The 113247-nt window shown below is 70.4% G+C and carries 100 protein-coding genes, 2 tRNA genes, 1 other RNA gene and 1 pseudogene (1 of these 104 cut by a window edge); 30 read left to right on the top strand and 74 right to left on the bottom strand.

The annotated features are described in order from the left end of the window. Positions 1–46: 46 nt before the first annotated feature. Entirely contained in the window at positions 47–403 is a 357-nt protein-coding gene (locus ACZ63F_RS22695; protein ID WP_093502483.1) for a GroES family chaperonin, read from the bottom strand. A gap of 24 nt (positions 404–427) precedes the next feature. Beyond that, positions 428–760 carry a DUF3618 domain-containing protein gene (locus tag ACZ63F_RS22690; protein WP_469713252.1) on the bottom strand — a complete coding sequence of 111 codons (333 nt, stop codon included), beginning with the start codon at positions 758–760 and terminating at the stop codon, positions 428–430. Positions 761–864: 104 nt separating this feature from the next. Between ACZ63F_RS22690 and bcp the strand changes: the two genes are divergently transcribed. Next, positions 865–1332, top strand: a complete 468-nt coding sequence (bcp, locus tag ACZ63F_RS22685; protein ID WP_382722238.1) for a thioredoxin-dependent thiol peroxidase — start codon at positions 865–867, stop codon at positions 1330–1332. A gap of 185 nt (positions 1333–1517) precedes the next feature. After that, positions 1518–1602, top strand: a tRNA-Leu gene (locus tag ACZ63F_RS22680). 41 nt (positions 1603–1643) lie between these two features. Here the strand turns inward: ACZ63F_RS22680 and rdgB are convergent. From rdgB to ACZ63F_RS22660, 4 genes are all read right to left on the bottom strand, one after another. After that, a complete protein-coding gene (rdgB, locus tag ACZ63F_RS22675; RefSeq protein WP_469713251.1) occupies positions 1644–2249 on the bottom strand; it encodes an RdgB/HAM1 family non-canonical purine NTP pyrophosphatase in 606 nt (201 codons plus the stop codon). A 33-nt stretch (positions 2250–2282) separates the two neighbouring features. Next, positions 2283–2690, bottom strand: coding sequence for a hypothetical protein (locus ACZ63F_RS22670; RefSeq protein WP_469713250.1), 408 nt, complete (start codon positions 2688–2690; stop codon positions 2283–2285). A 140-nt stretch (positions 2691–2830) separates the two neighbouring features. Further along, on the bottom strand, positions 2831–3568 hold the full coding sequence (gene rph / locus ACZ63F_RS22665) for a ribonuclease PH (protein WP_469713248.1): 738 nt from the start codon (positions 3566–3568) through the stop codon (positions 2831–2833). 79 nt (positions 3569–3647) lie between these two features. Next, the gene (locus ACZ63F_RS22660; RefSeq protein ID WP_089106674.1) at positions 3648–3881 is read right to left on the bottom strand and encodes a PTS sugar transporter subunit IIB; all 234 of its coding nucleotides are present in this window, start codon (positions 3879–3881) and stop codon (positions 3648–3650) included. A gap of 170 nt (positions 3882–4051) precedes the next feature. Between ACZ63F_RS22660 and ACZ63F_RS22655 the strand changes: the two genes are divergently transcribed. Further along, positions 4052–5350, top strand: a complete 1299-nt coding sequence (locus ACZ63F_RS22655; protein WP_469713247.1) for a PTS transporter subunit EIIC — start codon at positions 4052–4054, stop codon at positions 5348–5350. A 154-nt stretch (positions 5351–5504) separates the two neighbouring features. Further along, a complete protein-coding gene (locus ACZ63F_RS22650) occupies positions 5505–6752 on the top strand; it encodes a PTS transporter subunit EIIC (RefSeq protein WP_352361658.1) in 1248 nt (415 codons plus the stop codon). A gap of 155 nt (positions 6753–6907) precedes the next feature. Here ACZ63F_RS22650 and ACZ63F_RS22645 read toward each other — a convergent pair whose 3' ends face one another. Then, complete coding sequence (locus ACZ63F_RS22645; RefSeq protein WP_469713245.1) at positions 6908–7660, bottom strand: MBL fold metallo-hydrolase; 753 nt, start codon at positions 7658–7660, stop codon at positions 6908–6910. A gap of 238 nt (positions 7661–7898) precedes the next feature. Here ACZ63F_RS22645 and ACZ63F_RS22640 point away from each other — a divergent pair, with 238 nt between their 5' ends. Then, a complete protein-coding gene (locus tag ACZ63F_RS22640) occupies positions 7899–8354 on the top strand; it encodes a type II toxin-antitoxin system PemK/MazF family toxin (RefSeq protein WP_352361662.1) in 456 nt (151 codons plus the stop codon). A gap of 7 nt (positions 8355–8361) precedes the next feature. Here the strand turns inward: ACZ63F_RS22640 and ACZ63F_RS22635 are convergent, their stop codons facing one another. The 9 genes from ACZ63F_RS22635 to clpS form a co-directional block, all read right to left on the bottom strand. Then, the gene (locus tag ACZ63F_RS22635) at positions 8362–8880 is read right to left on the bottom strand and encodes a hypothetical protein (protein WP_469713244.1); all 519 of its coding nucleotides are present in this window, start codon (positions 8878–8880) and stop codon (positions 8362–8364) included. Positions 8881–9004: 124 nt separating this feature from the next. After that, positions 9005–11065 (bottom strand): putative Ig domain-containing protein, encoded by a 2061-nt coding sequence (locus tag ACZ63F_RS22630; protein WP_469713243.1) that lies wholly within the window; start codon positions 11063–11065, stop codon positions 9005–9007. 245 nt (positions 11066–11310) lie between these two features. Then, positions 11311–12261 (bottom strand): PLP-dependent cysteine synthase family protein, encoded by a 951-nt coding sequence (locus ACZ63F_RS22625; protein WP_469713242.1) that lies wholly within the window; start codon positions 12259–12261, stop codon positions 11311–11313. 7 nt (positions 12262–12268) lie between these two features. Beyond that, positions 12269–12547 (bottom strand): MoaD/ThiS family protein, encoded by a 279-nt coding sequence (locus ACZ63F_RS22620; protein WP_351958184.1) that lies wholly within the window; start codon positions 12545–12547, stop codon positions 12269–12271. An 84-nt stretch (positions 12548–12631) separates the two neighbouring features. Then, the gene (locus ACZ63F_RS22615) at positions 12632–12727 is read right to left on the bottom strand and encodes a putative leader peptide (protein WP_352361672.1); all 96 of its coding nucleotides are present in this window, start codon (positions 12725–12727) and stop codon (positions 12632–12634) included. Between the two features lie 677 nt (positions 12728–13404). Beyond that, positions 13405–13827: a M67 family metallopeptidase gene (locus ACZ63F_RS22610; protein WP_382722267.1), complete on the bottom strand. Its 423-nt coding sequence runs from the start codon at positions 13825–13827 to the stop codon at positions 13405–13407. Positions 13828–13958: 131 nt separating this feature from the next. After that, positions 13959–15416: an amino acid permease gene (locus ACZ63F_RS22605; protein ID WP_469713241.1), complete on the bottom strand. Its 1458-nt coding sequence runs from the start codon at positions 15414–15416 to the stop codon at positions 13959–13961. Positions 15417–15758: 342 nt separating this feature from the next. Beyond that, positions 15759–16364: a DUF2017 domain-containing protein gene (locus ACZ63F_RS22600; protein ID WP_469713240.1), complete on the bottom strand. Its 606-nt coding sequence runs from the start codon at positions 16362–16364 to the stop codon at positions 15759–15761. A 49-nt stretch (positions 16365–16413) separates the two neighbouring features. Next, positions 16414–16731, bottom strand: coding sequence for an ATP-dependent Clp protease adapter ClpS (gene clpS / locus ACZ63F_RS22595; protein ID WP_351958189.1), 318 nt, complete (start codon positions 16729–16731; stop codon positions 16414–16416). A gap of 58 nt (positions 16732–16789) precedes the next feature. Here clpS and ACZ63F_RS22590 point away from each other — a divergent pair, with 58 nt between their 5' ends. Then, on the top strand, positions 16790–18136 hold the full coding sequence (locus ACZ63F_RS22590; protein ID WP_469713238.1) for a nicotinate phosphoribosyltransferase: 1347 nt from the start codon (positions 16790–16792) through the stop codon (positions 18134–18136). A 147-nt stretch (positions 18137–18283) separates the two neighbouring features. Beyond that, positions 18284–18868, top strand: coding sequence for an isochorismatase family protein (locus tag ACZ63F_RS22585; RefSeq protein ID WP_469713236.1), 585 nt, complete (start codon positions 18284–18286; stop codon positions 18866–18868). A gap of 333 nt (positions 18869–19201) precedes the next feature. Here the strand turns inward: ACZ63F_RS22585 and ACZ63F_RS22580 are convergent, their stop codons facing one another. Continuing rightward, positions 19202–19531, bottom strand: coding sequence for a hypothetical protein (locus ACZ63F_RS22580; protein WP_352361682.1), 330 nt, complete (start codon positions 19529–19531; stop codon positions 19202–19204). Between the two features lie 121 nt (positions 19532–19652). Next, positions 19653–22001, bottom strand: a complete 2349-nt coding sequence (locus tag ACZ63F_RS22575) for an immune inhibitor A domain-containing protein (RefSeq protein ID WP_469713234.1) — start codon at positions 21999–22001, stop codon at positions 19653–19655. A gap of 424 nt (positions 22002–22425) precedes the next feature. Between ACZ63F_RS22575 and ACZ63F_RS22570 the strand changes: the two genes are divergently transcribed. Continuing rightward, positions 22426–22719, top strand: coding sequence for a hypothetical protein (locus tag ACZ63F_RS22570; protein WP_351958194.1), 294 nt, complete (start codon positions 22426–22428; stop codon positions 22717–22719). Between the two features lie 81 nt (positions 22720–22800). On the opposite strand, the gene ACZ63F_RS22565 is transcribed toward ACZ63F_RS22570, so the two are convergent. Next, positions 22801–23439: an RDD family protein gene (locus ACZ63F_RS22565; protein ID WP_469713233.1), complete on the bottom strand. Its 639-nt coding sequence runs from the start codon at positions 23437–23439 to the stop codon at positions 22801–22803. Between the two features lie 173 nt (positions 23440–23612). After that, the gene (locus ACZ63F_RS22560; protein ID WP_469713232.1) at positions 23613–24998 is read right to left on the bottom strand and encodes an RDD family protein; all 1386 of its coding nucleotides are present in this window, start codon (positions 24996–24998) and stop codon (positions 23613–23615) included. Positions 24999–25240: 242 nt separating this feature from the next. On the opposite strand from ACZ63F_RS22560, the gene ACZ63F_RS22555 reads away from it, so the two are divergent. Beyond that, positions 25241–25654: an SsgA family sporulation/cell division regulator gene (locus ACZ63F_RS22555; RefSeq protein WP_469713231.1), complete on the top strand. Its 414-nt coding sequence runs from the start codon at positions 25241–25243 to the stop codon at positions 25652–25654. A 61-nt stretch (positions 25655–25715) separates the two neighbouring features. Here the strand turns inward: ACZ63F_RS22555 and ACZ63F_RS22550 are convergent, their stop codons facing one another. Further along, on the bottom strand, positions 25716–27122 hold the full coding sequence (locus ACZ63F_RS22550; RefSeq protein ID WP_469713230.1) for an FAD-binding oxidoreductase: 1407 nt from the start codon (positions 27120–27122) through the stop codon (positions 25716–25718). A 92-nt stretch (positions 27123–27214) separates the two neighbouring features. On the opposite strand from ACZ63F_RS22550, the gene ACZ63F_RS22545 reads away from it, so the two are divergent. Continuing rightward, positions 27215–28708 carry a tetratricopeptide repeat protein gene (locus ACZ63F_RS22545; RefSeq protein ID WP_469713228.1) on the top strand — a complete coding sequence of 498 codons (1494 nt, stop codon included), beginning with the start codon at positions 27215–27217 and terminating at the stop codon, positions 28706–28708. 9 nt (positions 28709–28717) lie between these two features. Here the strand turns inward: ACZ63F_RS22545 and hppD are convergent, their stop codons facing one another. Beyond that, entirely contained in the window at positions 28718–29866 is a 1149-nt protein-coding gene (gene hppD, locus ACZ63F_RS22540) for a 4-hydroxyphenylpyruvate dioxygenase (protein ID WP_352366894.1), read from the bottom strand. A gap of 123 nt (positions 29867–29989) precedes the next feature. On the opposite strand from hppD, the gene ACZ63F_RS22535 reads away from it, so the two are divergent. Further along, complete coding sequence (locus tag ACZ63F_RS22535; RefSeq protein ID WP_457726590.1) at positions 29990–30466, top strand: Lrp/AsnC family transcriptional regulator; 477 nt, start codon at positions 29990–29992, stop codon at positions 30464–30466. A 3-nt stretch (positions 30467–30469) separates the two neighbouring features. Here ACZ63F_RS22535 and ACZ63F_RS22530 read toward each other — a convergent pair whose 3' ends face one another. From ACZ63F_RS22530 to ACZ63F_RS22515, 4 genes are all read right to left on the bottom strand, one after another. Then, complete coding sequence (locus ACZ63F_RS22530; RefSeq protein WP_469713227.1) at positions 30470–31258, bottom strand: S16 family serine protease; 789 nt, start codon at positions 31256–31258, stop codon at positions 30470–30472. A 91-nt stretch (positions 31259–31349) separates the two neighbouring features. Continuing rightward, on the bottom strand, positions 31350–31991 hold the full coding sequence (locus ACZ63F_RS22525) for an IclR family transcriptional regulator (protein ID WP_351958203.1): 642 nt from the start codon (positions 31989–31991) through the stop codon (positions 31350–31352). Positions 31992–32280: 289 nt separating this feature from the next. Next, entirely contained in the window at positions 32281–34086 is a 1806-nt protein-coding gene (locus tag ACZ63F_RS22520) for a DEAD/DEAH box helicase (RefSeq protein ID WP_469713226.1), read from the bottom strand. Between the two features lie 117 nt (positions 34087–34203). Then, positions 34204–35637 carry an MFS transporter gene (locus ACZ63F_RS22515; protein ID WP_469713225.1) on the bottom strand — a complete coding sequence of 478 codons (1434 nt, stop codon included), beginning with the start codon at positions 35635–35637 and terminating at the stop codon, positions 34204–34206. Positions 35638–35810: 173 nt separating this feature from the next. Here ACZ63F_RS22515 and ACZ63F_RS22510 point away from each other — a divergent pair. Next, positions 35811–35882, top strand: a tRNA-Cys gene (locus ACZ63F_RS22510). Between the two features lie 37 nt (positions 35883–35919). Here ACZ63F_RS22510 and ACZ63F_RS22505 read toward each other — a convergent pair. Next, positions 35920–36522, bottom strand: a complete 603-nt coding sequence (locus ACZ63F_RS22505; protein ID WP_469713224.1) for a DUF3566 domain-containing protein — start codon at positions 36520–36522, stop codon at positions 35920–35922. Between the two features lie 239 nt (positions 36523–36761). Between ACZ63F_RS22505 and ACZ63F_RS22500 the strand changes: the two genes are divergently transcribed. Genes ACZ63F_RS22500 through ACZ63F_RS22490 form a run of 3 tightly spaced genes read left to right on the top strand, consistent with a single transcriptional unit; the run spans position 36762 to position 39483 of the window. Further along, a complete protein-coding gene (locus ACZ63F_RS22500) occupies positions 36762–37601 on the top strand; it encodes a lysostaphin resistance A-like protein (protein WP_469713222.1) in 840 nt (279 codons plus the stop codon). Next, a complete protein-coding gene (locus ACZ63F_RS22495; RefSeq protein WP_469713221.1) occupies positions 37598–38764 on the top strand; it encodes a sensor histidine kinase in 1167 nt (388 codons plus the stop codon). The genes ACZ63F_RS22500 and ACZ63F_RS22495 overlap by 4 nt, the downstream gene beginning before the upstream one ends. Beyond that, a complete protein-coding gene (locus tag ACZ63F_RS22490) occupies positions 38761–39483 on the top strand; it encodes a response regulator (protein WP_469713220.1) in 723 nt (240 codons plus the stop codon). Before ACZ63F_RS22495 ends, ACZ63F_RS22490 begins: the two co-directional genes overlap by 4 nt. A gap of 15 nt (positions 39484–39498) precedes the next feature. On the opposite strand, the gene ACZ63F_RS22485 is transcribed toward ACZ63F_RS22490, so the two are convergent. The 8 genes and pseudogenes from ACZ63F_RS22485 to ACZ63F_RS22450 form a co-directional block, all read right to left on the bottom strand. Next, positions 39499–40668, bottom strand: a complete 1170-nt coding sequence (locus ACZ63F_RS22485) for an SUKH-4 family immunity protein (RefSeq protein ID WP_469713219.1) — start codon at positions 40666–40668, stop codon at positions 39499–39501. 452 nt (positions 40669–41120) lie between these two features. Beyond that, a complete protein-coding gene (locus ACZ63F_RS22480) occupies positions 41121–43433 on the bottom strand; it encodes a xanthine dehydrogenase family protein molybdopterin-binding subunit (protein ID WP_352366886.1) in 2313 nt (770 codons plus the stop codon). Further along, the gene (locus ACZ63F_RS22475; protein ID WP_469713217.1) at positions 43430–45220 is read right to left on the bottom strand and encodes a (2Fe-2S)-binding protein; all 1791 of its coding nucleotides are present in this window, start codon (positions 45218–45220) and stop codon (positions 43430–43432) included. Before ACZ63F_RS22475 ends, ACZ63F_RS22480 begins: the two co-directional genes overlap by 4 nt. Then, complete coding sequence (locus ACZ63F_RS22470) at positions 45217–46110, bottom strand: FAD binding domain-containing protein (protein WP_352366884.1); 894 nt, start codon at positions 46108–46110, stop codon at positions 45217–45219. Before ACZ63F_RS22470 ends, ACZ63F_RS22475 begins: the two co-directional genes overlap by 4 nt. Positions 46111–46474: 364 nt before the next feature. Then, positions 46475–48106: a beta-N-acetylhexosaminidase gene (locus ACZ63F_RS22465; protein ID WP_469713215.1), complete on the bottom strand. Its 1632-nt coding sequence runs from the start codon at positions 48104–48106 to the stop codon at positions 46475–46477. Position 48107: 1 nt separating this feature from the next. Next, a pseudogene (locus ACZ63F_RS22460) lies at positions 48108–48581 on the bottom strand (carbohydrate ABC transporter permease); the annotation flags it as partial. Positions 48582–48911: 330 nt separating this feature from the next. Further along, positions 48912–49190, bottom strand: coding sequence for a DUF3039 domain-containing protein (locus ACZ63F_RS22455; protein WP_093502368.1), 279 nt, complete (start codon positions 49188–49190; stop codon positions 48912–48914). A 158-nt stretch (positions 49191–49348) separates the two neighbouring features. Further along, positions 49349–49921 carry a YqgE/AlgH family protein gene (locus tag ACZ63F_RS22450; RefSeq protein WP_352366882.1) on the bottom strand — a complete coding sequence of 191 codons (573 nt, stop codon included), beginning with the start codon at positions 49919–49921 and terminating at the stop codon, positions 49349–49351. A gap of 251 nt (positions 49922–50172) precedes the next feature. On the opposite strand from ACZ63F_RS22450, the gene murA reads away from it, so the two are divergent. Further along, positions 50173–51513 carry a UDP-N-acetylglucosamine 1-carboxyvinyltransferase gene (murA, locus tag ACZ63F_RS22445; protein WP_469713213.1) on the top strand — a complete coding sequence of 447 codons (1341 nt, stop codon included), beginning with the start codon at positions 50173–50175 and terminating at the stop codon, positions 51511–51513. A 303-nt stretch (positions 51514–51816) separates the two neighbouring features. Here murA and ACZ63F_RS22440 read toward each other — a convergent pair whose 3' ends face one another. From ACZ63F_RS22440 to ACZ63F_RS22415, 6 genes are all read right to left on the bottom strand, one after another. Then, positions 51817–52098, bottom strand: a complete 282-nt coding sequence (locus ACZ63F_RS22440; RefSeq protein ID WP_089106629.1) for an HU family DNA-binding protein — start codon at positions 52096–52098, stop codon at positions 51817–51819. Positions 52099–52327: 229 nt separating this feature from the next. Then, positions 52328–53731: an NAD-dependent malic enzyme gene (locus tag ACZ63F_RS22435; protein WP_469713211.1), complete on the bottom strand. Its 1404-nt coding sequence runs from the start codon at positions 53729–53731 to the stop codon at positions 52328–52330. A 362-nt stretch (positions 53732–54093) separates the two neighbouring features. Continuing rightward, the gene (locus ACZ63F_RS22430; RefSeq protein ID WP_469713209.1) at positions 54094–56445 is read right to left on the bottom strand and encodes a HelD family protein; all 2352 of its coding nucleotides are present in this window, start codon (positions 56443–56445) and stop codon (positions 54094–54096) included. 60 nt (positions 56446–56505) lie between these two features. After that, a complete protein-coding gene (locus ACZ63F_RS22425; protein WP_469713208.1) occupies positions 56506–57327 on the bottom strand; it encodes an anti-sigma factor family protein in 822 nt (273 codons plus the stop codon). Then, positions 57327–57848 (bottom strand): sigma-70 family RNA polymerase sigma factor, encoded by a 522-nt coding sequence (locus ACZ63F_RS22420; RefSeq protein WP_010039908.1) that lies wholly within the window; start codon positions 57846–57848, stop codon positions 57327–57329. The genes ACZ63F_RS22425 and ACZ63F_RS22420 overlap by 1 nt, the downstream gene beginning before the upstream one ends. A 463-nt stretch (positions 57849–58311) precedes the next feature. Further along, positions 58312–58932: a CGNR zinc finger domain-containing protein gene (locus ACZ63F_RS22415; RefSeq protein ID WP_469713206.1), complete on the bottom strand. Its 621-nt coding sequence runs from the start codon at positions 58930–58932 to the stop codon at positions 58312–58314. Between the two features lie 314 nt (positions 58933–59246). On the opposite strand from ACZ63F_RS22415, the gene ACZ63F_RS22410 reads away from it, so the two are divergent. Then, positions 59247–59786 carry a peptidoglycan-binding domain-containing protein gene (locus tag ACZ63F_RS22410; RefSeq protein WP_469713204.1) on the top strand — a complete coding sequence of 180 codons (540 nt, stop codon included), beginning with the start codon at positions 59247–59249 and terminating at the stop codon, positions 59784–59786. Here ACZ63F_RS22410 and ACZ63F_RS22405 read toward each other — a convergent pair. The 7 genes from ACZ63F_RS22405 to ACZ63F_RS22375 all read right to left on the bottom strand — a co-directional run bounded on the left by ACZ63F_RS22405 (position 59737) and on the right by ACZ63F_RS22375 (position 66568). Continuing rightward, positions 59737–60345 carry a helix-turn-helix domain-containing protein gene (locus tag ACZ63F_RS22405; protein WP_469713202.1) on the bottom strand — a complete coding sequence of 203 codons (609 nt, stop codon included), beginning with the start codon at positions 60343–60345 and terminating at the stop codon, positions 59737–59739. The genes ACZ63F_RS22410 and ACZ63F_RS22405 overlap by 50 nt on opposite strands. Positions 60346–60570: 225 nt before the next feature. Next, entirely contained in the window at positions 60571–60846 is a 276-nt protein-coding gene (locus ACZ63F_RS22400; protein ID WP_469713200.1) for a hypothetical protein, read from the bottom strand. Positions 60847–61047: 201 nt separating this feature from the next. After that, on the bottom strand, positions 61048–61896 hold the full coding sequence (locus ACZ63F_RS22395) for an alpha/beta hydrolase (protein WP_469713198.1): 849 nt from the start codon (positions 61894–61896) through the stop codon (positions 61048–61050). A gap of 361 nt (positions 61897–62257) precedes the next feature. Further along, the gene (locus tag ACZ63F_RS22390; protein ID WP_469713197.1) at positions 62258–63421 is read right to left on the bottom strand and encodes a uroporphyrinogen-III synthase; all 1164 of its coding nucleotides are present in this window, start codon (positions 63419–63421) and stop codon (positions 62258–62260) included. An 88-nt stretch (positions 63422–63509) separates the two neighbouring features. Beyond that, positions 63510–64889, bottom strand: coding sequence for a nitrate/nitrite transporter (locus ACZ63F_RS22385; RefSeq protein ID WP_469713195.1), 1380 nt, complete (start codon positions 64887–64889; stop codon positions 63510–63512). Between the two features lie 157 nt (positions 64890–65046). After that, positions 65047–66000, bottom strand: coding sequence for a hypothetical protein (locus tag ACZ63F_RS22380; protein ID WP_469713194.1), 954 nt, complete (start codon positions 65998–66000; stop codon positions 65047–65049). Positions 66001–66118: 118 nt separating this feature from the next. Beyond that, positions 66119–66568 carry an ATP-binding protein gene (locus tag ACZ63F_RS22375; RefSeq protein ID WP_469713192.1) on the bottom strand — a complete coding sequence of 150 codons (450 nt, stop codon included), beginning with the start codon at positions 66566–66568 and terminating at the stop codon, positions 66119–66121. 233 nt (positions 66569–66801) lie between these two features. On the opposite strand from ACZ63F_RS22375, the gene ACZ63F_RS22370 reads away from it, so the two are divergent. The 3 genes from ACZ63F_RS22370 to ACZ63F_RS22360 are packed head-to-tail and all read left to right on the top strand — an operon-like array spanning position 66802 to position 68492. Further along, positions 66802–67656 (top strand): helix-turn-helix domain-containing protein, encoded by an 855-nt coding sequence (locus ACZ63F_RS22370; protein WP_469713191.1) that lies wholly within the window; start codon positions 66802–66804, stop codon positions 67654–67656. A gap of 10 nt (positions 67657–67666) precedes the next feature. Then, positions 67667–67852: a DUF397 domain-containing protein gene (locus ACZ63F_RS22365; RefSeq protein WP_469713189.1), complete on the top strand. Its 186-nt coding sequence runs from the start codon at positions 67667–67669 to the stop codon at positions 67850–67852. 4 nt (positions 67853–67856) lie between these two features. Further along, positions 67857–68492: a hypothetical protein gene (locus ACZ63F_RS22360; RefSeq protein WP_469713188.1), complete on the top strand. Its 636-nt coding sequence runs from the start codon at positions 67857–67859 to the stop codon at positions 68490–68492. A 60-nt stretch (positions 68493–68552) separates the two neighbouring features. On the opposite strand, the gene ACZ63F_RS22355 is transcribed toward ACZ63F_RS22360, so the two are convergent. From ACZ63F_RS22355 to ACZ63F_RS22330, 6 genes are all read right to left on the bottom strand, one after another. Further along, positions 68553–69146: a hypothetical protein gene (locus tag ACZ63F_RS22355; protein WP_469713187.1), complete on the bottom strand. Its 594-nt coding sequence runs from the start codon at positions 69144–69146 to the stop codon at positions 68553–68555. A 3-nt stretch (positions 69147–69149) separates the two neighbouring features. Further along, entirely contained in the window at positions 69150–69752 is a 603-nt protein-coding gene (locus ACZ63F_RS22350) for a hypothetical protein (RefSeq protein WP_469713185.1), read from the bottom strand. A gap of 19 nt (positions 69753–69771) precedes the next feature. Continuing rightward, complete coding sequence (locus ACZ63F_RS22345) at positions 69772–71208, bottom strand: putative T7SS-secreted protein (RefSeq protein WP_469713184.1); 1437 nt, start codon at positions 71206–71208, stop codon at positions 69772–69774. A 5-nt stretch (positions 71209–71213) separates the two neighbouring features. Continuing rightward, a complete protein-coding gene (locus ACZ63F_RS22340; protein WP_469713183.1) occupies positions 71214–71495 on the bottom strand; it encodes a hypothetical protein in 282 nt (93 codons plus the stop codon). Positions 71496–71568: 73 nt separating this feature from the next. Further along, the gene (locus ACZ63F_RS22335) at positions 71569–72552 is read right to left on the bottom strand and encodes a hypothetical protein (RefSeq protein WP_469713562.1); all 984 of its coding nucleotides are present in this window, start codon (positions 72550–72552) and stop codon (positions 71569–71571) included. Between the two features lie 32 nt (positions 72553–72584). After that, a complete protein-coding gene (locus ACZ63F_RS22330) occupies positions 72585–73250 on the bottom strand; it encodes a hypothetical protein (protein WP_351958228.1) in 666 nt (221 codons plus the stop codon). A 316-nt stretch (positions 73251–73566) separates the two neighbouring features. Between ACZ63F_RS22330 and ACZ63F_RS22325 the strand changes: the two genes are divergently transcribed. Together ACZ63F_RS22325 and ACZ63F_RS22320 are read left to right on the top strand one after the other, a co-directional pair. After that, on the top strand, positions 73567–78096 hold the full coding sequence (locus ACZ63F_RS22325) for an RHS repeat-associated core domain-containing protein (protein ID WP_469713181.1): 4530 nt from the start codon (positions 73567–73569) through the stop codon (positions 78094–78096). Then, positions 78093–78392 carry a hypothetical protein gene (locus tag ACZ63F_RS22320; protein WP_469713180.1) on the top strand — a complete coding sequence of 100 codons (300 nt, stop codon included), beginning with the start codon at positions 78093–78095 and terminating at the stop codon, positions 78390–78392. The genes ACZ63F_RS22325 and ACZ63F_RS22320 overlap by 4 nt, the downstream gene beginning before the upstream one ends. 417 nt (positions 78393–78809) lie before the next feature. Here ACZ63F_RS22320 and ACZ63F_RS22315 read toward each other — a convergent pair whose 3' ends face one another. From ACZ63F_RS22315 to ACZ63F_RS22295, 5 genes are all read right to left on the bottom strand, one after another. After that, on the bottom strand, positions 78810–79466 hold the full coding sequence (locus ACZ63F_RS22315; protein ID WP_469713179.1) for a hypothetical protein: 657 nt from the start codon (positions 79464–79466) through the stop codon (positions 78810–78812). A gap of 102 nt (positions 79467–79568) precedes the next feature. Further along, positions 79569–80765, bottom strand: a complete 1197-nt coding sequence (locus tag ACZ63F_RS22310) for an acyltransferase family protein (protein ID WP_469713178.1) — start codon at positions 80763–80765, stop codon at positions 79569–79571. Next, positions 80762–82864, bottom strand: coding sequence for a glycosyltransferase (locus tag ACZ63F_RS22305; protein WP_469713560.1), 2103 nt, complete (start codon positions 82862–82864; stop codon positions 80762–80764). The genes ACZ63F_RS22310 and ACZ63F_RS22305 overlap by 4 nt, the downstream gene beginning before the upstream one ends. Positions 82865–82998: 134 nt before the next feature. Further along, on the bottom strand, positions 82999–84021 hold the full coding sequence (locus tag ACZ63F_RS22300; RefSeq protein WP_469713177.1) for a hypothetical protein: 1023 nt from the start codon (positions 84019–84021) through the stop codon (positions 82999–83001). Between the two features lie 191 nt (positions 84022–84212). Next, positions 84213–85193, bottom strand: a complete 981-nt coding sequence (locus ACZ63F_RS22295; protein ID WP_469713176.1) for a LysR family transcriptional regulator — start codon at positions 85191–85193, stop codon at positions 84213–84215. A gap of 84 nt (positions 85194–85277) precedes the next feature. Between ACZ63F_RS22295 and ACZ63F_RS22290 the strand changes: the two genes are divergently transcribed. From ACZ63F_RS22290 to ACZ63F_RS22265, 6 genes are all read left to right on the top strand, one after another. Next, the gene (locus tag ACZ63F_RS22290) at positions 85278–86594 is read left to right on the top strand and encodes an MFS transporter (RefSeq protein ID WP_469713175.1); all 1317 of its coding nucleotides are present in this window, start codon (positions 85278–85280) and stop codon (positions 86592–86594) included. A gap of 111 nt (positions 86595–86705) precedes the next feature. Beyond that, positions 86706–87992 (top strand): ABC transporter substrate-binding protein, encoded by a 1287-nt coding sequence (locus ACZ63F_RS22285; RefSeq protein ID WP_469713174.1) that lies wholly within the window; start codon positions 86706–86708, stop codon positions 87990–87992. Between the two features lie 2 nt (positions 87993–87994). Beyond that, complete coding sequence (locus ACZ63F_RS22280) at positions 87995–88879, top strand: carbohydrate ABC transporter permease (RefSeq protein ID WP_469713173.1); 885 nt, start codon at positions 87995–87997, stop codon at positions 88877–88879. Beyond that, a complete protein-coding gene (locus tag ACZ63F_RS22275; protein WP_469713169.1) occupies positions 88876–89700 on the top strand; it encodes a carbohydrate ABC transporter permease in 825 nt (274 codons plus the stop codon). Before ACZ63F_RS22280 ends, ACZ63F_RS22275 begins: the two co-directional genes overlap by 4 nt. Before the next feature lie 11 nt (positions 89701–89711). Beyond that, positions 89712–91964 carry an alpha-xylosidase gene (yicI, locus tag ACZ63F_RS22270; RefSeq protein ID WP_469713167.1) on the top strand — a complete coding sequence of 751 codons (2253 nt, stop codon included), beginning with the start codon at positions 89712–89714 and terminating at the stop codon, positions 91962–91964. Beyond that, the gene (locus ACZ63F_RS22265) at positions 91964–92977 is read left to right on the top strand and encodes a LacI family DNA-binding transcriptional regulator (protein WP_469713166.1); all 1014 of its coding nucleotides are present in this window, start codon (positions 91964–91966) and stop codon (positions 92975–92977) included. The genes yicI and ACZ63F_RS22265 overlap by 1 nt, the downstream gene beginning before the upstream one ends. A 79-nt stretch (positions 92978–93056) precedes the next feature. On the opposite strand, the gene ACZ63F_RS22260 is transcribed toward ACZ63F_RS22265, so the two are convergent. The 9 genes from ACZ63F_RS22260 to ACZ63F_RS22220 form a co-directional block, all read right to left on the bottom strand. Continuing rightward, a complete protein-coding gene (locus ACZ63F_RS22260) occupies positions 93057–93800 on the bottom strand; it encodes a hypothetical protein (RefSeq protein ID WP_469713164.1) in 744 nt (247 codons plus the stop codon). Continuing rightward, a complete protein-coding gene (locus tag ACZ63F_RS22255) occupies positions 93797–94186 on the bottom strand; it encodes a hypothetical protein (protein WP_469713163.1) in 390 nt (129 codons plus the stop codon). The genes ACZ63F_RS22260 and ACZ63F_RS22255 overlap by 4 nt, the downstream gene beginning before the upstream one ends. After that, a complete protein-coding gene (locus ACZ63F_RS22250) occupies positions 94183–95490 on the bottom strand; it encodes a hypothetical protein (protein ID WP_469713161.1) in 1308 nt (435 codons plus the stop codon). Before ACZ63F_RS22250 ends, ACZ63F_RS22255 begins: the two co-directional genes overlap by 4 nt. Before the next feature lie 92 nt (positions 95491–95582). Beyond that, positions 95583–96161: a hypothetical protein gene (locus tag ACZ63F_RS22245; RefSeq protein WP_469713159.1), complete on the bottom strand. Its 579-nt coding sequence runs from the start codon at positions 96159–96161 to the stop codon at positions 95583–95585. 384 nt (positions 96162–96545) lie between these two features. Continuing rightward, a complete protein-coding gene (locus tag ACZ63F_RS22240) occupies positions 96546–97148 on the bottom strand; it encodes a hypothetical protein (RefSeq protein WP_469713158.1) in 603 nt (200 codons plus the stop codon). A gap of 15 nt (positions 97149–97163) precedes the next feature. Then, a complete protein-coding gene (locus ACZ63F_RS22235) occupies positions 97164–102023 on the bottom strand; it encodes a ricin-type beta-trefoil lectin domain protein (RefSeq protein ID WP_469713157.1) in 4860 nt (1619 codons plus the stop codon). A 334-nt stretch (positions 102024–102357) separates the two neighbouring features. Beyond that, positions 102358–102758, bottom strand: a transfer-messenger RNA (tmRNA) gene (gene ssrA, locus ACZ63F_RS22230). Positions 102759–102851: 93 nt separating this feature from the next. Then, positions 102852–103394: an SsrA-binding protein SmpB gene (smpB, locus tag ACZ63F_RS22225; RefSeq protein WP_132890680.1), complete on the bottom strand. Its 543-nt coding sequence runs from the start codon at positions 103392–103394 to the stop codon at positions 102852–102854. A 68-nt stretch (positions 103395–103462) separates the two neighbouring features. Then, positions 103463–104635, bottom strand: a complete 1173-nt coding sequence (locus ACZ63F_RS22220; protein WP_469713155.1) for a S41 family peptidase — start codon at positions 104633–104635, stop codon at positions 103463–103465. A 223-nt stretch (positions 104636–104858) separates the two neighbouring features. On the opposite strand from ACZ63F_RS22220, the gene ACZ63F_RS22215 reads away from it, so the two are divergent. After that, positions 104859–106175 carry an RNA-guided endonuclease InsQ/TnpB family protein gene (locus ACZ63F_RS22215; protein ID WP_469713153.1) on the top strand — a complete coding sequence of 439 codons (1317 nt, stop codon included), beginning with the start codon at positions 104859–104861 and terminating at the stop codon, positions 106173–106175. On the opposite strand, the gene ftsX is transcribed toward ACZ63F_RS22215, so the two are convergent. Both ftsX and ftsE read right to left on the bottom strand, forming a co-directional pair. Then, positions 106102–107019 (bottom strand): permease-like cell division protein FtsX, encoded by a 918-nt coding sequence (ftsX, locus tag ACZ63F_RS22210; protein ID WP_469713151.1) that lies wholly within the window; start codon positions 107017–107019, stop codon positions 106102–106104. The two genes, ACZ63F_RS22215 and ftsX, sit on opposite strands and share 74 nt — an antisense overlap. Before the next feature lie 47 nt (positions 107020–107066). Further along, entirely contained in the window at positions 107067–107756 is a 690-nt protein-coding gene (ftsE, locus tag ACZ63F_RS22205; RefSeq protein WP_382722390.1) for a cell division ATP-binding protein FtsE, read from the bottom strand. A 257-nt stretch (positions 107757–108013) separates the two neighbouring features. Here ftsE and ACZ63F_RS22200 point away from each other — a divergent pair, with 257 nt between their 5' ends. After that, a complete protein-coding gene (locus ACZ63F_RS22200) occupies positions 108014–108208 on the top strand; it encodes a hypothetical protein (protein ID WP_089106595.1) in 195 nt (64 codons plus the stop codon). Between the two features lie 110 nt (positions 108209–108318). Here the strand turns inward: ACZ63F_RS22200 and ACZ63F_RS22195 are convergent, their stop codons facing one another. The 4 genes from ACZ63F_RS22195 to ACZ63F_RS22180 all read right to left on the bottom strand — a co-directional run. Further along, entirely contained in the window at positions 108319–109164 is an 846-nt protein-coding gene (locus tag ACZ63F_RS22195; RefSeq protein WP_469713148.1) for a hypothetical protein, read from the bottom strand. Between the two features lie 303 nt (positions 109165–109467). Continuing rightward, a complete protein-coding gene (gene prfB / locus ACZ63F_RS22190) occupies positions 109468–110574 on the bottom strand; it encodes a peptide chain release factor 2 (protein ID WP_352367143.1) in 1107 nt (368 codons plus the stop codon). A 515-nt stretch (positions 110575–111089) separates the two neighbouring features. Beyond that, complete coding sequence (locus tag ACZ63F_RS22185) at positions 111090–112325, bottom strand: serine/threonine-protein kinase (protein ID WP_469713147.1); 1236 nt, start codon at positions 112323–112325, stop codon at positions 111090–111092. A 124-nt stretch (positions 112326–112449) separates the two neighbouring features. Further along, positions 112450–113247, bottom strand: partial view of a serine/threonine-protein kinase gene (locus ACZ63F_RS22180; protein ID WP_469713145.1) — the end only. The gene runs 918 nt beyond the window's last position; 798 of the gene's 1716 nt are visible here — the last part of the coding sequence; the start codon falls outside the window, past its right edge; its stop codon occupies positions 112450–112452.

Below are 113247 nucleotides of genomic sequence, written 5' to 3'. Positions count from 1 at the left end.
AAAGGGCCTGGTGACCACAGTCACCAGGCCCCTTGAAGCCTCCGAATCAGAGATAGAGGCCGGTCGAGTCCTCCGAGCCTTCGAACCGGTCGGCGGCCACCGCGTGCAGATCGCGCTCCCGCATCAGCACGTACGCCACCCCCCGCACCTCGACCTCGGCGCGGTCCTCCGGGTCGTACAGCACCCGGTCGCCGGGCTCCACCGTCCGCACGTTCTGCCCGACCGCGACCACCTCGGCCCAGGCCAGCCGCCGCCCGACGGCCGCCGTGGCGGGGATCAGGATGCCCCCGCCCGACCGCCGCTCACCCTCCCCGGTCTCCTGCTTGACCAGGACCCGGTCGTGCAGCATCCGGATGGGCAGCTTGTCGTGCTGGCTGCTCTGCTCGTCTCTCTTGGCGCTCACGCCTGTGAACCTACCTGCCTCTGATCAGCTCTTACGCCGCCGGGTACCGCTGAAGACCAGCAGCCCGACCACGCCCACGGCGACGAGCGCGACCGGCACCACCCGCTCCAGGCGCGGCGCGCCGTCCTCGTCCAAGAACTGGGCCTTCACATCGCTCACGACCTGGTTGACCTGGACGTAGGCCCGCCCGAGCGTGTGATCGACGTTGGCCGCGACCTTGGCCTTCGCATCGCCGACGATGGTCTTCGGGTGCACCCGCACCCCGATCTCGTCCAGCGTCTCGGCCAGCACCTCGCGGCGGCGCTTGATGTCCGCCTCGATCTGCGCCGGGGTTCTGGTGTCCGACGTCTCCGCCACCGTAGGCCCTCCGAAGTCTGCCGTACTGCCGTACTGCCTGTTCTGGACAGTCTGTCAGCTCTCGCCGCCGCCGCACGGCCAGGACCCCCCGTTACGCTAGACCGATGAGCGAGCGACTCCAGCCCGGGGACGTAGCCCCCGACTTCACCCTCCCCGACGCCGACGGCAACGAGGTGTCCCTCTCCGCCCACAAGGGCCGCAAGGTCATCGTCTACTTCTACCCCGCGGCCCTCACCCCAGGCTGCACGAAGCAGGCCTGTGACTTCACGGACAACCTCTCCCTCCTCGCCGACGCCGGCTACGACGTCCTCGGCATCTCCCCCGACGCCCCGGAGAAACTCGGCAAGTTCCGCGAGAAGGAGAACCTCAAGGTCACCCTCCTCGCCGACCCCGACAAGAAGGTCCTCGACGCGTACGGCGCCTTCGGCGAGAAGATGAACTACGGCAAGACCTACCTGGGCGTCATCCGCTCCACGATCATCGTGGACGAGGAGGGCAAGGTCGAGAAGGCCCTCTACAACGTCCGCGCCACCGGCCACGTAGCCAAGATCATCAAGGACCTGGGCATCTGAGCACCACCTGACCCACCGACGACGGCCCGCACCGGTTGACCAGATGCGGGCCGTTCTCTGCGCATGCCGTGCCCGAACTGCCATGCGGTCACGAGCACCTGGCGTCAGGGAGGCACACGGAGAAAGGCGTGGCCCCGTACACTGAGCCAAGCAAAACGGCAGCTCCCAGTGGTGTCCGTTTTGGGGCGGTCGTGGCGAAATAGGCGATACGCGCGGGTTTTAGGTGCCCGTGGGAGAAATCCCGTGTGGGTTCGAGTCCCACCGACCGCACAGCCGAGGGGCCGCTTGTACCGGCGGCCCCTCTTCCGTTCTCAGCCCAGCAGCTCCCGCACCACCGGGACCAGCGCGCGGAACGCCTTTCCCCGGTGGCTGATCGCGTTCTTCTCCTCGGGGGTCAGTTCGGCGCAGGTCCGGGTCTCGCCGTCGGGCTGGAGGATCGGGTCGTAGCCGAAGCCGTTCGTGCCGGACGGGGTGTGGCGGAGGGTGCCGCGCAGTTGGCCCTCGACCACGCGTTCGGTGCCGTCGGGCAGGGCCAGGGCCGCCGCGCAGGCGAAGTGGGCTCCCCTGTGCTCCTCGGCGATGTCCGCGAGCTGGGCGAGGAGCAGGTCGAGGTTGGCCTTGTCGTCGCCGTGGCGGCCGGCCCAGCGGGCGGAGAAGATGCCGGGGGCGCCGTTCAGGACGTCGACGCAGAGGCCGGAGTCGTCGGCGACGGCGGGGAGGCCGGTGGCCTGGGCGAGGGCGTGGGCCTTCAGCAGCGCGTTCTCGGCGAAGGTCACGCCCGTTTCCTTGACGTCGGGGATGTCGGGGTATTCGTCGGCGCCGACGAGTTCGTGGGGCAGGCCCGCCTCGGCGAGGATGGCGCGGAGTTCGGTGATTTTGCCGGCGTTGCGGGTGGCGAGGATCAGGCGGGTCGTCATGGCCAGCAGTATCCCAAGGCCCCGCGCTCCCGCTTACGGCGTGCAGACCTTCGTCAGTTCGCCGGCCGCGTCGGTGACCTGGGTGACGTCGGGGGTGGAGTCGCCGTTCCTGACCGCGGTGCGGACGTCGTCCACGGCCTGCTGGAGGTGGTCGACGGCCTTGTTGACGTCGGCGTCGTCGGTCCTGTCGCCGATCTTCTTCAGGTTCTGCTGGATGGAGTCGAGGGCGGCGTCGGTGCGGGTGGGGTCGTTCGCGGCGTTCTCCACGGCCTGCTGGAGTGCGGTGACGCTGTCGGCGATGGAGTCGGCGGTGCGGACGCAGTCCAGTGCCGTGTTGACGGAGTCGCAGCCGACGAGGAGGGCGGCGGTGAGTGCGGTGGTCGCGGCTACGGCGGCGATGGTGGTGACGCGACGGCGTCCTCGGCGTCGGCTGGCGGCCATGGCGGTGTTCCCTCCCCGTGGTACGGCTGGCCGGGCGCACGGTTGTACGTGCCGTGCGCCCGTATGGATAGGGACGCGGGCTCGGCCGCCGGGGTTGCCCTGCCGTGCCTCGGGGTTTTCCCTTCCCTTTACTTCTTCCGCTACTTCTTGAGTGCCTCGTCGAGCGCCGCCCGCTGGATCGTGGCCAGGTCGGTGCAGCCGGCGACGGCGAGGTCGAGGAGGGCGTCGAGTTCGTCGCGGGCGAAGGGTTCGGCCTCGGCGGTGCCCTGGACCTCGACGAAGCGGCCGTCGCCGGTGCAGACGACGTTCATGTCGGTCTCGGCCTTGACGTCTTCCTCGTAGCAGAGGTCGAGGAGGGGTACTCCGCCGACGATGCCTACCGAGACGGCGGAGACGGTGCCGGTGAGGGGCTGGCGGCCGGCCTTGATGAGCTTGCGTTCCTTGGCCCAGGTGACGGCGTCGGCGAGGGCGACGTAGGCGCCGGTGATGGCCGCGGTGCGGGTGCCGCCGTCGGCCTGGAGGACGTCGCAGTCGAGGACGATGGTGTTCTCGCCGAGGGCCTTGTAGTCGATGACGGCGCGCAGGGAGCGGCCGATGAGGCGGGAGATCTCGTGGGTGCGGCCGCCGATCTTGCCCTTGACGGACTCGCGGTCGCCGCGGGTGTTGGTGGCGCGGGGGAGCATGGCGTACTCCGCGGTGACCCAGCCCTCGCCGCTGCCCTTGCGCCAGCGGGGGACGCCTTCGGTGACGGAGGCGGTGCAGAAGACCTTGGTGTCGCCGAAGGAGACGAGGACGGAGCCCTCGGCGTGCTTGCTCCAGCCGCGTTCGATGGTGACCGGGCGGAGTTGTTCGGGGGTGCGGCCGTCGATTCGAGACATGGCGACGAGCCTATCCGGAGCGCGGGAAGGGGCTCTTCCCCAGGTGGGAAGAGCCCCTTTTCGGCGGTGAGCCGGAGGCTCACATCATGTCTTCGATCTCCGCGGCGATCGGGTCGGCGTCGGTGCCGATGACGACCTGGATGGCGGTGCCCATCTTGACGACGCCGTGCGCGCCGGCCGCCTTGAGGGCTGCGTCGTCGACCAGCGAGGCGTCGTGGACCTCGGTGCGCAGCCGGGTGATGCAGCCTTCGATCTCGTCGATGTTCTCGATTCCGCCGAGGCCGGCGACGATCTTCTCAGCCTTGCTGGCCATGTTCCTTCTCCCTGATCCGAACCGCTTTGTCGCAGTAACCCACAGTTGGCCCATCTTTGCGAGCGGTCGTACCGCGTGTGCCGAATGATGGCGAGCAGCGCGGCGGAACCGTCTGCCGACTGGTCTACACCAGCTGGTGGGCGGTCGACAAACCCCCGGAGGAGGCGCCCGTGAGTGCCGAGAGCGCCGGCAGTGCGGCCGGTCCCGCGCGGGAGCGGTGGCAGGGCCTCTTCCAGGGGCTGCAGAAGATGGGCCGCAGTCTTCAGCTGCCGATCGCGGTGCTGCCGGCCGCGGGGATCCTGAACCGGCTGGGCCAGCCCGACGTGTTCGGCGAGCAGGGGCTGGGCTGGACGGCGGTCTCCAAGGTGATGAAGGGGGCGGGCGGGGCGCTGCTCGACGGTTCGGTCGGGCTGCCGTTGCTGTTCTGCGTGGGGGTGGCGATCGGGATGGCACGGAAGGCGGACGGTTCGACGGCGCTGGCGGCGGTGGCGGGCTTTCTCGTCTACTACGGGGTGCTGCACCAGTTCCCGGAGGGCTGCCCGGGCGGGTCCAGGACGGTGCCGGGGATCGGGTGCCAGGTGCGGGACGGGTCGGTGTCGGCGTTCACGTTCCAGAATCCGGGGGTGTTCGGCGGGATCGCGCTGGGGCTGCTGACGGCGTTCTTCTGGGCGCGGTACCACCGGACGAGGCTGGTGGACTGGCTGGGGTTCTTCAACGGGCGGCGCCTGGTGCCGATCATCATGTCCTTCGTGGCCATCGGGTTCGCCGGGCTGTGCCTGTGGGTCTGGCCGCCGGTCGGTGGCGGCCTGGAGAGCTTCAGCCGCTGGCTGCGGGACGCGGGGGCGTGGGGTGCGGGGGTGTTCGGGGTTGCGAACCGGGCTTTGCTGGTGGTCGGGCTGCACCAGTTCCTGAACGTGCCGATCTGGTTCCAGTTCGGCAGTTACACCACGCCCGAGGGGCAGACGGTGCACGGTGACATCAACATGTTCCTGGCGGGTGATCCGGACGCGGGCCAGTTCACGTCGGGGTTCTTCCCGATCATGATGTTCGCGCTGCCCGCCGCCGCGCTGGCCATCACGCACTGCGCGAAGCCGCACCGGCGCAAGGAGATCGGCGGTCTGATGCTGTCGGTGGCGCTGACGTCGTTCGTGACGGGCATCACGGAGCCGCTCGAGTACTCGTTCATGTTCGTCGCGCCGCTGCTGTACGGGATGCACGCGGTGCTGACGGGGGTGTCGATGGCGGTGACGTGGGGCCTGGGGGTGCACGACGGGTTCAGCTTCTCGGCGGGACTGATCGACTACGTCATCAACTGGAAGCTGGCGACGCGGCCTTGGGCGATCGTGCCGATCGGGCTGTGCTTCGCGGCGGTCTACTACGTGATCTTCCGGTTCGCGATCACGCGGTTCGACCTGAAGACCCCGGGAAGGGAGCCGGAGGACGAGGTGGAGGACGTCGCGGAGGCCTGAGCGGGCCGTGGGCGGGCCGTGAGCGGGCCGTGGCCGAAAGGCATACGCCGCGTAGTGCTCCGGTTGCGGAATTGACGGGTTCCTTATAACGCCCCCATCGTGTACAACAGGTCTACACCACTGAGTGGTGTAGACCACCACCGATGGAGGAAGTATGACAACCGCCACCGCGACGGCGGCCCCCACAAAGAAGTGGGGATCCGGTCTTTTCCAGGGCCTGCAGAAGATCGGCCGCAGCCTTCAGCTCCCCATCGCCGTACTGCCGGCGGCCGGCCTGCTGCTCCGCTTCGGCCAGCAGGACATCCACGACAAGCTGCACCTGCCGGACAAGGTGACGGCGGTGTTCGCCACGGCGGGTGGCGCGATCTTCGACAACCTGCCGCTGCTGTTCTGCGTCGGTGTCGCGATCGGCTTCGCCAAGAAGGCGGACGGCTCCACCGCGCTGGCCGCGCTGGTCGGCTTCCTGGTCTACAAGAACGTCCTCACCGCGTTCCCCGTCACCGACGCGAAGGTCCAGGCGGGCGCCGACATCGCCGCGACCTACAACAACCCCGGTGTGCTCGGCGGCCTGGTGATGGGCCTGCTCGGCGCGGTGGTCTGGCAGCGCTTCCATCGGACCAAGCTGGTGGACTGGCTCGGCTTCTTCAACGGCCGCCGGCTCGTCCCGATCATCATGGCCTTCGTCGGCACGATCATGGGTGTCTTCTTCGGCCTGGTCTGGAAGCCCATCGGTGACGGCATCTCCGACTTCGGCAAGTGGATCACCGGTCTCGGCGCCCTCGGTGCCGGTCTGTTCGGTCTGATCAACCGCGCGCTGATCCCGGTCGGCATGCACCAGTTCGTGAACACGGTCTCCTGGTTCCAGATCGGCGACTACAAGACCGCGTCCGGCACGATCGTCCACGGTGACCTCACCCGCTTCTTCGCCGGTGACCCGACGGCCGGTCAGTTCATGTCCGGCTTCTTCCCCATCATGATGTTCGGCCTCCCGGCCGCCGCCCTGGCCATCGCGCACACCGCCCGCCCCGAGCGTCGCGCCGCCGTGATGGGCATGATGCTGTCGATGGCGCTGACCTCCTTCGTGACCGGTGTGACCGAGCCGATCGAGTTCACGTTCATGTTCATCGCGCCGCTGCTGTACGCGATCCACGCGGTGCTCACGGCCCTGTCCATGGCGATCACCTGGGCGCTCGGGGTGCACGCGGGCTTCACCTTCTCCGCGGGTGTCATCGACTACATACTCAACTGGAACCTGGCGACCAAGCCCTGGCTGATCATCCCGATCGGCCTGGTGTTCGGAGCGATCTACTACTTCGTCTTCCGCTTCGCCATCATCCGCTTCAACCTCCCCACCCCGGGCCGCGAGCCCGAGGAGGAGGTCGAGGACCTCACGAAGGCGTGAGTCCACTCCGGCAGCACACATGACGAAGGCCCCCGCCGCGGCGGGGGCCTTCTCGTCGTGCGCCTTCTCGCCGTGCGGGGGCCTTCTCGCCGTGCGGGGGCCTTCTCGTCGTACGGGCGCCTTCTCGTCGTGCGGCCCTGGACGCCGTACGCGCGTCAGATCTCGTACGTCGTCCGAGGTACCGCGAGGTCCACCGGGCCGTCGAAGACCTCGCGGGCGTGGGCGAGGTTGACGGCGGGGTCGGTCCACGGCGGGATGTGGGTGAGGACCAGGCGGCGGGCGCCGGCGCGGGCGGCGGTCTCGCCGGCCTCGCGCCCGTTGAGGTGCAGGTCCGGGATGTCCTCCTTGCCGTGCGTGAAGGCGGCCTCGCACAGGAACAGGTCGGTGTCCCTGGCCAGGTCCTCCAGCACCGGGGTGAGACCGGTGTCGCCGGAGTACGTCAGGGACGTCCCGGCGTGCTCGACGCGGATGCCGTACGCCTCCACGGGGTGCCGGACCCGCTCGGTGTGGACCGTGAAGGGGCCGACCTCGAACGTGGACGGCTTGACCGTGTGGAAGTCGAAGACCTCGCTCATCGAGGAGGCGGTGGGGGTGTCGGCGTAGGCGGTGGTGAGGCGGTGCTCGGTTCCCTCGGGGCCGTAGACCGGGATCGGCGGGCACGGGCCGCCGTCGTGGCGGTAGTAGCGCGCCACGAAGTAGGCGCACATGTCGATGCAGTGGTCGGCGTGCAGGTGGCTCAGGAAGATCGCGTCGAGGTCGTAGAGACCGCAGTGGCGCTGCAGCTCGCCCAGGGCGCCGTTGCCCATGTCGAGGAGCAGCCGGAAGCCGTCGGCCTCTACGAGGTAGCTCGAGCAGGCCGATTCCGCGGACGGGAACGACCCCGAGCAACCGACGACGGTGAGCTTCATGAAGCAGAAACCTCCGTTGGCGGAAACCCAGATGGGCTGGGGAACCGGAGTCGGGAAAAAGGGCATGACGGGGGTCGTGCGGTTCGTCGAGCGTAAGGCGCAAAAGAGCCGGTCGCTCCTCCGCCAGGGGCCGTTGTGGGCGAACTCACCTGTGGTGTCACCGGTTCGGCTGGACCGGGGGCGCATAAGGATTGCGCAAGGGCGCGCATTGATTATCTCGCGCCGGTAACGTCGTCGTATGGACACGTCATGGTGGCTCGCGCTCGCGGCAGTCGTCCTGCTGGCGCTGGTCGCCACGCTCGTCGACGGCTGGGGCAGAGGCCACCGCCCGCGCGGGTACCGCACCCGCCCCCCGGGGCATCCGCGCGGCACGCGCGCGCAGGCCGGGCGGCCCCACCCGGGGGACATCTGGTGGGCCAACGTGCCCTACGAGGACGGTCCCGGCGCCAAGGACCGGCCCTGCCTGGTGCTGGCCGTGCACGGCAACCGGGCGACGGTCGCGAAGATCACCAGCAAGTACCACGACGAGCGCGCCGGGGTGATCCCGCTGCCGCCGGGCTCGGTCGGGGACGCCCAGGGCCGGCCGAGCTTCCTGGAGACGGACGAGTTGCGCGAGATCGCGGTGTGGGAGTTCCGGCGCCGGGTGGGCGTGGTCGACCCGGTGTTGTGGGACCAGGTGCGGCACCTCGCGTAGGACCGGGTCAGCTCACCTTCACGATGACCCGCCACTCCTGGATGCCCTTGCAGGAGACCCCGCCGGGCGCGGTGGGCTGGGCGCACAGGGGGCGGGTGGAGGAGAGGGTGACGGTGCCGGGGGCGACCGCCCGGTAGGCGGATCCGGCGTCGCCGCCGCGGAGCATGATCCCGTAGTTGATCTCCTTGAGCGCGTCGGTGTCCCCGGAGGCGGCGATCTTCTTCCAGGGTCGCTGCTCGGAGCCGGCCAGGGTGATCCGCAAGGTGCCGTCCTGGGCCAGGCAGAAGGCACGACCGCTGTCGGCGGCGGTGAGCTCGGCGGTCAGGGGCGTGCAGCCGGCGGAGGAGCCACCGGTGGCCGGGGCGGAGGGCGATGCCGATGTCGGTGTCGTCGTCGGTGTCGTCGTCGGTTTCGGGGAGACCTCGCCGCCGCCCTTGTCCCCGCTCCCGCTCTGCGAGCCGCAGGCCGCCAGCAGGAGCAGGCTCGCCGCGGCGAGCGACGTGCGGTGGAACGTCGTACGGCGCATGGGGTGTCCGCCTTTCCGTCGGGGAACGGACCCTGGGTGCCGATATGACGTATCCGCCCCTCGTACGGATCCCGCTCCCGGACGGCTTCCGGGTGCGGGATCGGGTCAGTTCACTCGGACGGGGTCAGCCGGTCGTGACGGCGGTGTCGTCGACGACGAAGCTGGTCTGGAGCGAGGAGTCCTCGACACCGCTGAACTTCAGGGTGACGGTCGAGCCCGCGTAGGACCCGAGGCTGAAGGACTTCTGCACGTACCCGGAGGCCGCGTTGAGGTTGGAGTACGTGGCCAGGGTGGTCGAACCGGCGGTGACCGTCAGCTTGTCGTACTGGGTGCTGGTGGTGGTCTCGGCCGTGTCGATGTGCAGGTAGAAGGTGAACTTGGTGTTGGTGCAGGCGGCCGGGATCGTCACCGACTGGGAGAGCGTGTCGGTGTGCGAGGAGCCGTAGCCGTCGAGCCAGGCCTTGTACGAGCCCGCGTGGGCCGCCTCGCCGCTGTCGTTGGTGATGACACCGCTGGTGGCCGTCCAGGTGGTGTTGCCCGACTCGAAGCCGGGGTTGCCGAGCAGCTGGGACGAGGAGCAGGTGCCGCCGCCGCTGGTGCTGACGGTCCAGGTGAAGGAGGCCGAGCCGGAGGCGCCGGTGGAGTCGGTCGCGGTGACGGTGGTGCTGTAGGTGCCCGCGGTGGACGCCGTACCGGAGATGAGGCCGGTGGAGCTGGAGATGGACAGGCCGGTGGGCAGGCCGGAGGCGCTGTAGGTGAGGGTCGCGCCCGCGCTGTCCGAGGCCGAGATCTGCAGGCTGACCGAGCTGCCGGTGGCGGTGGACTGGCTGCCGGGGTTGGTGACGGTCACCGTGTTGCCGGTGGTGGTGCCGGAGGTGAAGGCGGCGGTGCCGTTCGGGGTGCCCCAGCCGGTCGGGCCGTCGTAGCCGGTGCCGGCGGTGCAGAAGTACGAGGTGGAGCAGGAGCCGTTGTTGCCGCTGGTGACGTCGTACAGGTTGCTGGTGTGGCTGTACGGGTACTTCGCCGGGTAGTCGCTCGAACCCGGGGTGCCCGCGAGGGCGTACACACCGGCGATGATCGGCGAGGAGGCGCTGGTGCCGCCGTAGACCGCCCACCCGGAGCCGCCGTAGGTGTCGTAGACCGCCACACCGGTGGCGGGGTCGGCGACCGCGGAGACGTCCGCCTCCATGCGCTTGGTGCAGCCGCTGTCGGTCTGCCAGCTCGGCTTGGCGTCGTAGGCGGAGCAGCCGGAGCCGGTGCCCTCGGTGGAGCTGGTCTTCCACACGGACTCGGTCCAGCCGCGGGAGTTGGACGAGGTGGACAGCGCGGTGCCGCCGACGGCGGTCACGTACTGGGAGGTCGCCGGGTACTCGGCGCCGTAGGCGGAGTCACCCGAGGAGACGGTGATCGCGACACCCGGGTGCTTGAAGTACGAGGTGTCCTCGCTGGTCTGGGAGGAGGACTCGGAGCCGCCCCAGCTGTTGGAGACGAACTTGGCGCCGAGCGCGACGGCCTCGTTCTCGGCGGTGCCGAGGTCGGAGTCGGTGGCGGAGTTGGCCTCGACGAGGATGATGTTGCAGTTCGGGCAGACGGCGCTGACCATGTCGATGTCGAGCGCTTCCTCGCCGGCCCAGCCGGAGTCGTTCGTCGGCAGCGAGGTCGTCGAACCGGTCTGGCTGACCTGCTTGAAGCAGCCGTTGGCGACGGTGCAGGCGGACAGGCCGTACGTGGAGCGGTAGGTGGCGAGGTCCGAGGCCGCGTTCGGGTCGTTGTACGCGTCGACCACGGCGACGGTCAGGCCGGAGCCGCCCGTCGAGGGCAGGTTGTAGGCGCTGTGCAGGTTGGACGGGCTCAGGCCGGAGGGGGCGGCGGCGAGGGCCGAGGCCAGCTGCTGCTTGATGTCGGTGCGGCGCTGCGCGAAGCAGTTGACCTCACCGGGCTTGGACACGGCGGCGCACAGGTGCTTGGTGGGCACCTTCTGCCCGGCCTTGCCGGTGCTGTGCACGGCGCGCCGGGCGGGGTCGGTCAGGGCCTTGGCGTTCTGGGCGGCCCGGGAGGTCTGGGGGGCGGTGGTGTGTACCTGTGCCTGTGCGGCCGGTGCCGCGACGAATCCGGAGACGGCGAGGGCGAGGGTGGGGAACGCGAAGGCCAGGAGTCTTCGCAGGCTCCGTCGTGATTCACGCATGGGGGTACTGCCTCCATCGGTGGGGTTACAAGGCAGGCCCGTGACGCGCGTAGCGGCGGCAGAGTGCGCGGTCATGAGCATGACACTTCGAACACCCTGGGATGCCGATGAGCGTGGCATGACAGGACGGTGAGGAACCTAGCCGGGTTCGCCGGAGACCGGTTCCCCCCGGCGAAGATCTTTGCTCCGCCATAGGCAGCGCTTAGCCCCCTCATAGAGGGGGGTTGGCGCGTGCATGATGAGCGCTATGCCCAGAGCTGACCCTGGAGGGTCTCGATGGCTTCCTCGGTCGTGGCGGCGGTGTACACGCCGGTCGACAGGTACTTCCAGCCGCCGTCGGCGACGACGAACACGATGTCCGCGCTCTCCCCGGCCTGTACGGCCTTCTTCCCGACGCCGATCGCGGCGTGCAGTGCTGCGCCGGTGGAGATGCCCGCGAAGATGCCCTCCTGCTGGAGGAGGTCCCGGGTCCGGGTCACCGCGTCCGCGGAGCCGACGGAGTACCGCGTGGTGAGCACGGAGGCGTCGTACAACTCGGGCACGAAGCCCTCGTCGAGGTTCCGGAGCCCGTAGACGAGGTCGTCGTACCGCGGTTCGGCGGCGACGATCTTCACGTCGGGCCTGTGCTCGCGCAGGTACCGGCCGACGCCCATCAGCGTGCCGGTGGTCCCGAGCCCCGCGACGAAGTGGGTCACGGAGGGCAGGTCGGCGAGGATCTCCGGACCGGTGGTCGCGTAGTGCGCACCGGCGTTGTCCGGGTTGCCGTACTGGTAGAGCATCACCCAGTCGGGGTGCTCGGCGGACAGTTCCTTCGCCACCCGCACGGCGGTGTTGGAGCCGCCCGCGGCCGGGCTCGAGATGATCTCCGCGCCCCACATGCCCAGCAGGTCGCGCCGCTCCTGCGAGGTGTTCTCGGGCATCACGCAGACCATGCGGTAACCCTTGAGCTTGGCGGCCATCGCCAGCGAGATGCCGGTGTTCCCGGACGTCGGCTCCAGGATGGTGCAGCCCGGGGTGAGCCGGCCGTCCTTCTCCGCCTGCTCGATCATGTGCAGGGCGGGGCGGTCCTTGACCGAGCCGGTCGGGTTGCGGTCCTCCAGCTTGGCCCAGATCCGGACCTCGGGGGACGGCGAGAGCCGCGGCAGGCACACCAGGGGGGTGTTGCCGACCGCGGCCAACGGGGAGTCGTAGCGCATGCCGATCTCAGGCCATGCCACCGGCGACCGCCGGCAGGATCGTCACGGTGTCGCCGTCGGTGAGCTTGGTGTTGATGCCGTCGACGAAACGGACGTCCTCGTCGTTCAGGTACACGTTCACGAAGCGGCGCAGCTTGCCGTCGTCGACGATGCGGGCCTGGATGCCCGCGTGCCGGGTCTCGAGGTCGGCGAACAGCTCGGTGAGGGTCTCACCGCTGCCCTCCACCGCCTTCTGACCGTCGGTGTACTGGCGGAGGATGGTCGGGATGCGGACCTCGATGGCCATGGCTCAGGGCTCCTGTCGGAAAGTCTGGGTGGGTGGGCGCGCAGCGGCACGCCGCGGCTCACGGCCGTACGGCGGCAGGGAACGTCAACAGATGGCGCTGTTCAGCCTGCACAGGTCGACGTGCAGCCGCGCCACGAGCAGCACGCCCGGCGCCTTGTCGCTCACGTCGTTCAGAACCATGCGGTCATCGTATCGATTCCCGCCCCCGGTTCCGGAGTGTGATTCCACATCCCGGACACTTTCCATCCGACCCGCAAGACGCCCGCCCCCAAGGGCCGCACAGACCGACACCGGTCCAGGCAGCCCACCCAGGGGCGCGAGGAACTGCGCGACCAGCCCCCACCGGCCCGCGGATGCCCACCGACCGGTCCGGCGCCGCCGGAATCCGCCGTCGCGGCGGATCGCCGCTGCGGCGGAGAAGGAATTTGGGGAGCGGCGGAAAGAAGGCGACGAAAGAACTGGTGAACAGCGAAGAAAAGGGCACAGACCGACACCGGTCCAGGCAGCCCACCCAGGGGCGCGAGGAACTGCGCGACCAGCCCCCACCGGCCCGCAGGCACCCACTGGCCGCTCCGACACCGCCTGTGACCGGTCGTCGTCGCGGCGGAGAAGGGATTTGGTGAGCGGCGGAGAAGGCGAAGAAAGAACTGGTGAACGGCGAAGAAGAGAGCACGGATCGGTGCCGGGCCGGGCAGCCCACCCAGGGGCGCGGGGAACTGCGCGACCAGCCCCCACCGGCCGGTCCGGCGCCGCCGGGATCCGCCGTCGTGGCCGATCGCCGTTGCGGCGGGAAGAGATTTTGGTGGCGCAAGGGCTGGTGGGCCGTGGAGGAGGGGGCGGTGGCGGGTCGGTGGGGGTCAGTAGGACTCGACGATCCTTACCTCTTCCTCTGTGACCTCGCCCTCGATGATGCGGTAGGAGCGGAACTGGAAGTCGCCGAGGCCGTCGGTGTCGGCGGTGGAGACGAGGACGTAGTGGGCGCCGGGCTCGTTGGCGTAGCTGATGTCGGTGCGGGAGGGGTACGCCTCCGTCGCCGTGTGGGAGTGGTAGACGACCACCGGCTCCTCGTCGCGGTCGTCCATCTCCCGGTAGAGCTTCAGGAGGTCGCCGGAGTCGAACTCGTAGAACGTGGGGGACATCGCCGCGTTCAGCATGGGGATGAAGCGTTCGGGGCGGTCGGAGCCGGCCGGCCCGGCGACGACGCCGCACGCCTCGTCGGGGTGGTCCTTGCGCGCGTGGGCGACGATCTGGTCGACGAGGGCCTGGGTGATGGTCAGCATGGTCGCCAGGATAAGCAAGGGGCCGTCCCGTACCGAAGGCTGGTACGGGACGGCCCGGATGCCGGACGCCCTGAGCGGCTGCCGCAGGGGGCGCCACGAGTGCTCCCCGCGGCGGGCGTCCCGGAGGGTGGTCAGTTCACTTTCTCCAGCGGTGCCGGCTCGCGGCGCTCGGCGACCTCGGGGTTGCGGTTCTTCAGCACCAGCCAGCCGGCGCCGAGCGCGGCGGCCCAGCCGGCCATCACGTACAGGCAGACGCGGGAGTCGGCGTCGTACGCGATCAGGCAGGTGACGAAGAGGAGGAAGGCGATGGCGACCCAGCTGCACTTCGCGCCGCCCGGGGCCGGGAAGGCGGAGGCCGGCAGGCGGCCCGCGTCGACCGCGCGGCGGTAGAGGACGTGGCTGATCAGGATCATCAGCCAGGTCCAGATGCCGGCCGCGGTGGCGACGGAGGTGACGTAGCCGAACGCCTTCTCCGGGACGACGTAGTTGAGGACCACGCCGATGCCCATGAAGAGGACCGAGACGGTGATGCCGAACGCCGGGGTCTTCGACGCGGACAGCTTGCGGAAAACGGCCGGGGCCTCGCCGCTGTCGGCCAGGTTCCGCAGCATGCGGCCCGTGGAGTACATGCCGGAGTTGCAGGAGGAGAGGGCCGCGGTGAGGACGACGAAGTTGACGATGCCGGCGCCGGCGGGGATGCCGATCTTCGCGAAGGCCGCGACGAAGGGGGAGACGCCGGGGGCGAACTCCGTCCACTTCACGACGCAGAGGATGACGGTGAGCGCGCCGACGTAGAAGAGGGCGATGCGCCAGGGGAGGGTGTTGATCGCCTTGGGGAGGGTCTTCTCCGGGTTCTCCGACTCGCCGGCGGTGACGCCGACCAGCTCGACCGCGAGGTAGGCGAACATGACGCCCTGAAGGGTCATCAGGGAGGAGCCGACGCCCTTGGGGAAGAAGCCGTCGAACTGGTAGAGGTTCGCGACCGACGCGGTGTCACCGGCGGAGCTGAAGCCGAAGGTGAGGACGCCGAGGCCGATCACGATCATGCCGATCAGGGCGGTGACCTTGACCATGGAGAACCAGAACTCCAGCTCCCCGAAGACCTTCACGGAGATCAGGTTGACCCCGAAGAGGACCACCAGGAAGACCAGGGCGGTCACCCACTGCGGGACCTGCGGGAACCAGTAGTTCACGTAGATCGCGGCGGCGGTGAGCTCCGCCATGCCCGTCACGACCCACATCAGCCAGTACGTCCAGCCGGTGAAGTAGCCGAAGAACGGGCCGAGGAACTCCCGTGAGTACTCGGCGAAGGAGCCGGAGACCGGGCGGTAGAGCAGGAGTTCGCCGAGGGCCCGCATGATGAAGAAGATGATGCCGCCCGCGAGGGCGTACATGAGGATGAGGCTGGGGCCGGCCTTGGCGATGTTCGCCCCGGCGCCCAGGAAGAGCCCGACGCCGATGGCGCCGCCGATGGCGATCATCTGGACCTGGCGGCTGCCGAGCCCGCGCTCGTACCCCTCTTCGGAGCCTTCGGCGGAATGCGCGGACTTCGCGGAATTCCCCGACCTGTCGACCTGAGCGGAGGTCATGTGTGCTGTGCGCCTTTCTCCATGCCGACCCGGGCCTCTCGTCGGCCTCGGATCGGGTTTCGATCCCCCCGGATTGCTGGAGCGGTGCCTGACCGGTGGTGCCGGTTCGGTGGCGCACCCGGACGTACACGTGGGTGGTGTTCGCCGGGCGGTCGTGAAGATTTATCACGGCCGCAACACTGATCACCGGGTTCCGCCGAAAGGAATTGTGGCGCACACCACTGGAAGAAGCGGACAAAACACAACCGAAACCGCCATAACAGGCCGCAACGGTGACGCGATCGTTATCCGGATTTGAGCGTCCTCTGAGCGAACGCGAAGCCGGCACGCAATCGGGACGGACTACGGCATAAGGGTCGCGACCAGGGTCTCCTGGAGGCCGCCGAGCCACAGGTACGCCATCACCATCGGCTTGCGCGGGTCCTCGTCCGGCAGCCGGTAGAGGAGATCGGTGTCGTCCTCGTCGGCGATGTCGAGGCGGCAGCCGATCGCGAGGCGCAGGTCGTTGAGGGCGCCGAGCCACTGCCTGGACTCCTCGGGCGCCAGCTTGAGCATCGCCTCGCCCTTCTCCCCCGGGGCGAGGGAGTCGAGGGAGCGGATCACCGCGAGGGCGCTCTCCCGCTTGCCGGCCCTGAGGTCGTTCTCGGTGTAGCGGCGGAACTCGGCGGAGTGCGCCTGCCGCTCCTCGGCCTCCTCCGGGGACTGCGGGAGCCGCTCGGGGTCGCTGTAGGCGTCCGGGAAGAGCCGGCGCAGCACGGGGTCGGCGGGCGCCTCGGTCGGACCCTCGGCGAACAGCTCGGCGAGCGGGTCGTCGGGGGCGTCCTCGGCGGGGCCGGGGCCGATGAGCTCCAGGAGCTGGACGGCCAGCGACCGGATGATGGAGATCTCGACGTCGTCGAGGGCGACGGCCGCGCCGCCGCCGGGGAGCGGTTCGAAGATTCCTGGCATGGAGGGGATTCGCTGCTTCCGGAGCTGATCGGGGCCGGTCGGGTGGGGGTTACTTCCGGTCCTGCTGGAGGGTGGCCCACAGGCCGTAGCCGTGCATCGCCTGCACGTCGCGTTCCATCTCCTCGCGGGTGCCGCTGGAGACGACCGCCCGGCCCTTGTGATGGACGTCCAGCATGAGCTTGGTGGCCTTGTCCTTGGGATAGCCGAAGTACGTCTGGAAGACATACGTCACGTAGCTCATGAGGTTGACGGGATCGTTGTGCACGAGCGTGATCCACGGGACGTCGGGCTCGGGGACGGCGAAGGTCTCCTCCGCCGACTCGGTGCGTTCGATCTCTACGGGAGCGGGTGACGTCACAAGGCCCATGCTGCCACGGGCCCCACAAATCGTCACACTGACGCGAAGGGGTGTAGCATCTGTCGCCATGAACACTGCGGACCTTGGGCTGCCGGTGGACGTCCCGTCGACGGCGCTCTTCACGGACCAGTACGAGCTGACGATGCTGCAGGCCGCCCTGAAGGCCGGTACGGCCGAGCGGCGCAGCGTCTTCGAGGTCTTCACCCGGCGGCTGCCCGAGGGGCGCCGCTACGGCGTCGTGGCGGGTACCGGGCGCGTCCTGGACGCTGTCGAGAACTTCCGCTTCGACACGGACGTCCTCGACTTCCTGGCGGAGCGCACCATCGTCGACGGGCCGACCCTGGAATGGCTCGCCGGCTACCGGTTCAGCGGCGACATCTGGGGCTACCCCGAGGGCGAGGTCTACTTCCCCGGCTCGCCGATCATGCGGGTGGAGGGCTCCTTCGCAGAGTGCGTGCTGCTCGAGACCGTGATCCTCTCCATCCTCAACCACGACTCCGCGATCGCGGCCGCCGCCTCCCGGATGTCCTCGGCCGCCGGGAACCGCCCGCTGATCGAGATGGGCGCCCGCCGCACCCACGAGCTGGCCGCCGTCGCCGCCGCCCGCGCCGCCTACGTCGGCGGCTTCGCCACCACCTCCGACCTGGCCGCCGGCTTCCGCTACGGCATTCCCACGGTGGGGACGAGCGCCCACGCCTTCACCCTGCTGCACGACCAGGAGCGGGACGCCTTCCGCGCCCAGGTGGACTCGCTGGGCCGGGGCACCACCCTGCTGGTCGACACCTACGACGTCGCCGAGGCGGTCCGTACGGCCGTTGAGGTGGCCGGGCCCGAGCTGGGCGCCGTCCGCATCGACTCCGGCGACCTGCTGCTGGTCGCCCACCAGGTGCGCCGGCAACTGGACGAGCTGGGCGCGACGCGGACGAAGATCACCGTGACCTCCGACCTCGACGAGTACGCCATCGCCTCGCTCGCCGCCGCGCCCGTGGACGCGTACGGGGTCGGCACCCAGCTGGTCACCGGTTCCGGGCACCCCACCTGCTCCATGGTCTACAAGCTGGTCGCCCGCGCCGAGTCCGCGGACCCGCAGGCTCCGCTGGTGCCGGTCGCCAAGAAGTCGACCGGCGGCAAGACGTCCGTCGGCGGCCGCAAGTGGGCGGCGCGGCGGCTGGACGCCGACGGGGTGGCGGAGGCCGAGGTGGTCGGCACCGGCGAGGTCCCGGCCGACCTGGTCGACCGGCAGCTCCTGGTCGAACTGGTGAAGTCCGGCGAGGTCGTCGCCCGCGAACCGCTGGACGCGCCCCGCGCCCGGCACGCGGCGGCCCGCGCGAACCTGCCGCTGTCCGCGACCCAGCTCTCGCGCGGGGAACCGGTCATTCCGACGGAGTACGTGCAGGGGCGCTCGGGTAGCTAGAGCGGGTGCCCGCGTACGCGCCCCGCAAGGCCCCCTCCCCTACGCCCCCGTAAGTCTCTACGCTCGGAGGTTCAGGCCGGGCCCGCACCCCTTGCATCCGCGTCTCCCCCGTCGACGGACCCGCTACGAAAGCGAAGGACACCTACCATGCGCCGCGCCTTGATCGTCGTCGATGTGCAGAACGACTTCTGCGAGGGGGGAAGCCTCGCGGTGGCAGGGGGCGCCGATGTGGCCGCCGCGATCACCGAGCTGATCGGGCAGGCGCCGGCCGGCTACCGCCACGTGGTGGCGACCCGCGACCACCACATCGCGCCGGGTGGCCACTTCGCCGACAACCCGGACTACGTGCACAGCTGGCCGGCGCACTGTGTCGCCGGCACGGAGGGTGTGGGCTTCCATCCGAACTTCGCCCCTGCGGTCGCCTCCGGCGCGGTGGACGCCGTGTTCAGCAAGGGGGCGTACTCCGCGGCCTACAGCGGCTTCGAGGGCGTCGACGAGAACGGGGTCACGCTGGCGGAGTGGCTGCGGGCCCGCAAGATCGACGAGGTGGACGTGGTCGGCATCGCCACCGACCACTGTGTGCGGGCTACCGCCCTCGACGCCGCGAAAGAGGGCTTCCGCACCCAGGTCCTCCTCGACCTCACGGCAGGCGTGGCCGAGGCGACGACGGAACGAGCCCTGGAAGACCTCCGCAGGGCCGGCGTAGACCTGACAGGCAAGCCGGTGGTCTGAGACCCCGGGAATCCCTCGGCACCGGACCGCCCGGTGGACACCCGCGGGCCGGTGGGGGCTGATCGCGCAGTTCCCCGCGCCCCTGGGTGAGCTGCCCTGCCCGGCACCGAAGAGCTCCGCGCGCCTCGGTGCGCAGCTCCGCACCCTTTGGGGCAGCTGCTCCGTCAGACCCTGGCCGCCCTTCCTTCCCGCCGCGACGGCGATCCGCCACGACGGCGGAAACCGGCGGTGCCGGACCGGCCGGTGGGTACCCGCGGGCCGGTGGGGGCTGATCGCGCAGTTCCCCGCGCCCCTGGGTGGGCTGCTCTGGTCGGGGTCCTCTGGATGTGGGGGTCAGGCTGCTGTGGGTCTTCGGAGGAGGGATCTGATGGGTCTCCAGAGTTCGAGGGGGGTGACACCGTTGTCAGGGGCCGTTCGCCATATGAGGCCGTCGGGGTGGTGGAGGACGGCGGTGATCTCGTCGGGGGTGGGTGGGGCGGCGTTGCCCCGCAGGTAGACCGCTCGCATGCCGAGGTTGCGGAGCCTCGTCAGGGCCCGGGCGCGGTTCTGGGCGTGGACCAGTACACGGACGGCGGACGAGCCGTCCGCGGTGGTCGGGCTGGGCAGGTTCAGCGCCACGATCACCCTGCCGTTCGGCAGCTTGCAGAACCCTCCTGCGGCCATGCGGTCACACCCCCGTGTGCGTCGGTGTCAATAAGAAAGCCACAGGACGCACCTAAGCACGAGCGGCGGCGACCCGCCAAGGGGTCGCCGCCGATACGCGTCTGACCTGCAACGATGCGGATTACTTCACCGCGGGGCCGACCTGGAGGGAGATCGTCGAGCCGTCCTTGGCCTCCGTCACGATGTTGATCTTCGTGTTGGTGTCAGTGATCTTGACGCCGCCGGCCGGGTTCGAGGCGTCGTAGTAGTCGCTCTTGTGGTCGTTGAAGACCGACACCCCGGAGGACTGCCTGATCTTCGTCGCCACGTCCGCCTTGTGGAGGGTGATGCCGTCCGTGGCGTAGAGGCTGAACGGCGAGTCGTAGGCCTGGATGCGGTTGCGCATCAGCGTGCCGTCGGACCACTTCAGCGCCGTCGGGTGCGAGTCGATCGGGAGGATCAGACCGGTGCCGGGGTGGACGCTGGTGTTGTTGTCCGCCTCGGAGGTGTCCCACTTCCAGATCAACAGGCCGTTCTGGTACGGGTAGTGCTCCACCCAGTCCGGACGGGTCGTCGAGAAGCCGAAGTTGTACGGGCCGGTCTTGAGGGTCGTGTCGTACGACACGTACTGGCGGTTCTCCGCGATGTAGTACTGCGCGTAGTCCTTGGTGAAGGACGCGCCGATGCGGGAGAAGCCGGAGGCGGTCCAAGCCGCGTCCGCGGACTCCGCGTTGTCGGAGAAGACCGTCGAACCGTCCGCGGTGAGCGTGATCTCGTCGGCCGCGAAGCCCTTGAGGGCGACCCCGCCGTCGGTCTGGTAGCGGAAGCGGAGCTGGATCTTCTGGCCCGCGTAGGCGTCCAGCGGGTACGACAGCTTGGTGTAGGCGTCGACCGAACCGGTGAGCGCCGGCTTGTCGCTGCCGTCACGCGGGATGGCCGCTCCGTTCACCGTGCCGTCCAGGGCGGTCCAGTTGGCGCCGTCGGTGGAGACCTCGGTGTAGAGGTAGTCGTAGCCCGACTCGATGTCGTACCAGCCGTCGAGGTTCAGCGTCGCGGACGACTTGCCGGTCAGGTCGACGTCGCGGGTCAGCGTGTTCTTGAGGTTGTCGCCGCTGCCGCTCCACCACTGGGTCGAGCCCTGGGCGGGAGACACGACGGTGGTGGTGACCGCCTTGTCGGGCAGGGTGACCACCGTGGCCTGCTTGTCCTTCGTGTTGTACTCGGCGACGCCCAGCTTGTGGCTGGACTTCGTGCCGGCCTTGGCCACGTCGTAGTTCAGCCAGCCCAGCTGGAGCTTGTCCCAGGCGTTCATGTCGCCGGGCAGGTCGCCGATGGCCTCCTTGCCGGTGCCCAGCCAGGAGCCGGAGGACATCAGGGTCCAGAAACCGGTGGAGTTCTCGCCGCCGTTGGTGTCGTACTCGTCCGGCAGGCCGAGGTCGTGACCGTACTCGTGGGCGTAGACGCCGAGGCCGCCGTTCTCCGGCTGCATGGTGTAGTCGCCGACCCAGATGCCGGTGTCGCCGACCTGGGTGCCGCCCAGCTTGTTGTTGTCCGGGCCGGTGGCGCCGGCGTCGGTGCCGAAGGCGTACCAGCGGTGCGCCCAGATCGCGTCGGTGCCCTGGGCGCCGCCGCCCGCGGACTCGTCCTCGCCGGCGTGCACGATCTGGAAGTGGTCGATGTAGCCGTCGGGCTCGTTGAAGTTGCCGTCGCCGTCGTAGTCGTAGCGGTCCCACTGGTCGTACTGCGCGAGGTCGGCCTTGATGGCGGCGGCGGACACGCCGGCCGCCTCCTGGTCGGCGACCCAGGCGTTCACGCCGTCCTTGACCAGGTTCCAGACGCTGGAGCAGGTGGTGGAGCCGCAGGCGTTGTTGCCGTAACGGGCCTCGTTGTAGGGGACCTTGACCCAGTCGGTGACCTCGCCGTCGACCGAGTAGCGGCCCGAGGACTGCTTCTCGTAGTACTTCTTCAGCGACTCGGTGTTCTTGCCGGTGCCGAAGTAGAGGTCCTGGAAGTGCTGCTGGTTGTAGTCCGCCTGCCAGGCCGTGGAGTTGTCCTTGGTCCGGTCGGGCGCGGCTATCTGGTTGTGCAGCGGGCCGGCCGTGCCGCCGTACCGCGGGTCCGTCTGGTCGCCGAACTCGACCAGGATCGTGAAGATCTTGTCCGTCTTCTCGCGGCCGAGCTCGACGTACTTGCTGTCGCCCTTCTTGCCCTTGAGCTGGACGACCTTCGAACCGTCGCGGTCCTTGACCTGGGCCTTGCCGGATATGACCTGGTCGAGGGCCTCTTGGCGCTGGGCCTCCTGGGTCTTGCTCAGGGGGCCGTCGAGGTCGTGCTCCTCCTGCTTCGTCGACGGGTCGTGCCGGTCGACGGTACCGGCGGTCGCCGCCGTGGCCGCGGACTGCGCGACCGCGAAGGTGGTGAAGCCTACGGAGGCGGTCGCGAGCGTCACGCCGACGGCGAGTGCTCTGAACGTCCAGGGTCTGCTGGTCACTTGAGTTCCTCCCCCGCGCCGCGCGCACGGCAAGGAGGACCGGGTGATGGTTGGGGGTCCGTGCGCGCACGTTCAACGCGTCGATTCAAGTGACCACATTTGACTACTGGTTTACGAGAAAAGACAGACCTTGACTCGGGCTGTTCAACTGCACTATGCGGAGAAGAAGTTCGCTTTACGGACGCCGGGGCCCGCAGTACCCCCGAAGGGTCCCGCCCAACCGGCGCGCATATGCCTCTGGTTGCCGTATGCCATGCGACCGTGCGCCCCCTGTGCACCAGTACCGTGGGTTAGGTCACGCTTACCGGACGTTCCTCTCGGGCATGCACGCGAATAGAGTCGAACGGTGGAACGCCCGGAAGCCGGTGGAAACCAAGGCCGGTTCCCCCGTCTCACCCCCAAAACTTCCGAGGACACGATTGCCATGCCTCGTCCGACCCCGGCACAGCTCGTCTACGGTTCGGCCGCCGTGATCTGCTCGACGCTCGCCATGCTGCTGCTGTCACAGACGAGTTCGGGCATCGGGATCGCGGTCATCGCGCTCGCCGCGCTCGGTCTGGGACTGCTGGTGGCCATGACGGTCCCGCTCCCCCGGCCGCGCACGGTCGCACAGTCCCCGTCCGCCCCGATCGCACCGCCCGAGGTGCGGGTCCCCCTGCACCGGGAGACCGTGGCCGCCGCCACGGCCGAGCCCGTCCGGGAGCCCACCGCACCCTGACGCACGCACACCAGTGAAGTCGGCGGGTCCGTGACACTGACGGACCCGCCGACTGCTTGTGCGCCCCCCTGTACCGGCCCGCTACGAGCCCGTACTGACCACGACCGTCTTCGCCGCCTTGTCGTGCAGCCCCTGTTTGTACGGCTTGTCGAAGAAACTCCAGCCGCCGCAGATCACCGTCCAGATGCAGGCGCAGCAGAAGGCGAACGGCACCCACAGCACCAGGGCCCGCAGCAGCGAGGTCTGGGTGGAGGGCGTGGCGCCGTCGGACAGGTTGGCGACCCGCATACCGAGCCACTTCTTGCCGAGGGTCTGCCCCCACTTGGCGATCAGCAGGGTGTCGTAGGCGACGAAGAGGACGGCGGCGACGAGCGACTGGGCGAAGGACCGGCCGGCCGAGATCCGGTCGCCGTCCATCTGGTACTCGCTCACCCGGAGCGCCAGGGTGAGCAGCACGACCACGATGCCCACCAGGATCATGTCGATGATCCGCGCGAGGGTGCGCCTGCCGCTGTCGGCGAGGGGCGGCATCCCGGCGAGGGGGTCGGCGGGGTAACCACCGGAACCGCCACCTCCGTAGGGACCGCCGCCTCCGTAGGGACCGCCGCCGCCCGTGTCGTAGGGGCCGCCGCCGTTGGAGGGCGGCGGGGGCTGCTTCCTGAACGGATCGTTCTCCGGCGGCTCTCCTGAGCCCGGGGGCGGGGGCGGTTCGGTGCTCATGGCCCGAGTGCACCGTGAAGCGGCCGGACCCGCACCCGGCGAGCGGCCGTACGGGGGACGGATACCCCGAAGGGGGCAGCGCCCCGTAAGGGGCGCGAGGAACTGCGCGACCAGCCACGACGGCGCCGCAGACGAACGACGGCGCCCATCCCCGGCGCCATCAGCCCCAGCGCTCAGCCGGCGACGAAGGTGTGCGCCGCCTTGTCGTGCCAGCACTGGTGCCAGGGGCGGTCGAACAGGCACCAGGCAACGCCGACGATCCCGATGCCGAGCAGTCCGGGCACGGTGTACACCAGCCAGCGGCGCAGGGCGGCGCCGAAGGTGGGGGGTTCGTGGCCCTCGATGTCCCGTACGTCCAGGCCCAACAGCTTCTTGCCGAGGGTACGGCCCCATCGGGCGGTGGGCAGCACCTCGTAGAGGACGCCGGCGACGAGCAGGACCGCGAGCACGATGCCGAGGTACAGCCCGGTCGTGCCGTCCAGCAGCCAGACGGTCTCGGTGCGGCCGGACAGCTTGGCCGCGTCGATCTTGTCCTGCACGTGGTCGGCGGCCTTGGTCCCGAACGGTACGGCGGCGGCCGCCGTCACCGCGCCGACGACCAGACTGTCGACGAGCCGGGCCGCGAACCGCTTGCCGAGACCGGCCGGACGGGCCGCCGCCTGCCGCCGGGCGGCCGCCTGGAAGGGGTCCTCCACCGGCGGCTTCCAGGGGGCGACCTGCTGGTCACCGGCGAGCTGGTGCACCTGCTGGGCCCAGGAGGACTGCCCGCCGCCGGCACCGGAGGCCATGGGGGCGGCGGACTGCTGCGGAGGGACTGCGGGGGCGACGGCCTGGGGGGCCGCGGCGGCTGCCGGGGGCTGGGCGGCGGGCGGTTGGGCGGCGGCGGGCGGTTGGGCCGCGGGGGGCTGGGCCGCGGCGGCGCGGGCCGCGGCCGCCTTTCCGGCGCCGAAGCCGGGACGTGCGGGACCGGCGGCACCGGGAGCGCCGACCGGCCCCTGGGCGCCGAACCCGGCCGCACCGGTTCCGGGGTTCGGTGTGCCCTCGCCCCGGACCGGCCGGAAGGTCAGCGTGCCGTCGTCCATGGGCGGCCGGGCCGCCGGCGGGGTCCCCGCCGGGCCGACCGTCGGCCTGCGGAAGATGAACGTGCCACCGGAGTCGAGGTCCCCCTGGCCCGCCTGGTCCCCCTGGTCCGCGGGCGGGATCGACGCCGTGCCGTCGGTGCGGGACGACCGGCCGTCCGGCTGGGCCGGGGCACCCGCCACGCGGGGGTCGCCGCCCCACGCACTCCCCTCCGCCGTCCAGCCGGGGGCGCCGCCCGGCCGCGGGTCCTCGTCGAAGAAGTGCGGGCCGGTCTCCTCGACCGCCGCCGGGATCGCGGGACCCGCGGGGCGCGAACCCGGCGGCGGGACGAGCGGTTCGCCGCCGGACGGGGCCGGGCGGCTGGTGCCCGGCACCCACGCGGCGCCGTTCCAGTAACGGACGTAGCCGGGGATGGACGGGTCCGGGTAGTAGCCCTCGCGGGGCCGTTCGTCACCGGGTGCCGGGGTTGGGGCGGTCATGTCCGTCATCCCGTATCTGCTCGGGGGTGATGTGGGAGCCTCCACATCTATCAGACCCGGGTGCCCGCCACCGCCAGTCCCGCAGGACCCGCCCCTTTCCGGGCAGCCCTGTGCGCCCCCTTCACCGCGCCGGGGAAAAATTTCCCGGAACCCGCGTAATGCTCGCGCCCCCAGCACCTCTCCACTCGTACGGGCCCACCCGAAGGCGCCCGTACGACTGACCGAGAGAGGAACCCGACGCCATGCAGCACACCGTGGTGGAGCGCGAACTGGAGTTGCGGCTCATCCTGTCCCCGGAGCGGAGCATCCCGGTCCCGGCCCGGCTGAGCTACCGCTCCGACGACCCGTACGCCGTCCACGTCAGCTTCCACATCAACTCCGAGCAGCCCGTCAACTGGACCTTCGCCCGCGACCTGCTCGTGGAGGGGGTGTTCCGGCCGTGCGGGCAGGGCGACGTGCGGGTGTGGCCGACGAAGGTGGCGGGCCGCACCGTCGTGCTGATGGCGCTGAGTTCACCCGACGGTGACGCGCTGCTCGAGGCACCGGTCCCCCAGGTGTCCGCCTGGCTGGAGCGGACGCTGCGGGTGGTGCCCCCGGGGAGTGAGGGCGGGCAGCTGGGGATCGACGAGGCGCTCGACCAGCTGCTCGCCCGGTGAGGGCCCCACCGGACGGGAGCCCCGTGGAGCCCTACGGGAACCGTAGGGGAGTCGTAGGGGATCAGAACAGCTTGCCGGGGTTGAGGATGCCCAGCGGGTCGAAGACCTGCTTCACGGCCCGCTGCATCTCCACACCCACCGGCCCGATCTCCCGGGCCAGCCACTCCTTCTTCAGGACGCCGACGCCGTGTTCGCCGGTGATGGTGCCGCCGAGCTCCAGGCCGAGGCCCATGATCTCGTCGAAGGACTCGCGGGCACGGCGGCACTCGTCGTCGTCCTGGGCGTCGAAGCAGACGGTGGGGTGGGTGTTGCCGTCGCCGGCGTGGGCGACGACCCCGATGGTCAGCCGGTGCTTCGCAGCGATGCGCTCGACGCCCTCGATCATGTCGCCGAGCCGGGAGCGGGGCACGCACACGTCGTCGATCATCGTCGTGCCCTTGACGGCCTCCAGGGCGACGAGCGAGGAGCGGCGGGCCTGGAGGAGGAGTTCGGACTCGGCGGCGTCGTCGGCCGGGACCACCTGGGTGGCGCCGGCGGCCTCGCAGAGCTTGCCGACGGCGGCGAGGTCGGCGGCCGGGTCCGGGGTGTCGAACGCGGCGAGCAGCAGCGCCTCGGTGGACTCCGGCAGACCCATGCGGGTGAGTTCGTTGACCGCCTTGACGGTCGTGCGGTCCATCAGTTCGAGCAGGGACGGCACATGGCCGCCCTCCATGATCCGGCACACGGCCTCGCAGGCGGCGGCCGCGGAGCCGAACTCGGCGGCCAGCACCAACTGCTGCGGCGGCTTGGGCTTCAGCGCCAGCACGGCCCGTACGACGATGCCGAGCGAGCCCTCGGAGCCCACGAAGAGGCGGGTGAGGTCGTACCCCGCGACGCCCTTCGCGGTGCGGCGGCCGGTGGACATCAGGCGGCCGTCGGCGAGGACGACGTCCAGGCCGAGGACGTACTCGGCGGTGACCCCGTACTTCACGCAGCACAGGCCGCCCGACGCCGTGCCGATGTTGCCGCCGATCGTGCACATCTCCCAGCTGGAGGGGTCCGGCGGGTAGCAGAGGCCGTGCTCCTCGACCGCGCGGGAGAAGGTGGCGTTGACGACGCCGGGCTCGACGACCGCGATGCGGTCCACCGGCGAGATCTCCAGGACGCGGTCCATTTTGGTCAGGGACAGCGCGATGCAGCCGTCGGTGGCGTTGGCGCCGCCGGACAGGCCGGTGCGGGCGCCCTGCGGGACGACCGGGACGCGCAGTTCGGTGGCGACGCGCATGACGTGCTGGACCTGCTCGACCGTGCGCGGCAGCACGACGACGGCCGGGGTGCCGGCCGGGCAGAAGCTCGCCATGTCGTTGGCGTAGGAGGCGGTCACGTCGGGGTCGACGAGGACCGCGTCGGCCGGCAGCCCCGCGAGGAGCCGGTCGGTGAGGTTGCTGGTTGCCTCGTCCCGAGGCGCTTCGATACGGCTCATGATCACAGCGTCGCACCCGGGGCCATCGGTGTGAACCCCACAGGTGCCCTCCTTGGGCCGCCCGGATGCAGTGGTCGTACTGACGCACAGTGTCCGTCATGTGCGCGCTGGATAACCGACCGTCCCCACCGGCCACCTCACTGCTCCCGGAACCGGCGCCACCGCGCCGCCGCGGCCGGGTGCTGCGCCGGCTGCTGGTCGTCGCGCTGGTGGGCGGCGTGGCGGCCGGCGGCACCCTGATGCTGTGGCCGCGCGAGCCGCACCGCGCCGCGCCGGCCCCGGCCGCCGGGCCGCGGGCCCAGGCCGCCGCCCGGGCGGCGGCGGCCACGGCGGCGCAGACGGCCGTCCTGAACGGCCTGCCCGCCGCGCTGCCCGACCTGACCGCGCTGATCGGCGCCCGCGAGGCGCTGGTCCGGGCGCGGCCGAAGGACGGGGCGGCCTGGGCGGTGCTCGGGACCGCGTACGTCGAACGGGCGCGCCGGACCGCCGACACCGGCGACTATCCGCGGGCCGAGCGCGCGCTGCGGACCTCCCTCAAGGTGGCCGCCGGGAACAACACCGCGGCGCTGAACGGACTGGCGGAGCTGGCCGTGGCGCGCCGGGACTTTCCCGAGGCGAGGCGGTTCGGCGAGGAGGCGCTGAAGGCGGCGCCGAAGCGGTGGTCGGCCTACCCGGTGCTGATCGACGCGTACAACGGGCTCGGCGACTACAAGGCGGCCCGGTCCGCGCTGGACAAGCTGATGGCGCTGAAGGTGGGGGCCGACGTGAAGCCGGCGGTGATGGCGCGGGCCTCCGCGGTGTACCGGGACCGGGGCTGGCGCGAGGACGCGGTGGCCCAGGTGACCGACGCGGCGGCGGCCGCCCGGACGCCGGCCGAGCAGGCCGCGTACCTGTGCCAGGCCGGGCAGCTGGCCTGGGAGCGGGGCGACCGGGAGGACGCGCTGCGGCACTTCACGGCGGCCGTGCGCCTGGACCCCGACCAGTCGGCGGCGCGGGCCGGGCAGGGGCGGGCGCTGGCCGCGCTGGGCCGTACGCAGGAGGCGCTGACCGCCTACCAGGGGGCGCTCGCGCACCGGCCGGCTCCGCAGGTGGCCCTGGAGTTCGGCGAGTTGTACGAGTCGCTGGGGATGGGGCAGCAGGCGGAGGCGCAGTACGAGCAGATGCGGACCCAGGTACGGCGGGAGCTGGCGGCCGGGGTCGACGACGACCTGGTGATCGGGCAGTACGAGGCGGACCACGGGGACGTCCAGGAGGCGGTGGAGCGGCTGACGGCGGAGTGGGAGCGGCAGCCCGGCATCGAGGTCGCGGACGCCCTGGGTTGGGCCCTGCACCGGGCCGGCGACGACAAGGAGGCGCTGCACTACGCCTCGATCGCGACCGACTCGACGAAGGGCGGCGGGGTGCGCAGCGCGCTGTACGCCTTCCACCGGGGCATGATCGAACGCGACCTGGACCTGGAGGCCCCGGCCCGCCGCCACCTCCAGGACGCCCTCCGCATCAACCCCTACTTCTCCCCCCTCCGGGCCCCGGCGGCCCACACCGCCCTCACGGCCCTCGGCAACCAGCCCCCGAACGAGGAACTGCCGCAGTAGACCGGCGGGTCACAGGTTGCCGCGGCGGTCCTGTTCGCGTTCGATTGCCTCGAAGAGGGCCTTGAAGTTGCCCTTGCCGAAGCCCATGGAGCCGTGGCGCTCGATGATCTCGAAGAAGACGGTCGGGCGGTCCTGGACCGGCTTGGTGAAGATCTGCAGGAGGTAGCCGTCCTCGTCGCGGTCGGCGAGGATCTTCAGTTCGCGCAGGGTGTCGATCGGGACGCGGGTGTCGCCGACCCACTCGCCGAGGGTGTCGTAGTACGAGCCGGGGGTGTCAAGGAACTCGACGCCGGCCGCGCGCATGGTCCGTACCGTCTCGACGATGTCGTTGGTGTTGAGCGCGATGTGCTGGACGCCCGCCCCGCCGTAGAACTCCAGGTACTCGTCGATCTGCGACTTCTTCTTCGCGATCGCCGGTTCGTTGATCGGGAACTTGACCTTGAGGGTGCCGTCGGCGACCACCTTCGACATCAGCGCGCTGTACTCGGTGGCGATGTCGTCGCCCACGAACTCCTTCATGTTCGTGAAGCCCATGACCTTGTTGTAGAAGCCGACCCATTCGTTCATGCGGCCGAGTTCGACGTTGCCGACGCAGTGGTCGACGGCCTGGAAGGTGCGCCGGGCGGGGGGTTCGACGATCGGGGACGCGGCGGTGAAGCCCGGCAGGTACGGGCCGTCGTACCCGGTCCGCTCGACGAGCGTGTGGCGGGTCTCGCCGTACGTGGCGATCGCGGCGAGGACGACGGTGCCGTGCTCGTCCTTGAGTTCGTACGGCTCGGCCACCGACCGCGCGCCGTGCTCCACCGCGTAGGCGTACGCGGCACGGGCGTCCGGGACCTCGATGGCGAGGTCGACGACCCCGTCGCCGTGCTCGGCCACGTGGCGGGAGAGGAAGTGGCCCCACTCGGTGTCCGGCCTGATGACGGAGGTGAGGACGAACCGTGCCGAGCCGTTCTCCAGGACGTAGCTCGCGGTCTCGCGGCTGCCGGTCTCCGGGCCGGAGTACGCGACCAGCCGCATGCCGAAGGCGGTGGAGTAGTAGTGGGCCGCCTGCTTGGCGTTGCCCACGGCGAAGACGACGGCGTCCATTCCCTTGACCGGGAAGGGGTCATTCTGCCGGGCGGCCGCGGCGGGAGTGTGCTGTGTGGTCTGCGTCATGTCCGAAGCGTGAACCCGCCTCGCAAGGTGCGCAATAGATGGCGTTTCTCCGGGGCAATATGCTCAGCGATACGGCCGTAACGGCGGACTTTCTGTACAGGGTGACCATTCCGGAGGCGGGCCATGGCGATCGATCGGCTGGACGGGCGGATTCTGGTGCTGCTGGCCCGGGAGCCGCGCATCGGGGTGCTGGAGATGTCCCGGAGGCTGGGCGTGGCCCGCGGGACCGTGCAGGCGCGCCTGGACCGGCTCCAGTCGAACGGCGTGATCCAGGGGTTCGGCCCCCAGGTGGACCCCGCTGCCCTCGGCTACCCGGTCACCGCGTTCGCCACCCTGCAGATCCGGCAGGGCCAGGGCCCGGACGTGCGGGCGCACCTGGCGACCGTGCCCGAGGTGCTGGAACTCCACACCACCACCGGCACCGGCGACATGCAGTGCCGGCTGGTGGCCCGCTCCAACGCCGACCTCCAGCGGGTGATCGACCGGGTCGTCGGTTTCGAGGGCATCGTCCGCGCCTCCACGGCGATCGTCATGGAGAACCCCGTACCGCTGCGGATCATCCCCCTGGTGGAACAGGCCGCCGCGGACAGCGAAGGGTGAGGCTCAGCAGGCGGGGACCTTCTCCCCCTTCTGCAACGCCACCAGATCGGACACGGCCCCCTTCAGCGTCGTCACCGGCACCAGCCGCAACCCCTTCGGCAACTCCGCCTTCGCATCGGCGCACTCGTCCCTGGGCACGAGGAACACCGTCGCCCCGTCCCGCCGCGCGGCCTGCGTCTTCAGCGCGACCCCGCCCACGGCCCCGACCGCGCCGTCCGCACCGATGGTCCCGGTGCCGGCGATGTTCTTCCCCCCGGTGAGGTCGCCCCCGCTGCCGTTGCCGTCCAGCTTGTCGACGATCCCGAGGGAGAACAGCAACCCCGCGCTCGGGCCGCCCACATCGGCCAGCTTCAGGGTCACCTTGACCTTGCTCGCGCTCAGGTCGAGGTACTTCAGTGCGGCCTGGGTCGCCGCGTCCTGCGACTGCTGCATCTGCTCGGTGTTGTGCTGTTCGATCTCCTGGACGTTGTTGCCGCTCGGGTAGACCGAGTCGCGCGGCATCACGGCCCGGTCCGTCCGGAACCAGTTGCCGAGCACGTCGCCGAGCGAGACCCGGGCGTCCGGCCCGGTCGCCTCGATCGTCGTCATCCGCAGCTGCCCGCTGGTGGTGCGGGTGGGCGCCCCGGAGACGGTGATCACCGGGGTGCCCTTGTTGGCGCCGAGCACGTTCGCCGTCATCCCGGGCTGGGCCACCGAGAACGGCAACGGCGCGAAGACGGCCGTACCGATCAGAGCCACGACGGGAACCGCACAGACGGCGACGGCCTGGAGACGCGTGAGACGTGAGAGCACGGAGTCAATCTAACGTGGCGACCTGTTCAGGCCACCGCCCCGACCCCACACACCGCACCGCCCAGGCCGCCGTCCGCGCGGCCGCCGTCCCTCAGCGCAAGGCCTCGGCGACCTCCCGGGCCGCGTCCATGACCCGTGCGCCGACCCGTTCCGGCACGGCGTCGGCCAGCATCACGACCCCCACGCTGCCCTCGACGCCGGTGACCCCGATCAGCGGGGCCGCGGCCCCGCTCGCCCCGGCTTCCAGTTCGCCGTGGGTCAGCGTGTATCCGGGGTCGTCCCGGGCCGAGTGCCGGGCCGCAAGGATCGCCTTGCCGGCGGCGCCGCGGTCCAGCGGGTGCCGGAACCCGGCCCGGTAGGCCACGTGGTAGTCGGTCCAGGTCGGCTCGACGACCGCGACGGCCAGCGCCTCGGTCCCGTCGACCAGGGTCAGGTGCGCCGTCGCCCCGATGTCCTCGGCGAGCGACCGCAGCGCCGGCAGGGCGGCCTCCCGTACCAGCGGATGCACCTGCCGGCCAAGACGCAGCACCCCAAGGCCGACCCGGGCTCGCCCGCCCAGGTCGCGCCGTACCAGCGCATGCTGCTCAAGCGTGGCGAGCAACCGGTACACCACGGTCCGGTTCACGCCCAGTTTGTTGGAAAGCTCGGTGACGGTCAGCCCGTGGTCCGTGTCGGCCAGCAGTTTGAGGACCCTGAGGCCCCGGTCGAGCGTCTGAGAGGTCTCCGCGGTCACGACGCCCACTCCTTAAGTGGTGAGGTCGGCAACCTCCGACGCGGCGGATGCGTCGCCGAGTCCCGTCAGCGACGCGCTTCAGAGGCCGCCGGTCGGCATGGCGGCCCGGCGGCTCCGGGCCCAGTCGCTTCACGGCTGCGCTCCGCGGCGGCGCTGCCACGGGGCGTGTGCGTAGCGGGACAGTAGCGGTGCGGGTTCGCTGAGCGGAAGTCTCCGTCCAGAATCCGGTCACGCAGCGGTACGGACTACTGCGCTTTGTGTCGGTATGCGTCCACTCACGGCCGGCCGACTACCGCATCCGCGTGGCCCACTCCTGCACCTTGGCGATGCGCTGCCGCAGCTGCCCCGCCGTCGCCTCCGCACTCGGCGGCCCCCCGCAGACGCGCCGCAGCTCCGTATGGATCACCCCGTGCGGCTTGCCGCTCTGGTGGACGTACGCGCTGACCATCGTGTTCAGCTGCTTGCGCAGCTCCATCATCTCCTTGTGGGAGACCACGGGCCGTCGTTCCGCGGGCAGTTCCAGCAGGTCGGCCTCGGTGTCCGGCTTCTTGCGGCTGTGCGCGATCTGCCGGGCCTGCCGCTTCTGCAACAGCAGCTGCACCTGGTCGGGTTCGAGGAGCCCGGGGATGCCGAGGTAGTCCTGCTCCTCCTCGCTCCCCGGGTGGGCCTGCATGCCGAACTCGGCCCCGTCGTACAGCACCCGGTCGAAGACGGCCTCGGACTCCAGCGCCTCGAAGGCGAACTGCTCCTGTTCGCCGGTGTCCTCGTCCTGCTCCTTGTTCGCCTCCTCCATCTCCTTCTCGGACTCGGCGTACGGGTCCTCCTCGCCGTCCTTCTTCGGCTTGTCGAGGGCGTGGTCGCGCTCGACCTCCATCTCGTTGGCGAAGGTGAGGAGGTCGGGGACGGTCGGCAGGAACACGGACGCGGTCTCGCCGCGCCGCCGGGACCGCACGAAACGGCCGACGGCCTGGGCGAAGAAGAGCGGAGTGGAGATGGTCGTCGCGTAGACGCCCACCGCCAGACGGGGCACGTCGACGCCCTCGGACACCATCCGCACCGCGACCATCCACCGGTCGTCACTCGCGCTGAAGTCGTCGATCCGCTTGGACGCGCCGGTGTCGTCGGAGAGGACCACGGTCGCCTTCGTCCCCGTGATCTCACGGATCAACTTCGCGTAGGCGCGGGCCGAGTCCTGGTCGGAGGCGATCACGAGGGCCCCGGCGTCCGGGATCCCCTTGCGCACCTCCGTCAGCCGCTGGTCGGCGGCGCGCAGCACGGCCGGCATCCACTCGCCGCGCGGATCGAGCGCCGTACGCCAGGCCTGGCTGACCGCGTCCTTGGTCATCGGCTCGCCGAGCCGGGCGGCGATCTCGTCACCGGCCTTCGTCCGCCAGCGCATGTTGCCGCTGTAGGAGAGGAAGATGACGGGCCGCACGACGTGGTCGGCGAGCGCGTTGCCGTACCCGTAGGTGTAGTCGGCGGCGGACCGCCGGATCCCGTCCTGCCCCTCCTCGTACGTCACGAACGGGATGGGGTTGGTGTCCGACCGGAACGGCGTACCCGTCAGGGCCAGTCGCCGGGTGGCCGGCTCGAACGCCTCCAGGCAGGCCTCGCCCCAGGACTTGGAGTCACCGGCGTGGTGGATCTCGTCGAGGATGACGAGCGTCTTGCGCTGCTCGGAGCGGTTGCGGTGCAGCATCGGCCGCACGCCGACACCGGCGTACGTCACCGCGACCCCGTCGTACTCACGGCTGAGCGGTCCGGCGCTGTACTCGGGGTCGAGCTTGATCCCTATCCGGGCCGCGGCCTCCGCCCACTGTTTCTTCAGGTGCTCGGTGGGGGCGACGACGGTGACCTGCTGCACGACGTGGTGGTGCAGCAGCCACGAGGCGAGCGTCAGCGCGAACGTCGTCTTCCCGGCGCCGGGCGTGGCCACGGCCAGGAAGTCGCGCGGCTGCTCCTGGACGTACTTCTCCATGGCCGCCTGCTGCCAGGCACGCAGCTTGCTGGCGGTACCCCAGGGCGCCCGGCCCGGGAAGGCCGGCGAAAGGTGGTGGGAGGAGGAGGCAGCGGAGGAAGCGGCGGTGGTAGTCACGGTCTCCGTAGTAAGGGGGTCGGGCGGCTGCTACGTATGACAACCGGGCCACCCTACCGGCGCCCCGCGGCTGTCAACGCGCGGACAAGGCCGCCTTCCCCTCGGGTGGGACTCACGTCACAGATCACGAAGCCGGGTCGTCACCCAGGCCCCGGCGAGGGCCACCGCCGCCATCGGCAGGAACACCGCGGCGAAGGCCGCCGGACGGGAACCGGAGCCCGCCGCCCCGGTCATGCTGCCGCCGCCGAGGGCGGCGAAGGCCGCGCCGGCCACGGCGAGCAGGACGACGTTGGAGAGGGCGTCGGAGATCTGCAGGGCGGCGGAGTTGGCGCCGGCCTCGGCCGGGGCGGACAGCCGGAGCATGAGCACGCTGGCCGAGGCGATCACCAGGCCCATCCCGAAGCAGCCGAAGGCCCAGGCGACGGCCACGGTCCACACCGGCACGCCGGACACGAGCACCGCGGGCGCCGTGGCGACCGCCGCCGCCACCAGCACCATCCCGAGCGTCATCAGCCGCTCCCGGTACGGCTCCGTCCGCGGCCGCGCCTGCACCCACGAGCCCGCCGCCCAGGTCACCCCGCCGGCCGCCAGCGAGAACCCGGCGAGGGTGGGCGACAGGCCCCGCTGGGTGACGAGCATCAACGGCACGAAGGACTCGGCGGAGACGAAGGCGCCTGCCGCGACCCCGCGCAGCAGGACGACGGAGGGCAGGCCCCGCACCGCGCGGTACGTGCCGCGGGGCAGCAGCGCGAGCACGGCGGGCACCAGCAGCGCACCACCGAGCAGCCCCGGTACCACCGACATCCACCGCAGATCCTGCGCCGCGTACTGCAGCAGCCCCGCACCGAGCGAGATACCGAAGGCGAGCCGGATCCGCCGCCGGTCGAACGCCCCGCGCGCCCCTTCCTCCGCCACCGGCCCGCCCGCCCGGCGCCGTATCTGCGGCAGGGCCAGCGCTACCGGGAAGACCACGAGCACCGGGATGCCCAGGAACACCCACCGCCACCCGAGCTGCTCGGTCACCGCGCCCGCGGCCAGCGGCCCGACGATGGACGGCACCACCCAGCCCGCGGCGAACGCGGCCATGATCGCGGGCCGCAGCCGCTCCGGGTAGGCCCGCCCCACCACGACGTACAGGGCGACGATGACCAGCCCGCCGCCGAAGCCCTGCACGGCCCGCCCCGTGATGAACACCCACATGCTCTGCGCGGTCCCGGCCACCACCAGCCCGGCGGCGAAGCCCCCGATCCCCGCCGTCAGCGCCCCGAGCGGCCCCTTCCGGTCCGACCACTGCCCGGCCAGCACCATCCCGAACAGGCTGGTCGTGAAGTACCCGGAGAAGGCGAACGCGTACAGCGACACCCCGTCCAGCTCCCGGGCCGCGACCGGCATCGCCGTACCCACAGCGGTCGCCTCGAAGGCGATGAGCAGCACGACGGAGACGATGCCGACGCTCAACGCCCGGTAGGACCGCCCCAGCACTCCCTGCGCGTCGGCTCTGTCGGGGGTCTCGTCCGCGACAACGGCGTCGCTCGGCTCAAGGGCGGTCATGCTCACCACGGTAAGGCCCAATCCACGCCCTGACCCCTGTCGCAAGCCCCACCCCGCCTCCGACCTTGGTCGTACACCCCCGGTTCATGAACGCCGTATGGCAGTCCCGTTGCAGCCCCACGGATCCCCTTGAGCCCGTCCCGCACACCCTCGTACCTTCGACTCACGCACACGGCCGTGTGCCCGAGTGGCTTAGGGACTCGCCTGCAAAGCGGGTTACGCTGGTTCGATTCCAGTCACGGCCTCTTACTGCCTGACCTGGCAGATCGACAGGGCGGCACCTCAGCGGGGGTGCCGCCCTTCCGGTTGTGCGGGGGGCCACGGCTGCCGGGGGCCGGGGTCGGCTTCGGTCGGGCGGGAGCGTGTGTGCAGCCGCGTCAGGAGCCGGAGGGCCTGGGCGGCGGGGGGCGGGTCGGTGAGGTCGCCGGTCAGGGCCACTTCGACGCCGCCGCTGAAGCGGGCGGTGTAGTTGTACATGAAGCCGCACAGGCAGGCCAGAACGGTGCCGAGGAGGATCTCCAGCGCCACGACGCCGGTCGCGACGATCAGCGTCTCCCACGGGGTTGGCCACTCGCCGGGGGCCGCGAGGGAGAGCAGTACCGACGTGACGAGGGCGGCGCCGAGGACGCACACCCCCAGACCGGTCAGGAAGAAGAAGCTCATCACCGTGACCGACCACGGGTTGGTCCCGGCTATCCGCATGCGGGTGGGGCGGCGCGGTGGACCGTGCGGGACGGCGTGGTCACGGGGCGGTGCGGGCTGCGGCGAACCGCGTCCGGGGGCTGTCGGAGTGGGCGCCGTCGGTGACGTCACCCTGCGGGACGAGATCCTCGGCCCCGGCTTGCGGGCCGTGCTGCGGGTCCTGCTGCGCTTGGTCCGGCTCATGTCCGCTCCCTCGCTGGTCCTCACCTGCGACGTTAGGTGGCGGCGTGCGGCCGCGCATGTCCGGCGATGACGGTGAGTGAGCAGGAGCGCGCCGCCCCGGGCGGTGGCGGGCGTTCGGTTGTCCCCCGCGCGAGCTACCGGCAGGTGTCCACTCAGCGGTGACGATCGCGGGGCGGCCGGTCCGTAGCGTTCGGGCCAGTCGCGGCGCCCGGCCGCGGATCCTGTGAGGGGGAGTCATCATGAGGCTGGTTTGGCAGCTCCTGGCGGTCGCGGCGGTCGCCTTCGCCGGGGGGCAGGGCGTCGCCGCGGTGCAGGGGAACTGGTTCCTGACCCTGGTCCTCGGCCTGCTCACCGCCGTGGTCGCGGTGCTCGTCTACGGGTGGGTGGTACGGCGGACCGAGCACCGGCCGAGTGTCGAGGTGGGGCGGGAGGGGGCCCGGGCGGCGTTCGTGCGGGGGGCCGTCATAGGTGTGGTGACGTTCGCGTGTGTCATCGGGAACATCGCCTTCCTCGGGGACTACACGGTGCACGGCGTGGGCTCGATCACGGGTGCGGTGGGGGTGGCCGGGTACATGGCCGCGGCCGCGGTGACCGAGGAACTGCTGTTCCGGGGCGTGCTGTTCAGGATCGTCGAGGAGCGCGCCGGGACCTGGATCGCGCTGGTGTCGACGGGGGCGCTGTTCGGGATGATGCACCTGCTCAACAAGGACGCGACGGTGTGGGGCGCCGTGGCCATCGCGATCGAGGCCGGCGGCATGCTCGGCGCCGCGTACGTCGCCACCCGTACCCTCTGGCTGCCGATCGGCCTGCACTTCGGCTGGAACTTCGCCGAGTCCGGCATCTTCGGTACCGAGGTCTCCGGCAGCGGCGGAGCGCAGAAGGGGCTGCTGGACGCGGCCACCTCGGGCTCGGAGCTGGTCACCGGCGGGCGGTTCGGGCCGGAGGCGAGTCTGTACTCGGTGCTGCTCGGGGTGCTGGTGACGGTCGCGTTCCTGTGGCCGGCCGCGCGGCGGGGGTATGTGGTGCCGCGTCGGCGCCGGGACGTCCCGGGCGGCGCCGTCGCTACACTGCCCCGGTGACCGGTCCTCGGCGGGCGCCCGGGTGGTGGCACCAACTCGACGTCACGGTACGGGATCTGCCGCTCGGACTGCTGCTCCTGGCCGGGTCGTTCCTGCCGGCGCTGCACGGCAAGGGGACCCAGGTCGGAGACCTGCCGACCCGCCCCTTCGACGCGCTGACGATCGCGGTGCTCGGCCTGGAGTGCCTGCCGCTCGCCGGGCGCCGCCGGTGGCCGGCCCTCTCGGTGGCGCTGGTGTCCGCCGGTTTCGCCGTCGACCAGCTGCGCGGCTACCACTCGGTCGCGGGCACCGCGCTGCCGCTCGCCCTGATCAGCGCGGGCGCCCACCTGGAACGGCACCGGCGGGCCGGCGCGCTGGTGCTCTCCGCGGCCTACGTGCCGTTGGCGGTGGCGCTGTACCGGCTGGGGTCGGGGGGCGAGACGGTGAGCGGGTTCGTGACGTTCTACCTGGCGCTGGTCCTCGCCTGGGGCGTCGGGGCGTGGCTGCGCTCCACCCGGGCCGCGGAGGCCGAGCGGCGGCGGCGCGTCGCCGAGGACACCCGCACCGCCGAACGCGCCCGGATCGCCCGGGAGTTGCACGACGTGGTGACCCACCATGTGACGGCGATGGTGGTGCAGGCGGAGGCGGCCCGTTACCTGACCGGCGCGCCGGACCGGCTGGACCGGACGCTGACCGCCGTCACCGACACCGGGCGGCGGGCCATCTCCGACCTGCGTCATCTGCTCGACCTGCTCGATCCCGATCACGGCACGGCCACCGGTGGCGGCAGGACACCGCCCGCCGGCCGGCTGCTCACGCTCGTGGAGCAGACCCGCCGGGCCGGGCAGCCGGTGGAGTTCACCGAGGAGGGCACGCCGTCCCCGTCGGCGGGCAGCGCCGACCTGGTGGCCTACCGGGTGGTGCAGGAGGCCCTGACGAACGCCCTCAAGTACGCCCATGGCAGCCGCACTTCGGTGCGGGTGCGGCACGGCGGGAAGGAGATCACCGTGGAGGTCGGCACGGACGGGCCGGGCTCGGCCACGGCGTCCCCCGGCGGGAGCGGGCGGGGCCTGGCCGGTCTGCGGGAACGCGTGGCCGTACTGGGCGGCGAGTTCAGCGCCGGACCCGCGGACGACGGCCGTTTCGTCGTCCGGGCCCGGATACCCGCGGGGAGCCCGGCATGACGGGCGGAACCGGCGGGAGCGGCAGGAGCGGCGGGAGCGGTGTGACCGCCGCCGTCGGCGAGGCGCCGATCCGGGTCCTGGTCTGCGACGACCAGGTGCTGATCCGCACCGGGCTTGCGACGATCATCGACGCCCAGCCCGACCTGGAGGTGGCGGGCGAGTGCGGGGACGGGCAGGCCGCGGTCGACCTCGCCGCCCGGCTGCGCCCGGACGTCGTGGTGATGGACGTCCGGATGCCGGTCCTCGACGGCATCGAGGCCACCCGGCTGCTCGCCGGCGCCGGGGTGCCGCATCCGGTGAAGGTGCTCGTGGTGACGACGTTCAACCTGGACGAGTACGTGTACGAGGCCCTGCGCGCCGGCGCCAGCGGCTTCCTGCTCAAGGACGCGCCGCCGGACCGGCTGCTGCACGGCATCCGGACCGTGGCCACGGGCGCGGCCCTGCTGGACCCCGAGGTGACCCGGCAGCTGGTGGGCCGCTACGCCGCCCGGATCCGCCCGGCCGACGGCGGCACCCCGCACGGCGTCCCGCTGACCCCGCGCGAGCTGGAGGTGCTGCGGCTGATCGCGGACGGCCTCTCCAACAGCGAGATCGCCGCGGCGCTGGTGATCAGCCCGGAGACCGTCAAGACCTTCGTGTCCCGCATCCTGACCAAGCTGGATCTGCGCGACCGCGTCCAGGCCGTCGTCTACGCCTACCGGCAGGGGCTGGTGACCTGACCCCGGGCCGTCCCGCTACAGCACCCCGCCGGCCTCGTCCTGGAACAGTTCCGTCCAGTAGTGCCAGTCAGCGTCCGTCGTGGCCGGGGTGGGGTCGATGGTCGCGAGGGTGTGGAGCATGGTCGCGGCGAGCTGGTCGTAGGCCTCGGTGGTGAGTTCGTGGTTCAGGTGCTCGTCGATGGTGCGCTCGTGGTGCAGGAGCCAGAGGGTGTAGGCGAGCGTGGAGATGTCCGTGTTGAGGGGGTAGAGGGTCGCCTCGGGCTCGGAGAAGTTGAGGATCGCTCCGGTGGAGCCGTCCACGACGAGGCTGTTGTCCTCGACCAGGTAGCCGAGGCGTATGAGCCGGTCGGCGTGGGCCGGGAGGTCGTCCAGGGGGAAGTCGCCGGTGTGGATGTCCGCGAAGTACTCCCAGAGGGTGGGGAGCGGCGCGTCCGGGTCGAGGTGGAAGACGACCGCGTCCTCCGGAAGGCCGGTCTCGCGCAGGAAGCGGCGGGTCGGCTCGTGGGTGAGCGTGGGCGGGAAGTCGACCTCCTCGAAGCGGGCCACCCGGCCCTGCCCGAACTCCTGGTCCAGGAGCCGGGCCGGCAGGTCGACGGCGAGCCCGGAGTCCGTGCCGGGACCGGCGATCAGGCTGAGCGGGCGGATCAGGGCCGTCGCCTTCCAGTACGGCGGGACGCGGCCGGCCGTGCCCTCCTCGAACAGCTCCAGGAGCCTGCGGGAGGCCTCGGTCGCCGCCTTGGTGCCGTGTGTCCCGGCGAGGGAGGCGAAGCGGCCGCGCAGGCCCGTCAGCTCCTCGGTGACCGCGGCGAAGCGCAGCAGGGTCTCCAGCGAGGGGGCGAGCGGCCGGGGGTCGGTGGGGTCGATGAGGTAGGCCGTGCTGATCTCGCCGGTGCCGCCGTCGAGGAGGATCGACTCGGTGTCCAGGCCGGCCGGGGCCAGCAGCTCCCCGATCACCAGGCGGTCCCGGAGCTCCTCCGCGAGCCGGGCCGGGCCGTCCGTGGCGTCCGCCAGGGTGCGCAGGCCGACCGTGCGCAGCGGCTCGAACGTCAGCAGGCCGCCGCTCTCGGGCAGTCCGGGGCCGGTGAGCCAGCTGCGGGTGGGTTCGTGCGTGATGTACCGGTCCAGTTCGGCCTCGGTCAGCGTGATCGCCGTCGCACCGCTGCCGGTCGTGCTGATCGTGCTCATCGCTGCCCCCGCGATCAGAGAGTTCAAGACGTGCAAGTCGTTCGAGTGGTGCGCCGTGCCTGGAAGCCGGAAGTCAGCAGGGCATGACGGGCCGTCCGGGCTTCCCCTCCGGAACGGCCGTCCCCACTGCCAGAACACTACGCCGCGGCACTGACAACGCCCCCAGAAGAGACGCCGGACGCCCCTCGACCGTTCCGCCCCGGTGACAATCGCCTCCACCGTCTGTGCCACGGCGAGCTCCGGCATGTCCAGCCACAGTCCCAACGGCCCGGTTCCCAGCGGGAGTTCCGCGTCCGGTCCGCGAGCGACCACGCGGCACCGTACCCGGTCCCGGACCGCCCGGCCTCCCGTTCCGCCGTGGCGATCGCCGCGGCCCCGGAAGGGTCACTGCCCCGTGACCACCGCGGCCCCGGAAGGGTCACTGCCCCGTGACCACCGCGGCCCCGGAAGGGTCACTGCCCCGTGACCACCGCTGCCTGTGGGCGGATCGGGAGGCGGTTGACGGGGCGGCCGGTCGCGGCGCGGACGGCGGAGGCGATGGCGGCCGGGGAGGTCACCACGGGTACCGCGCTGACCGACTTGGCGCCGAAGGGGGCGACCACGTCGCGTTCCTCGACGAGCTTGACGATCCGGATGTCGGGTGCGTCGAGGGCGGTCGGCAGGGCGTAGCCGGTGAGGTCGGGGTGGCGGATCAGGCCGCGCGGGGTGCGCAGGTTCTCCGTCAGCGCGATGCCGACGCCCTGCGTGACGCCGGCCTCGATCCGGGCGTTGAGCTGGGCCGGGTTGAGGATGCGGCCGACGTCCTGGGCGACGGCCAGCTCCACGACCCGCACCGAGCCGAGTTCGATGTCGACGTCGACGACCGCGCGGATCGCGCAGAAGGCGAGGCCGACGAAGGCGTCGCCCTGGCCGTCGCCGTTCAGCGGCTCCGTGGGGTGCGGGCGGCACTGCGCGGTGGCCCACAGCTCCTTGCCGTCCAGCGCCTCGGTGACGGTGGTCGACAGGACTCCGTCGTACGACGTGATCTTGCCGTCGGTGATCTGGAGCAGCTCGGTCGACATGCCGAACTTGTGGGCAAGGGGCTGGAGAAGCTGGGTGCGGACCATCTTCGCCGCGCGTTCCACGGCGCCGCCGGAGACCCAGGTGTGGCGGCCGCGGCAGCCGGGGCCGGCCGGCGGCTGGTCGGTGTCGACGGGGGCCACGTGGACCTCGTCGACGCCGAGGGTCTCCTGGACGATCTGGCGGGCCAGCGTGGTGAAGCCCTGGCCGGTCTCCACGGCCGCGCAGAGCACGGTCGCGATGCCGTCGTGGACCTTGACCGTGGCCGTCGAGACCTCGTCGGCGCCCTCCGCGCCGAGCATGTGCACCATGCCGAGGCCGTAGCCGACGCCGCGGCGCACGGCGCCCGGTTCGCCCGCGCCCTCGGGGCCGCCGGGCAGCAGCCACTCGTCCTCGGGGGTGTCCTTGGGGAGCTGCGGGAGCGGGAAGTCCCGTACCGCCTGGAGGAGTTCGGCGACCGGGGCGGGGCAGGTCACGGTCTGGCCGATGGGTAGGAGGTCGCCGGTGGCGAGCGCGTTGCGCAGGCGGATCTCGGCCGGGTCGAGGCCGAGCTTCTTCGCCAGCTTGTCCATCTGCGCCTCGTAGGCGGCGCAGACCTGCATGGCACCCTCGCCGCGGACGTGGCCGGAGGGCGGGTTGTTGGTGCGGACGGCCCAGCCCTCGATGAAGGCGTTGGGGACGACGTACGGGCCGCAGGCGAAGGAGACGGCGGCCGCCAGGGACTCGGCGGAGGTGTCGGCGTAGGCGCCCGCGTCGAGCAGGATCTGCGCCTCGACCTTGACCAGCTTGCCCTCGGCGTCGGCGTGGTGCCGGTACCGGAGCAGGGTGGGGTGGCGGTGCGCGTGGCCGAGGAACGACTCCTCGCGGGTCGCCGTGAGCTTGACCGGGCAGCCGGTCTTCAGGGCGAGCAGGCCGAGCGGCAGCTGGAAGCCCTGGTCCTCGCGGTCCGCGGTGGCGCCCGGCACGCCGGTGACGACGATCTTCACCTGTTCGAGCGACAGGCCGTAGCAGGCGGCCGCGGTGTTGCGGTCGGTGTGCGGGTCGGTGGAGGCCAGGTAGAGCTCGACGCCGCCGTCGGGACGGGGCACGGCGAGTCCGGCCTCGGCACCGATGGGGGCGGGGTCGGCGCGGCCGATGCGGTACTGGCCCTCGACCACGATCTCGCCGGTCGCGTCCGGGTCGCCGTGCTGGAGCGGGATGTGCCGGATCAGGTTGCCGTCGGGGTGCAGCGGCTCGGCCTCGAACGCCTGCTCGGGGTCGATGACCGGGTCGAGCACCTCGTACTCGACGATGACGGCGGCGGCGGCCATGCGGGCGGTGTCCGGGTGGTCGGCGGCGACGGCCGCGATGGGCTCGCCGTGGTGCCGTACGACCTCGGAGGCGAAGACCGGGCGGTCCGGGGTGCCCCGGCCGTGGCGCGGGGTGCCGGGCACGTCCTCGTGGGTGACGACGGCCCGTACGCCGGGCATCTCGCGCGCGTGGCTGGTGTCGATCGACACGATGCGCGCGTGCGGGTGCGGGGAGCGCAGCACGGCCGCCCACAGCAGGCCTTCGGCCCACAGGTCGGCCGCGTACGGGAAGGTGCCCTCGGTCTTCGCGCCGGCGTCGGCGGCCGGCAGCGACACGCCGAGGCCGTGCGGCAGCGGCTCGGCGGCGGGGACGGGGGTCTCCGCGGCGGTGGTCGTGGCGACGGTCTCGTTCGTCACGCCTGGCCTCCGTCCGGGCCGTAGGGCTGGTCGTCGTAGCTCTGGTTCTGGCTCTGCTCGTCGAACGACTGGTTGCCGCCGAAGGTCTGGTTACCGCCGAAGGTCTGGTTCCCGCCGAACGAATGGTCGCCGCCGAACGACTGGTTCCCGCCGAACGACTGGTCGCCGCCGAAGGTCTGGTTGCCACCGAAGGTCTGGTTGCCACCGTACGACTGGTCGTGCGCCTGCTCGTGCGGGATCTGGATTCCGGCCCCGAAGGTGCGCGGGGACTCGAACGCCGAGGCGTTGACGCCGCCGGCGCCAGGTCCCGCCTGATGCGGAATACGGGCCTCGTCGCCGTCCGTCTCAGCGTCGGCGGCGGCATGTGCCTCGCGTTCGGCGACGACCTCGTCGACGGCGTCCAGGACGCCCCGGTAGCCGGAGCAGCGGCAGAGGTTGCCGCACAGGGCCTGGCGGGCCTCCAACTCGGTGGGGGCCGGGTTGCCCTCCAGCAGGTCGTGGACGGTCATCGCCATGCCGGGGACGCAGAACCCGCACTGGACGGCTCCGCAGCGGGCCAGGGCGCGTTGCACGTCCGAGGGGCGGCCGTCCTGGGCCAGGCCCTCGACCGTGCGGACCTCGCTGCCGGCCGCGGTCACCGCGGGGACCAGGCAGGAGGCGACCAGGCGGCCGTCGACCTGGACGTTGCAGGCGCCGCACTCGCCTTGCGAGCAGCCGTCCTTGGCGCCGGCGAGGCCGAGGCGTTCGCGCAGCACGTACAGGAGGGACTCGCCGATCCAGGCGTCGGTGACGGGGCGGTCGGCGCCGTTGACGCGCAGGACGTAGGAGGCGAGGGGGTGGTCGTCGACCGCCTCGGCCTCACCGTCGGCGTGCTGGGTCGCCGCCGCACCGCTCGCCTCGTCGGGCGCGGGTGGCCCCTGCGGGGCGGACTCGCCGTCGGCGGCCTGCGGGTCGTGGGCGGAGTGGGAGCCGGGCGCGGCGTGGGGCGCGTCGGCCTCGGCGGCGTCGGCCGGGCCACCGAACGCGGCCGGTTCGCCGGCGCCGGGTGCCGCACCGGCGGCGCGCAGTTCGCCGGTGTCGGACGGCCGGCCGACCGTGTACGGCTCGCCGATCTCCCCCGCTTCGCCCCGTTCGCCCCCTTCGCCCCTGTCCGGCGCGTCGGCCACAGACGGCGCACCGACGGCCTGGGAGGCGAGCCGAGGGGCCGGCGTGTCGCCGTGGCCCGCGGGGGGCCCAGCAGGCGATCCAGGGGCCTCCGCGGGGTGTTCCCAGGCCGGGCTCTCCGTCACCCAGGGCGCGGAGGCGCCACCCGGCAGAGTCGTCGGCGGCGTGCCGCCCCACTGCTCCATGAGTGCGGATGCGGTGAACTCGCCCGATTCGTCCGGAGAATCGCCGCTCGCGACCGGGATCGACCACTGGCCGGTCACGTCGTGGCCGGGCGCGGGCGGCGGCTCCTCGTACGTCCACTGCTGCGTCGAGGCCGGGTTGTACGTGAACCGGTCGCCGACGGGCTGCTCCTGCGGGACCGCGTTCGGGTCGGGCCACCGGGCGCCGTCGGCCGGGGCGCCCCAGGTGTCGGTGCCGGGGGCGGCCGCTATCTGCGGCGGCACATAGCCGTGTCCGGGCGCGGCCAGCGGGCTGTCGGCGGACAGCAGGGCCTCGATGCCGCCCTCGGGAAGCTTCACGAACGCGGTCGCGCCGTCGTCGTAGTCACCCTGGGGCAGCGGGTCCCAGCGGCCGCCGCCACCGCTCGCGGGCGCGCCCTCTCCGTGCTGGTCGTCGGTCATGACAGCGCCCTCCCCAGTGCTCGTCGGGCCAGCGCGGCGACGGTGCGCCGCAGGTGCAGTACGGCGGGCGGAAGCGCCGGCACCGTGCCGTCGGGCCCGGGGGCCGGGTCCGGGATGCAGGCGGCCGCGACGTACTCGCCGAAGGCGGTCAGCGCCTCCGGGACGAGCGCGCGGTCATTGTCCCAGTCGATCAGCCGGGCCACCCACTGTTCGGCGTCCAGGGGCCTGAGCGGCATCGGCGCTATGGCGCCGACGGCGCATCTGACCCCGCGCCGCGCGGGGTCGAGGACGAGCGCCACGGAGGCCACCGAGCGGCCCGGTCCGGTGCGGCCTGTCGCCTTCAGGAAGACCTGCGGGGCGTGCAGCAGCGGCACCCGCACGAAGCCGATCAGCTCGCCCGCGCGGAGCATCTCCACGCCGGCCAGCAGGTGCGACACCGGGATCTCCCGGCGGGATCCGCCCGGCCCCGCGATGATCAGCGTCGCCTCCAGGGCGGCGAGCACCGGCAGCGCGTCGCCGGTGGGCGCGGCCGTGGCGATGTTGCCGCCCAGGGTGCCCGCGTTGCGGATGTGCGGCGGACCGGCGGCCCGCGCGGCGGCGGCGAGCGCCGGGATCAGGGCCGCGAAGTCGGGGCGGCCCATGCGCGCGTGCGTGAGCCCGGCGCCGAGCAGGGCGTTGCCGTCCTGGTACTGCCAGCCGCGGATCTCGCTGATCCGGCCGAGGCCGACCAGGGCGGCGGGCCTGAGCTGTCCGGAGTTGACGGCGGCCATCAGGTCGGTGCCGCCCGCGACGGGGACGGCGGCGGGCATGTCGGTGAGGGCCGCCACGGCCTCGTTCAGCGTCGTGGGCAGCGTGACGGACTGCCCCGCCTGCGGTGCGTGCGTGGTCAAAACCGGCTGCCCCTTCCCGCTGCCCCACCTGGTCCCACCTGTGTGGCCGTACGGTACGTGCTCACAGGGCGGACGTGGCAACTCTGGCACATCTTCGCAAGCCTCGAACGCACGGGTCCGCTAGGAGGCATTCGCCCACCTCATCGGCGCCTTGGTCCGTTTTCTTCCGCCATCGCCGGTGCGCACCGATTGACACTCTTCGGTGACCCTTGAGGTCTTTTTCCATTACGCGTTCGGGACGAGAGCGCCCCGCACGGGGCGCTGGGGGTGCCCCCGGCCGACGGCTGGGGGCGGAACTGCGCGACCGGCCACGACGGCGCCGCAGACGGGAGACGGCACCCCCGCGGCCCCTCCAGGGGAGCGCTCAGCGGGCCGGGGGCGGCCCGTCGATCGGGCGGCCGGGGACACCGGGGCGCCGCTGCCACGGCAGGGGGCCGGCCGGCGGGCGGTAGGCGACCCCCAGGGCGTCGAGCCGCCGGTAGTGCGCGGCCATGCGTCGCTCGAAGTCGGCGAAGTCCCTTTCCCCGGGGGCCGGGAGGGCGCTCCAGGCGACCTCGGCGAAGGCGGCGAGCCGGGGGAAGGCCTGGTAGTCCACGCGCGCGTGGTCCTCCATCACCTCGGTCCAGACGTTGGCCTGGGTGCCGAGAATCCGCCGCGCCTGGGATTCGTCCAGCTCCGCCGGAACGGGCTCGAACCGGTACACGTCCTCCAGGGTGCGGACGTATCCGATCGGCACCGGCTCGTCCGCGCCGCCGGCCTGCCGGTGGTCCAGGTACACGTACTGCTCGGGGCACATGACGACGTCGTGGCCGGCCCGCGCGGCCGCGATCCCGCCGCCGTAGCCGCGCCACGACGAGACGGCCGCGCCCTCGGCGATCCCGCCCTCCAGGATCTCGTCCCAGCCGATGAGGCGGCGCCCGCGCGCGGAAAGCCACTTCGCGAAGTGCCCGATGAACCACGACTGCAGCGCGTCCTCGTCGGCGAGCCCGAGTTCCTTGATGCGGGCCTGTGCGGCGGGCGAGGCACGCCACTGCTCCTTCGGGCATTCGTCGCCGCCGACGTGAATGAACTCCGAAGGGAACAGCTCCAGCACTTCCTCGAACACCCCCTCGTAGAAGCGCAGGGTGTTGTCAGTGGGGGCGAGTACGTTCGGAGAGATCCCCCAGGAGTCCCAGACGGAGAGGGCGGTGGTGTCGATGACGTCGGTGTTGCCGAGTTCCGGATACGCGGCGACGGCGGCCTGCGAGTGTCCCGGTACGTCGATTTCGGGGACGACCGTGATATGCCGCTCGGCCGCGTAGGCGACGATCTCCCGGATGTCGTCCTGGGTGTAGTAGCCGCCGTGCGGCTTCTCCTCCCACAGGGGTGACGCCCGATGACCGAATTTCGTCCGGCTGCGCCAGGAGCCGATCTCGGTGAGCCGGGGGTACCGCTCGATCCGCAGGCGCCAGCCCTGGTCGTCCGTCAGGTGGAAGTGGAAGACGTTGAGTTTGTGCGCCGCCATGAGATCGAGGTAGCGCAGCACGCCTTCCTTGGGCGTGAAGTGCCGGGCCACGTCGAGCATGAGGCCGCGCCAGGGGAATCGGGGGGAGTCCTCGATCACCTGGTGCGGGATGCCGTACCGGATCCCGGGGCGTACGGGAGCCCGGCGGAAGGCCTCGGGGCCGAGCAGCTGACGCAGGGTCTGGGCACCCCAGAAAACACCCGCGGGACCGCCACCGCGGATCTCCACCCCCCAGTCGGCGATCACGCTCAGCCGGTAGGCCTCGGGCTCCAGGGAATCGTCCAGGTGCAGTCGTACGGCGTTGCGGGCGTCCTCGGGGCCGGGTCGCAGCGGCACCCCGGCGGCCGCGCCGACCGTGGCGCGCAGCCAGCGCTCCGTTCCCTCGGTGCCGGGAGCGGCCCACAGCGTGGTGTCCTCGTCGATCAGGACACCGCATCGCATCGGCCCCTCGACACTGCGCGGCGCCGGAATCAGATCCGTCTCTGAAGTCATGTCAGTCCCTAACCGCTCCGCCCGGTGCGCAGACCGGGCGTCGCTGCACGAGTACGAAGAACACCGGAAGCGCCCTCGGCAGCGTGGACTGCGAGGTGTCGCCGATGAGGAAGGACTTGGTGAACGGGAAGTCGTTCCAGGCCGAGATCATGGAAAATCCGAACCCCTTTCACGAACCCCCGCAGTGCAGCGGACCGACGTCCCGCATCTGGAAGAAGAGGGGGATGGCGAGGGCCTCCACGGGCACCGTCCGGGCCACCAGAAACATGATCAACAGGGTGGTCCGGAAGCGGAACCGGAATGGGGTCAGGACAATCGCCGCGAGAAAGGCGATCAACGCCGAGACGACGAACATGCCGCCCTCGACGACCGGACTGCCGACGAAGCAGCGGCCGAATTCCTGCCGCCCGAAGACCCGCCGGAAGGAGTCCGGAGAGGGCGAGAGGGTCCACGGCAGGGGCCGGTCCGACGCGATCTACGGCGATCGCCGGCGCCGCCCCCTCGACGGCCGGCCGCCCCGGCCGCCGGGCGAACCCGCACACAGGATTCACGACGGTCACAGCTCCTCCCCTGCCGGCGCAGCAGCCGACGGGGAGTGCAGGGGCTCAAGCGTTGCATTATGTGCAACGACAGTTTCGCTCCGCACAACACCGGAGAGTACGGACAGGACGAGCGGGCCGACAAGAGGTCTCGACCATTCTGCGGTCCTGGGACGCACCCCGCGCAACGCACGAGCACGGCAAAGGCCCCGAAGCACACCAAAGTGCCTCGGGGCCTCAGAGAGCCGAGCTGTCAGAGCTGGGGGTTACTTGTCCTTGCCCTCGCCGTCGCCGCCGCTGCCCATGGATTCGTAGATCTCCTTGCACATGGGGCACACGGGATACTTCTTCGGGTCGCGGCCGGGCACCCACACCTTGCCGCACAACGCCACGACGGGGGTGCCGTCGAGGGCGCTCGCCATGATCTTGTCCTTCTGGACGTAGTGGGCGAAGCGCTCGTGGTCGCCGTCGCCGTGGGACACCTGCGGCGTCGGCTCTACGAGGGTCCCCGTACCAGTCCCGCGCTCGGGCTCAAGAGTGCTCATAAGGGCCAAGGGTAATCAACCGCCGAGAACTATGGATCCCAGGCTTGCACAACGGGCACCGCCGGCTGCGGCCCTCCCACTGCCCCGTCAGTTCCTCGCCTCGACCACCGCACGCTTCGCGCTCGAACGTTCCGACCGGCACCCGAAAGGGTGAGCCATCAGTTGAGCGAGGGGTCGTCCGGGTAGGTGGCCACCATCGCGAGCTCGTTGCGCTGGCGGCGCAGGACCTCGCGCCAGAGTGTCTCCGGGGACGGGGAGGAGACGTCGCCGGGTTCGGACTCGACGACGTACCAGGCGCCCTCGACCAGTTCGTCCTCCAGCTGGCCTGGCCCCCAGCCGGCGTAACCGGCGAAGATCCGCAGGGAGCCGAGGGCCGAGGCGAGCAGCTCCGGCGGGGCCTCCAGGTCGACCAGGCCGATCGCGCCGTGCACCCGCCGCCAACCGAGCGGGGCCCGGTCGCCGTTGGCCCCGCCGGGGATGACCGCGACGCCGAGCGCGGAGTCCAGGGAGACCGGGCCGCCCTGGAAGACGACCCCCGGCTCGCCCGCGAGCGAGGCCCAGCCCTCCAGGATGTCGCCGACGTCCACCGGGGTGGGCCGGTTGAGGACGACACCGAGGGAGCCCTCCTCGTCGTGGTCGAGAAGGAGCACCACCGCACGGTCGAAGTTCGGGTCCGCCAGGGCGGGCGTGGCCACGAGCAGCCGCCCTGTGAGCGAGGACACCTCGGTCATGCCTGACATGATCCCGCATCTTCCCGTCGCATGGGGAGCCAATCCCGGTCCACGGGTGAATGCAGCTCAGGGCGGAAGGAAGCGTCCCCGGCGCACGGTCACGGGCAGTGACCCCATGTGTCCGGTCAGGAACCGTTCGTGTTGTGACACAGCTATGACGTAGCTGGGTGGTCCGTGGGCTTACGGGAGGGGGCCGATGGGCGATTACTCTGTCTTTCCGGCCCTGCCCAACTCCATGGAACGCGAGATTCATGACCGTCAACGACGATGTCCTGCTTGTCCACGGCGGCACCCCGCTGGAGGGCGAGATCCGTGTCCGCGGTGCGAAGAACCTCGTGCCGAAGGCCATGGTCGCCGCCCTGCTGGGCAGTGCACCCAGTCGGCTGCGCAACGTTCCGGACATCCGTGACGTGCGGGTCGTACGCGGCCTGCTGCAGCTGCACGGGGTGACGGTACGTCCGGGTGAGGAGCCCGGTGAGCTGGTGCTCGATCCGACGTACGTGGAGAGCGCGAACGTCGCTGACATCGATGCCCACGCCGGGTCCAGCCGGATCCCGATCCTGTTCTGCGGCCCGCTGCTGCACCGCCTCGGCCACGCGTTCATCCCGGGCCTCGGCGGCTGCGACATCGGTGGCCGGCCGATCGACTTCCACTTCGACGTGCTGCGGCAGTTCGGCGCGACCATCGAGAAGCGCGCGGACGGCCAGTACCTGGAGGCGCCGAAGGGGCTGCGCGGCACGAAGATCCAGCTGCCGTACCCGTCCGTCGGCGCGACCGAGCAGGTGCTGCTGACGGCCGTACTCGCCGAGGGCGTCACGGAGTTGTCGAACGCGGCCGTGGAGCCGGAGATCGAGGACCTCATCTGCGTGCTGCAGAAGATGGGCGCGATCATCGCGATCGACACCGACCGCACGATCCGCATCACCGGTGTGGACCAGCTCGGCGGCTACACCCACCGCGCCCTGTCGGACCGCCTGGAGGCGGCGTCCTGGGCGTCGGCGGCGCTGGCGACCGAGGGCGACATCTACGTCCGGGGCGCCCAGCAGCGCTCGATGATGACGTTCCTGAACACCTACCGGAAGGTGGGCGGTGCCTTCGAGATCGACGACGAGGGCATCCGCTTCTGGCACCCCGGCGGCCAGCTGAAGTCCATCGCGCTGGAGACGGACGTGCACCCGGGCTTCCAGACCGACTGGCAGCAGCCGCTCGTGGTCGCCCTGACCCAGGCCACCGGCCTGTCCATCGTCCACGAGACGGTCTACGAGTCCCGCCTCGGCTTCACCTCCGCGCTGAACCAGATGGGCGCTCACATCCAGCTCTACCGCGAGTGCCTGGGCGGCTCGGCGTGCCGCTTCGGCCAGCGCAACTTCCTGCACTCCGCGGTCGTCTCGGGCCCGACCAAGCTGCAGGGCGCCGACCTGGTCATCCCCGACCTCCGCGGCGGCTTCTCGTACCTGATCGCCGCCCTCGCGGCCCAGGGCACCTCCCGCGTCCACGGCATCGACCTCATCAACCGCGGCTACGAGAACTTCATGGAGAAGCTGGTGGAGCTGGGCGCGAAGGTGGAACTGCCGGGCAAGGCACTCGGCTGACCGCCGCCTCTCCACTCCGGCCTGGGGCACCACCCCCCGGCTGGGGGTCCGGGGGTCATCCCCCGGGCAGGCACAGCATGGAGAAGCTGGTGGAGCTGGGCGCGAAGGTGGAACTGCCGGGCAAGGCACTCGGCTGACGCCTGCGAGAGCGGTACGACGATGGGGCGGCCCCTGGTGGAGGGGCCGCCCCATCGTCATTTTTCAGCCGCGTCGGCGGACGCGCCCCGAAGGGGCGCGGGGAACTGCGCGACCAGCCACGACGGGCCGGCAGTCACCCACGGCGCTCAAGCGAAGCGACTTCGCTCACTTGCCCTTGGCGGATTCCTTGAGCTTCGAGCCCGCGGAGACCTTCACGCTGTAGCCGGCGGGGATGTTGATCGGCTCGCCGGTCTGCGGGTTGCGCGCGGTACGAGCGGCACGGTGGGTGCGCTCGAAGGTCAGGAAGCCGGGGATGGTGACCTTCTCGTCGCCCTTGGAGACGATGTCGCCGACGACATCGGCGAACGCGGCCAGCACGGCGTCGGCGTCCTTGCGAGTCACCTCGGCACGGTCGGCCAGCGCGGCCACCAGCTCACTGCGGTTCATGTTGTTACTCCCGTGTTCTTCTTGCCATTGAGGCGTGCCACGCGGCGAAGCCGCATGTTGGGCCGGGACGCATCCTGCCCCCACCTGCGGCGGGAACGCCAATCCGGGTGCCGCCCATACCCTACGGGTGGGCCGAAGGGGGGGTTTCACGACGCGCCGGTTCTATGGCGTGGCAAGTTTCACAAACGTTTGCCTGGGTTCTGTTTCGGGGGCGCCCCCGAAAGGCCACTCACGCGCCCTTCGCCGCTTCCCGTACCGCGCCTGCCACCGCCCCCGCGACCTTCTCGTTGAAGACGCTCGGGATGATGTAGTTCGGGTTCAGCTCGTCCTCCGTGACCACGTCGGCGAGGGCCTTCGCGGCCGCGAGCATCATGTCCGTGTTCACCGTACGGGACTGGGCGTCCAGGAGGCCACGGAAGACACCCGGGAAGACCAGCACGTTGTTGATCTGGTTCGGGAAGTCGGAGCGGCCGGTGGCCACCACGGCGGCCGTCTGACGGGCGATCGCCGGGTCGACCTCGGGGTCCGGGTTCGCGAGTGCGAACACGATCGCGCCGTCGGCCATGGCGGCCACGTCGTCGCCGTCGAGGACGTTCGGGGCGGAGACGCCGATGAAGACGTCGGCGCCGCGCACGGCCTCCTTGAGGGTGCCGGTGAGGTTCTCGGGGTTGGTGTTGTCGGCGATCCAGCGCAGCGGAGAGTCGGCGGTGGCGCCCACCAGGTCCTCGCGGGCGGAGTGCACGACCCCGCGGATGTCGGCGACGACGGCGTTCTTCACGCCGGCCGCGAGCAGCAGCTTGAGGATGGCCGTACCGGCCGCGCCGGCGCCGGACATGACGACCCGGATGTTCTCGATCGCCTTGCCGGTGCAGCGAAGTGCGTTCGTGAGGGCGGCGAGGACGACGATCGCGGTGCCGTGCTGGTCGTCGTGGAAGACGGGGATGTCCAGGGCCTCGCGGAGGCGGGCCTCGATCTCGAAGCAGCGGGGGGCGGAGATGTCCTCCAGGTTGATGCCGGCGAACCCGGGGGCGATCGCCTTGACGATCTCGACGATCGCGTCGGTGTCCTGGGTGTCGAGGCACAGCGGCCAGGCGTCGATGCCGGCGAACCGCTTGAAGAGGGCCGCCTTGCCCTCCATGACCGGCAGGGCGGCCTTCGGGCCGATGTTGCCCAGGCCCAGGACCGCGGAGCCGTCCGTCACGACCGCAACGGAGTTGCGCTTGATGGTGAGGCGGCGCGCGTCCTCGGGGTTCTCCGCGATCGCCATGCACACGCGGGCCACGCCCGGGGTGTAGATCATGGAGAGGTCGTCACGGTTGCGGATGGGGTGCTTGGACTGCATCTCGATCTTGCCGCCGAGGTGCATGAGGAACGTACGGTCCGAGACCTTGCCGAGGGTGACGCCCTCGATGCCGCGCAGCTGCTGCACGATCTGGTCGGCGTGCGCGGTCGAGCTGGCCGCGATGGTGACGTCGATACGGAGCTTCTCGTGGCCGGACGCGGTGACGTCGAGGCCGGTCACCGAGCCTCCGGAGGACTCCACGGCGGTGGTGAGCTGCGAGACGGCGGTTCCGCTCGCGGGCACCTCCAGCCGGATGGTCATCGAGTAGGAGACGCTGGGCGCCGTTGCCATGGCCGACTTCCTTCGTTGTGTCACCGTGTCGCTGGTTTTGCCGTCCGATCGTCGCACCTACCGCCGGGTAGGCGTTAGCCGGGCCTGATTGCGTACGTATTGTTCGCGCAAAAAAGAGGCCCACGTCACAAGGGACGTGGGCCTCTTCCTCCGTTCATGACACCGACCCGCCATGCTCGCCTCGCGGCAAGTGGTCGCTCGTAGCGACGAAGGTTGGGCCCGGGGGCTTGGATCGGGCCGGTGTCACGACAAGGCTAACAAACAGATCCCGCGCGGCCATTCCCGTCCGCGGACTTCACAGGAAAACCCCGGCGGAACCAGCCGTACGGGCCTGCCACGGACCAGGGCGACCGACCCCGCCGTCAGTCCCTGAGCAGGTCGGGCACCCCCGCCGCGTCCGGCGCGTCCCGCTCCCCGGAGACCACCGTGAGCTGCTGCGTCGCCCGGGTGAGGGCCACGTACAGCACGCGCAGCCCGGCCGGCGACTCGTCGGCGATCTCCGCGGGCGAGACGACGACCGTGGCGTCGTACTCCAGGCCCTTGGCCTCCAGGCTGCCGAGGGCCACCACCCGGTCGCCGAGCCCGGCCAGCCAGCGGGCGGCCTCGGCGCGCCGGTCCATGGCGACGACCACGCCGACCGTGCCGTCGACCAGGTCGAGGAGCCGCTCGGCCTCGGCCCGCACGGTCTTCTCGAGCGAGTCACGAGCGACGCGGAAGCGAGGCTCGACGCCGGTGGAGCGGACCGCCGAGGGGGCCTTGGAGCCGGGCATGGCGAGGGCCAGGACCTTGGCCGCGAGTTCGGCGATCTCGGACGGGTTGCGGTAGTTCACCGTGAGCTCGAAGCGGCGGCGCGGACGGGTGCCCAGGGCCTCGTCGCGGGCCTCGGCCGCCTCGTCGGGGTCGGACCAGGAGGACTGGGCCGGGTCGCCGACGACCGTCCAGGTGGCGTGCCGGCCCCGGCGGCCGACCATCCGCCACTGCATCGGGGTGAGGTCCTGCGCCTCGTCGACGATGACGTGGGCGTACTCGACCCGTTCCTGGGCGAGCCGCTCGGCGCGCTCGCGCTGCGACTCCTCGCGCACCGGCATCAGCTCCTCCAGGCCGCTGAGCTGGTCCAGCGGGTCCAGCTCGCGCTTCTTGCGGGGGCGGGCCGGGGTGCCGAGGATGGCCTGGAGCTCGTCCAGCATGGCGATGTCGTGGACGGTGTGCCCGTCCCGCTTCAGGGAGCGGGCCACCCGGCGGACCTCGCCGGGGTTGAGGATGCGGCGGGCCCACCGGCCCAGGCGTCTCTCGTCGGCCATGGCCGCGAGGACGGCCTGCGGGGTCAGCTCGGGCCACCAGGCGTCGAGGAACTCGACGAAGGGGTCCTCGGTGAGGATGTCCTCGTCGAAGGAGGAGCGCAGTTCGGCGGCGAGCTCCGGGTCGGTGTGCCGGCCGGCCGCGCCGGAGCGGGCCCACAGGGCGTCCAGGAGGAGCTTGCGGGCGCGGGGGCGGAGCAGGTTGACCGGGGCGGTGCCGCCCAGCGCGTTGTGCCGGATGCGGTCGAGCTCCTCGGCCTCCAGCTCCAGGCGGCGGTTGAAGGCGACGACCCTGAGCCGGGTCGGTGAACCGTTCAGCTCCAGGGCCCCGCGGGCGGCCTTGCGCAGCACCCGCAGCATCCTGGAGGAGCCCTTGGCGCGGGCGGTGGCCGGCGTGTCGTACAGGGTGGCCTCGGCGCCGTCGACCAGGGAGCCGATGGCGCGGATGGCGACCTGGCCCTCCTCGCCGAGGGACGGCAGTACGCCCTCGGTGTAGGCGACGAGGAGCGGGGTCGGGGAGACGATCAGGATGCCGCCCGCGTACCGGCGCCGGTCCTGGTAGAGCAGGTAGGCGGCGCGGTGCAGGGCGACGGCGGTCTTGCCGGTCCCGGGGCCGCCCTCGACGTAGGTGACGGAGGCGGCGGGGGCGCGGATGACCAGGTCCTGCTCGGCCTGGATGGAGGCGACGATGTCCCGCATGGTGTGGCTGCGGGCCTGGCCGAGGGCGGCCATCAGCGCGCCGTCGCCGATGACGGGCAGCGCGTCGCCGTCGAGGAAGGCGGTCAGCTCGGGGCGCATCAGGTCGTCCTCGACCCCGAGGACCCGGCGGCCCTTGGAGCGGATCACCCGGCGCCGTACGACACGCCCGGGATCGACCGGAGTGGACCGGTAGAAGGGCGCGGCGGCCGGCGCCCGCCAGTCGATGACCAGCGGGGCGTAGTCCTCGTCGAGGACGCCGATGCGGCCGATGTGCAGGGTTTCGGCGATGTCGGCGGTGTTGTCGTCGCGGATCGCGCCCTCGGCGGGTTCCACGGCGGTGTAGGCGCCGTCGGGGCCCTTCTTGCCGTCCTTGCCGAGGAGCAGGTCGATGCGGCCGAAGAGGAAGTCCTCGAACTCGTTGTTGAGCCGGTTCAGGTGGATGCCTGCCCGGAAGACCTGCGCGTCGCGTTCGGCGAGCGCGCCGGGGGTGCCTACCTGACCGCGTTTGGCCGCGTCCTCCATCAGGAACTCCGCCTCGTGGATCTTCTCCTCGAGACGGCGGTACACCCGGTCGAGGTGTACCTGTTCGACGCTGATCTCACGGTCTCGGACGGAGTCCTGGACCACGTCCCGGAGCGAGTCCTGGACGGAGTCCTGTGCGGAATCCCGATCCGAGCCGTGAGAGCCGACCGCGGATTGCTGAGCCTGAGCGGCCACCGGGCCCCCTTCTGACGTGCTGGGCAGCCGTCAACCGTACGCGAAGGGGGCCCGCGGAAGCTACGCGCTGACCGAGACGAGCTTCTTCCCGTCGAAGGTCATGACCTCGAAGTGGTCGATCTCGTTGGGGGTGAAGGCGGCGCCGCCGTTGACGTAGAGGGGCTGCTTGGCCTTCTCCGTCTTGGCGTCGGGGAGGCCATAGCCCCAGTTCGGGACGGACCACGAGGACACCGTCTCACGCTCGCCGTTCTTGCCGACGGCGATGAGCGAGCACTTCTCCGGGCCGCTGACGTTCTTGAGCTGGAGGACCGCGTGGGTGCCCCAGTCCTTCTTCTCCAGGGCGACCGTCGCCGTGACGTGGCTCGTCGGGTCGGTGGCCGTCTTCTTGTCGGCCAGAGTCTGGAAGGCCGCCTGGGCGGTCCCCATGGCCACGTTCGCGGTGCCGCTGTCCGAGGAGCCGCTCAGCGCCACGCCGGCCGCCGTACCCCCGGCGATCAGCACGACCGAGGCGGCCAGTGCGAAGACGTTCCGCCTGCTGCGGACCTTGCGCTTCTCGGAGACCTCCACGACGAGTTTCTCGACCATCCGCGGGCTGGGCTTCGCGGACAGCGACTCGCCGATGGACGGATTGCTTCCGGAGCCCGGCAGATCCGCCAGGGCCGCGAGCATGGGCTCCATTCCGGCCAGCTCGTCGAGCTGCTGGGCGCACCATTCGCACCCGGCCAGATGGGCCTCGAAAGCGGTTGCCTCGGCGTCGTCGAGAATCCCGAGCGCATACGCGCCGACAGTCTCGTGCTCATTGGGCACCGGAGATTCCTGCATAGCACCAGACATACCCGACCCGCCTGTGCCGAACCCGCCGTGCCCCCCGTACACACTCATCACGCCGTCACCCCCCGCTCCTCCAGTGCCAGCTTCATCGACCTGAGGGCATAGAACACCCGCGAACGGACGGTGCCGCTGGGTATACCCAGCGTTTCGGCCGCCTCGTTGACGGTACGCCCCTTGAAGTACGTCTCGACGAGCACCTCCCGGTGGGCCGGGGTCAGGTCGTCGAGCGCGTCCGACAGCGTCATCAGCCACAGCGCCTTGTCGATCTCGTCCTCCGCGGGGATGACCTCCAGCGGCGACGGATCGACCTCCTGCGGCCGGGCCTGCCGGCTGCGGTGACCGTCGATGACGATGCGGCGAGCGACCGTCACCAGCCAGGGGCGTACAGATCCGGTCGCCCGATTGAGCTGGCCGGCGTTCTTCCAGGCACGGATGAGTGTCTCTTGCACGACGTCCTCGGCGCGTTGCCGATCACCGGCGACCAGCCGAAGGACATACGCAAGGAGAGGTCCGGCGTGCTCCCGGTAGAGAGCACGCATCAGCTCCTCATCAGGCTCCGAGGGCTGGGACATGCGATGTCGGGCCCTCGATCCACGTTCATTGGCCACGGCCGCATCCTTGCGCACGCCCACCTCCGGTGTCCGGGGGTTCCCCCAGTCGGTCGCTCCCCCACCGGTACGGAAGTGACTCGCGGGGTGTTCAACAAGACCCCACATTTTTCCGCGAGGTGACATGACGAGCGGGACATGACCCCACATTCCCACCGCGTGATCTTTACATTTCCGACACAACGTCGAGGGCGGCCGCGCTGCCCGTACTCACCCGTCACCAAACGGAGTGTTGTCGAAATCACTTTCGCGGAACTTCGATGAAGATCCGGCAGAAGCCGCGAATGGGATGGGAGTTGGCGTGCAGAGTGACAGCGGTCACACCCCGCACAGGCGCTCGCGCGCGGACGAGGGGGCGGTTCACGCGCGGACGAGAGGGCGGTTCGCGCGCGGACGAGGAATGGTCCACACGCGGACGAGGAGTGGTTCACGCGCGGGCGAGGGCGGCGCGGCGGCGGTGCCGGGCCACCCGTTCGCGGTTCCCGCAGACCTCGCTGGAGCACCAGCGGCGCCTGCGTCCCCGGGAGGTGTCCAGGTACACCAGCGGGCAGTTGTCGCCCTCGCACTCCCTGACCGCCGCCCGCGCGACGGGGTCGGTGAGCAGTTCCACCGCGTCCCGGGCGACGGCGGCCAGCAGTGCCGCGCAGCCCGGCGGCCCGGCCAACTCCCGGACCAGGTACCCGTCCTCGCCGGGCACGGCACGCGGGGCCGGGGGCGCCGCGGCGCGGGCGACGTCGTTGACGCGGGCGAGCGCGAGGTCGTACGACCGGATCTCCGGGGTGTTGCGGACCCCCGGGGTATTCCGGCTCCGCACCAACTGCCCCACATGCCCCCGCAGTTCCCGGAAACCGGCCAGCCAGCCGGCGTCGGCGTGGGCCAGCGGGGTGCTCGGCGGGACGAGTCCGGATCCGGTGATCCAGGTCCGCAGCGGTTCGAGCCCGTCGAGTCGTTCGCCGGGATGCGTGGTCGCGAGCAGATCGAGACAGATCCGCCCGGCGTCGAAGCGCAGTTCGTGCGCGGACGCGGTCGCGGCCGTACCCAGTGCCATGTGCCTGTCACCGCCTAGGACAGGGGAACCGTTCTGTTCACAGTGCCCGGTGCGACGGGCGGCCGGAAGTCCTCGTACCGGTGTTCCGCCGTCGGTCCTCGGCCGGTGTCCCGCCGTCCCGCGGAGTTCCCGGGCGGCCCCGCTCCGGGCGGGGACGCCGGTGCCCGGCGCCCGGGCCGTCCCCGTTCGGCCCGGATACCCCGGCAGACCTCGCCGTCCCCCGCCGCGGGCCCCGACGCTGTGTCCTGCGAACGCAGAGCGAGCCGCCCCAGGGGGGACCCGCGAGGGACGGCGGTTCAGGAAAGGACACGTTCATGAGCATGCGCACCCGGGTCGTCGCGACGGCGACGGCCGTACTGCTGGGCGCCGGAGGCCTGGCCCTGGCACCGGCCGCGAGCGCCGCCGCGCCGTACCACGGCATCGACGGCGGCGGCACGGTCCTCGACGACTGGCAGGACGAGGAGAACCTCGGCGTCGACGACTACGCCACGAGCAACGCGACGGCCCTGTGGGAGACCGTGCTGTGGGCCGACGGCGCCGTCTGGCAGGACGACGACGGCGACTCCCACACCTTCAAGAAGAGCCAGATCGACGGCTCGTTCGGGCCGGAGACCGAGTCGGCCACCCAGTGGTGGGAGGAGCACGTCGCCGGCCTGGCGGAGAACGACGGCGTGGTCGAGGAGCAGAGCTGGACGTTCGCCCAGCGCCGGCTCACCGGCCCGGCCTCGGGCGGCGTCGTCACGTACGCCGGCTCCGCGCACAACGCCACGTTCAAGCGGATCAGCGGCAAGTACCGGGTGCGGATCAAGGGCACGGGTTCCTGGAGGATCGCGTACTACGACCAGCGCGGCTGAGCGCACCCCCGGGGCGGGCGACGACCAGGTCGCCCGCCCTGCGCAGCAGCGCCCACCGCAGCCCGGCGGCCAGCACGACGGCCAGCACGGCGGCCAGCACGGCGGCCAGCACGGACGCGACGACGGCGGCGATCCGCCATCGCCGCTGTCCTGCAACGGACTTGGGCGGCCCCGCGCTCTGCACGGACCGCACGGACCCGGGCGCCGCTTCGGTCGCGGCTCGGGCCTCTGCCTCGGCCGTGGCTTTGGCCGTGGCCTTGGCCCTGGCTTCGGCCGCCTGTTCCGCCGCGCCCTGCGGCCACGCCTGCTCGGCCAGCTCCCACAGCGCCAGGAGCCGCGCCTGGTCCCCGCCGGCCAGCCGGCACAGCACCTGGGCGGCGGCCCTCGGCGGCAGTCTGTCGCCGCTCAGATAGCGCTGCCAGGACGACTTGCTGTACGCGGTGCGCCGGGCCAGTCCGGCGAGGCTGAGCCCGGTACGGCCCTTCAGGACCCGCAGTTGCCCGACCAGATGCCGGGCCTCGCGCGGCAGCGTGGCCGGCAAGGGCTGCCAGCGTGTCATGTTCCGTCCCCGTCCCCCTGGTGCCGTGGTCCGGCGCCAGCGTGCCGCCCGCCGGTCGGGATCCGGCAGAGCGCACACCCGCGGAGCGGGGCACGGCCCGTCGCACGCGCGCGGCCGCACGGGACGGCCCGGCGCGCCCGGGAAGGAACGGACCGGAGTGACGAGCCGCGAGCCGCCCGCTACGGCCCCCTGCCGCCCGGCGGTCCCCACAACGTCGTACGCCGGTCAGCCGGTGCGCTCATCGCCCGTGGCGAAGAACCGCCGTACGTACTCCCCCGGCGGCAGCCCGCTCTCCCGCATGAGGGAGAACACCTCGGCCCCCTCGTCCGGCGCCCCGTCGATGCGGAACGCCTCGGCGAAGCCGGCGTACTCGACCTCGTCGAGCGCTTCGCAGTACTCGACCGCCTCGGCCTCGGCACGGCCGATCGCCTCGTCCGGCGAACGGGCGGTCCACAACGTGACCCGCTCCTCGTACACACCGAGGCCACGGTGCCGGAACACGCACCGGACTCCGTACCAGGCCGAGCCCGCCTCCCCCGACATCCCCATCCCCCGTCTGCCGGCAACGAATGCGCAGATCACGGTGATACCAGTCCAGGTGCCGGGTGACGACAGCGCCCCGGTCCACGGCGGGGACCGGGGCGCCTGTCATGAGCGTGAGCCGACGCCTTCGTCGGTGTCAGCCGACCGCGTTCGTGACCGTCAGCAGACCGCCTTGGCCGCGTCCGTGATGAGGCCGGCGACGGTCCTGGGGTGGCTGATCATCACGACGTGGGAGGAGTCGGGGACTTCGACGACCTTGCGCGCGTTCGCACGGCTGTACATCCACCGCTCGCACGCCGGCGGGATCGCCTTGTCCTGGCCGGCGACCAGCCCCCAGGACGGGATCGTCTTCCAGGCCGCGGCCGTGGTCGGGTAGGTGAAGGAATCGGCGTCGAACGGCCGCTGCGTGGCCTGCAGCACCCGGAAGTCGGCGGCGGAGAGGTCGGCGGCGAAGGCGGCCTGGCCGTCCTTGCTCAGGTACAGGTCGGTTCCGGTGGTGCCGTCGGCCTTCGTGTACGGCACCGGCACGCTCACCGGCAGGACCTCGCTGCCGGGGAACTTGCCGATGAGGTCCGCCTGCGTCTCGCCCACGTCGGGCACGAACGCCGCGATGTAGACGAGTGCCTTGACGTTGCTCTTCCCGGCGGCGGCGTTCGTGACGACCGTTCCGCCCATGGAGTGCGCGACCAGCACGACCGGTCCGCTGATGGAGTCCAGCAGGCTCGCGATGTACGGGGCGTCGGTCGGAATGCCTCTCAGCGGGTTCGAGCCGCAGACCGTGGTGTAGCCCTTGGCCTGCAGCTCCCCGATGGTGGCGTTCCAGCAGGATGAATCGGCGTAGCCGCCGTGCACCAGCACGATCGTGGGCTTCGCCTTCGGCCTCTCCGCACCGGTAGCGGCCGGGGCCGCCGCGGCGGCCGTTCCTTCCGAGGCGGCTGTCATCGCCGTCGCCCCGGCCAGCGCCGCTCCGGCGGCCAATACCTTGCGGCGGGAAACCTCGGTACTCATGGGACTCCTCACACATTGGGGTCGAGGAAGGGAAGCGAAGGGACCTGACGACGAGTCCGCCGCCGTGTCCGCCGCCGCGGTGCTGCGCAAGGACGGCGGGCACCACCTTCTGGAACGACGTGCCGCCAGGAGCTCAGCGCGGGCGGCCGGTCCGGCTGCCCGCGGCTGGATCTGTTCGGTGTGGCACGTCTTGGACCCTACGAAGAGCACTTTTGCGGCGGCACCCGTCATATGACGTGGATCCGGGCGCCGACGGGCCCGGCAGGCGCGACACCCTCCCTCGTCCCCCGTCCCTCATCCCCGTGGCCCGTAGCGGGCGCGCCGGGGCCTACCGGCAAACAGCGGCCGGGGGGCCGTCGGCTCAGACGTCCGCGTACTTCGCGTCCGCCGCCGGGTCCAGCGCCAGCCGGTACCCCCGCTTGACGACGGTCTGGATCAGCTTCGGCGCGCCGAGGGCCGTACGCAGGCGGGCCATCGCCGTCTCCACCGCGTGTTCGTCGCGCCCGGCACCCGGCAGGGCCCGGAGCAGTTCGGCGCGGGCCACCACCCAGCCCGGCCGCCGCGACAGCACCCGCAGCAGGGACATCCCGGCCGGCGGCACCGGCTTCAGCTCGCCGTCGACGAGGACCGCGTGCCCCCGGATCTCGACGCGGTGACCGGCGATGGGCAACGCCCGGGCCCGCAAGGGCAGTTCCTGGCAGAGGAGCTGTACGAGGGGGCCGAGCCGGAAGCGTTCCGGCTGGACGGTGTCGACGCCGAGGGCCTGCAGCGGCAGGGCCGTCACCGGTCCGACGCAGGCGGGGAGGACGCCGTGGCCGAGGGCGGCGAGCAGGTCGCCGAGGAGTCCGCGGTGCTCGGCGCGGGAGACGAGGGAGGCCGCGGCGGGCGCGCTGGTGAAGGTGATCGCGTCGACCGAGCGGGAGACGACGGCGTCCAGGAGCCGGTCCACCGGGCCCAGGTCCTCCGGCGGCATCCACCGGTACACCGGCACCGGCACCACCTCCGCGCCGGCCGCCCGCAGCGACTCCACGAACCCCGGCAGCGGTTCACCGTGCAGCTGTACGGCGATCCGGCGGCCGTCCACGCCCTCCTCCAGGAGCCGGTCGAGCACCTCGGCCATGGACTCGGAGGACGGCGACCACTCCTCGGTCAGCCCGGCGGCCCGGATCGCCCCCTTGACCTTGGGCCCGCGGGCGAGGAGTTCCACGTCCCGCAGCCTTTGCAGGAGTTCCTCTCCGAAACCCCAGCCGTCCGCGGCCTCGACCCACCCCCGGAACCCGATAGCGGTGGTCGCCACGACGATGTCCGGCGCCTGGTCGATGATCTCCTTCGTGGCGGCGAGCAGCTCGCCGTCGTCGGCGAGCGGCACGATGCGCAGGGCGGGGGCGTGCAGCACGACGGCACCGCGCCGCTGCAGCAGCGCTCCGAGCTCGTCGGCGCGGCGCGCGGCCGTGACCCCCACGGTGAACCCCGCGAGAGGCCCGGGCCGGCCGGGGTCCGGCCGCTGCTGCTGTTCCTCGTCCATGGCTGCTCTCCTAGCTGACCCGCATGCCGAACGAGCCTGTCAACGGCGCGTGACAGGCTCGGTTCGGGTTCATGTCACCAGTGTTACGTCACACCTCGGCGTAGCTGAGCTGCGCCTTTGCCTCGGTGGCGGTCGCGGACCTCGGCTGCGCGGCCGGCCGGCGAAGGTATACGGCCCACGTCACCGCGAAGCACAGGCCGTAGAACGCCAGGAAGGCGACGAAGGCGCCGGTGCCGGAGCCGTAGGAGAGGAAGGACTGCCGGAAGGCGAGGTTGATGCCCACGCCGCCGAGCGCGCCGACCGCGCCGATGAGCCCCATGGACGCACCCGAGAGCCGACGCCCGTACTTGACCGCCTCCTCACCTTCCAGCCCCTTGGCGAGCGCCTTGGTGTGGAAGATGCCGGGGATCATCTTGAACGTCGAACCGTTGCCGATACCGGTGAGCGCGAACAGGACGACGAACGCGACGACGAACAGGGGCAGCGACTTCTGCATGCTGGCGACGACCAGGACGGCGGTGGCGGCGGCCATGCCGACGTAGTTGTACAGAGTGATCTTCGAGCCGCCGTACCTGTCGGCGAGCCAGCCGCCCACAGGACGGATCAGGGAACCGAGCAGGGGACCCATGAAGGTGAGGTACGTGGCCTGGAGCGGGGTACGGCCGAACTGGTTCGTGAGCACCTGCCCGAAGGCGAAGCTGTAGCCGATGAACGACCCGAACGTCCCGACGTAGAGGAGGGACATGATCCAGGTGTGGGCGTCCTTCGCGGCGTCCACGGCAGCGCCGGTGTCGTTCTTGACGTTCTCGATGTTGTCCATGAACAGGGCGGCGCAGACGGCGGCGACGACGATCAGCGGGATGTAGATCCCGAGCAGCACGCGCGGTCCGCCGTTCGCACCGATCACCGCGAGGGCCACGAGCTGGATCGCGGCGACACCGACGTTGCCGCCGCCCGCGTTCAGCCCGAGGGCCCACCCCTTCTTCCTCAGCGGGAAGAAGGCGTTGATGTTGGTCATGGAGGAGGCGAAGTTGCCGCCGCCGATACCCGCGAGGAGCCCGATCCACAGGAACGTGTCGAACGAGGTCCCCGGCTTCATCACCGCGAACGCGGCGACGGTCGGGACGAGGAGGAGGCCGGCCGAGATGATCGTCCAGTTGCGGCCGCCGAAGATCGCCACGGCGAAGGTGTACGGCACCCGGACGACCGCGCCGACCAGCGTGACCATCGAGGTCAGCAGGAACTTGTCGGCCGGGGTGAGCCCGTACTCCGGGCCCATGAAGAGCACCAGCACGGACCACAGGGTCCAGATCGAGAACCCGATGTGCTCGGAGAGGACCGAGAAGGCCAGGTTCCGCCGGGCGACCTTCTCGCCGGTCGCGTTCCAGAACGCCTCGTCCTCCGGATCCCACTCCTGGATCCAGCGACTACGGGAAGTAGGGGTAGGGGCTGGGGCTGGGGCCGTCATGACGCCTCCACGGTGCTCCGCGTGCTCGGTCTGCTACGAGTGACTAGGCCACGAAGGTAGGGAGGCGTCGTTTCCGCGCTGTGGCTGTGGGTGACCGGAAGGGAACGTTGCTCTCACCCTGCGGGCGGGCCCGGTGAGAGGTCGGGGCGGGGTCGGGTCAGCGAGAGGGGTACGGAGGCTGCGGGGGCTGCTGCTGGTAAGGGCCGGGGTGCGGGGCGTAGGGGCCGCCGGCGGGCTGCTGGGGCGGGGCGTACGGACCGGCGGGCTGTGGGGGCGGGGCGTAGGGGCCGGGGGTGTAGGGCGCGGGGGGCTGCTGACCGTACGCGGGGGCGGGAGCGGGAGCGGGGGCGGCGGGGGGTTGGCCACCGTAGGGGCCGTGACCGCTCTGGCCGCCCTGACCACTCTGGCCGCTCTGGCCGCCGTACGGGCCGTAGGGACCGGCCTGCTGCGGGGGCTGGTACGGCTGGTACTGGGGCTGCTGCATGGCCCCTTGCTGCATAGGCATGGGCATGGGCATCGGCGTGCCCGGCGGTAGGTACCGCACCCGCCCGCCCTCCCCCGTCACCGGCACGAACCCGGCGGCCTGGAGGCGCTGCGCGAACTTGGCGTTGCGCCCGCGCGTGACGAAGAACCCGAGCCCCATGACCGCCATGAGGAGAACCCATACGACACCGGAGACGACGAAGGCGCCCGCGCTCCCGCCGGCGCGCGCCGCGGCCAGCACCAGCCCGACGGTGACGCCGCCGGCCCCGAGCAGCATGCGCTTCTCGGCGTTCTTGCCGGTGAGGTCGAACTGGATCCGGGCCTTGAGGAGTTCGACGGCGTCGGGGACGAGGGGCGGCAGCGAGACGCCGTCGGCGGCGTTCGGGTACTGAGCCCAGTTCTGCGCGGCGCGCGCCCGCCCCTGCGGGCTGTGGTCCGGCACGATCAGGAGTTTGAGGACGTTGTTGCGGGAGCCGGTGTGACGGGCGTCGGCGTACTCGTACCCGAACTGCTGGGCGACGAAGGCGAGCCGGGCGAGCTTCTTCACGGAGGCCCAGGCGTTGGTGAGCTCGACGGGCTCTCCACTGGCCATCAACTGGAACATCTTCCGCACTTGCCGCGCGCTCATCGCATCCACTCCCCGTCGGCCGAGCCACACTTTTCACTTGTGCAACCCGGGAAGTCTTCCATGCGGCATGCACCGAGAGAACGGCCACCGGACGGATTGACCGGAGCTTGACCAGTCGTCAACGCTCGCCGATCTCGAACCACAGCAGCTTCCCGGCACGCCGGTCGAGCGGACCGCCGTCTCCGACGGACAGGCCGCCCCACGAGTCCGCGTACTCCTGTACGAGCAGCAGGCCACGCCCTTGCTCGGCTTCCGCCAGGACGTACGGCACACGGTCCCAGGGAGGCTCTCCGAAGGGGGCGGGGATACGCGGGTGACTGTCCCAGACCCCGACCCGCAGCCGTCCGTCCGCGAGAGCGGTGAGCCGGAGGGAGGCGGGGCCGTTCGTGTGCCGGTAGGCGTTGGCGACCAGCTCGGAGGTCAACAGTTCGACGGTGTCCAGGACTTCATGTCTGCCGTGACCGCTCAGCGCCGCCCGTACGGTCATGCGTGCGACGCGTGCCGCGCGCGGGTCGTGTGGCAGACGGAGGGCGTACGTCCAGGTGTCGGGCAGGGTTACGGTTCCCATGGAGACCTCCAGCGAGAAAAAGAGGGGGTAGGGCGGATCAGGCTCAACGACCACGCCGGGCGGTGGCTCTGCCGTGGGGGTGCGCTTCCGGCTTATGGGCGTGGGGAGTTGGGCGGAACAGGCACTACAGTAGGCCGCAGGCGGAAGATACATCTCCACAATCGGGGAGATGTGCCTGCATTTACCTCCTACGGGTTACGAGAGAGCCGCACATCGGCCGGGAAGGACATGCCGTGCCGCCCACCAGCAATCCCACTCTGCGTCAACGGCGTCTCGGCACCGAGCTGCGCAAACTCCGTGAGCGGTCCGGCCTCACCGTCACCCAGGCCGCTGCGCTTCTAGGCGTCAACCAGGGACGGGTCAGCATGATCGAGACAGGCCGCAGCTCCCTCAGCGCCGACAGGGTTCGGTCACTTGCGTCGGCGTACGACTGCTCGGACGGGGATGTGGTCGACGCCTTGGCCGCGATGACCGGGCGCCGGACGGGCGGCTGGTGGGAGGAGTACCGCGAGCACCTCCCGGCCGCGTTGGTCGACCTGGCCGAACTCGAGCACCACGCCACCGGGTTGCGGGTGGCTCTCGCGATGCACGTTCCCGCCCTTCTGCAGACCGCCGACCATGCCCGTGCCCTCTTCCGGGCTGTGGTACCGCCCATGCGGCAGTACGAGATCGAGCACCGCCTCACGCACCGCATGAAACGGCAGGGGATCCTCCACCGCGAGAAGCCGCTTCCGTATACGGCGATCATTCACGAGTCGGCTCTCCGCATCCGGTTCGGAGGCCCCGACGTCAGGCACGGCCAGCTCAAGCACCTCCTCGACATGGGCGAGATGCCGAACGTGACCGTCCGGGTGATCCCCTTCGACGCGGAGTACTACCCGAGCACGGGCCAGTCCTTCGACTACGTCGAGGGCCCGGTCCCCCAGCTCGACACGGTGCAACTCGACACCCATCACGGCGGGTGCGGATTTCTCGACGGTGAGGCGCAGTTGAGCAAGTACCGTGCCGTGCTGGACCACATGGAGTCCTGCGCGCTCGGCCCCGCCGAGTCGCACGACTTCGTCCACAGCCTCATCCAGGACACCTGAGAGAGCGACCGTGCACATACTCAACTGGCGGAAGTCGACCTACAGCGGCGACAGCTCGAACTGTGTCGAAGTGGCCACCGCCTCCGCCGCCGTCCACATCCGCGACTCGAAGCACCCCGTGGGCCCTCGCCTCAAGGTCAGGCCCCCCACCTGGACCCACTTCCTCTCCTCCTTGGCGCAGCCCCGGTCACGGTGACCGCATGGGAACGGACATCCACGGCTGGATCGAGTGCCGCACCTGGCGCGAGGGCCTGAACCACGACGAGACGGCATGGTCCCCCGCCATCAACCTCCCGATGCTGGGGATGCCGAGGGACTACGACGCCTTCGCCTGCCTCTTCGGCGTACGCGACTTCGACGCCACGTGGCACCCGGTGGCGGCGAACCGAGGCCTGCCGCCGGACACGTCCCCAGAGGTCCGTGCCGAACACGCCACCTGGTCGGCTTCGGCCTTCGCCGAGACCTGGCTGGCCTGGCCGGAGGCGAGGGCGATCGACTGGACGGAGCCGGCGGCCCCCCGCATCACCCACATCGCCCGCTACCACCGCGCCCCGGACGGCACCCTCCGCCTGGTCGACCGCCACGACTGGAGCAGAGGCTTCGCCCGAGCGAGCGGCATCAACACGCTGACGACGTCCCCGGCCGACCTGGCCGCCCGCTACCCCGAGGGCACGGAATGGACCACCGGCACCACGCTCTACCGAGCCGAACGAGCCCGCCGCCGGGACGCGGTCCCGGAGGACGGCCCGTGGGCGCCGGTGTGGACGGTGATGGAAACTCTGGCGGCGGTCCATGGGGAGGGGAACGTGCGGTTGGTGGCGTGGTTCGACGAATGACTGCCGCCTAAACGCCGTGCACCGCACCGCTCAGCAGTCACGCCACTGGCTACGGCGATGTCACTTCCAGTGAAGCGACTTGGCAACCGCCTCGAACAGCTCGACCATAGCGTCGGCGAACATGTCCAGGGGAGTCGAGAAGGTGAGGAGGAGGACTGCTTCGGTGCCCGGGACACCGACGGCGTAGTCGACCACCGTCACCGGCAGTTGGCTGCCGGAGGGGTCGTCGGCCTCCGGGACCGTGCGGGTGCGACGCATGGTCGCCGGGCCGGCGAAGGGCAGTTCGACGGCCGTGATCTGTTGAGAACGGCCTTGAGCGTCCAGGCGGAAACCCTGGTCCGGAGGGACGACGGTGACCAGGAGTGAGGAGGACAGGGGCACCGGCCCGATGGACGTCGTGGAGATGTAGAGCTCCACACCACCGTTCTCGTAGCCCTCTTCGGCACGGCCGAGAAGTGCTTTGCTGAATTCCCGCTTGAGCAGTACCGCATCATCCTGACCATCGAAGACCCGTTCGGCCAGCGCTTTGATCGGCCCTTTCCAACCGTCGGGCTCAAGCGGAATCCGGAACCAGCCGTCCGGAACAACGAGACCGTAGTCGGTGGGCGGGACGAGCCCGCCATCGGTGGGCCCATGGGCGACCGCGTCCGGCATTCCTCAGTCTTCCTTGACTTCAGCGAGTTCCAGTGACTCGGCCAGCGTCTGAGCCAGTTCCAGCAACGCTTCACCGAAGACGAGATTCGTCCACGACATGCGGAACACAAGGACGTTGTCGACCTGCGGCGGAATCACCGCGTAAGTAACCGTCTCCATCATCGTCTTCTTCTTGAAGAGCGAGCCGGTTTCGACGGAGAGAAGTTCCTGGACCCGTACCCCGTGGCCGGCAGGCAGATTGACCTCTGTCAGGCTGCGCCGCTCAGGAGACGTGGGCAGGACATCGTTCAGGAGGTCGGGGAGCCGGTCCAGGGACCGGTAGCCGTCCCCGTCGTAGTCATGGACCTCGTAGACGGCGGTGAGTGCTTTGGCCGCGTCGATCACATAGGCATAGGCGAAGGTGGGGTCACCCAGATCAGCCGTCTCCGCTACTCGTGCCAGCGTCGAGGCCAGTTCGCGGAGCTCGCCGCGCGGAGCTTCCGCGCCCAGGTGGTCCCTGGCGGCCCGCTTCGCCCACTCGCCGAACTCGGCGTTCTCACCCACGGGAAGCCTGATACAGCCCTCCGGCTCGGAGATCAGACACTGCCACGCCACGTCATCGCTCACCCGGAAATCGTCCTCGCGGTCAGGAGCCCACTGTCCAAGCGGACTTCCACTTGTTGTACGGGTTGTTCCACTCCGTGAGGCCGTGGAGCTTGTCATTCCCGTCGATGACGGTCGCCGCGACAGTGTAACCGAGCCACCTCTGGCCAGCGGATCGCACATAGTCGGTGAACTTCACACCGCCCATGCTTTCGAACTTGCCGAGAATCGGAACCTCTTTCAGTGCCTTGCTGGACTCGACCCACTCAGGGTTGCCAAAAGGCCTGGCTCCCCGCCAAACGTCCCTGCTGAAGAGTTTGCCCACGTCCTTGAAGTCCTTGAGACCCTTCACGGCGTCCGCCGTGTCCTGGTAGATCACCTTGGGATTCAGGACGTGCTTGAACTCCCCGAGCTTCCCGAAGGCTCCCGGCAGGTCGCCCGCGAGTCTCCGTGACGCCTCCTCGGCGGCCTGGTTCGCAACTTTGGCGGCCTTGCCCTTCAGCGTGTTGGCCGCCTTCGCCGATCTACCCGACAACGAGTTGGCGGCGAGAAAGTCCGCCCGGGCGGAACGACTCGCGGTCTGCACCCCCCGTACACCGGCGGCAGCCGCCTTGCCCGCGCTCAGCGCGGCGCGTCCCAGCCCGAGCGTGAGCAGAGCCACGCCGTCCAGAACCAGGTCGGCGATGCTCGCGTCGCCCGAGAAGACGAGCACCAAGTGACAGGCGAGGGACACCACGGTCGCGAGCAGAGCGATCGCGTCCAGGACACCCGCCAGCGCCCAGCCGATCACCGGGATCCAGCCCACCAGCAGCGAGGCGAGGGCACAGGCTGTCGCCACCCAGCCGGCGATGTCCGCGATGTTCTTGAGCGCTCCCTTGATGTTCTCCCAGGTGGAGTCCTTCAGTTTGTCGTGGTCGATGAGCGCCTCAAGGGCACGAGCCGCCTTCTCCCCGGCCCGGTTGCGGGCGTTCTTGGCGTCGTGCACGCGCTTGATGGCGTCCTTGACCCGACCGTCGGCCTCGTCTCGTTTCGTGGTCAGGTCGTGCTTCTGCTGCTCGTAGTCGCTCGCGGACTTGTCCAGGGCGTCGAGCGACTTGTCGAGACGGTCCCGCTCCTCGCGGTCACGCTCGGCGTCGTTACGCGCCTTGTCCGCGGCCTGCTGGGACGACGCCAGGACGGAGGCGTACTTCTCGTCCGGACGGTCCGTCTGCTCGCCCAGGAGGTCGGCAGCCGTCTCGAAGCGGTCGAGGACTTTCTTCAGCCGTCCGACGGTCCCCTCGGCCGTCTTGCGGAACTCGTTCGCGGCATCACTCTGCCAGCCGTCCACACCGCAGAGGGCTTCGATGTTGCCCGTCTGCCTCCTGATGGCATCGGCCACCGAGCGGAATCGCCGACCCAGCTTCGCGACAGCCTCGGGGTCTCCGGACACCGGGTCGGAGTCCAGCTCGACCGGCGACCAGTCCTTCGGTCGGGACATCATCCCCCCTACCTCTGGGGCTTCTTCTCCTGCTTGCGGACCGCGTTGGCGAGGTCGGTGTCTATCCGCTCGTAGGCCTGGGCAGCGGCCTTCGTGATGGCCGCGAGCTTGGCCAACTCCCCTTCGAGCTTCCCCCGCTTGTAGTCCCAGTTGTCAGCGAAGTCGTCGAGCCGGTCCGTGAGCTCCTCGTGACCTACGACCTCCCGGCTCCAGCCGTACTCGCTCTTGTCGTCGAGCCCTTGCAGCTCCTCGACGATCTTCTGGATACCCGTGGAAACACTCTTGAGCACGTCGAGATCGTCGATCCTGGTCCGATCGCCCACGACGCCTCCTACGGCCGGAAGGCTCCGGCCAACTCATCGCTCACCTGTTGACGGACTGAATCTCCTGCACGATGACATCCTGGGTGGCCCCGAAGGTCCCGTCATCCAGGGGTCCGCCTGTCCCTCCGGTGCCCGTCCAGCTGATCTTCCAGGTGATCGTGGCCCTGAGCGGGTACGAGCCCGTGCCCGAGGAGTGCAGGTACTTCACCCCACAGGGTGGCGTCTCACCGGCCTTCCCCTTCGCGTAGGCCTCGCCGATACCGCCGTTCTTGAACTCACAGACACCCGAGGCGGGATACGTCACCGCATCGGGGGTCCCGGGGTCGATCTTGAGGGAGTAAGGCCTGGCTGTGGTGGTGGCGCTGATGCCCAGCACGGGAACGGACGCGGTGACGGAGACCGGCTTGAACTCGGCACCGTCCAGCCAGGCCCAGGTGGGAAGGTTGACCTTCGTTTTGTCGGCCGGGGCCAGGGTCACCTTGGTACTGGGGACGCGGATCTCGTTGTACGCGAGCTGCGACAGAATCTCCGGGGTGACCGCCTGGGGCACGTCCGCCGGTGGGGCGTCCCCCGTGTCCACCCAGAAGATGGGCTTCGTGCAGTCGAGCGCGCCGGGGTCCCCCTCACGGCCCTTCGTGACGTACGAGTCCCACCAGTAGCCCTTACCGGCCTTGTCCTTGTTGAAGTCCTTGTACGGCTTCCCGTTGACGTAGCGGTCACGCTGCGTGGCATCCCACTCATAGCCCGTCGAGTCGGCCGCCCAGATCGGTGTCAGATAGGCCTCGAGTGCAGCGGGGTCGTACTTGGGCGCGTAGTAACAGGCCGGCGGGGTCCAGGTCGTAGTCGGAGTCATCGCACCGGTCGAAGTCCCGGAACCGTTCTTGGAGAGGTCGTAGACGACGCCACCGGCAGTCGCGGAAACCTTGCCGTCCTTCTGATCACCGCTCACCTGAGTCTCGGTACCAGATCCCCCTCCGGGGGTGAACTCAGCCCACGCCAGTGGGTCAGACGAACCCAATACGATGCCAACGACGACCGTGCAGACCCATGCCCTGGCTACGACTCGCACTGAGTTGCCCCCCTGGTGGAAATGATCTGAGACGTCTGCCAGACACCATCGGAGTTCTTGTCGAGCCTAGTGTTGTAAAAGACATAGCTGTTCTTGGTGACAGGCGTCTTGTTGATCTTTTTAGTCTTCTTGTCCTTGCTGAAGCCTTGGCTCTCATCAGCGCAGAACGTGAGGATGGCCGAGGTCTTGCTCTTCAGCGTGACGTTCCTGTCGTAGTAACGGGCCTTACCCGTAATCGTGACATTGGCCTTCTTGAACTCAGCGACCCATGACAGCGCGGCTTCAAGAGCCTTACCAGTGTTGTAATAAGCAATCGCTGCGCCCTTCGGATCGGTCCCAGTGATCGCTGCATCCGTGGCTCGCATCCGCTCAGCACCGTCCGCCAAGACCGCGTCCTTCACTGCATCCCCTGTCTGGGCGCCTTCGAAGGTCAACGTCAGATCAGACGGCAGGGTGATCTTGGGGCGCCCGTCCGCCGCCGAAGCCGAAGCACTCGGCGAAGCCGAAGCGGAGGCCGAAGCTCCCGTGTCCGCCCCCGCGATCTTGCTGTTCGAGTCGGACTTGTCTCCGTCACCTCCACCGCAACCGGCAAGCAGCAAGGCGGCCGCCACACCGGCGGTGGCTGTCGTGAGCAGGCGGGAACGGCGGGTCACGGTGGGCTCCTGATGGGGCGGTTGGGGTCTGCGAAGCAGCGAATACGGTATCGGGGTCCATCCGGAATGCACCAGAGCGATTTGCTGCGCGCCAGCCGCACGAACCGCACACGGCACACCATAGTCGGGCAACTCAACGTCTCCACCACGGCTTTGGTGCCGTCCCGTGACATCGTCGCGACCCCCAGTTGGCCTCCGCAAAGGGCTGCCGGCAGCCGTAGTCACAGAGCAGCCTTCACCTCATACGGGCAGGCCCTGTAACTTCACGTGTGCACAGGTTTGTTGATGAGGCGTACGCGACGGGGGTTGCGGGGACATGGCGGGGTACCGACCGGCGGACTGGCATCCACTCGACCTCGACAGGGACCCGACCCCCGGTGACCCGCAGCGCGTCCGCACCCTCGCCCAGCAGCTGCACTCCTTCGCCGACGACGTCTCCGACGCGCTGCGTCTGGTCAAGGGCATGGCCGGTGAGGACACCCTCCTGCAGTGGGCCGGCAAGTCGGCCGAGGTGTTCAAGGAGCAGTTCAAGGACGTTCCGAAGAACCTGAAGAAGCTGAAGAAGTCCTACGAGATGTGCGGGGACGCCCTCGCGGACTACTGGCCGAAGCTGGAGCGGGCGCAGGCGCTGGCCGACAAGGCCCTGGCCAAGGCGAAGGAGGCGCAGTCGGACCTGTCCTCCGCCAAGTCCCGGCTCTCCTCGGCCGATTCCTGGGTCACCCGGGCCACGAAGGAAGCCGACAAGTACAAGGACGATCCCACCGGCAGCAAGTCGGACGCCGACAAGCCGGACGAGGGCAAGGTGCGGGCCGCCACCCGGGACGTGCAGAGCGCCAAGTCCGCGCACACCAAGGCCCAGTCGGACGTCACCACCGCGCAGAGCGCCCTTGACGCCGCGAAGAAGATGGCCGAGGACGCCCGCAAGATGCGTGACGACGCGGCGGGTGAGGCGAAGCGGAAGATCGACGAGGCCTCGGACGCGGGGATCCCGAACCGGCACTGGTGGCAGGACGTCGGGCACTGGTTCGAGGACAACTGGGACACCATCGTCACCGTCTGCAAGGTCGTCGTCGCCGTCGTCGGGATCATCGCGATGATCATCGGCGGGCCGATCCTCGGGGCGATCGTGCTGGTGGCCGCGCTCGTCGTGCTCGCGGACACGCTCTACAAATACTCCAAAGGCCAGGCGTCGCTGTGGGACGTGGCGTTCGCCGCGCTGGACTGCATACCGGGGGGCAAGGGCATCACCAGCCTTGGCAAGATCGCCAAGGGGCTTAAGGAGATGAAGAACCTCCGCGGCGGCATGAAGGCCATGAGCCTCGCCGTCCGCGGACTGGGCAAGAACGCCCGCAGCATGCTGGAAGACGGCGCCAAGGGCGCCTTCAACCGGCTGAAGAGCAAGGTCAAGGGGTGCGGTGACCCCGTCGACGTCGCTAGCGGCCACAGCTTCCTGACCGAGACGGACGTCGTGCTCCAAGCGACACTGCCACTGGTCTTCACCCGTCGGGTGTCATCCGGACATCGCACCGGATGGTGGTTCGGGTCTTCGTGGGCGTCAACGGTGGACCAGCGGCTGGAGATCGACGAACAGGGCGTTGTCCTCGTCAGCGATGACGGACTGCTTCTCGAATACCCACATCCCGAGAGTCCTGGTGCAGGTGTACGTCCCGACGCCGGTCCGTGCTGGCCCCTGACCCGGCTGGACGACGGCGGCTACCGCATCGACGATCCCGTCAGCGGTCTGAGCCGACACTTCGCACCCCCGGATCGCGGCGTCGCCCTCCTGAAGCTCGTGTCCGACCGCAACCACAACACCATTGCGTTCGAGTTCGACACCGACGGTACGCCACTGGCGATCCGGCACTCGGGCGGCTACCACCTATCCTTGACCGTCGACGAAGGACGCGTCACGGCGCTGAGCCTGGTCGGGGCCGGCGAGGACGGCTCGGACCTGGCGCTCAAGCGGTTCGGGTATACGGACGGCGCCCTCACCTCGGTGACCGACTCGTCCGGCGCGACGACGGAGTTCGCCTATGACGAGCGCCTCCGCCTCGCAGCGTGGCGTGATTCCAACGGCAGCCGCTACACCTACACCTACGACGCACAGGATCGCTGCATCGCACAAGGCGGCGAGGACGGACACCTGTCCAACACCTTCTCGTACGACGGTACGGAATCCGACTGGCCCGGACGCAGGATCACCGAGGTCACCTCTGCCGAGGGTGCCGTCTCCCGTTATGTGGTCGACGAGGCGTGCCTGGTGGTCGCCGAGATCGATGCCCTGGGCGGGACCACACGTACCGAGTACGACAGCCGTCAGTTCCTCGTGTCGTCGACGGATCAGCTGGGCCGCACCACACATGTCGTCAACAACGAGTTCGGGCAGCCCGTCGCGGTGACCCGCCCCGACGGCAGCGTCATCCGGGCCGTCTACAACGATCTCCATCTGGCCACAGTCATCGACCTGCCGGACGGCGCGTCGTGGCGCTATACCTACGACGAACGGGGCAACTGCACGGCCATAGTCGATCCGACGGGCGCAGTCGACCGAGCTGTCTACACGACGGCCGGACACGTCGCCGCGATCGTCGACGCCCTCGGGCACACGACCACGGTCCAGTGCAATCCGGCGGGGCTACCCTTGCGGATCACGGACGCCGTCGGTGCCGAGGTGGTCTGGAGACGCGATGCCATGGGGCGGCCCGTGGAGATCGTAGACGAGGCGGGGCACTCCACCCGCCTCACCTGGTCCGCGGAAGGCCGACTGCTGCGGCGGAGCACCCCGGACGGCGCGGCCGAGACGTGGGCCTATGACGGTGAGGGCAACTGCACCTCTCACACGGATCAGGCGGGGCAGACCTCGCGCTTCGAGTACACGCACTTCGACCTGCTCAGGGCACGCGTCGCTCCCGACGGCACCCGGCACGAGTTCGCCTACGACTCCGCGCTGCGCCTCACCCGGGTCGTCAACCCCCTTGGCGCGGCGTGGAGTTACTCATACGACCCGGCAGGTCGACTGGTGTCGGAGACGGACTTCGACGGTCGAACGCTCACGTACACGCATGATGCCACGGGACAACTCAGCTCGCGGACCGACGCCATGGGCGGGACGGTGTCGTTCGAACGCGACGTACTCGGCCGGATCGTACGGAAGGACGCCGCCGGGGCTGTCACCGAGTTCGTCTACGACGCCTCCGGCCGCCTTGTCCGCGCCACGGGCCCGCAGTCCACGATGACCATCGAGCGTGACCCACTCGGCCGACCGCTCGCCGAGACCGTCGACGGGCGCGTCCTCGGCTTCACCTATGACGCCGCGGGGCAGCGCGTCGGCCGTACCACTCCATCGGGCGCGGTGACCACGCGTGCCCATGACGCCGCAGGCCGCCTCGTCAGGATGGTCGCTTCCGGCAGGGTGGTCGAGTTCGAGCGTTCCGCGACGGGCCGGGAGACGGCCAGGCGTTTCGGCGACAACGTCACGCTGGCCCACGCCTTCGACGAACTGGGCCGGCTTGTGGCGCAGTCGGTGACCGCGGTGGACGGTACGCCGGTCCAGCAGCGGGCCTACCTGTATCGCGCCGACGGCAACCTGGTGGGTGTGCAGGACAGCGGCTCCGGAACGCGCGCCATGGAGTTGGACGCGCTGGGCCGGGTGACCGCGGTCAGGGCCGATGACTGGTCGGAGGCGTACGCGTACGACGCGGCAGGCAACCAGACGCATGCCGAGTGGCCGGGGTTCCCCGCGAGCCCGGACAGCGCCGGGGCACGCAGCTACGCGGGCACTGCCATCGTGGGTGCCGGCCAGTACCGCTACGCGCACGACGCGCTGGGCCGGGTCGTCTCTCGGCAGCGGACGCGCCTGTCCCGCAAGCCGAGCACCTGGAAGTACCACTGGGACGTCGAGGACCGCCTCACGGCAGTGGTCACGCCGGACGGCACCCATTGGCGCTACCTCTACGACCCACTCGGCCGCAGGACCGCCAAGCAGCGCCTGGGCCCGGACGGCGAGACGGTGGTGGAGCAGACCGTCTTCACCTGGGACGGCAGCACCCTGTGCGAACAGACGACCACCGAGCCGGACGTACCTCATCGGGTAACGCTCACCTGGGATCACCAGCGGCTTCATCCCGTCGCGCAGACCGAGCGGATCTCCGCGACGGACGCGCCCCAGCACGAGATCGATTCCCGATTCTTCTCGATCGTCACCGACCTCGTCGGTACGCCTACCGAGCTCATCGACGAGACTGGGGCGATCTGCTGGCAGGCACGCAGAACCGTCTGGGGCACGACAGCTTGGGCCGCAGACAGTGCGACGTACACCCCGTTGCGTTTCCCGGGGCAGTACTTCGATCCGGAATCCGGACTGCACTACAACTACTTCCGTCATTACGACCCGGAGACCGGACGCTATCTCACCGCGGATCCCCTCGGCCTCGCTCCCGCCCCCAACCCGTTGGCCTACGTCACCAATCCCGACGTCTGGAGCGACCATCTGGGGCTCTCACCTGAGGAATGCGCGCAGTCCATCTTCAAGGCTCCCGGACGGAACCTGGGCGAGCACCAGGAGAAGTACGGGTACCGGGAAGAGGACTTCCCCGGCGATCCGGACGCCCCTGACTACATCTACCCCAACGGTAGGGTGTACTTCGCGAAGGAACGACACATCGCCGAAAAATACGCGAAGTCCTATGGCGAGGGCGTGATAGAGATCAAGATTCCAAAATCCGAGTACGCCGCAAAGTACGAGAAGTATGAGCGGAATTACGAAGGAGGCCCGGAAAAGGAGTTGGAGATCCCGAACAATGTCGTCGAAGAACTGAACCAATATCCGAGGATGCGACACAAGTGAGCGGCGAGGAAGTGTGGGAAGCGGCGAAGAGGCGGTACCCCGTGGGGAGCGCCGCACGTGGCAGGGTGAAAGACCGGTTTCCGTTCGGGGTGTTCCTTGAACTCGACGAAGCACCGGGGGTCAACGGCTTCGTCGACCTCCTGTCGTACAACCCCGACGGCACGATCAACGACCCGGAAGCTCCGCCAGTACCACTCCCCGAAGTCGGGGAGACCGTGGAGGGAACCGTCGCCATGCACGTGGACCGTGACCGCCAGATCCGCATTCGCGTCGGTGCCCCTTTCTGGGAATCGTGATCGCGAACAGCCGGAGTTGGCGTCATGTATCACGACGCGGAGACCTCTGCATACCCCGATCTCAGGTGCCACGAGTCCCCGGAGTACGGGTCGTACGGCCTGTACTACTACCCGAACGAGTTCCGGACGCCTGCCGACCGGTGACGAGGACGGCGACGAGGGCTTCGACATGTCCGCCCTGCGCCCCGGCGCCACCGACGGACTCGCCCTACTGGAGGCTAGGGGCCTGACCAACTTTCCTCAGGACGCACACGGCGCGCCTTCATCAACTGCGGCGCCGGCCGCGCGAATTCGGCGGTGAGGCTCAGCGGCGATCTCCTAGTCCGGGTAGGCAGCCCCCCGAACAGTTCGCCTACCCGTGCCGCGAGTTCGATCCCAAGCCGACCTGATTCCGGATCGCCCGACAAGACCTCACCGTCACGGTTGACACTTGGTGGCGCCACGGGTTGAGACGATCTTCACGAGCTCCCAGACCCCGGCCGTGTTCTTCTTGACCCGGACGCCGTACACGACGTAACTGTCCTTCGTGGTCTTGGTTTTCTGGACCTTGTCGGTCTTGACGACCTTGTCGTAGCCCTTGCTCTCGTCGCCGCAATACGTCAGTGACGCCTTGGTGTGGGACTCGACGGTGACCTGTCGGTCGTAATAGCGGACGGTTCCGGTGACCGTCAGTCCGGCGTCCACGAAGGACTGCACCCACTTCTGGGCCGCCACAGCGCCCTCTCCCTCCGTGTAGTACTCCAGAGCGGGAAGACGGGGATTCTGAGCAACGATGGCCGCGTCGAGCGCCCGGACGAACTCCGCGTTGTCCTTGAGGATCGCGTCCTTGACCGGATCGGAATCCTGTTCCGGGGTGAACGTGAGAACGTCGTCGCCTGGCAACGTGATCTTCGGGCGGCCATCGGCGGCAGTGGACGCGGAGGCACTGGGCGACGCCGACACCGACGCCGATACAGCTGCTTTGGCATCTGGGCTCTTGCCGTCTGACGTCGAGCCACCTCCACAACCGGCAAGCAGCAGCGCGGCCGCCAGCCCGGCTGTGGCAGACGTGAGCGGGCGCAGGCGGTGGGGCACGGTTGACTCCTGGTGAGGTGGGCGATGCCGGAGAAGGCAACTGACACCGTAGCCAGGTTGTCTCGCACAGGGCCAAATGGGCAGACGAGCACGGGGATTGCCTCACGCCCTGCGGCGCGAAATCGCCCGTCGTCTCTCCGGCCCGCTCGGCCACAGCCGTGTTCGGCGCCCCGCCGCCACGTCCTCCACCCAGCCGAACGCCACCACCGCCACCGCGATCAGCGGCCAGACCACCACGAACATCCAGAAGCCGTAGGTGGAGTCGAGCAAAGACGCCGCGCGGTCCGAGTTCATGAACGGGAGGTTGTACGCCTCGTCGATGATGGGGACCGTGGCCATGATCAGCATGTTGTGCCAGAGGTAGATGGTGACGGCGCGGTTGTTGGAGAGGGTGACGAGTCGGTCCCAGCGGCGGAGGCCGCGCGGTAGCTGCCGCCAGGACGGGGAGTACTGCAACAGGATCAGCACCGCCCCGAACGACCAGCAGGCCTGGGCCAGCGGGATGTCGTTGAGGTCCCAGCCGTCGGGGCCCTGGTGGCCCGACGCCCACCACAGGCCCGCCGCCATCACGAGGCAGGACAGCGAGACCGCCGCGTAGCGCGGGACGCGGGCCAGTGTGCCCTCCTGGTGGGCGAAGCCCAGGATCCAGCAGCCGCCGTACACCGCGAAGTCGGTCACCGCGTTGCCCGTCTCGCCGGAGATCCTCAATGACCCCGTGGCCAGTACGGCCGTCAGTGCCAGGGGGGCCAGGACCGTCGGCAGCGGGGCCCTGCGGAACGCCCGCAGCAGCAACGGCGACAGCAGGACGAACCACAGGTACGCGCGCAGGTACCAAAGCGGGCCCGCCGCCTGTTCCGCCCAGGTGTCGTCCAGCAGGCCCGACGCCGAGCCGAGGTGTTCGGGGTACGGCGGAGCGCCGATCGGGAGGAAGTAGAAGGCGAGTCGGGACCAGCCCCTCCAACCGCCGCCCACGTCGGGGTCCTTGAAGGGGTTCCAGCCCGCCGTGAGCATCATCGTCAGCAGGACGGTGCTGAACAGCCAGAGGGGTGGCAGGAGGCGGCGGAGCCGGGAGCGGATCACGCTGCCCGGCGGGCGGTTCAGGCTGCGGGCCATCAGGGAGCCGGCCAGCGCGAACATCACGCCCATGGAGGGGAAGAGGACGGTCAGCCAGGGCCAGCCGAAGAGGTGGTAGACCACCACGCGGAGCAGGGCCAGGGAGCGGAGGAGGTCGAGGTAGCGGTCCCTGCCGCCGCCGGTTCCGGTTGCCCTGCCCGTGTCCACCGGGGATGCCTGCGTCATGCCGCCGACCTCTCCGCCGCGGTGCCCGGTGCCGCTCCCACCACTCCCGTCCGCCGCAGCTTCTGCCAGCGCAGGCGGCCGCCGGTCAGCGCCGTGATCCAGGACTGGAGGAGTACGACGTACATGAGCTGGCGGTAGAGGAGTTGCTGGAGCGGGAGCGAGACGAGGTGGGTCATGCGCTCGCGGTCCAGGTGGAAGGCGTAGGCCGCGCAGCCCGCCTGGACGGCCAGGATGCCCAGCCAGGCGCCGATCGTCTTCTGCGTCGGGCCGAAGACGATGCCGTAGAGGAGGAACGCGTCGATCAGCGGTGCGAGGAGTGGGGCCACGACCATGAACAACGACACCAAAGGCAGGCCCACGCGCCCGAAGCGGCCCGACGGGCCCCGGTCCAGCAGGGCTCCCCGGTGTTTCCAGATCGCCTGCATCGTGCCGTACGACCACCGGTAGCGCTGGGACCAGAGCTGGGAGACCGACTCCGGGGCCTCCGTCCAGGCCCGGGCCCGTTCCGCGTAGACCACCCGCCAGCCCGCGCGGTGGATCGCCATCGTGATGTCGGTGTCCTCGGCGAGGGTGTCGTCGCTCATGCCGCCGACCTGTTCGAGGGCGGTACGGCGGAACGCGCCGACCGCGCCGGGGATGGTCGGCATGCAGCGCAGCACGTCGTACATCCGGCGGTCCAGGTTGAAGCCCATCACGTACTCGATGTGCTGCCAGGCGCCGATCAGCGAATCCCGGTTGCCGACCTTGGCGTTGCCGGCGACCGCGCCGACGGCCGGGTCGCCGAAGGGCTGGACCAGCTCCCGTACCGTGGCCGGTTCGAAGACCGTGTCGCCGTCCATCATCACGACGATGTCGTGACGGGCGTTGCGCAGGCCCCGGTTGAGGGCGGCTGGCTTGCCGGCGTTCTCCTGGCGGATCACCCGGACGCCCGGCAGGCGCAGGTTCTCCACGATCCGTGCCGTGCCGTCCGTCGAACCGTCGTCGACGACAAGGACCTCGACGGGGTGTTCGCTCGCGGTCAGTGAACGGACCGTGTTCTCGATGCACTTGGCCTCGTTGTAGGCGGGGACCAGGACCGAGACCGGTTCGGTCACCGGGCGGCGGCCCCAGCGGAAGCCCTTGCGGCGGACCCTGCGGGCGTGCAGGGCGGAGAGCCAGAGCATCAGGGCGAAGCGGCCCAGCACCGACGCGCCGACCACCGCCAGGCCGACCACCAGCACGCCCGTGATGCCGTCCGCCGCCTGGACCAGGTAGATCCAGGCCCTGCCCTGCCAGAGGTCCGGGCCGGTGACCGGGGTGTGGGCGCTCGGGGCGTGCAGGGCCTCGGTGAGGTTGTCGAAGGTGTAGCCCTGCTTCTGCAGGAGGGGCAGGAGCCCGTCCAGGGCGGCGACCGTCTGGTGGCGGTCGCCGCCCGAGTCGTGCATCAGGACGATCGCACCCTTGCCGTCGCGCGGGGTGGCGTTGCGGATGATCCGGTCGGCGCCCGGCTTGCGCCAGTCCTCGCTGTCGATGTCGTTGACGACCGTGATGTAGCCGCGGGTGCCGATGTACCGGGTCACCGGCCAGGACCGGTTGTCCATCGCGTCGGCGAAGGAGGAGTACGGCGGCCGGAAGAGGGAGGTACGGATGCCGGCCGCGCCGGTGATCGCCAGCTGGGTCTGGGACAGCTCCCAGTCCGTGCGCCGCTTCGACTGGTACGACAGGTCGGGGTGGCTGAAGGTGTGCACGCCGACCTCGTTGCCCTCGGCCACGATGCGCCGGACCAGCTGCGGGTAGCGGGAGGTCATGGTGCCGGTGACGAAGAACACGGCGTGCGCGTGGTGCTTCTTCAGGACGTCCAGGACCTTCGGGGTCCAGGTCGGGTCGGGGCCGTCGTCGAAGGTGAGGACCAGGTGGTGGTCGGGGATGCGCAGGGACGTCGTACGGCCGTTGCGGGTGTCGATGACCGGCCCGCCGTCCAGGATCTTCGCCGGGACCCTGTCGGTGGCGGCTTCGGGACGGATGCGGTGGTCGGCGAGGATCTCGCTGTGGACGTAGCCGCGCAGCATCAGCATCGCCATCAGGGCGGCGAGGACGAGGACGGGCAGCGTCAGGCGCATGGGGAGGCGGCGGCGCCGGGAGGCGTCGGTGGCGGCCGGGCGGCGCCGGGAAGTGTCGGTGGTCGGGCGGCGGCGGGCGGCCGGGCGGCGCGCGGCGCCGGTGGCGGTCGGGCGGCGCCGGGTGCGGGGCGCCCTCACAGCACGGGAGCGGGGGTGGAGGTGCCGCGGGTGTAGGTGTGCCCGTGCGCGCCCTGCGCGACCGGGCCGCCGGTCGGGGCGGCCGACTCGCTGGGCGATGCCGGGGGTGGCGAGGAGGCGGGAGATGCGGGCGGTTCCGAGGAGGGCGGCGCCGTGGACGGCGAGGCGGACGTGGACGACGAGCCCGGCCTGGGCGAGGAGGCCGTCAGCCCCGCGGACGACGTCGCCCGCGCGGACGCCGACGCGCTCGGCCCGGCGGAGCCCTTTCCGTTCCCCGGCGTCCGGGAGGAGGCGCCTGACGACGGGGTGGTGCCGCCGCGCACGGCCGGGCCGGCCACCGAGGCGCCGTCGTCCGAGGTCGGGGGCGAGTGCGCGGGCCGCGGCGAGTCGTCGACCCTGCCGGCCGGCCTGTCGGCGTTCTGCCCGGGCACCGGCAGCCAGGGCGCGTCGGAACTCCCGGACAGCAGGGTGACGACGATGACCACCGCGTAGACCGCGCAGGCGAGGCCGAGGGCCATCCCGGCCCTGCGGAACCGGCGGCTGCGGCGCCCCGACTCGTCGACGAAGACGGGGACGGGGACGAGGACGTCGGGAGCACCCGAGCCTTCGGAGGCACCCGCGCCCCGGGAGGCGCTGGAGGCCTCCGCCGCCGCGAACCCTGTCGACCCCGTCGACCCCGTCGGCCCTGTCAGCCAAGTGGACCCCGCCGGCCCCGTCGGCCGTATGCGTACGACACCGACGTCGTTCTGGACGGTCACCTCGTCCGGGTCGTGGACGCGGTCCGGGTCCGGGCCGCGCAGAGACACCGGGATCGGCGGCTCGACCACGCTCCACGGATCCCGTAACGCGGCCGTCCGCAGCACCTCGGTCGCCCCGCCGGCCCCGTCCGTTCCCGCCGACGCGCCACCACCACCGCCACCATCACCACCACCGGCACCACCGGCACCGGATATGCCCCCCGCCACCCCGTCGTCCCCCGCCACCGGTACATCCCGGGCGTCCAGGGCCACCTGCGGCATTTCGGGTTGGGTTTCTTCTCGCCAGTTCTTCACGCGCGTACATCCCCCCACGGGAGTGTTTCCGGGCGCACTGACGAACCCGAGCGCACGTCAACGGAACGGGCCCCCACCCGCTCCGAGCGCCCCCTTGCAACTCTCCGCGCTCGGGCCCATGAAGCTAGCGCACGGGGGAGATCCGTGTTCCCGATGTGTCATTTGTGGTCGTCCATCACCTCTTGATCAGTGGCTGGAATCCATCCGTCGGCCGGCCGTCGAAGCCACCGTTCCGCCCGCCCGATCTCGGCGGCCGCCCGCCGCAACGCGTCGACTCCCGGATGGACCAGCCCCTTTCGCCACACGAGCGACACAGGCGACAACGGGACCGGATCGACCAGCGGCCGCGACACGCTCCCAGGTATGGCCGGAAAACCCACTACCGCGAGGATGGGATACCGATCCTTGGCCATGACTCGCCGGAACTCCTCCTCCCCGACGGCCAGCGGCAGCGGCGGCGCGACCGCGGTGCCTCGCCCCTCGAAGAGGCGAAAGGCCAGGTCAGTCCATTCCAGGGTGCGCTCGTTCCCGGCGCCGGCGTACACCGTCTCGCCCGCGAGCGCGGCCAGCGGCACCGCGTCCAGGGCCGCGAGCCGGTGCCCGGAGGGGAGAATTACGGCCATGGGTTCGAACCGCACGGGCTGGTGTTCGAGTCCGGAGCGCAACGCCGGATCCAGTCCCGCGAACCGCCCGAAGGACACGTCGAGCCGCCCCGCGAGGAGTTCGGCCGCCGCCCCGGTGAGCCCGCTCTCGTAGCGGGCCATCAGCTCGCAGTCGGGGGCGAGTTCTCGGGCCCGGTACAGGACGCGGCGGGCGGTCTCCAGGCCCGGGGAGTTGAGGTCCACCAGCAGCGGCCGGGCCTGCCCGAACGCGGCGAGCAGGGCGTCCTGGGCGGCCAGCACCCGGCGGGCGTACGGCAGCAGCCGGGCACCGTCGGCGGTGAGGCTGACCTGCCGCGTGCTGCGCAGGAACAGCTCGGCGCCCAGCTCCCGCTCCAGCCGCCGTACGTCACGGCTGAGCGCCTGCTGGGCGACGTACAGCCGGGCGGCGGCGCGGGTGAAGTGCAACTCCTCGGCGACGGTCACGAAGACGCGCAGCAGCCGGGGTTCGATGTGGGCGGGCGAGGCGGGTGCTGACATCTCGCGAACTTACAACACAGGTGCGTGAATCGGCGCCGAGCAGGTGTTGGACCCCTTGATCGGTCCGGCGCGACGGTGGTGTCCATGCCGAAACCGACTCAGCCGGGCCCCCGCGAGATCGTTCACACCGTCACCGCCGACTCGCTGGTCACCGTCGACTTCAGTTCCCGATTCGACGGCCGCTCCCGCTCTCGCCCCCGCCGTCGCCCACCCGGCCCCTACCGCCGTCTCTTCGCCCTCCCCGGCACCCGGGCCTTCACCGCCGGGAACCTGCTGGCCCGGCTGCCCATGGGCATGTTCAGCGTCAGCGCGGTCGTGATGATCGCCGGGTCGCGCGGCTCGTACGCCCTCGCCGGTGCCGTCACCGCGACCGGTCTCGCCGCCACCGGTCTCGCCGGGCCCTGGATCGCGCGGCTGGTGGACCGGTACGGGCAGGCCCGGGTCGCCGTACCCGCGACCGTCACCGCCGTGCTCGGCAGCCTCGCCTTGCTGCTCTGCGTCCGCTACGGCGCCCCGGACTGGACGCTGTTCGCCGCCTACGCGGCCACCGCCACCACCCCCAACCTCGGCGGCATGTCCCGCGCCCGCTGGGCCCACCTGCTGCGCGACGACCCGGGCGCCCTGCACACCGCGAACTCGTTCGAACAGGCCGCCGACGAGCTGTGCTTCATGCTCGGACCGGTCCTCGCCTCCTTCCTGACCGGCACGTTCTTCCCGGAGGCCGGCACGCTGGTGGGCGCGGCGCTGCTGCTCACCGGGGCGCTGCTGTTCGCCGCCCAGCGGGCCACCGAGCCACCGCCCCGGACCGGCCCGGCCGGCGGGCGCACACCGCTGCGCATCGGCCCGCTGCTGGCCTGCTTCGTCGCGACCGGCGCGGTGTTCGGTTCGATGGAGGTCGTCACCATCGCCTACGCCGACGCCCAGGGCCACCGTTCGGCGGCCGGTGCCGTACTGGCCCTCCAGGCGGCCGGTTCGTGCGCGGCGGGCCTGCTGTACGGGGCGCTCCGGCCGGCCAGAGCGGCCGAACGCAGGCTCCCCCTCTGCCTGTTGGCGATGGCGGCGCTGATGTCCCTGCCGCTGCTCGGCGCGCGCGCGTTCGACAGCCTCTGGGCCCTCGCCCCCGCCCTGCTCGTGGCCGGCATGGCGACCGCCCCGACCATGGTGACCGCGATGACCCTGGTCCAGGACCGCACCCCGGAGGGCCGCCTGAACGAGGGGATGAGCCTGGTCGTCACCGCCCTGCTGACCGGCATCGCCTGCGGCTCCGCGCTCGGCGGCTGGGCGGCGGACCACGTCTCGCCGACGGCCGCCTTCGTCACCCCGGCCGCGGCGGCCGTCGCAGCCCTGGCCGTCAACGCGGCCAGTCGAATCGCTTCGCCCAATTCCCGCCGCACCCATTGACGCCCTCACAGCCCGCACCTACCGTCCTGCGTCGAAGCGCTTCGACGTCCTTCATCGAACCGATTCGACGTAGGACGAGCACCATCCATCCGACTCCCCTGGAGGCATTGGATGTTGACGGCACGAAGGCGGACCACGACCGCGGTGGCGATCCTCGCCGGATCGCTGCTCCTCACCTCCTGCGGCGGCTCGGGCGGCAGCACGTCCGACGGGAAGACGCTGCGGCTGTGGCACTACGAAGCCCCGAACAGCGCGATGGGCGTCGCCTGGAACGAGGCCATCAAGGAGTTCGAGGCGACCCACCCGGGCGTGAAGGTGAAGTACGAGGAGAAGAGCTTCGAGCAGATCCAGAAGACCGCGCAGATGGTCCTGAACTCCTCCGACGCCCCCGACATCATGGAGTACAACAAGGGCAACGCGACGGCCGGCCTGCTCTCCAAGCAGGGTCTGCTCACCGATCTGACCGCCGAGGCGGCCAAGCGCGGCTGGGACAAGAAGCTCAGCGCGGGCGTGCGCACCACCAGCCAGTACGACGCCGACGGCGTGATGGGCTCCGGCAAGTGGTACGGGGTGCCCAACTACGCCGAGTACACCATGGTCTATTACAACAAGGACCTGTTCGCGAAGTACGGGATCGCCGAGCCGAAGACGTTCGACGACCTGACGGCGGCGATGGACACGTTCGTCGCGAAGGGCATCACTCCGCTCGCCGACTCGGGCTCGGAGTACATCGCCCAGCAGTATCTGTACCAGCTGGCGCTGTCGAAGGCGGACCGCTCGTGGGTCGACGCCTACGAGCTGTACAAGGGCAAGGTCGACTTCCACGACCAGGCCTGGACGTACGCGGCGACCACCTTCGCCGACTGGGTGAAGAAGGGCTACATCGCCAAGACGTCCTCCGGGACCACCGCCGAGCAGGCCGGGGTCTCCTTCATCCAGGGCAAGTCGCCGATCCTGTTCTCCGGCAGCTGGTGGTACGGCCGCTTCCAGTCGGAGGCCACGTTCGGCTGGGGCAGCTTCCTGTGGCCGGGCTCGGACCTCACCCTCGGCTCCGGCGGCAACCTCTGGGTCGTACCGAAGAACTCCAAGAACAAGGATCTCGCCTACGACTTCATCGACATCACCATGTCGAAGAAGATCCAGAACCTGCTCGGCAACAAGGGCGGGGTCCCGGTCGCCGCCGACGCGAGCGCCGTCACCGACCCCAAGTCCAAGGACCTCATCGCCCACTTCAACACCGTCAGCAAGCGGGACGGCCTCGCCTTCTACCCCGACTGGCCGGTCGCCGGTTTCTACGACACCCTCGTCTCCGAGACCCAGAAGCTGATCACCGGCAGCGAGAAACCGGACGTCTACCTGAGCAACCTCCAGGCGGCGTACGACAAGGGCACCAAGTGAGGGTGGTACGCAGGGACTCGTACGCCCTCTTCCTCCTCCCCGGCGCCCTCGCCTTCCTGGCGGTCGTGATCGTCCCGTTCCTGATGAACACGGGCGTGAGCTTCACCGACTGGCAGGGCGTGGGCAGCCCGCACTGGTCCGGTCTCGCCAACTACCGTGAGCTGCTACATGATTCGGAGTTCTGGGCGTCCTTCCGGCACAGCCTCTTCATGGTCGTGGCGATGGCGGCAGTCCCGACCGCGCTCGGACTCGTCCTCGCCGCCGCCCTGTTCGACTACGTCGGCAAGCACTTCGGCACCCGGATCGCGGCGGTGCTCCGCGCCTGCTTCTACCTCCCCCAGGTGCTGCCGGTCGCGGTCGCCGGCATCGTCTGGAGCTGGATCCTGGCCCCGGACAACGGCTCCCTCAACGCGCTGCTGAAGGCCGTCGGTCTCGGCTCCTGGCAGCAGGACTGGCTCGGTGACCCGGACCTCGCCCTCTACACCGTGATGGGCGTGCTGGTCTGGGTGCAGATCGGCTTCCCGCTGGTCGTCTTCATGGCCGGGCTCGGCCGCGTCGACCCCCAGCTGTACGAGGCGGCCGAGCTGGACGGCGCCGGCTGGTGGCGCCGCTTCTGGCACGTCACCCTCCCGCAGATCCGCCCCGAGGTGTACGTCGTCCTGACCTGGTGCACGATCGCCGCGCTGAAGGTCTTCGGCGCGGTGTACGTCCTCACCAAGGGCGGCCCTGGCGGCGCCACCGACGTGCCCTCCTACTTCTCCTTCACCACGTTCTTCGAGAAGACCCAGGTCGGCTACGGCTCGGCGATCTCCACCGTCCTCACCGTGATCATCCTGGCCCTGGCCCTGATCGGGCTGAGACTGCAGAACCGCGCGGAGGCCGTATGACCACCGCCCTGCGCCGCTACCCGGTCCTCCTCGCGCTCTGCCTCGCCGCCCTCTTCATGGTCGTCCCGTTCCTGATCGTGGCGGTCAACGCGGTGAAATCCCCCGCGGAGTACGCGCAGAACGGCCCGCTGAGCCTTCCGCACGGCCTCTACCTGGACGGCCTGAAGGACTTCTGGCAGCGCGTCGACTACACCCAGAAGTTGATCAACTCGGTCCTCATCAGCGGCTCGGTCGCCCTCCTCGCCACCGCCCTCTCCGTCCTCAACGCCTACGCGATCGGCATCGGCCGGATCCGGGGCCGCACCTGGGTGCTGGCCTTCTTCGTCCTCGCCAACCTGCTGCCGCAGGAGGCGCTGGTCTACCCGCTCTACTACCTGAGCAAGCAGGCGGGCCTCTACGACACCCGGCTCAGCGTGATCATCGTGTTCACGGTGATCCAGTCGGCGTTCGGGACGTACCTGCTCTCCGCCGTCCTCGGTCAGTTCCCGCGCGAGATCGTCGAGGCGGCCCGGATCGACGGCGCGAACAAGTGGCAGATCCTGGTCCGGATCGTCGTACCCGTCAGCCGCCCGACCCTGGGCGTGCTCCTCGTCTTCTTCTTCATCTGGACCTGGAACGAGTTCCTGCTGCCGCTCGTCATGCTGATCTCCAACGACAACCAGACGGTGTCCGTCGCCCTCGGCGTCCTCCAGGGCCAGCGCCTGATGGACGCCACCATGACCAACGCGGCCGCCCTGCTCGGCGTGCTCCCGGCCATCGTCTTCTTCCTCGTCTTCCAGCGGACGCTCACCCGGGGGATCGCCGTGGGGGCGGTCAAATAGGAGGTTCGTGCGTGAAGTTCACCGACGGCTACTGGCTGCTGCGCGAGGGCGTCACCGCGGCCCACCCGGTCGAGGTCCTCGACGTCACCGCCACGGACGGCGCCCTGGAGATCCACGCGCCGACCCAGCCCATCCGCCACCGCGGCGACCTGCTGAGGGGACCGGTCCTGACGATCAGCGCGCACACCCCGATGCCCGACGTCATCGGCGTCACCTTCACCCACTTCGAGGGCGAGCGGCCACGCGGCCCGCAGTTCGGACTCGGCAGGGCCGACTTCGCCTCCCAGGTGTCGTACGACGACGAGTACGCGACCCTGACCTCCGGCTCGCTGACGCTGCGGCTGAGCCGTACGGCCCCCTGGCGCCTGGACTTCCGCGCCGGCGGCCGCACCCTCACCTCCAGCGGCCCCAAGGGCATGGGCATCCTGCGGGACACCGCCACCGGCGCCCACTACCTGCGGGAACAGCTGAGCCTCGGCGTCGGCACGTCCGTCTACGGCCTCGGCGAGCGCTTCGGCCCGCTGGTCAAGAACGGCCAGGTCGTCGACATCTGGAACGCCGACGGCGGCACCGCCACCGAACAGGCCTACAAGAACGTCCCCTTCTACCTCACGGACGCGGGCTACGGCGTCTTCGTCGACCACCCGGGAAAGGTGTCGTTCGAGGTCGGCTCGGAGGCGGTGTCCCGGGTCCAGTTCAGCGTCGAGTCACAGCAGTTGACGTACTACGTCATCCACGGCCCGACCCCGAAGGACATCCTGCGCACGTACACGGCCCTGACCGGCCGCCCGGCACTGCCGCCCGCCTGGTCCTTCGGCCTGTGGCTCTCCACGTCCTTCACCACCTCCTACGACGAGAAGACGGTGACGTCCTTCATCGACGGCATGCGGGAGCGTGAACTTCCGCTCTCCGTCTTCCACTTCGACTGCTTCTGGATGCGGGAGTTCAACTGGTGCGACTTCCGCTGGGACCCGCGGGTCTTCCCGGATCCGGAGGGGATGCTGGGGCGGCTGCACGAGCGCGGGCTTCGGGTGTGCGTGTGGATCAACCCGTACATCGCGCAGCGGTCGCCGCTGTTCGCCGAGGGGAAGGAGCTCGGACACCTGCTGCGGCGACCGGACGGGAGCGTGTGGCAGTGGGACCTGTGGCAGCCGGGGATGGCGCTGGTGGACTTCACGTCCCCGGCGGCGCGTGACTGGTACGCGGGCAAGCTGGAGGCCCTGCTCGCCCAGGGCGTCGACTGCTTCAAGACCGACTTCGGGGAACGCGTCCCGGTGGACGTGGCCTGGTCCGACGGCTCGGACCCGGAGCGGATGCACAACTACTACACCCACCTCTACAACCGGACCGTCTTCGAGGTGCTCCGCAAGCACCGCGGGGAGGGCGAGGCGGTCGTGTTCGCGCGGTCGGCGACGGCCGGCAGCCAGAGGTTCCCGGTGCACTGGGGCGGCGACTGCGAGGCGACCTACGAGTCGATGGCCGAGTCGCTGCGCGGCGGGCTCTCGCTGGGCCTGTCCGGCTTCGGGTTCTGGAGCCACGACATCGGCGGCTTCGAGGGCACCCCGACACCGGCGCTGTTCAAGCGGTGGCTGGCCTTCGGGCTGCTGTCCTCGCACAGCAGGCTGCACGGGTCGTCGTCGTACCGGGTGCCGTGGCTGTTCGACGAGGAGTCGGTGGACGTGCTGCGGCACTTCACGCGGCTGAAGCTGAGCCTGATGCCCTACCTGTACGAGGCCGCTCGCACCGCCTCGGCGGAGGGGGTGCCGGTGATGCGGGCGATGGTGCTGGAGTTCCCGGACGATCCGGGGTGTGCGCATCTGGAGCGGCAGTTCATGGTGGGGGCGGATCTGCTGGTGGCGCCGGTCTTCGACGACGAGGGGTATGTGACATATTACTGTCCGCGAGGCACCTGGACCCACCTCCTGACCGGCCGCACGGTCACCGGCCCCGGCTGGGTCCGCGAGCACCACGACTTCCTCAGCGTCCCGCTCCTGGTCCGTCCCGGCGCGGTGATCCCGGTCGGCGCGGTGACCGACCGCCCCGACTACGACCACGCCGACGGAGTGACCCTCCGCGCCTTCGGCCTCGACCGCGGCGCCCAGGTCACGGTCCCGGTCGGGGACGTCACCTTCACCGTCGTACGCGAAGGCGACACCCTGCGGGCCTCCTGCAGTGCCCCGGCGGCACCCTGGAACCTGGCGGCCGGGGAGCGGACGGCCCACGCCCCGGCCGGCACCGGGTTCCTCTCCCTGGAGCTGGGCTGATGGTGAAGATCACCGACGTGGCCCGGCACGCCGGGGTCTCCCCCAGCACCGTGTCCTACGCGCTCAGCGGCAAGCGCCCGATCTCGGACGAGACCAGGCGCCGTGTCGAGGCGTCCATCCGCGAACTGGGCTACCGCCCGCACGCCGGCGCCCGCGCCCTCGCCAGCAGCCGCGCCAACGTCCTCGCCCTGGTGATCCCGTTGCGCACCGGCATCCATGTCCCGGTGGTCATGCAGTTCGCGGTGTCGGTGGTGACGACGGCCCGCCGGTACGACCACGACGTGCTGCTGCTGACCCAGGAGGAGGGCGAGGAGGGCCTGCACCGGGTCGCCGACACGGCACTGGTCGACGCCCTGATCGTGATGGACGTCCAGCTCCACGACCCCCGCCTGCCACTCCTGCGCACTCTGGAACGGCCGTCGGTACTGATCGGCTTTCCCTTTGATGCGGCCGGCCTGACCTGCGTCGACCTGGACTTCAAGGCGGCCGGTGAGCTGTGCGTGGAGCGGCTGGCGGGGCTGGGCCACCGGGTGGTCGCACTGGTCGGCTCGCCTCCCGAGGTGTACGTCCGGGAGACGGCGTTCGCCCAGCGGGTCGTCCAGGGTTTCACGGCCGCCGCCCACCGCAACGGCATGGCGTCCTCCGTCCACCCGTGCGAGGCGACGCCGTCGGCGGCCCGCCGCGTCGCCGAGCAACTGCTGCGCGAGCAGCCTGCGTTGACGGGGGTCGTCGTCCACAACGAGGCGATCCTGGAGCCGCTGACCGACGCCTTCGAGCAACTCGGCCTCCGCGTCCCCACCGACCTGTCACTCACCGCGATCTGCCCGGACGAACTGGCGGCGGGCCTGCGCGTCCCCGTGACCTCGGTGGCTCTCCCGGCTGCGGAACTCGGCGAGCGGGCCGCGGAGTTGCTGATGCGCAAGCTGGACGGCGACCCGGACGTGCCGGAGGCGACGCTGCTGGCGCCCCGGCTGACGGAACGGGCGAGCACGGCACCGCGCGAGGCGCCCTGACGGGCGCACACGAAACGGCGTTCCGCTCCGGGAGCCACCCTGGGGCGGAACGCCGTCCGCGCGAGACCGGCTCGGCCGGCTACAGCTGCCGGTCTCCTCGCCAGCTGACCGACGTGATGGCCGCAAGGCCACCGTTGGCCACGCCCTTGTAGGTCACCGTCCGGGACGGTCCCAGCTCGTGCGCGACCCGTTGTGCCAGCGCCGAGCCGTCACGGAACAGCCGCTCCCACTCGGCGTCGTACTTGCCGTCCTCCCGGTCCCGGACGTCCAGGTTGAGCGTGTCGTCGATGCCCTTCGCCCAGGCGTACAGGTCGGAGACGAGGCCGTCGGACAGCTCCAGCGCGGCCGCCGGATCGTCGGGGAAGAAGTCCCCGAACCCGTCGGCACGCAGCGGCCCGTACTTGAACTCGCCCTCGACCGTGAGGTCGAGCGGATGCGGTGGGGTGCCGTGTTCGTCGCGCTCCCAGTGCAGGCGGTCGCAGCCCCAGCACAGCCACTTCGCCGTCCGGTGCCGCTCGTCCCAGTAGCGCACCGACCACGTGGGCCCCAGCCGCTTGGCAAGACGATGAGCGATCTCCAGCCCCCGCTTGACGTGCTTACGCAGGTCGGGGCGGGAGCCGAAGCCCTCCGGCGGGCGGGACAGCGACCAGGAGCGCAGCCCGTCCGCCAGGTCAGCCGGGAGGGCCAGCCGGTCGTCGTCCAGCGGGACGGCGCGGGTGAAGGCGCCGAGGTCGTCGTGGGTCGCCGGATCCTCCGGTTCGTACAGCGGGGACGGCTCGCCCCGCGCCTGCACGAGCAGGCTCCGCGGTTCTTCGGACGTCATGCGATGTTCGCTCCGATCACGTATCCGTTGTCGCCCACGCTGGCCACCCGCTGGGTCCTGCCGTTGAAGACCTTGCTCACCACAGCCGGGATGTCTCGATCGGCGTCCCTCTGGGCGAGACCGTCCTCCGTGTCGGCCCCGGTGAGGGGGCGTACGTCCGCCTTGGCGGACAGCCGGGCGTCACCCAGGGTCTCCGACGGAAGGTGGTCGACAAGCACCAGGGCGTCGCGGCGAACCGCCAGAACCACTTCATCGACGTCCACCGCGAAGTGTTTCGCGACCACGTCGGCGGCTGTCGGCCCGTCGTAGGTCCAGTCCTGGTGGAAGAAGCTCATCACCCACGAGACACCGAAATCGAAGTCGCTGAAACGCGTCGAAAGGGTCATCGTTCCGCGTGCGGATCGGCCAGGTCGGCGACGTGTTCTCGGCCGTAGCCGAACCGGTCGCCGAGTGCCCTCCAGTGGGCATACTGCTCGTCGGTGACCGGCACGTCGTAGGCCCTGACGCATCTGAGCAGCAGACGGAAGCCGAGATCGGGATCGACCTGCTCGACGACCTGCTCGAGCGCGGGAACCACCGTGCCGGAGCGTTCGAACCAGGGGCTGGTGGTGGCGCCGTACCAGGGGCTGTCGTGCACCGCGCGGGTCAGCGCGGGGGCAATCTCCCGCAGTTCCCGCAGGACCGCGTCCCGCTCCGCCGAGTCGCCCGGCGGGGGTGCGCCGACGGCGAACCCGGGGTCGATCTCCCGCAGGCGTTCGACGCAGACCTCCGCGATCCGATCGAGCCACTGTCGCGCTTCGGCACCCTCGTGCCGCGGGTCGTAGCCGTAGCACGTCGCCGCCTGCCAGAGCTCGATGAGAGCGTCGTCGGACATAGGTGACCGGGACAGCCGCAGCGTGTCCTCCAGCAGCGCGTACGCAGAGGAACCCGGCACCAGACCCACATAGTCGAAGGCCGCGCCACGAATGCCCTCGTCGACCGTGTGGGAGTGCTGCCACAGATCGCTGTAGAAACCTCCGGCGAGGGACGAGAACCCGAAGTCCCGGTAGAAGCGCCGCCGCAGCGAGACGTCGTCGAAGCGGGGCCAGTGCACATCCAGCCCGTCGTGCACCAGGCGCCCCGGGTAGCCGAACGCCTCACCGATCGTCAGGTACCGGTCGTACCGCTCCATGGTGACCGTGATCGGGGTCTCCTTCACCACTCGCAGGAACAACCGGAAACCTAGGTCGGCGTCCACTTCGGCGGCCACGCGTTCCAACGCGGCCCCGACGTCCGGGCCCGTCAGCCGGTGCGACACGGCTCTTACCTCGGCGCACACGGCTTTTCTCATCGCCGGTTCGTCCACCGTGACCAGGGGCGGTGTGCCGTCGAGGAACGCGTCGTCCGAAGAGAGACCGGCGGCTTCCCGGGCGATCCGGTCCTCGGCCGACTCCACGATCCGGCGGAGCAGGCCCAGGACGTCCGGCCCCGGGTCCTGGCCCGCCGCCGCGGCACGCCACACCGTCCGCAGGGTCTCGGCCGGAAGGCCCGAGTCCAGCAGCAGACGCGCGTCGTCCTGCAGGGCGCGGGCGTCGTCGGCGTCCCCGTCCGGCACCACCGGCGTCAAGCCCGTCCCGAGCCTCGCGATCAGCAGGCTGATCCCGAAGTCCTCCTCGAATCTCCAGAAGCGTGCTTCCCGTCGTTCTTCCATGAGTTCCTCGCGGAGCGTCGTCGCGGGCAGTGGGGCCGGGGACTGGCGTGGTGGCGGGTGTCGCCCCAGTTCCCGTCCCCAGAGGTGCTCCGTCAGTCGCCGGTCGTCAGATGGCGTACCTCGGACACCACGAACTCGCCGTAGTGCAGTGCCGAACCGATTCTCTCCAGATTCGCGTACCGCTCCGATGTGAGTGGCAGCTCGAATCCTGTGACGCTCTGTGGGATCGCTCTCAGCAGGAGCCGGAAAGCGAGGTCGGGGGTGCATCGCCGGGCGCACTCCGCCAGCGTCTGCCTGACCCTGTCCGGCAGGAACCGCGCATGGTCGATCTCGGTGAGTACCGCGTCCGCCAGCTGCGCGCCATGCTCCGTGTCGGCACCGGTGAGCGGGCTGACGTGTCTGCCGGCCAGCCAGACATCACACAGCCCGATGATCGTCTTCATCCACTCGGCGCCGGTGGTGAAGCCGCGGCGAGGATCGGAGAACTCGCCTGCGGGATACGTCCCGGCCTGCCACAGCGCCTCGATCATGCCCGAGTCGAGGCGCTCCAAAAGGAGTCGGGCATCGCGGCGGAGGGACAGGACCTCTTCGGGATCCAATTCCGGTACGAGGTGGTACCGGACCGCTTCGGCGCCGGTGTCGCCGTTGTGCGTCCAGTCATAGTGGAACATGGACATCAGCCACGAAACACCGAAATCGGAGTCAGTGAAGCGCTGCACTGGTTCTCATCTCCCTTACGGCAGCGGGAAAGCCGTGGACACGTAATAGCCGCGCTTGTGGCCCGGCGCCCGCTTGAGCATGATCCTGTACCGGTTGCTCGCCTTGCCGATCGTCCTGCCGGCCGCGGAACTCGGCGTGCGGGCGGCGGAGTGCTGATGCGCAACCTGGGCGGTGAGGCGGACGTACCGGAGGCGACCCTGCTGCCCTCCCCCATCTGACGGAGCGGGCGAGCACGGCGACGCGCCTGACCTCCCTGACAGCGCACACGAAACGGCGCTCCGCACCGGGAGTCACCCCGAAGCGGAACGCCATCCGTGCGCAGCCGGATCCGCCGATCAGTCCTGTTCGACCAGGAACTTGACGTTGTCCACCACGAACTCGCCGTAGCGGAGGGCCGATCCGATGGCCTCCAGCCGTACGTACTGATCCGGGGACAGCGAGTTGTACGGCATTTTCACGATGGCCCTCAGCAGGATCCGCAACGCCAAGTCCGGAGTGCAGCGGCGCGCACAGTCGACGAGTGCCTCGTGAACCTCGGTGGGCAGGAACTCCACCCGCTCGATCTCGGCGACGACGGCGTCCCGGTGGGCGAGACCGTCCTCCGTGTCGGCCCCGGTGAGAGGGCGTACGTCCGCCTTGACGGACAGCCGGGCATCACACAAACCGACGATGCTCCGTGTCCACTCCGCTCCTCCCCCGATCCGCTCGAAGCTCGGCAGGTAATCCGTCCCGGCCCGCCACAGCACCTCCAGCGTCCGCGAAGGAAGGTCGCCGAGAATCTGCGCGTCACGTCGTACTGCCAATGCCTCCTCATCGGCGTTCTCCGCAAGGTGTTTCGCGACGACGTCGGCGGCCGTGTCACCGTCGTGCGTCCAGTCCTGATGAAAGAAACCCATCACCCACGACACACCGAAGTCGAACTCGGTAAAGCGTGGCATTGTGCGTCACCTCCCTTACTTCGGATAGCACGTCTGCACGTAGTAGCCGGCCTTGTGCCCCTTGGCTCGAACCAGCTTGATGTAGAAGGCGTTGCTCGCGTCCTTCACGCTACCGTCCGGATAGTACGTCTTGCCGAGTGAGTTCTTCGCTCCGAAGAACCCCTCCCAGTCCAGGAACGACTTGTTTCCCCGGAGCCACGTACGAATCCGGTTCGCATTGTTGGCCAGCGCATAGTCGACGACCTGCTGGGCGGTTTGCTGATCGATGAACAGACTGTTCGGTGTGGTATATCCGTTCTTCTCCGTCTTGGCTTTGGCCAGGTCCTTGGCCTCCTGCTCGGTCACGTGACCTGCCGTGTGCTCATCCAGCGTGTGAGCCTGCCCAGGGTACTTTTGCGCATCGGCCACGAGGTCGTTGCAGTTGTGGACCAGGACAGGACTCGTGCCCGCCAACGCGTAGAAGGTGTGCAGGCCGGATACCGTCAGGTCGTACACCGTCCGGGGGGTCGCCTCGTGCCGGTCGACCAGCGCGGCCACGGTGCGTACCGTTCCGTCCTGGCTCCGCAGAGCGTCTCCGTCCCGCAGGTCGGACGCCAGGGTCCAGCCCCGGCCGGTGACGAAGAACCGGTGCCCCGGGGTGCTGGTGAGGCGGCCGCCATTCGTGAGAACGACATCGACCAGATCGACGGCGGTGTGGTGGAAGGTGCGCGTGACCGGCTCGCCCTGCGCGCGTCCGGTCGTCGGGTCGGCGGCCAGCAACAGGTCACCCGTGCGCACGTCACGCAGTGCCTTGCGGCTGCCGTCGGCCATGATGATCTCGGTGGTGCCGGGGAAGCTGTTGACCCTGCATGCCGTCCGCGCCTCCTCGTACACATTGACGGACCGCTCGATGTCGGCCAGCGTCTGGGCGTCGACGTCCAGTGCCTTCAAGGCCTTCAGTGCGTCGCGGACCCCTTCCCCGGTACGCATGGCCGCGTCCACGGCACGGATCGCCTCGGTGATCTTCGCGATGGGGCCGCCGATCGGTAGCCAGGTGGCGGCCCAGGCGCAGTCGCCGTAGCTGCCGCTGCCGTCACCGTTGAGCTTGTGGTAGCAGCCGGTGAAGTCGCCGATGATCGACTTGTAGATGCCCTTCCAGACGTCCTTCGTCACGTCCCACGCGGAGACCTTGACCGTCTTGGTCAGGTCCTTGAACGTCTGCGTCTTGAGGAAGACCGTGTCCTCGGTGGGGCAGCCGGCCTCCGTGGCGGGCACGTCCGGGTTGTCGCACAGGTAGTAGCTGACCACCGCGTCGAAGTGCACCTTGTACACCAGCGTGTTGCAGTCCAGGCCGTGGCACTCGTTGGGGAGTTGCTCCGGGTCTCCGTTCTGCTTGATGTCGTCGATGACGGAGAACACGCCGCCGATCCCGGACCCGGCGCCGGTCTGGACCTGCTTGTTCGCGTCGGCTGCTGCCGCCTGGTCGGCCGCCTGCTGGGCCGACTCCGCGTACTTCTGGGCGTCCTTCGCCGCTTCCTCGGCCGCGGTGGCCTCGGCGTCGGCGCGGTCGGCCGCGGCGCGGGCGTCCTTCGCGGACTGCTCGGCCTCGGCGGCCGCCGTACGGGCCGCGTCGGCGTCCAGGGCCGCCTGGTCGGCGGAGTCCCGGGCGTCCTTGGCGTAGCCCTCGGCGTTGCCGGCCGCCTGGTCGGCGGCCGCTGCGTCCGCGGTGGCCTGCTGGTCGTACTCGATGGTGCGCGCCAGTGACTTCTGAGCGTCCGCCGCGTACTGCGCCGCCTCGGACGCGTAACCCAGCGCCTCCTTCGACGACCTGCGGGCGTCCGCGGCGTGACCGGCCGCTTCGGCGGCGATCGTGTACGCGGCCTTCGCGTCGCCGGTCGCCGCGTCGGCGAGGCTCTGCGCCTGTTCGGCGTTCTTCTGCGCGTTCGCGGCGTGCGCCTCGGCGACGGCCTGCTGCTGCTGGGCGATCGTCTTCGACGACTGGCCCGACAGGACGGCGAGACCCGCCGCGGAGTCGGTGTCCACGTAGGGCGAGCCGAGCTGGATCGCGTCGTTGGCGGGCGCCGCGACCTGCTGTGCGGAGGCTCCGGCGGCCTCGGCCGCCTGTGCGGTCGTGTACGCGTGACCGGCCGCGTCGGCCGCGCCCGCGACCGCCTTGGCGGCCTCGGCCTTGGCCGCGTCGGCCTGCTTCTTCGAGTCGGCCGCGTGCTGCTCGGCCTCGTCGGCCAGCTTGACCGCGGTACGGGCCGCGGCGGCCGAGGCCTGGGAGGCCGTGATGGCGTCGGCCGCCGCGCTGGTCGCCGTGCGGACCGCCGCGTCCGCCTTCAGCTTGGCCGCCTGGGCGTCGTCCGCGTCGGAACGGGCCCGCTTCGCCGCCGCCTCGGCACGGGTCGCCGCGGCGTCGGCGTCCGCCGCGGCCTGGCTCGCCGCGTCGGCCTCGGCACGGGCCGAGGTCGCCGCCGACTCCGCGTCGTCGGCCGCCTTGTCCGCCTCGTCGGCCGCCGCCCGTGAGTCCTTCGCGGCGTCGTCCGAGTCGTGCGCGTCGGCGTAGGCGTCCTTGGCGTCGGCCTTCGCACGGGCCGCGTTCGCCTTGCTCTGCGCGTCCCACGCGTCGTCCGACTTGCCCTTGGCCAGATCCCGCGCGGCCTCCGCGTCCTGGCGCTTGGCACGGGCGGTGGACTCGGCGGTGTCCGCCCGGTCCTTGGCCTGGTCGGCAGTCTTCGCGTACCCCTCGGCGCTCGCCTTGTGCTGCGCGGCCTCGGCCTGCTTGGCGGCGGCGGTCTCCTTCTCCGCCTTCGCCGTCTGCTCCTCGGCCTCCGCGTCGAGCCGCTTGGCGTGCGCGGTGGCCGCGGCCGCCTTCGCGTCGGCCTCCGCCTGCTGGGTCTCGTCGAGCTTCGCCTTCGCCGTGTCGCGCGCGTCCTTGGCGGTCTGCGCCTGTACGGCGGCGGCGTCGGCGGCGGCCTTCGCCTGCGCGTCGGCCTCCTGGGCGGCGGCCGTACGGAACGCGGCCTTGGACTGTGCCGCCTGCGTCACCGCGCGGGCGGCGATGGTGGCGCTGTCACCGGCGGACGCCTTGGTCGCCGCGTAGGCGGTGTCGCCGGCCTTGGACAGGGCGTCGAGCGCGGCCGCCGACGCCTTGGTGACCTGGGCCTTCTGCTGCCCGACCAACAGGCCCCGGCCGCGTGGGGCGCCCGCCTGGTCGGCGATCGCGTAGGCGGCCTGGGTGGCGGTGTCCGTGTCGGTGGCGGCCTTCTTCGCCGCGGTCACCTGTGTCTTGAGCAGGTCGAGCTGGGTCTTGGCCGCGGCCTGGGCGTCGGTGACGCCCTTCTTCGCCTTGTCGAACTGCGCCTTGGTCGGGTAGTCCAGCTTGTCGGTGCCGTTGTGGCCGGACGGGGCGAAGTCGAACTTCTGCGGGTCGGTGCCCTTGCAGTCCCACATCCGCGCGTCGCGGCTGTTGTCGTAGGTCGCGAGGTCCAGGCAGTTGCCGGTGCCCGGGTTGTACAGGCGGCTGGTCCCGTGGGTGCCGTACTCCCACTTCTGGGCCGCGCTCTTGCCGTTGCAGGTCGAGATCTGCACCACGGTCCCGTTCGCCGGGGAACCGCCCTTCACCTCCAGGCACTTGCCGGAGTTGACGTTGACCAGCGCGTCGCCGCTGATCGTCCACTTCTGCCCGGCCGAGCCGTTGCAGGTGTAGATCTGCACGGGCGTGCCGTTGTCCTTCTTGCCGCCGCCCACTTCGAGGCACTTGTCGGCGGCGCCGTGCGCGTGCACGATCATCGGGCTGTCGCCGATCCAGCCGGGGCCGCCGGCCGACCAGTAGTCCTGCCAGCGGGCGAGGCGGTCGGCGATCCACGACTGGCCGAGCAGCTCGCCCAGCGCCTTGGAGCCGGTGGCGAGGGCCTTGGTGGCGTCGCGGTTCGCGTTGAGGATCCGGTCGCGCTGGGCGGCCTGGGCGGCGATCTCCCGCTGCCACTCGGCGGACGCGTCCGCGACCTCCTTGCCGAGCACCCGGTCCGGGTCGACGGGAGAGAGCCAGTCGCAGGAGGCGAACCGGGTCTTCAGGTCCTCCACGGCGATCCGGTACTCGACGCTGCCCGGCTCGGGCGCGGTGTGCGGGAAGCCGCCGGAGGAGAGGAAGACGCGGGCGTCGTCGGTGCCCGTCGGCTGCAGGGACGAGTTCACCAGGCCGTCCCACGCCTGGTGTTCGGCGTAGGCCTGCTGCCACTGCGGGCCGGGGAGGGTGGGGTCCGGATCACTGCCGTAGAGCGGGGTGCCGAGGTCCTTGACCGCCTTCACCGTGGCGGCGTCGGCCTTCGGGATCGGGTCCTTGTAGAAGTCGTCCTCGGCCTTCCAGAACTGGGCCTGGATCCACTGGCTCAGGCCGGTCTGCGCGAAGAAGCTCGGGCCCGTGCCGGTGGTCCCCGGCGGCCAGTGGAATCCGGTCTCGGTGAACCCGGCCGGGGTGCTCAGGCCGTCGAGCGGCTTCTTCCACACGTCGATATACGCGTCAAGGGCGTCGCCCGCCTTGTCGGCGGCGTCCTTGTCCTTGTCGTACGCCGTCGACAGCGGGGTGGTGTTCCAGTACTCGCGGTTCGCCGCGGTGTGCAGCTTGTCCGGGGTCTGGTCGAGGCCGTCCTGCGCGGTGCTGTACATGGCGGGGCCGCCCGTGCGCAGCACCTCGGCCATCAGGCACTGGTCCTGGCGGAGCTGCTCGGCGGCTTTGGTGTCGAAGCCGTCGTAGCTGTCGGCCACCGGGCTGAAGTCGGCGGCCCGGTCGTGGTGCAGGTCCGGCCGGCCGGCGACCGTGGCCAGCACGGCGAGCGCGAGGACGGACGGGACGAGCCGTTTGAGACGGCCGGCTGTGCGTGCAGGGGGCATGACAAGCCCAGGTCTGGAACGCAAAGGAACACCCCGTTTTCATGAGGAGGGCAGGCGGGGGCCCCGCTGGAAGAGGTGCTGTGTGCCCGTGGCGGCGGTCAGAGCCGCCGCCCCCTCCCCATGGCGACGATGTTCCCCCGGTCGCTGATGGACGCGCGCGAAAGCGGAGTGGTCAGCTCAGCTCAGTGCGCGCACCAGACTTTAGTAAACCTGTGCGATATCTGTGAAGAGTTTTCGACCGGCAGGGATCAATCTTCACATGCCCGCCCTGCGGACTCGCGGACACGACGAGGGCCCGGTGGTCTGCGACCACCGGGCCCTCGCAACATGGAGATTGTGGAGATGGCGGGAATCGAACCCGCGTCCAACGGTGCGGAACCAGGGCTTCTCCGTGTGCAGTTCGCTGTGCTTTTCTCAGCCCCGGCGATCACGCGAACAAGTCGCCGACGGGCTCAGTCACTGTTAGATTTCCCTCTTCACCCCGTGACCGGGATCAAGGTTTAGTCCCCTAGCTGATGCCAGGATCCGGGTCGGGAACAGCCCCGGGCTGACACTCCCTGTATAGGAGGCTCGCTGTCGCTACCTGAGATCAGGCAGCGAGGGCGAAGGCCTGCTGGGAGGAATCGCGCTTGGAAGTGGCGATTATTTTTTTCGGCCTGTGGTTTACGAGATCATGGCCGCTTTCTCGACACGCTTCCCCTGCCTCGACATCCGCTGTCGAAACCGATCATCCCCATGTTGATTTTTCAATCTTCACACCGGCTTCCCCCGGTGTTGGTGCCATCGTACGTGACCAACGCACGCCGATGCCACTACATTCCCGCGGGCCTAGGCCTCCCGCTGGCGCCGCTTCGCCGCCGCGATGGCGCGCCCCGCCTCCCGGCGGTCCTGCTGCTCGCGCAGGGTCTGCCGCTTGTCGTACTCCTTCTTGCCGCGCGCGAGGGCAATCTCCGCCTTGGCCCGGCCGTCCTTGAAGTACAGGGCGAGAGGCACGATCGTGTGACCGGTCTCCTGGGCCTTGACCTCCAGCTTGTCGATCTCCTCCCGGTGCAGCAGCAGCTTGCGCTTGCGGCGCACCGAGTGGTTGGTCCAGGTGCCCTGGCTGTACTCCGGGATGTGGGCGTTGTGCAGCCACGCCTCGTTCCCGTCGATCTGCACGAAGCCGTCGACCAGCGAGGCCCGGCCCTGCCGCAGCGACTTCACCTCGGTGCCGGACAGCACCAGGCCGGCCTCGTAGGTGTCGATGATCGCGTAGTCGTGCCGCGCCTTCTTGTTCTGCGCGACGATCTTGCGCTTGCCGCCCTTCTCGCCGTCCCTGGCTTTGGCGGCCGTCCCCTGCTGCTTCTGCTGGGACTCTTTCGGTACGTACATTCCCTTGGCCATAGTGCTCTCCATTTTCGCACTACGGACGGGGTGCGAGGGAAGCGGTTAAGCGGGTGCTACGAGGGGTCGCCCAGTCCGCTCAGCACGGTCTCCGCCCGCTCCAGCGCCCCGGAGGACACCTCCAGGTCGGGGGTGATGCCCCGGCCGTCGACGGTGTGACCGGAGGGGGTGCGGTAGTGGCCGACGGTGAGTTCGGCGACCGAGCCGTCGGGGAGGCGGGTGGGCATCTGGATGGAGCCCTTGCCGAAGGTGCGGGAGCCGAGGACGACCGCGCGGCCGCGGTCCTGGAGGGCACCGGTGAGCATCTCCGCCGCGCTCATCGTGCCACCGTCGACGAGCGCGACCAGGGGCCTCGCGGTGTCGCCGCCGGGCTCGGCGTGCAGGGAGCGCTCGGCGCCGTCCACGTCGTAGGTGGCGACCAGGCCGCCGTCGAGGAAGGCGGAGGCGGCGGTGACCGCCTCGCTGACCAGGCCGCCGGAGTTGCCGCGCAGGTCGAGGACGATCCCGCCGTCGGCCGGGGCCTGCCGGACGGCGGTGCGCACCAGCTCCCCGGAGCCCCTGGTGAAGGCGGAGACCTTGATGACGGTGATGCCGGCGGCCGACTTGTGCACGGTCACCGAGTCCGTCGAGAGCAGCGCCCGGCGCAGGGTCTCGCTCCACGCGCGCGTGCCGCGTTCGAGACCGAGGGTGACGGTCGTACCGGCGCGGGCGTCGGTGGCGTCGCCGCGCAGTAACGAGACGACGTCGGTGACGGGGCGCCCGTCGACGTCCTCGCCGTCGATGCTGCGCAGCCGGTCGCCCTTCCTGATCCCCGCGGCGGCCGCGGGCGACCCGGCCTGCACCTTGGCCACGTCGATCCGCCCGTCCGCCGTCCGCCGGGTCCACAGCCCCACGCCCGTGTACTGGCCGTCGAGTGCGTCCTCGAACTCCCGGTACTCGCCCTCGGAGTAGACCGCGGCCCACCGGTCCCCGCTGCGGCTCACGGCCCGTTCCGCCGCCTCCATGGGGGACTTGCCGTCGGCCATCGCCTCGGCGGCGGCCTTCGCCACGTCCTCGTGCCCGGCGGCCGGACGTGCGGCCCCGGTGGGCGTCTTCCGGTCGGACGACTGCCCGGGGTCCGGGAACGCCCCGGTGGCCGCCCCGGTCACCAACAGCCCTGCGAACACCAACGTCAGAGCCGCCCCCCGGCGAACCCGGCGGGGCTGACAGAACAGCTCTCGGCCTGACATGCGGGTGAGTCTAGGACAACCGGAGGGGCCGCACGGGTGGTTGTCCGTACGGCCCCCGTGGCATCCATCACGCAACTCTGTCCCATGGAGAACACATCGTCCATGCGGTGATCAAGGGTTCACTCATGAGAGTGGCAAGAGCCCGACCGCGTCCGGATGTTCGGACTTCGCGCATACGGTCTGGTGACGGACACGGGACGGCCAGGCAAGAGAGGGCGACGACTTGACCCAGACGCGGCAGGAGGCCGAGGCGGCGGTCGGGCACGTCCGGTACACCTATCGTCTGCGGACGTCATCCTCCGCCCGCAAGGCGCTCCTGGCCGAGTGGGGGCGTTGCCGATGGGTCTGGAACGAATGCGTGGCTCGGTCGAAGAGGGCCCACCTGGCGGCGGATACCTGCGGTCCGGCACGGCTGGATCGCATGCTGACTGCGGCTCGTGCTGTCACACCCTGGCTGGCCGCGGGCTCCAGTGTGCCCCAGCAGCAGGTCATCCGTGACTTCCGCAAGTCCTGGGCGAAGGCGCAGAAGGACATCAAGGGTCGTCTGCCGCAGCAGCAGCGGGCCGGGATGCCCCGGCACAAGAAGAGGCGCGATGCCCTGCCGAGTCTCAACTACACGAAACGGGGGTTCCGTCTGAAGGGCGGTCGCCTGTATCTCGCCGGCGGGATCGTGCTCACAGTCGTGTGGTCGCGGAAGCTGCCTGCCGCGCCCTCCTCGGTACGCGTGTACCAGGACAGGGTCGGGCACTGGTACTGCTCTTTCGTGATCGCTTCCGAGGCCCAGCCACTGCCCGCTACCGGACGCGCACTCGGCGTGGACTGGGGAGTGAAGGAGACCGCCACCACGACCTCTGACGCACACGATCTTCCACACGCCGAGCATGGCCGCAGGGCCCAGGCGAGGATCACCCGGTACGACCGGATGGTGGCCCGCCGTAGACCCCAGAAGGGACAGCGCGCCTCGAAGGGCTATGGCGAGGCAAAGAAGTGGCGAGCCAAGGCCTACGCGAAGATCGCTCAGCAGCGGCAGGACAGCGCACGCAAGTGGGCGAAGAGGGTCGTGACCGACCACGACGTCATCGCCGTCGAGGACTTCCGACCGAAGTTCCTCGCCAGAACGACCATGGCCCGCAAGGCGGCCGACGCCGCCATCGGTGCCACGAAGAAGGCCCTGGTCGAGATGGCTCGCAAACATGGGCGGGAGATTCGCTTCGTACATCCCGCACACACGACCATGGACTGCGGAAGGTGCGGAGCGAGAACCAAGCACGCCCTCCCGTTGTCAGAACGTACCTACACGTGCACCGCGTGCGGAGCGGTGTCCCCGCGGGACAAGAACTCCGCACGCGTGATGCTCGTCCGGGCCGGTCTGGACCCGGCTGGTGCCGAAGGCGCAAGACCTCCCGGAGCGTCGCTCCAGGAGGCGGCCCGAGCCAGGAATCCCCTCCCTCTCGGGAGGGGAGCGGTCAAACCTTCAGGTACTTGCGCAGCGCGAAGAACGCGGCAAGCGCGGGCATCAGGAGGCTCGTCGCGAGGATGAGCGGGAGCTTGGTCAACACCGCGTCCCAGCCGATGAAGTTGATCAAGTTCAGCTTGTGGGACAGGTCCAGGCCGTGGTCGATGATGAAGTACCGGGCGATCACCAGGAATCCACAGGCGACCGTGCCGCCGATCAGGCCGGCGACGGCGGCCTCCGCGATGAACGGGGCCTGGATGTAGAAGCCGGAGGCGCCGACCAGGCGCATGATGCCGGTCTCGCGCCTACGGCTGAACGCGGAGACGCGCACCGTGTTGACGATCAGCATCAGGGCGACCACCAGCATCAGGGCCATGACCATGCGGGCCGCCCAGTTCATGCCGTTGAGCAGGCCGAAGAGGTTGTCGAGAATGCCCTTCTGGTCCTGGACCGACTGGACCCCGTCACGGCCGTCGAAGGCGGTCGCGACGACCTGGTACTTCTCCGGGTCCTTGAGCTTGATCCGGTACGACTCCTGCATCTGGTCCGGCGTGAGGGAGTCGGCGAGCGGCGAGTCGCCGAACTGCTCCTTGTAGTGCTTGTACGCCTCGTCCTGGGACTCGTAGGTGACCTTCTCGACCACGGACATCTTGTCGAGGTCGGCCTGGATCTGCTTCTTCTGGTCCTCGGTCACCGCGCCCTTGGCGCAGTTGGGGTCCGACTCCGCGTCGCTCTTGTTGCAGAGGAAGATCGAGACGTTGACCTTGTCGTACCAGTAGCCCTTCATGGTGTTGACCTGGTCGCTCATCAGGAGCGAGCCACCGAAGAGCGCCAGGGACAGGGCGACCGAGACGACGACGGCGAAGGTCATCGTCAGATTGCGGCGGAGACCGACTCCGATCTCCGACAGTACGAACGAGGCGCGCATGGCGTCGGGTTATGCCTTTCCGTGGACGTCTGCGGGATCGATGGCGGTCAGTGCTGGTAGCCGTAGACGCCGCGGGTCTGGTCCCGGACGAGGCGGCCCTTCTCCAGCTCGATGACGCGCTTGCGCATCTGGTCCACGATGTTCTGGTCGTGGGTGGCCATGATCACGGTGGTGCCGGTCCGGTTGATGCGGTCCAGCAGCTTCATGATGCCGACCGAGGTCTGCGGGTCGAGGTTGCCCGTGGGCTCGTCCGCGATCAGCAGCTTGGGCCGGTTCACGAAGGCGCGTGCGATGGCCACGCGCTGCTGCTCGCCGCCGGACAGCTCGCCGGGCCTGCGGTCCTCCTTGCCGCCGAGCCCGACGAGGTCGAGCACCTGGGGCACGGACTTGCGGATCTCGCCCTTCGACTTGCCGATGACCTCCTGGGCGAAGGCCACGTTCTCGGCGACGGTCTTGTTGGGCAGCAGGCGGAAGTCCTGGAAGACCGTCCCGAGCTGGCGGCGCATCTGCGGCACCTTCCAGTTGGACAGCCGGGCGAGGTCCTTGCCGAGGACGTGCACCTGACCGTGGCTGCACCGCTCCTCGCGGAGGATCAGCCGCAGGAAGGTGGACTTTCCGGAGCCGGAGGACCCCACGAGGAAGACGAACTCGCCTTTCTCCACTTCCAGGGACACTTCCCTGAGTGCGGGGTGGGTCTGCTTGGGGTAGACCTTGGAGACATTGTCGAATCGGATCACGGATGCACCACGGGTCGCCGGGGGTAGATGAGCGTGACCATACGCGAGTCGGGTGAGGAAGCGCAGGCGCCGGTCACGGTTGGGTGAGGCTTGTGCGGTTTTGTTCCGGGGCAGTGTTCCCGGAGCGCCCAGGAGTGCCGGGGCGAGGTCTGCGGACGGCCGCGCTCTTTCCGGGGGAACCTGGCACAGTGGGAGGGGAACGTTCTCGTTCCGCGGAACGTTGTGTGGGTAATGGCCGGTGCAAGGAGGGCGAGCGCATGACGTACGACCGGTTGGTGTGCGCGAACTGCGCGGCGCCCGTGAGCGAAGGCCGGTGCCCCGTGTGCCGCGCCAACCGCGAGCGTCTTCAGCAGGAGAGTTTCCTCGGTGGTCTGAACCCGATGGCACTCATCGGGCTGCTGGCGGTGCTGATCGCCGCGGTGGCGCTGCTGGCGGCGCACCAGACCGCGTAACGAACCTCACACGCGAAGCTCACCCAAGAGCGACCGAAGGGCCCTGAGCCGCTGCTCAGGGCCCTTCGTCCGTTGCGATGCGCCTACGCTCCGTGAGCGGACGGCTACCGTCAGACGGCAGCGCCGCCGCGGCCGCCCACGAGGCGCGGCAGGATGCGGAAGCCGATACCGCCGGCGATCATCGTGGCGGCGCCGACGAGAAGGAAGGCCGTCTGCCCGGCACCGGTCTCGGCAAGCTGCTTGCCGCCACCCTGGGCCTCGGTGTTCGAGGACCCGGTGTCGGTGAGCGCGGAGGTGCCGGCCTCCTGCGCGGAGGTGCCGGAGTTGCCGTCGGTGCCGGTACCGCCGGAGGTCGAACCACCGGTGGACGAGCCGCCGGAGGTCGAACCACCGGAGGTCGAGCCGCCGGAGGTCGAACCGCCCGAGGTCGAACCACCGGAGGTCGAGCCGCCGGTGGACGAGCCGCCGGAGGTGGAACCGCCGGTCGTCGAACCGCCGGTGTCGCCGCCGCCGGTGGTGGACCCGCCGGTGGTGGACCCGCCGGTGTCGGAGCCACCGGTGGTCGAACCGCCAGTGTCGGAGCCACCGGTGGTCGAACCGCCAGTGTCGGAGCCACCGGTGTCCGTACCACCCGTGTCGGTGCCACCGGTGTCCGTACCACCCGTGTCGGTGCCACCGGTGTCCGTACCACCCGTGTCCGTACCACCCGTGTCGGTGCCACCGGTGCCGCTGGTGCCCCCGTCGTCGCAGGTCGGGTCCACGACGATGTCGCAGGGCGCGCCGCCCGTGCCGCCGTCGTCGTCGCCGGTGTCGACGTTCGCGCTGACACCGCTGCCGGTCACGCTCACGCCGATGTCCAGGGCGGAAGCGGCACCGGCGGCCGTGAGAGAGGCGCCGGCTGCGATCACTGCGCCGGCGGCTATCCGCGCGACGCGGAGACGCGTCTTCTTCGTCATATGGTTGCTACCCCCAGTAGCTGATCGTCAGTGCGGCGGCGTTCGGGGCCGGTGCTCGACGGAGACAGCTACGAATATTCAAGGCCCCCGGTTCACATGCGCCCCAGAGATACGCATGCCACACTTCACCCTTCCGACTTTCCAAGGGCACGTCAAGGCCGTTGCGTGCGCGATGTCCAGTTGCGCACCCAATGCCGGGAGTTGAAGTGTGTGAGTGTGACGTAAACCCCACACGTACGAGAACTGCCGCCCGGCGGGCGGCAGTTCCAAGTCGGTCGACTCACCGTGGGCAAGTCGACAAAGTTACTTCTCCTGCTGCTTGCGCCAGCGAATTCCGGCCTCCAGGAAGCCGTCGATCTCGCCGTTGAACACGGCCTCGGGGTTGCCGACTTCGTACTCGGTCCGCAGGTCCTTGACCATCTGGTACGGGTGCAGCACGTACGACCGCATCTGGTTGCCCCAGGAGTTGCCGCCGTCGCCCTTGAGGGCGTCCATCTTGGCCTGCTCCTCCTGGCGGCGCCGCTCCAGGAGCTTGGCCTGGAGGACGTTCATCGCGGTGGCCTTGTTCTGGATCTGCGACCGCTCGTTCTGGCAGGAGACCACGATTCCGGTCGGGAGGTGCGTGATGCGCACGGCGGAGTCGGTGGTGTTGACGCCCTGGCCGCCGGGACCGGAGGACCGGTACACGTCGATCCTGAGCTCGCTCTCGTCGATCTCGACGTGGTCGGACTGCTCGACCACGGGGAGCACCTCGACACCGGCGAAGGAGGTCTGCCGGCGGCCCTGGTTGTCGTACGGCGAGATGCGCACGAGGCGGTGCGTGCCCTGCTCCACGGAGAGGGTCCCGTAGGCGTAGGGCACCTGCACGGCGAAGGTGGTCGACTTGATGCCGGCCTCTTCGGCGTACGACGTCTCGATGAGCTCGGTCTTGTAGCCGTGCTGCTCGGCCCAGCGCAGGTACATGCGCTGCAGCTTCTCGGCGAAGTCTGCGGCGTCGACGCCACCGGCCTCGGCGCGGATGTTGACGAGCGCCTCGCGGGAGTCGTACTCCCCGCTGAGCAGCGTCCGGACCTCCATCTCGTCCAGCGCCTTCTTGACGGCGGCGAGCTCGGACTCGGCCTCGGCGCGGGTGTCCGGGTCGTCCTCCTCGTCGGCCATCTCGAAGAGCACCGCGAGATCGTCGATCCGGCCGCGCAGCACCTCCGCCTTCCTGACCTCGGCCTGGAGGTGGCTGAGCTTGCTGGTGATCTTCTGCGCCTCGTCCGGGTTGTCCCACAGGGACGGCGCGGCCGCCTGCTCCTCGAGCACGGCGATGTCTGCCCTCAGCTTGTCGAGGTCCAGAACGGCCTCGATCGACTCCATGGTCGAGGAGAGGGACTTGAGCTCTTCGGATACATCGACGACTGCCACGCCTCCAGCGTAACGGCTCCGCCAACCGAGGATGGCCGACGGGCATCCCCGCCCACTCAGGTCGGGACCGCCCCTGAGCCCCTGCCGGAGCCCGGACCGAAGCCTCGCGACGGCGCCCCCAAGGCCTACCGAGCCGTGGGGGGGGCGGCCGCTCCCCCACGGGTCCGGGGCAGAGCCCCACGCGACGCCAGCCCCACGACCTACCGAGCCAGGCGGACGACCGCTCCCCCTCGGGGTCCGGGGCGGAGCCCCGCGACGATGGCCCCACGCGCTACCGAACCGGACGGGCGGGCGCTTCTCTTCGGGGTCCGGGGCGGAGCCCCGTGGCGGTCGCGTTTCGCCTACCGAGTCGGGTGGGCGAACACTCCCCCCTTCGGGGTCCGGGGCGGAGCCCCGCGACGATGGCCCCACGCGCTACCGAACCGGACGGGCGGGCGCTTCTCCTCGGGGTCCGGGGCGGAGCCCCGTGGCGGTCGCCGTTTCGCCTGGGAAATGTCGGCGGAGCCACCGGCAGGTCACGGCGTTGACGAGCTGTGCGTCTCCTGCGGCGGAGCCGAGTCGTCGCCCGATGTCGCCAGCCACGCCCCGACACCCACCGCCGCCGCCACCGCGACCCCCGCCACCGCGAACGTCACCCTCCGTCGCCGCGCAGCCACCCGGTGCCGTGCCGACCCCGGCCGCGGCGCCCCCGCCGCCCTGGGCGCCCGCGCCGTGCCCCGGGCGCCGCCCGCCAGCTCGTCGGGACCCGGCACCCGCATCGACGTGTGCGTGTCCCGGTTGGAGTCCGGCTTCGCGCCCGGCACCAGGGAGACGGCCCCCCGGCGCCGTACCCGCTGTTCCTCCGCGGCCGGTGCCGCGGCGGCCGACGGCTCCTCGGCGTCCTCCGGCGCCTCCGTCTCCGGCTCGTCGACGTCCAGCGGCGGCATCCCGGCCAGCGTCGGCAGCTGCTCCCGCAGCCGCGCGGCCAGCTCGGAGGCCCGCAGCCGGGACGCCGGCGCCTTCGCCAGGCACTGCACGAGCAGCTGCCAGAGCTCCTCGGGGATGCCGGGGAGCGGGACGACGGTCTCCGTGACGTGGCGGCGGAGCACCGCGCCGGGATGGCCGCCGCCGAACGGGGTGAAGCCCGCGAGGAGTTCGTACAGGACCGTCGCGAGCGCGTAGATGTCCACCGAAGCGCGCGGCGGCAGGCCCTCGACGATCTCCGGGGCCAGGTAGTCCGGCGTGCCGATGATCTTCGTGGCGCGGGTCCGCTTCGGGGAGTCGATGAGCTTCGCGACGCCGAAGTCGGTCAGCAGGGCGGGGTGGGCGCCGCCGGGGCCCAGCGGGCCCTGCATGTCGAGGAGGACGTTCTCCGGCTTCACGTCCCGGTGGACGACCCCCGCCGCGTGCGCCGCCGCCAGCCCGTCCGCGACGTCCGCGACGATGGCGACGGCCGCCTCGGGCGCGAGCCGCCGCTCCCGGTCCAGGCGGGTGCGCAGGTCCGTGCCGCGGACCAGGTCCATGACGAGGGCGAGGTCGTTGCCGTCGACGACGAGGTCACGGACGGACACCACGTGCGGGTGGTCGAGGCCCAGCAGTGCCGTGCGCTCCTGCACGAAGCGGCCCACCAGCTCCTCGTCGGACGCGAGATCCTCGCGCAGCAGCTTGATGGCGACGGGCCCTTCCGGACCCTCGCCCAGCCACACCGTGCCGGCGCTGCCCCGCCCCAGGATCTGGTGGGCGGTGTACCGGCTGCCGATCTTCCGTGCCAAGGCTGCTCCTACAGACGCGTGTTGCCGACAAAAGTACGCGTCCGACGAGCCAACCTTCACCACGGAGGCGGAAATCACCCGCCAGGTGTCGACAAATCCACAGAGTCGCGGTCGATCCCGGCGGTCAGTTGCCTGAGCCGTTGCCGAGATCGCCGATGAAGCTGCTGACCGATTTCGTCCAGTCCTTCAGCTGGCTCCAGTAGCCCCTGCCCTCCCCGACCCACGTGTGCACCGGGGTCAGGTCCCAGATCAGCCAGCCCGCGACGAAGAGGATGACGACCAGGAACAGGCAGCCCTTGAGGCAGCCGAGCCCGGGGATCTTCATCGGGTTGGCGCTGCGCTGCCGCGGCTCGCGCGGGGCCCGCTGCTGCGGCTCGGCGGGAGGCGCGTAGCGCTGCTGGGGCTGCTGCGGCGGCGGGGCGTACTGCTGCGGCCGGCCGCCGTACCCGGCGGGCTGCTGCTGGCCGTACCCCCCCTGCTGCCCGCCCTGCCCGCGCGGCTGCGGGCGGCGTACCGGCTGCTGCTGCGGGGCCTGGCGCGGCGGCTGCTGCTGCGGCCGGGCCACCTGGCGCTGCGGGCGGCGCCGGAGGGGGTCCTCACCGGGGTCGAGGTACTGGACCTGGGTCTGCTCGTTGCGGTCGCGGGCCGCACGGAGCTGGCTCTGCCAGGGGTGCGGCTCCTCGGGCTGCTGCTGACCGGGCTGACCGGGCTGGCCGGGCCGGCCCTGCGGCATCGGCGGCATGACGGCCGTCGGGTCGGCGGCGCCGGTGTTGGGGAGCACGGCGGTCGGGTCGGCGGCGCCGAACGGCCCCGGCTGGCCGGTGTGCGGCAGGACGCTGGTCGCGGCGTTCGGGTCGTACGCGCCCATCGGCGTGCCGGTGTTCGGCAGCACCTGGGTCGGGTCGGCCGAACCCGGTACGGC

This window comes from Streptomyces sp. NPDC104761 (assembly GCF_055583445.1).
This window is presented reverse-complemented; position numbering and strand designations above follow the sequence as displayed.

Excerpts from the sequence above, each read along its gene's own strand:
- ACZ63F_RS22285 (WP_469713174.1), top strand. The coding sequence starts at position 86,706 with ATGTTGACGGCACGAAGGCGGACCACGACCGCGGTGGCGATCCTCGCC.
- ACZ63F_RS22625 (WP_469713242.1), bottom strand. The coding sequence starts at position 12,261 with ATGCGCTACGACTCCCCGTTGGCCGCGGTCGGCAACACCCCCCTGGTG.
- ACZ63F_RS22265 (WP_469713166.1), top strand. The coding sequence starts at position 91,964 with ATGGTGAAGATCACCGACGTGGCCCGGCACGCCGGGGTCTCCCCCAGC.
- ACZ63F_RS22500 (WP_469713222.1), top strand. The coding sequence starts at position 36,762 with ATGAGGCTGGTTTGGCAGCTCCTGGCGGTCGCGGCGGTCGCCTTCGCC.
- ACZ63F_RS22380 (WP_469713194.1), bottom strand. The coding sequence starts at position 66,000 with ATGAGCGCGCGGCAAGTGCGGAAGATGTTCCAGTTGATGGCCAGTGGA.
- ACZ63F_RS22195 (WP_469713148.1), bottom strand. The coding sequence starts at position 109,164 with ATGACGAAGAAGACGCGTCTCCGCGTCGCGCGGATAGCCGCCGGCGCA.
- ACZ63F_RS22600 (WP_469713240.1), bottom strand. The coding sequence starts at position 16,364 with ATGCCAGGAATCTTCGAACCGCTCCCCGGCGGCGGCGCGGCCGTCGCC.
- ACZ63F_RS22310 (WP_469713178.1), bottom strand. The coding sequence starts at position 80,765 with ATGACGCAGGCATCCCCGGTGGACACGGGCAGGGCAACCGGAACCGGC.
- ACZ63F_RS22245 (WP_469713159.1), bottom strand. The coding sequence starts at position 96,161 with ATGTTCCACTATGACTGGACGCACAACGGCGACACCGGCGCCGAAGCG.
- smpB (WP_132890680.1), bottom strand. The coding sequence starts at position 103,394 with ATGTACGTACCGAAAGAGTCCCAGCAGAAGCAGCAGGGGACGGCCGCC.
- ftsX (WP_469713151.1), bottom strand. The coding sequence starts at position 107,019 with ATGCGCGCCTCGTTCGTACTGTCGGAGATCGGAGTCGGTCTCCGCCGC.
- ACZ63F_RS22325 (WP_469713181.1), top strand. The coding sequence starts at position 73,567 with ATGGCGGGGTACCGACCGGCGGACTGGCATCCACTCGACCTCGACAGG.
- ACZ63F_RS22615 (WP_352361672.1), bottom strand. The coding sequence starts at position 12,727 with ATGGTTCTGAACGACGTGAGCGACAAGGCGCCGGGCGTGCTGCTCGTG.
- ACZ63F_RS22570 (WP_351958194.1), top strand. The coding sequence starts at position 22,426 with ATGCCTCGTCCGACCCCGGCACAGCTCGTCTACGGTTCGGCCGCCGTG.
- ACZ63F_RS22440 (WP_089106629.1), bottom strand. The coding sequence starts at position 52,098 with ATGAACCGCAGTGAGCTGGTGGCCGCGCTGGCCGACCGTGCCGAGGTG.
- ACZ63F_RS22610 (WP_382722267.1), bottom strand. The coding sequence starts at position 13,827 with ATGCTGACCATCACCCAGGCCCTCGTCGACCAGATCGTCGCCCACGCG.
- ACZ63F_RS22660 (WP_089106674.1), bottom strand. The coding sequence starts at position 3,881 with ATGGCCAGCAAGGCTGAGAAGATCGTCGCCGGCCTCGGCGGAATCGAG.
- bcp (WP_382722238.1), top strand. The coding sequence starts at position 865 with ATGAGCGAGCGACTCCAGCCCGGGGACGTAGCCCCCGACTTCACCCTC.
- ACZ63F_RS22535 (WP_457726590.1), top strand. The coding sequence starts at position 29,990 with ATGGCGATCGATCGGCTGGACGGGCGGATTCTGGTGCTGCTGGCCCGG.
- rph (WP_469713248.1), bottom strand. The coding sequence starts at position 3,568 with ATGTCTCGAATCGACGGCCGCACCCCCGAACAACTCCGCCCGGTCACC.
- ACZ63F_RS22250 (WP_469713161.1), bottom strand. The coding sequence starts at position 95,490 with ATGGAAGAACGACGGGAAGCACGCTTCTGGAGATTCGAGGAGGACTTC.
- ACZ63F_RS22605 (WP_469713241.1), bottom strand. The coding sequence starts at position 15,416 with ATGACCTCCGCTCAGGTCGACAGGTCGGGGAATTCCGCGAAGTCCGCG.
- ACZ63F_RS22475 (WP_469713217.1), bottom strand. The coding sequence starts at position 45,220 with ATGACCGACGACCAGCACGGAGAGGGCGCGCCCGCGAGCGGTGGCGGC.
- clpS (WP_351958189.1), bottom strand. The coding sequence starts at position 16,731 with ATGGGCCTTGTGACGTCACCCGCTCCCGTAGAGATCGAACGCACCGAG.
- ACZ63F_RS22425 (WP_469713208.1), bottom strand. The coding sequence starts at position 57,327 with ATGAGTGTGTACGGGGGGCACGGCGGGTTCGGCACAGGCGGGTCGGGT.
- ACZ63F_RS22635 (WP_469713244.1), bottom strand. The coding sequence starts at position 8,880 with ATGCGCCGTACGACGTTCCACCGCACGTCGCTCGCCGCGGCGAGCCTG.
- ACZ63F_RS22640 (WP_352361662.1), top strand. The coding sequence starts at position 7,899 with ATGGACACGTCATGGTGGCTCGCGCTCGCGGCAGTCGTCCTGCTGGCG.
- ACZ63F_RS22345 (WP_469713184.1), bottom strand. The coding sequence starts at position 71,208 with ATGATGTCCCGACCGAAGGACTGGTCGCCGGTCGAGCTGGACTCCGAC.
- ACZ63F_RS22395 (WP_469713198.1), bottom strand. The coding sequence starts at position 61,896 with ATGAGTACCGAGGTTTCCCGCCGCAAGGTATTGGCCGCCGGAGCGGCG.
- ACZ63F_RS22300 (WP_469713177.1), bottom strand. The coding sequence starts at position 84,021 with ATGCCGCAGGTGGCCCTGGACGCCCGGGATGTACCGGTGGCGGGGGAC.
- murA (WP_469713213.1), top strand. The coding sequence starts at position 50,173 with ATGACCGTCAACGACGATGTCCTGCTTGTCCACGGCGGCACCCCGCTG.
- ACZ63F_RS22485 (WP_469713219.1), bottom strand. The coding sequence starts at position 40,668 with ATGAGCACGATCAGCACGACCGGCAGCGGTGCGACGGCGATCACGCTG.
- ACZ63F_RS22405 (WP_469713202.1), bottom strand. The coding sequence starts at position 60,345 with ATGACACGCTGGCAGCCCTTGCCGGCCACGCTGCCGCGCGAGGCCCGG.
- ACZ63F_RS22290 (WP_469713175.1), top strand. The coding sequence starts at position 85,278 with ATGCCGAAACCGACTCAGCCGGGCCCCCGCGAGATCGTTCACACCGTC.
- ACZ63F_RS22490 (WP_469713220.1), top strand. The coding sequence starts at position 38,761 with ATGACGGGCGGAACCGGCGGGAGCGGCAGGAGCGGCGGGAGCGGTGTG.
- ACZ63F_RS22630 (WP_469713243.1), bottom strand. The coding sequence starts at position 11,065 with ATGCGTGAATCACGACGGAGCCTGCGAAGACTCCTGGCCTTCGCGTTC.
- ACZ63F_RS22220 (WP_469713155.1), bottom strand. The coding sequence starts at position 104,635 with ATGTCAGGCCGAGAGCTGTTCTGTCAGCCCCGCCGGGTTCGCCGGGGG.
- ACZ63F_RS22455 (WP_093502368.1), bottom strand. The coding sequence starts at position 49,190 with ATGAGCACTCTTGAGCCCGAGCGCGGGACTGGTACGGGGACCCTCGTA.
- ACZ63F_RS22560 (WP_469713232.1), bottom strand. The coding sequence starts at position 24,998 with ATGACCGCCCCAACCCCGGCACCCGGTGACGAACGGCCCCGCGAGGGC.
- ACZ63F_RS22670 (WP_469713250.1), bottom strand. The coding sequence starts at position 2,690 with ATGGCCGCCAGCCGACGCCGAGGACGCCGTCGCGTCACCACCATCGCC.
- rdgB (WP_469713251.1), bottom strand. The coding sequence starts at position 2,249 with ATGACGACCCGCCTGATCCTCGCCACCCGCAACGCCGGCAAAATCACC.
- ACZ63F_RS22305 (WP_469713560.1), bottom strand. The coding sequence starts at position 82,864 with ATGCGCCTGACGCTGCCCGTCCTCGTCCTCGCCGCCCTGATGGCGATG.
- ACZ63F_RS22580 (WP_352361682.1), bottom strand. The coding sequence starts at position 19,531 with ATGGCCGCAGGAGGGTTCTGCAAGCTGCCGAACGGCAGGGTGATCGTG.
- ACZ63F_RS22620 (WP_351958184.1), bottom strand. The coding sequence starts at position 12,547 with ATGGCCATCGAGGTCCGCATCCCGACCATCCTCCGCCAGTACACCGAC.
- ACZ63F_RS22645 (WP_469713245.1), bottom strand. The coding sequence starts at position 7,660 with ATGAAGCTCACCGTCGTCGGTTGCTCGGGGTCGTTCCCGTCCGCGGAA.
- ACZ63F_RS22420 (WP_010039908.1), bottom strand. The coding sequence starts at position 57,848 with ATGTCCCAGCCCTCGGAGCCTGATGAGGAGCTGATGCGTGCTCTCTAC.
- ACZ63F_RS22465 (WP_469713215.1), bottom strand. The coding sequence starts at position 48,106 with ATGACTTCAGAGACGGATCTGATTCCGGCGCCGCGCAGTGTCGAGGGG.
- ACZ63F_RS22355 (WP_469713187.1), bottom strand. The coding sequence starts at position 69,146 with ATGCCGGACGCGGTCGCCCATGGGCCCACCGATGGCGGGCTCGTCCCG.
- ACZ63F_RS22360 (WP_469713188.1), top strand. The coding sequence starts at position 67,857 with ATGGGAACGGACATCCACGGCTGGATCGAGTGCCGCACCTGGCGCGAG.
- ACZ63F_RS22200 (WP_089106595.1), top strand. The coding sequence starts at position 108,014 with ATGACGTACGACCGGTTGGTGTGCGCGAACTGCGCGGCGCCCGTGAGC.
- ACZ63F_RS22590 (WP_469713238.1), top strand. The coding sequence starts at position 16,790 with ATGAACACTGCGGACCTTGGGCTGCCGGTGGACGTCCCGTCGACGGCG.
- ACZ63F_RS22390 (WP_469713197.1), bottom strand. The coding sequence starts at position 63,421 with ATGGACGAGGAACAGCAGCAGCGGCCGGACCCCGGCCGGCCCGGGCCT.
- ACZ63F_RS22515 (WP_469713225.1), bottom strand. The coding sequence starts at position 35,637 with ATGACCGCCCTTGAGCCGAGCGACGCCGTTGTCGCGGACGAGACCCCC.
- ACZ63F_RS22435 (WP_469713211.1), bottom strand. The coding sequence starts at position 53,731 with ATGGCAACGGCGCCCAGCGTCTCCTACTCGATGACCATCCGGCTGGAG.
- ACZ63F_RS22650 (WP_352361658.1), top strand. The coding sequence starts at position 5,505 with ATGACAACCGCCACCGCGACGGCGGCCCCCACAAAGAAGTGGGGATCC.
- ACZ63F_RS22235 (WP_469713157.1), bottom strand. The coding sequence starts at position 102,023 with ATGCCCCCTGCACGCACAGCCGGCCGTCTCAAACGGCTCGTCCCGTCC.
- ACZ63F_RS22505 (WP_469713224.1), bottom strand. The coding sequence starts at position 36,522 with ATGAGCCGGACCAAGCGCAGCAGGACCCGCAGCACGGCCCGCAAGCCG.
- ACZ63F_RS22555 (WP_469713231.1), top strand. The coding sequence starts at position 25,241 with ATGCAGCACACCGTGGTGGAGCGCGAACTGGAGTTGCGGCTCATCCTG.
- ACZ63F_RS22240 (WP_469713158.1), bottom strand. The coding sequence starts at position 97,148 with ATGCCACGCTTTACCGAGTTCGACTTCGGTGTGTCGTGGGTGATGGGT.
- ACZ63F_RS22295 (WP_469713176.1), bottom strand. The coding sequence starts at position 85,193 with ATGTCAGCACCCGCCTCGCCCGCCCACATCGAACCCCGGCTGCTGCGC.
- ACZ63F_RS22385 (WP_469713195.1), bottom strand. The coding sequence starts at position 64,889 with ATGACGGCCCCAGCCCCAGCCCCTACCCCTACTTCCCGTAGTCGCTGG.
- ACZ63F_RS22375 (WP_469713192.1), bottom strand. The coding sequence starts at position 66,568 with ATGGGAACCGTAACCCTGCCCGACACCTGGACGTACGCCCTCCGTCTG.
- ACZ63F_RS22260 (WP_469713164.1), bottom strand. The coding sequence starts at position 93,800 with ATGACGTCCGAAGAACCGCGGAGCCTGCTCGTGCAGGCGCGGGGCGAG.
- ACZ63F_RS22450 (WP_352366882.1), bottom strand. The coding sequence starts at position 49,921 with ATGACCGAGGTGTCCTCGCTCACAGGGCGGCTGCTCGTGGCCACGCCC.
- ACZ63F_RS22255 (WP_469713163.1), bottom strand. The coding sequence starts at position 94,186 with ATGACCCTTTCGACGCGTTTCAGCGACTTCGATTTCGGTGTCTCGTGG.
- ACZ63F_RS22585 (WP_469713236.1), top strand. The coding sequence starts at position 18,284 with ATGCGCCGCGCCTTGATCGTCGTCGATGTGCAGAACGACTTCTGCGAG.
- ACZ63F_RS22415 (WP_469713206.1), bottom strand. The coding sequence starts at position 58,932 with ATGGCACTGGGTACGGCCGCGACCGCGTCCGCGCACGAACTGCGCTTC.
- ACZ63F_RS22275 (WP_469713169.1), top strand. The coding sequence starts at position 88,876 with ATGACCACCGCCCTGCGCCGCTACCCGGTCCTCCTCGCGCTCTGCCTC.
- hppD (WP_352366894.1), bottom strand. The coding sequence starts at position 29,866 with ATGACGCAGACCACACAGCACACTCCCGCCGCGGCCGCCCGGCAGAAT.
- ACZ63F_RS22410 (WP_469713204.1), top strand. The coding sequence starts at position 59,247 with ATGAGCATGCGCACCCGGGTCGTCGCGACGGCGACGGCCGTACTGCTG.
- ACZ63F_RS22565 (WP_469713233.1), bottom strand. The coding sequence starts at position 23,439 with ATGAGCACCGAACCGCCCCCGCCCCCGGGCTCAGGAGAGCCGCCGGAG.
- ACZ63F_RS22545 (WP_469713228.1), top strand. The coding sequence starts at position 27,215 with ATGTGCGCGCTGGATAACCGACCGTCCCCACCGGCCACCTCACTGCTC.